The organism is Nocardia sp. NPDC004860 (assembly GCF_040609015.1).
Classification (GTDB): domain Bacteria; phylum Actinomycetota; class Actinomycetes; order Mycobacteriales; family Mycobacteriaceae; genus Nocardia.
Genome location: NZ_JBEXJI010000027.1, coordinates 1 through 113569 on the forward strand (window position 1 = coordinate 1; position 113569 = coordinate 113569).

Consider the following 113569-nt stretch of genomic DNA (forward strand, 5'->3'; position numbering starts at 1 on the left):
GAATCGGCAGCCTCGCCGGCCACCCAGGATCCGGCCGCGTCGGCTCCGGCCGCCGAGGCCAAGCCGTCCATCGCGCCCAAGGGGCTGGCCATGAAATCCGGCCTCAAGCGCCCCGGCCCGAAGGCTCCGGGCGCTGCGGCTCCGGCCGCTGCTCCGGCTCCGGAAGCGCCTGCGGCGGCGGATTCGGCTCCGGCCGAGACCGCTCCGGCTCCGGTCGCCGAGCCCACCGCTCCGGCGGCTCCGGAGGGCAATGGCACGCCGGAAGGGAATGGCTCCATCGCGCCGCCGGCCGCCAAGCCGGGTGGCCTCGGCTTCAAGTCGGGGATGAAGGCTCCGGGCCGGAAGAACTAGGCGCGCTCGAAATGGCAGGCGGCCGAATCTGATCGACGTGGGCGGCGCTACCGAGTGGTAGCGCCGCCCATCGTTTCACCAGGCTCAGGGGAACCGCTTCGCGATCGCCGTCGCGATCTCATCGGGTGCGTGCTCCTGGATGAACTGCTGTGCGCTCGGCAGCTCGACTACTTCGAGGTCGGTGAATGTCGCCCGCATTCGGGGGATGTGGGCCTTGGGGCGGTAGACGAGGTCCCGCATGCCCCAGACCAAGAGGGTCGGCTTGTCGGCGAGTACGGCGGGCACGTCTCGGGAGAGCTGCTCCAGTAGCGGCCGGGCGTCACGAATCTGTTTGGCGATCACGCCGAGTCCGGGGCGAGCTTCCGGGGTGGGCTGCACCCCGCGATAGTGGTCGGCCTCGGCCGCGCTGAGCGTGCGCCCCAGCTCGCCGAGTAGGACGCGCTCGACGAGGAAGTTCCGCTCGAGCACTTGCCGCTGCATCAGGGGGGTGCGGATGAGCATGCTGAAGACGCGATTCGCCCGTGCTTCGGGTGGCCAGAACGTGGTGTTGCCCAGCACGATTCCGCGCAGCCGATCCGCGCGCGTGGTGACCGCGCCGAGGCCGATGGGTCCGCCCCAGTCGTGTCCCATCAGGATGAAGTCGTCGAGCCGCAGGTGATCGATCAGCTCGCCGAGGACCGAGATGTGCTCGGCGACCGTGTAACCGAATCCCTGCGGACGTTCGGACAATCCGAACCCCAGGTAGTCGACGACGATACAGCGATACCGGTCGCGCAGCTCCCGCACGATGTGGCGGTAGAGGAAACTCCACGTCGGAACGCCATGGCAGAACAGGATCGCCGGCCCGGACCCCTCGTCGATGTAGTGCACCCGGCCGGCGGACGAGTCGAACCAGCGGGAGTCGAAGGGGTACAGATTCCGGTCGGGAACGAAGTCGATCAGCATTGAAACCCTCTCTGCGATACGAGACGACGTCTGATATACCTTGCCCACGCTGAATCACGTGAATTGTTAACGCTTTTCGGCCGCACACGGGGGTGTGCAACTGATGAAGGCAGCGGTTGAACACCCTTGGGCGACAAAGGATTTCGTGTATGCTCACACCGGTGGAATCGCAATACACCGTATAAGCATTGACGAGTCGTGTTCTGAGTGCCGATCGTGGGGCAAGGGTTTCGGTTTCAGGAGCTGGGGGCCCGGGGCGGGCAATATCTAACTGCGCATGACGAGTGAGCTGTGATCGTGGCTGAAACTATGTCGATACCGACACTTGACGAATTTCTGGACAAGTCGGCAGAAGAGAGACTCGATTGGGTACATTCGTCCGAGGGATACACGAGAGGAATTCTGGGGCGGATCGAGCTGTTCCTTTCGTTCGCCCGCCCACGCACGTGCCTACCGGGAATGCTGGCGTTCTGCCTTTCCTGCAAGCTCCTCGGTCTGACGGTTGACCTCGATGTTCTGATCGGCTTCGCGATCACCTTCCTGTACAGCGCGGTCGCGAATCTGTTCAACGGCTATTCCGATGTCGCGGAAGACAATGAGAACCTGCCGGCCCGCCTGTATCTGCTCGGTCTCTACGGCCGGCGGCGGCTGCTGCTGAGTTCCTATGTCGTGTGCGCGATCATGCTGGGGTTGGCGACCCTGGTGAGCCCCATCTTCGTCGTGATGACGGCGATCTGTGTTCTCATCGCGCACCAGTACTCCCTGCCGCCATTCCGGGTGAAGGTGCGGCCGGTGCTGTCGATCTGCCTCTTCGCCCTGGATGTCGCCTTCCCGTTCCTGATGGCTCCCGCCGTCGCGAAGCACGGGCCGGCGGTTCTCGGGAATTGGCCCTTCCTCAGCATGGCCGCGTATTTGTTCGTGTGGTTCGCGGCCAAGGGGCTGGTGAAGAATCTGCCCGACTATTACGGCGACAGGGCTGCCGGTCTGACGACCTCGGCGACCATCAGCCGAACACGATTGCAAGCCGCGGTCGTGGCCGCGGCCGGGACGATCATCGTCTACCTGGGTCCGGTATTCCTGGTGGCCGCCGGCCAGTTCGGGGAGAAGTATCTGCTGGCCCTCGTATGGTTCCCGGTCGTATGTGTTCAGTGCGCGCGGATGATCCTTCGTGACGACAGCCAGTCGGCGAACAACATGCTTCGTTTCGACATGGTGGTATCGACGGGGTATTTGTCGACCTGGATCCTGCTGATAGATCCCTCCGTTTCATCGATGAGCATCGTGGTCGGGTCGCTGGTCATCATTTTCCTCATGGATGCGCTGAAACTCGATACCCGCAGAAAGAAGGATGTCGTCTGATGGATGCGGTGGAAAGGTTGATGAAGGCGCGTCCGGGTGTCGTGTGGAACGAGTACCGCTCGGGTGAGGAGAACAACTATTCGGTAGTCGCGCTGGACCTTTCGAACAATGCGTTGCCTTTCGCTCCATTGCCGAGCGTCCGCAAGGCGATCGAGGCCGAGGTGGACCGCGCCGCGGACTACCCTTCCGCGTCGTACGGCTCGCTGCGGGGAGCCATCGCCGAGTTCGTGGGCTGCGCCGCCGATCAGGTCATCGTCGGGCCGGGCAGCGTAGGCGTGCTCGGATACGTGCTGCGACGGGTCGCCGGGGATGGTGGCCGAGTCGTCTTCGCGGTTCCGGCCTTCGATGCGTACGAGCGAGTCGTGGTGGACTCCGGCGGCACGCCGGTGCCGGTGCCGGGAACGGAAAGCCGGTGGCAGCCACTGGATTCCATGGTGGCGGCGGCCGGATCGGACGCGGCCGCGATTCTGATCTGTTCGCCGCACAACCCGACGGGTGAGCGGGTACGACTCGACGAGATCGAGATGGTGCTCCGGACGGCCCCGCGGCACACGGTCGTCGTGGTGGACGAGGCCTACATCGATTTCGATCGAACCGTCGATCCTGCCGCGATCTTCCGGCTGACTCGCCTGTATTCGAATCTTGTCGTCTTGCGGACCTTCTCGAAGGCCTATGGGCTGGCTGGGCTCCGCGTGGGGTACGCCGTCGGCAATAGAGATCTGATCGGTGCCTGTCGAACGGCCGCATTGCCCTTCGGCGTGAACCGGATGGCGGTGGCCGCGGCGATCGCCTCGCTGGAGGTGAGCAATGAGCTTGCCGCCCAGGTCGATTCGGTGGTGCACTGCCGGTCGCTGTTCAGCGAATCGATTCGCGAGCACGGACTCGCCCTGCCCGAATCGGGCGGCAACTTTCTCTGGATGCCCATGCGGCACACGGCAGCTCTTGTCGATTGCTGCTCCCGCTCGGGGATCGCGGTCCGTGAATATCCGGGCCTCGGCGTCCGGATCACCGTGCCCGCACTCGAGCACCTAGCTGACGTTGTCGATGTACTCGCGGAGGGATACCGCGGAATGGAGGCAAGCGCATGCCACAGATGAATCCGCACCTGGGGGCCGACCTGATGGGCCGTCCCCGGTTCGCCGACGCGCTGGTGGATCGATTGGTCCGGAACGATGTGCGCTACCTCTTCGGGATGCCCGCGGAATCGGTGAATTGCCTCGTCGACGCGGTCGGGCGGCGGGAAGAGATCGGGCTCATCGCGGTTCGCCATGAAAGCGCGGCCTCCTGGATGGCCGTCGGCTACGCGCGCGGCTCGGGCACCGTGGGTGTGTGCTTCGGCACGGCCGGCCCCGGCGCCACGCACTTGTTGCCCGGCGTTTATGACGGGCTCTACGACCGGGTGCCGGTACTGGCGATATCCGGACAGGTTCCGCTGGCCGGTATCGGGACGAAGTCGTTCCAGGAGATCGAATCCTCGCGGCTGTTCCGGGACGGTACGTGGCGCTCATCGGACATCATGTCGGCCGACCAGATCGGCGTCTTCGACCAGATCGTGCTCGCGATACGACTCGAGCAGACCTCGGCTCATGTCGCGGTCCCGTCGGATCTGCTGAACGCACCGGTCGATGAGAGGGAACAGGCGAGCCCGTATCGGCTGGATCGCCGCAGTGCCACGAAGGTCGACAAGAAGCGCATCGACGACCTCGCCGACCACGTGTGCGCGAACCCGACGTCGATCGTATTGGGTTCCGGCAGCGGGGAATCGGTCGATCGCGCCCGCCTGCTCGCACACGCGCTGGCGGCTCCACTGCTGGCGCTGCCCGAGTCGGGAATCCCGGAGGCGCTGGTAACCCCGGTCGACGACCATGAAGAATTCGCTGCCGACGGCAGCGTTCTGCTGATCGGCCGGCGAACCGTCGGAGTGGAGCGGTACTTTCCCGCGGCGAACATCCTGATCGAAATCACCGATCTCGCTACGTCCGGGTTCGACGCGGGATGCCGGCGGGTTGGGATCGCCGGTAATGTCCCGGCGATTCTGGAGTCCTTGATCTCCGCTGTGTCGAGCCGCAAAGACGTTCCGGCACAAGCATTATCGGAGCAGCCGTCCGGTACACCGGGCGACGCGGTGCTGCCCGGCGGGTGGGCGGTGCTCACGCGGCGGCTGGCGGGTGCGTCGGTGGCCGTCGACCCGGGACCGATCCAGCGGCTGTCGCGCAGGTTCTTGACCGAGCACGCGAATGTCCACAGTGCGTGGAATCTGGAGGCCGAAGGGTCGGCGCTGCCGATGTCGATCGGTCTCGCGCTGGCGGCCGGTGATCGATGCTATGCGCTGACCGACCTCGCGTCCCTGGACCAGTACATCGCGGAGCTGTCCACCGCCGCGCGCTACACGGTTCCCGTCACCGTCGTCTGCGCAGCGGAATCCGGTGCGACGATCCGAGATCTGGCTCAGGCCTTCGGAATCCCGGTTTTCTGGGCCGGAACCCCGAGCGAGCTGAATTCGAGGCTGGAAGAGGCCGGCCGCGAGCACGGTCCGGTCGTGATCCTGACCTCCGCGCTGGAAATGGCACCGGCGCTGTCCGGCGGGAGGGTCGACGCCGATGCCGTCCGGTTCGCGAGCGATCTGCTCGGTGCGATAGCGGGCCGCGGCGTCGACTCGGTGTATCTCTCGCGAAGCAGTTGTGCGCGACTCGGTTCGGCGAGTGAATCGTCCGACCTCGACGTGCATGTGGTCTCCGATACGCAGGCGGCCGCCATGCGGGCAACCGCGGCCTTCAAGGCCGAGGGGACCGTGGCGTGTGCCCTGGTGACCTCGCCCGCGGAATTGCTCGCGCAGCTGAACGGGCTCTACGACGCTTCGTTCGACAGCGCGTCGGTGCTGCTGGTCTCCTTCGAAATCGACCGCTGGTTCCTGGATCCGGTGGACGTGCTGGGGGAGATCTCGGCGATATCGGTCGTCCTGGACGGCACCGCCAAGGATTCGACGCGCCTTCGAGACGCCTTGCTGACCGTGGCCGCCGGGGGTAAAGGAGTGACCCACATTCACGTCGCCAACTCCGCGATAGCGGCGGGCAACAGTGCGGCGCTCGTGGAAAGTTCGAGCGCGCAAGGGATTCCGACGTCGTTGATCGGGCTTCCCGGTAGCACGATGGCCGCCCGCGAAGAGATCGCGCGGGCCGCGGAACTGCTCGAAGCCGCCGAGAATGTCTCGATCATCGTGGGCCGTGGCGCAGCCGGCGCACGACGTGAACTGCTCGAGTTGGCGTCGCGCACGGGAGCTCCGCTCTACTGCACCATGGGTGCCCTGGCCGCGGACGTTCTGGGAGAACACTGCGACGGCCTGGTGGGGACATCCGGTCATGACGAAGCAATGCAGAACATCCGGCAGAGCCGGCTCGTCGTATTGGTGGGCGTGTCCTGGCGCGGCTCCGCATTCGAGCTCGTCGGAAACGGTCCGGTGGTGTCGATCAATGCCGACCCGCTGACTTTCCTCCGTCTCCCGCCCGAATCGATCGGCCTGCTCGGAGACGCGCGGGAGCTGCTGGAGGCACTGATCGGATCGTCGAATGATCCTGTCGCCGTGCGCGATATCGCTCGGCCCGGCACATCGCAGCGGAAAGGGCCGCGGGAGAGTGCGCGGGAGCTGCGCGCGGCCGCGGCCGCGCAGATCATCGATCATGAGCTCGCGCAAGCCGATAGAGCATCCACCCTGAGCGTGGATGTCGGCATCAACACGCTCTGGGCATACCGCTACGTACGGTCCGCATCCAGATATCTGTGGACCGCATCCTTCGCCACCATGGGATTCGCCGTGCCGGCTGCGGTGGACGTCGCCGCGCGCAGACCGAAGGACATCTCGGTGGCGATCGTGGGAGACGGCGGGATCGGTATCACGCTGGCCGAGCTCCGCAATGCCGCGAAGGTCGAATCGACAACGGTCATCGTGGTTTTCAACAACAGCGCGCTGGCCGCCATCAAGTTCGAGAGCTGGATCATGGGATGGCCGGATACCTCATCGGAATTCGCGCCATTGGATTTCGCGAGCTTCGCGCGGCATTGCGGGCTGCCCGCGGTGACGGCGCGGACATCCGAGGAATTCGGGAATGCCTTCCGATCCGCGCTTCGCACCGAGGGCCCGATGCTCATCGACGCGCGCATTCCCGCGGTGGAGGCTCCCGCGCTGGCCGGACGCATTCATGTCCGCCAGGTCGTGGGACTGGTGTCGGGCTGGCTGCGCGACGGTAAGGCCGCGAGATCCGGCGCGTGGTCGATGGTGAAGGCGGTGGGCGCCGACGCGGCTGTCCAACTGATTCGCCGGGTAGGGCGAACCGAATGAACTGTCAGGCAATCAGAGAGGAGGGACTCGAATGGTCGGGACACGTCCGGCTACGCCGCAGGCGATGTTCACGGAAATAGCTCCGCGCTACGACCTGGTCAATTCGATTCTCACATTGGGTGGCGACAAGCGGCTCCGGCGCGAGGCGGTTCGCCTGCTCCGGCTCGAGGCCGGTTCGAGGGTGCTCGATGTCGCCGCGGGGACGGCCGAGATCGCGTCCGCGCTGGCCGCCGAATATCGATTTCCGATGTCCTACTGCGCCGTCGATCTCAATGAGCAGATGCTGGAGGTGGCGGAGCGCAAACTGGCGCGGCTGGGGCAGGAGTGGCCGCGGAGCGAGTGGGGCCTGGTGCATGGAAGCGCCGAGGCCCTGAGCTTCGAGTCGTCGGCATTCGACGCCGTCGTCATGTGTTTCGCGCTCGATGACATGGACGACCCGTCGGCCGCGCTGGCGGAGACGGTACGGGTGCTCCGCGACGGCGGACGCTTTCTGCTGATCGAACTCGCCCTGCCGGACAGCGAATTGCTGCGCACGGTGCTGAAGTACCGCCTGTTGCTGATTCGCAGGATCGCGGGATTTCTCGGTTTGGCGCCCGTCGCCCACATGACCAGGGAGGTGGAGATGGACCGCGGCGCGGAATACACCATAGCCCGCTGCGAAAAGGCCGGCCTCACATTGGATTCCCGAGCGCGGTACCACGGCGGCATGGTTCGCGCCTACGTGTTCCGCAAGTAGAGATGGAAAAGGTTCTTCATGTCCAACAAATGCCCGCACGTCGAGGCGCCGAAGGTGCATTCTGAAACCAGCATAATCAGCCGCCGTTTCTCGAATGAGCACCTGCCCGGGCCGCCGGGACACCGTTTCATGGGTTCATACCCCGAGTTCGCGAAGGACCGCAACAAGTTCCTGCGGGACACTGTCCGGCAGTACGGAGATGTCAGCCGAATCAGGTTCCCGCTCCGGGACTTGGTCGTACTGGGTAACCCGCAGGACGCACACGCGGCCATGGGTGACACCTCCGGCGACTACAGCAAGTTCGGAAACTATCATCCCGTCATTGCGAAGCGGCAGAACGGGTTGTCGTTCATCGAGGGAGAGCTCTTCAGGGAAAGGCGTCGGATCGTCAGTCCGCTGGTCACACGGGACGGTCTGAAGAGCACGTTCAATGCCAATGTCGAAGCCTATCTCGACAGCCTCGACGCGAACATCGCCGTGGCGACCGACGCCGAGGGTGTCACCGATCTGCAGGAGGCGATTTTTCAGACCCTCCTGCGAGGAGTGCTGAAGCAGACGTTCACCGAGCCCTTCACTCCCCAGGAGATCGATGAGTTGCACAACGGCCTCTCGACCTTCACCAAGTTCCTCGGATCGACTCTGAAGATCGCCGATCCGCCGAACCTGGTGCGCCCGTGGGGTCCGTACAAGATCCGGCCCTGGGCGGTGTACACCGCGGCGAAGATCGTCAAGAATCGCGTTGTCGAGCGGCAGAACTCGCCGGCTCTGGGAACCTACGGCGATGTCCTGGACGGCATGCTCGCGGGGTACAAGAAGCTGAAGACCCCCATGACCTTCTGGGACCTTTGCTTCGATGTGGCGACGATGACCAGCGCGTCGTATGGCACTACCGCCGGCGCGATCACCCAAACGGTCGTTCGCACCGTCCTCGATGCCGAAGCGACGGATCGCCTCGTGGAAGAGAGCGGCACTGTCGATCTTTCACAACCGTCCATCGAGTCGGTGCGCAGCCTGCACTGGGTGAAATCCTGCTTCGAGGAATCGATGCGAATGCAAGGTCTTCCGCTCCTGCTCCGATTCACCTCGACCGGCGCGAACTTCCAAGGGTTCGACATCGCGCCCAATACGATGCTGGGCGTTCCGATCTCGACGATCCACCGCGACCCGCGCTGGTGGACCGATCCCGACAAGTTCGATCCGAATCGGTTCTACGACAAGAGCAAACGCGTCGATCAGCCCCGGGTCCTGCACTACCTGGCGTGGGGTGCGGGCCCGCACCGATGCACCGGCGCCCAACTGGGGTACCTGATCGCGCCGTACCTCGTGGCCTTGATCTTCAGCCGCTACAAGATCGAAGTGCCGCCACACTGGTCACTCCGCGAGGATCCCGGCCTGGCGCCGGTGATCAAGGGCGGCTTCCGAGTTCGACTGACTCGACGATAACTGCTTCGGCCGAAGAGAACCTGAGGGAGTGGGTATGAAATTCGCAGAGCGATACGATATCGCGGCACCGATTTACGACCGGACCGCGTGGGTCCTGTCACTCGGTGGAATCGACAAGCTGCACCCGGCCCTGGTCGCCGGACTGGACCTGTCCGGCAAGACGGTGGCCGATCTCGGATGCGGTACCGGACTTGCCTTCCCGGCTCTGATCGACGCGATCGGCCCGTCGGGCCGGGTGATCGGGTTGGACAACAACGCGGCCATTCTCGCCAAGGCGGAGAAGCGGGTGGCGGCGAACGGGTGGAACAATGTGAAGCTCGTGGTCGACGACATCGCGACGACACCGCTGCTTCGAGACGTCGACGTGGTCTTCAGTTGCATTGCGATGAGCTGCGTTCCGAACCCTTCGCAGAAACTGGAAGAGCTCCTCGCGAACCTGAATCCGGGTACCGGTGTGCGCATCATCGATGCCCTGCCGCGAACCTCCGGATTCGGGTACCCCGCCATCAACGGGTACAACTTCCTGAAGTCGTTCATCGTCGGATCGCACTACAAGAAGCTCGAGCCGTTCGAGCGGGTATTCCGTGAACAGCTGAGCGACGTGGTCGTCGACAGCGTGCACGGCGGCATGTACACGCGGCTGACCGGTGTAAAGGGCGCATAGCGCGAACCCCTGGAAGCGAGTGAGCGCTGCCGTCGATGGTCGGCGCGCTCGCTCGATTCCGCTCACGAAGGTGTCCTTGTTTGCGAAATGAATTGACCCTCGATTGCGGCACGAAGAAGTTCGGCGACAATCTCGTGCTGGACAACGTGAGCATCTCGATCGATCGCGGTGAGTTTCTCGCCGTGCTGGGCCCGAGCGGCAGCGGAAAGTCCACGCTGCTGCGGATATTGGCGGGCTTGGAGAATCTGACCGCGGGAACGGTGAGCTGGAGCGCGGACGGCGCTCGCCCGCGCACCGGGGTGGTGTTCCAGCAGTCCCTGCTACTGCCTTGGCTCACGGTCGTCGAGAACATCTCGGTGGCACGGCGATTCGCCGCTCACCGGCACGAATTCGACCGTCGGTATCCGGAAACCCTGCTGCGGCGTTTCGGTTTGGACGGCCTCGCGGACCGATATCCGAGCGAGCTGTCGGGCGGCCAGGCGCAGCGCGTGGCCGTGCTGCGGGCGGTCGCGACCCGGCCACGGCTGCTCCTGCTCGATGAGCCGTTCAGTGCCCTGGACCCGGCGACTCGAATCGACCTGCGGCAGTGGCTGGCCGAGCTCGTCGCCGAGCTCGCTGCCACCGTCGTGCTCATCACGCATGACGTCGACGAAGCGATCGCGCTGTCGGATCGGATCGTGCTGCTCGACCGGGGCAGCATGCGCCGTGAATGGCGGGATGTGCGAACCGGTGACACGCCGGCGCTGCGTGACGACATGCTCCAGCAGTACCACCCGGACGAGGTGGCGGTTCCTTGACGGATATTTCGAGAAGGTACCTGCTGGCGGGCGCGACGGGACTCACCGTCGCCGCCGGGCTGTTCGGCTCGGCGGACCTCGTTCACAGCGCGGCCACCGCCGGGCGACGGCGGGAGAGCGCACTTCGCATCGGTTACCTGCCGATCACCGACGCGGCGCCGCTGCTGATCGCGCATTCGGCGGGCCTCTACGCCGCCGGGGTGAGCAGCGGCAGGCCCGTGATGTTCCGAAGCTGGGCCGGGCTGGCGGAGGCGTTCGTCTCTCGTGAGATCGATGTCGCGCACTTGTTGATGCCGATGGCTCTGCAACTCCAGCGCGTCCTGGGTGTGGGAGTGCGAGTGCTGGGCTGGAATCACACCAATGGCTCCGCACTCACTGTCGCCCCGGACATTACGGATCTGGATCAGCTGGCGGGAACCCAGGTCGCCATCCCGTTCTGGTGGTCGATCCACAACATCGTCCTTCAGCAACTGCTGCGAGCCCACGACATCACTCCGGTGGTGCGGCGCAGTGCGTCGCGATCCCAGCGCACCGTCGAACTCGTTGTCATGAGTCCGTCGGATATGGTTCCCGCCCTGGCGAATCGCTCGATCGCCGGGTATGTCGTGGCGGACCCGTTCAATGCCATCGCGCAGATCAAGAAGATCGGGCGAATCCATACCTTCCTGGGCGACGTGTGGCGTGAACATGCCTGCTGCGTACTGGTCACCAGGGACGACGTGATCGCGGAGCGCCCGTCCGCGGTGCAGGTGGTCACGGATGCGGTGGTGGCCGCCCAACTGCGAATCACGGCGGACCGCAACGGATCCGCGGGTGCGTTGACGTCCGGAAGTTACCTGCCCCAGCCACTGCCCGCGGTTCGGACGGCGCTGACCTATCCCGCGCCGCCGTATCAACTGCGACACCCCGAGTGGTCACCGCAACTGGTCGGATTCCAGCCGTACCCCTATCCCAGCTTCACCCGGAAGCTGGTCGAGGCAATGCACGACACCGTGGTCGACGGCGATCGCGGCTTTCTGGACGACCTGGATCCGAGCATGGCGCACGCGGGGCTGGTCGACGACACCTTCGTGCTGAATTCGATTGCCGCACACGGAGGAACACAGGCCTTGGGGCTGCCCGCCGACCTCGTCAGAGCTGAACAGGTGCAACTGCTGTGACTTCTACCTTCGTTCGATCCACCCCGACCGCCCGCACCGTATCCCGGTCGGCCGTCGCCAAGGCCTGGCCCGCGGCCGCGGCCATCATCCTCACGGTTCTGCTCTGGTGGCTGGCGACTTCGGTACTGGCGCCACAGCATTCGCTGCTGCGCCAGACCGCGCCGCAGCGGGTGCTACCGGCGATCGCCGATCTGTATCAGCGCGGCGTGCTGGTGTCGGATGCCGCGATCAGCCTGTGGCGCTTGGTCATCGGCCTGGCCATCGCAATGGTGATCGGTGTCCCGGCGGGTCTGCTGATCGGCCTGAGCACGCGAATCGAGCGGGCGGCCACGCCCATCGTGCAGTTCTTGCGCATGATCTCGCCGCTGTCCTGGACGCCGATCGCCATCGCGCTGTTCGGAATCGGTAATCAGCCGGTCTATTTCCTGGTCGCGGCCGCGGCCGTGTGGCCCATCCTGCTGAACACCGTCTCCGGAGTGCACGCCATCGACCGCGGCTTTCTGGACGTGGCACGGTCGTTTCACGCGACGCGGGTGGAACAGCTGCGGGTCGTGATCATTCCGGCCGTGCGTGATCATGTCCGGACCGGTCTGCGCCTGGGTCTGGGTACCGCCTGGATCGTGCTGGTACCCGCGGAGATGCTCGGGGTCCGGTCGGGTCTGGGCTATCAGATCCTCAATGCCCGAGATCAGTTGGCCTACAACCAGGTTGTGGCCATCATCCTGGTCATCGGCGTGCTCGGATCCGCGGTGGATTTCGTCGCGAGCCGCCTTCCCGGGCGGAGCTTCAACAATCGCGCGGTCGCGTGAGACCGGCGCGGTCGCAGGAAACCGATAAGTAAGGGGTGAGCTTCATGTCCGAAGAACGGGCGGCGTCCGATCGTCGCTGGTGGGCACTGCTGGTGCTGTCGATCGCGCAATTGCTCGTCGTCCTGGACGCGACGATCGTGACGATCTCGCTGCCCTACGCGCAGGCCGACCTCGGCATCCGCGATGCCGACAAGCAATGGGTGTTCACGGCCTACACGCTCATGTTCGGCGGCCTGTTGCTGCTGGGCGGCCGCCTGGCCGACTATGTCGGACGGCGGCGGATCTTCCTCATCGGCCTGGTCGGGTTCGCGGTGGCCTCGGCGCTGGCCGGGGCGGCGGTGAGCCCGGGCATGCTGTTCGCCGGCCGGGCGTTGCAGGGCATGTTCGCGGCATTGCTGGCGCCCTCGGCGCTGTCGCTGGTGTCGGTGACGTTCACCGCGGCGCAGGAGCGGGCTCGCGCCTTCGCCGTCTTCGGGGGCGTATCCGGAGCGGGGTTCGCGGTCGGGCTCATCGGCGGCGGAGCGTTGACGCAGTACGCGTCCTGGCGCTGGTGCCTGCTGGTGAACATTCCGATCGCGGCCGCCACCGCGGCGGCGGCCCTGCTGGTCGTCGTGCGGGACGTGCCGGTCCGCCGGGTGGGCGGCTACGACCTGCCCGGTGTGGTTCTCGTGACCGCGGGACTGGCGAGCGTCGTGTACGGGTTCAATCGTGCGGCGCAGGCGGGATGGGCCGCGGCCGGCACCGTCGCGCTGCTGGTGATCGGTGTCTGCCTGCTGCTGGCCTTCGTCGCCATCGAGGCGCGGGTCGCCAATCCGCTGCTGCCCCTGCGTATTCCGGGCGAGATCAATCGGGGCGGCTCGTTCCTGGTCGCGCTGCTGGTTCCGGTCGCGATGTACGCGGTCTTCCTGTTCCTCAGCTACTACTTCCAGCAGACGCTCGGGTATTCGCCGTTGAAGGCCGGAATCGCCTTCCTGCCCTTTCCTTTCGGCATCGTCGTTTCCGCGGGCATAGCCAGCAAGTTGTTGCCCCAGGTCGGGCCGCGCGTACTGATGCTGGCCGGTGCGCAACTCGGGGCGGGTGGCCTGATCTATCTGGCGCAGCTGCGGGTCGGGTACCCCTACTGGGCTGCCGTGCTGCCGGCCGAGATCGTGATAGCGCTCGGCATGGCGCAGATCTTCGTGGCCATGCAGGCCACCGCGCTGTACGCGATCGACGATCGCGACGCCGGTGTGGCCAGCGGTCTGCTGAACGCCGTGCAGCAGATCGGCGCCTCGATCGGAACCGCGCTGCTCACTACGATCGCGGTGCAGGTCTCGACGCGATACGCGCGCAATCACCCGCCCACCCCGGATCTGCCGGCGCGCGCCGCGATTCACAGTTATGACGTCGGATTCTACTGGGGCGCAGGCTTTTTCGTGCTGGCGGCGATCGTGGTCGCGATCACGATCCGGGTCCGGAAGCTGGACCCGGTGACCGATCCGGACCGAGCGGCGACAATACCGGCCTAGGCAGGGGCGGTCCGCGCGGCTAGCTGGGCGGGCGGAGGGCGGCGAATTCGTCGGTGACGCGGATCCCGGAGTCGGTGAAGCGGTAGACGGCGGCGGGCCGCCCGCCCGCGCGGCCGGGGGAGGAGGTCGCGCCCGTGGGGGTGATCACCTTGCGGCGGGTCAGCACTCGTTGGAGATTGGTGGTATCCACGTCGTAGCCCAGTGCGGCGCAATAGATTTCGCGCAGGGTGGACATGGTGAAGGTGGCGGGGGCCAGGCCGAAGGCGATATTGGTGTAGGACAGCTTGGCGGCCAAGCGGTTTCGGGCATGGCGGACGACCGTGCCGTGGTCGAAGGACATGTCCGGCAAATCCGAGACCGGGTGCCACTTGGTGTCGTGGGGAAGCACCGGTTCGGCGGTCAGCGGCACCAGACCCAGATAGGCCGAGGCGATTCGGCGGTCGCCGGGTACCCGGTCGGGATCGCTGAAGACCCACACCTGCTCGAGGTGGGTCAGCTCGCGGACATCGACCTTCTCGGCGAGCTGGCGGGCCGCGGATGTATCGAGATCCTCGTCGTCGCGCAGGCGGCCGCCGGGCAGCGACCAGGTGCCCTTGGCGGGGTCCAGGGCGCGTTCCCACAGCAGCACCGCGAGTTCGGTGCGCTGACCCGGCGGGCAGCGGTCGGAGATGGCAATCCCACCCACGCTAGGGCTCTCACCTGCACGGATGGTGTCAGGAAAGCGACGAACCTGGAACACCGCGGTGAGTGTTTCGTGGATGGTGCTACGATGGGCCACGTTTTCGATTCTAAGTCGAAAACCGGTTGGATGCGAATCGGCGAGGTTGCCGGGCGCATGAGAGAAGGAGCCATGCCATGGCTGCAGCAGTGGGCGCGACGATGACGCTGACCGAGCGCATCACGGACGGCCCGTCGGGATACTCCGGTGTGGAGGCCACCCCGGAATGGGCGGCGGAGATCAAGCGGCTGGCGCGTGAGCGCAATGCCACCATCCTGGCGCACAACTACCAGCTGCCCGAGATCCAGGACATCGCCGACCACGTGGGCGACTCCCTGGCCCTGTCCCGGATCGCCGCGGAGGCGCCCGAGGACACCATCGTCTTCTGCGGTGTGCACTTCATGGCCGAGACCGCCAAGATCCTCAGCCCCGAGAAGACCGTGCTCATCCCGGACCAGCGCGCGGGCTGCTCGCTGGCCGACTCCATCACCGCCGAGGAACTGCGCGACTGGAAGGCCGAGCACCCGGGCGCGCTGGTGGTCTCGTACGTGAACACCACCGCCGCGGTGAAGGCGCTGACCGACATCTGCTGCACCTCCTCCAATGCCGTCGACGTGGTCGCCTCCATCGACCCGGACCGCGAGGTGCTGTTCCTGCCGGACCAGTTCCTGGGCGCGCACGTCAAGCGGGTCACCGGCCGCGAGAACATGCACATCTGGATGGGCGAGTGCCACGTGCACGCCGGCATCAACGGCGACGAGCTCAACGAGCAGGCCCGCACCCACCCCGACGCCGAGCTGTTCGTGCACCCCGAATGCGGTTGCGCTACTTCGGCTCTCTACCTGGCGGGCGCGGGCGAGTTCCCGGCCGACCGGGTGCACATCCTCTCGACCGGCGGCATGATCGACGCCGCGAAGGCGGCCAAGTCGAACCAGGTCCTGGTCGCCACCGAGGTCGGCATGCTGCACCAGCTGCGGAAAGCCGCCCCCGGCATCGACTTCCAGCCCGTCAACGACCGGGCCTCCTGCCAGTACATGAAGATGATCACCCCCGCCGCCCTGCTCCGCTGCCTGGTGGAGAACCGTGACGAGGTCCACGTCGATGCCGAAACCGCTGCCCTGGCCCGCAATTCGGTGCAGCGCATGATCGAGATCGGCAACCCCGGCGGCGGCGAGTAGCCACGTCGTCCCCTGTCAGGGGAGGGATGAGCAATGGTGAATACATCGATTTCCATCACCTGGGAAGCCGAGGCCGATCTCGTCGTCGTGGGTGGCGGGGTGGCCGGCCTGACCGCCGCGCGGACCGCGTCCCGACGCGGGCTGCGGGTGCTGACGCTCAGCAAGGGCGGGCCCACCGACACCTCCACCCAGTACGCGCAGGGCGGGATCGCGGTGGTTGCGCCGCACGGGGATTCGGTGGAATCGCACGTGCAGGACACCGTGGTCGCCGGGGCCGGACTGTGCGACGCGGACGCGGTGCGGTCCATCGTCGAGGGCGGGCAGCACGCCGTGGTCGCGCTGACCGACCTGGGCGCGGTCTTCGATCTCGGGCGCGACGGTCAGGTGTCGCGGACACGGGAGGGCGGGCACAGCACCCGCCGCATCATTCACGCGGGCGGTGACGCCACCGGCGCCGAGGTGCAGCGAGCCTTGAACACCGCCGGACTGCCAGTGCTGTTCGGGGCCGTCGTGCTCGACATCGTGACCGGTCCCGAAGGCGTGCGGGGTGTCATCGTGGTGTCGGGCCAGGGCTTCGGCATCGTGCACGCGCCCGCGGTGCTGCTCGCCACCGGCGGGCTGGGCCAGCTGTACGCGTGCAGCACCAATCCCGCCGGCGCCACCGCCGACGGCATCGCGCTGGCGCTGCGGGCCGGGGCGCTGGTGTCGGACCTGGAATTCGTGCAGTTCCACCCCACCGTGCTGTTCACGCCCGGCGGCCTGGGCCGCCGCCCGCTGATCAGCGAGGCGGTGCGCGGCGAGGGCGCGATTCTCGTTGATTCCGAAGGCAATTCGGTGACCGCGGGCGTGCACCCGCGCGGCGATCTGGCCCCGCGCGACGTGGTCTCCCGCGCGATCACGGCCCGCATGCACGAGCTCGGCACCGACCACGTGTACCTCGACGGCCGCTCGATCGAGGGCTTCCCGCAACGCTTCCCGACCATCACCGCCTCGTGCCTGGCCGCGGGCATCGACCCCACCACGGATCTGATCCCGGTCGCGCCGGCCGCGCACTTCCAGTGCGGCGGCATCCTCACCGACACCGTCGGCCGCGCCACGGTGCCCGGCCTGTACGCCGCCGGTGAGGTGGCTCGCACCGGCCTGCACGGCGCGAATCGCCTGGCCTCCAACAGCCTGCTCGAGGGCCTGGTGGTCGGCGAGCGCGCGGGCGCGGCGGCCGCCGAACGCCGGGGCGCGGCCCGCCCGATCGCCGAGGTCGGCCCGCTGCGCTTCGCCCGCGCGGATCGAAAGTTGCTGCAGGAGCTGATGACCGAGCACGCCTCGGTCGTCCGCGACGGCGACGGCCTGCGCGCCGCCGTTCTGCGCATGGTCGGTCTGGTCGCCGACAATGCCGCGCCCGACATCACCGTCGAGCGGGCGCTGAACGGGAACGGCGCAGCTGTCGGCCGGGCCGACGATGCCGTGGCGGCGTCGAGCGATGGCGCAGTCGCGCACTCCGATTCGGCCGCGGCGATCATTCGCGAGCTGGAGGACTCCGCGCTCACGCTGACCGCGCGGGCGCTGCTGGTCGCGGCGGCGGCGCGCACCGAGAGCCGCGGCTGCCACACGCGGTCGGATTACCCGGAGCCACGAGAGGAATTGCGGCGCAGCGTCGCGGTGCGGCTCGGGTCCGACGGGCGGCCGAAGCTCGTTGCCGACGGCATCGAGCCGGGGCAGGCGTGGGGCCGGGCCGCCGTGCCCGTCGCCTCGTGACGGGCACGGCCGTCATGCCGGCGCTCGCCGTCTCGCACGGCATCGCGGTCGGGAACGAGATTGCGGTCCGGAACGAGATTGCGGTCCGGAACGAGATTGCGGTCCGGAACCGCATCGCCCGGGGCGCAGGACAAGTCATCGAAGAAGGAGTGCAGCAATGACCCTCGACGCCGGACTGGACCGCGACGCGGTGGTCGCGCTCATCCGCACCGCCCTCGACGAGGATCTGCGATACGGGCCCGATATCACCACGCTGGCCACGGTGCCCGCGGACGCGGTCGCCAAGGCGGACATGGCTTCTCGCCAGCCGGGCACGGTGGCCGGGCTGGATGTCGGCCTGCTCGTGCTCGACGAGGTGCTCGGCGCGGGCAATTACGAGGTCACCGGCCGCGTCGCGGACGGCACCCGGGTGCAGCCCGGTGACGTCGTGCTCAGCCTGGCCGCACCCACGCGCGGGCTGCTCACCGCCGAGCGCACGCTGCTGAACCTGGTGTGCCACTTGTCCGGAATCGCCACCGCCACCTCCCAGTGGGTGGACGTGGTGGCGGGCACCGGTTGCCGTATCCGCGACAGCCGCAAGACTCTGCCCGGCCTGCGGGCCCTGCAGAAGTACGCGGTGCGGGTCGGTGGCGGCGTCAATCACCGCATGGGGCTGGGCGATGCCGCGCTGATCAAGGACAACCACGTGGTGGCCGCGGGCTCGGTGGTTGCCGCGCTGCGCGCTGTGCGGGAACTGAACCCGGACATCGAATGCGAGGTCGAGGTGGACAGCCTCGACCAGCTCGACGCCGTCCTCGCCGAGGACGTGGAACTGGTGCTGCTGGACAACTTCCCGCTGTGGGCCACCCAGGCGGCCGTGCAGCGCCGCAACACCCGGTCGCCGCGCACCAAACTCGAATCCTCGGGCGGACTCTCGCTGGACATGGCGGCCGACTACGCCCGCACCGGCGTCGACTACCTGGCCGTCGGCGCGCTCACCCACTCGGTCCGGGTACTGGACCTCGGACTCGATATGTGAGACAGCCCTTCCCGTCGATTCACCCCCCGGTGTGCCACTTCGCCGGGGGTGAACCGTCTGGTCAGCGCCGGTGCACGGGCGGATCGACGAGCCAGCCGATGCCGCCGCAGCCGGTGCACAGGATCGCCGACCCGCTGTCGGAATAGCCTGCGGCCCCGGTGCCTTCGCACCAGCCGCAATACCGCCAGCCCCGATTGGGGTGGACGGTGTCGAGCAGAATATTGAGGAACCCTTGGATCGCCATGCAGAGTGAATCCCCTCGCTAGGCAGCAAACGCTCCAAGAATGCGGGACGGCTCCGGGCAATGTCCAGCAAAAGCCAGAGGGCTTTACAGACCGAATTCGTGCGGGTCCAGACGCAAAACCTGACAAGCCTCGCGAATCACCGTGAGCGCGTGTGCGCCGAGTTCGCCGTCGGCTTGCCCGACGACCAGCCCGATCCGCACCACCGCGGCCGCCTGCTCGGGATAATCGGTGGCCTTGGAAATCTGCGCCATCACATACGCGTGCCCGAAGGCAGGATCCATGATGAGCCGGGCGCAATTGTCCTCGAACAGATTTCGCAGGTCCTCGGGGGAACGCAGGCGCAGGACCTCGTGCGCGCCGACCATTTGCGCGACCCGCATGCGCGCCGCGGGATCGATGCGCCCGTCGGTCGCCGACAGCACCGCGCACATTCCCAGCGCCGCATCCCGGAAGGCGTCACCCCACAGGTCGTTTCGCGGCGGCGCGGGTGCGGGCCGCCCCTCGGCGGAGCTACCGTGCGGCGCGCCGGCCGAATCGATGTGCGGTGCAGCCGGGGAGACCAGCCGATTCGTCAACGCCATGACACACTCCGAAAACTCGCCGAACCCCTGGACCTCCCCGTGTCCCGGCCCGGATCGTGCGAACAACAATGCCGACAGTAACAGCCTGCCGCCCGGTAGGCCCGCAGAATTTCTCCGAATACTCGTGGGCAGCAACCTCACAGTAGTGCCCGGGCCGGGCCGCAACCGTCGAATACCCTGCCATGCAATGAGATCGACATTCGATCGCAAACTCGCAACCTAGCTGCGGCACGGATCGCCGACCGGCGCGGCGGTATTCGACGGAGTGCCGGCGCGCGGCTCAAGCGGTGAGCTCGCGTTCGAGCGGCGTTCGGAATCGGGGAATCGGGCGGATATCGCCGTACCACGCCCCGATGCGTTCGGCTTCCGCGGCGATGGCGCGCTCGGCGTCGGAGCCCGCGTCCTCGAGCAGCCGCCAGACGATCTCGCCGTCCGAGCGCTGCGCCCAGCCGCCGACGATGCGGCCGTCCCACCAGACCGTCGGGCCGATATTGCCATTGCGGTCGAAGAGCGCGGGCTGGTGCGGGCCGAGGAACCAGTCCCGGGACTGCCAGCCCATCGGCGTGGGGTCGAGGGCGGGCAGCAGCGCGGCCCAGGGTTCCGGGGCGGGAGTCGATTCCAGATCGTCGGCGAGAACCAGGCCGGTTTCACCACCCAGGTCGACCTCGGCGGTATCCACCGGCGCGAGCGCCTTGCGGACCTCACCCAGCGTCCACCCGGTCCACCACTTGAGATCGCTCACCGGTGCGGGACCGAAGGCGCGCAACCACTTCCGGACCAGCTCCGCCCGCGCCTCGTCCACCGGCAGCGCCGGAATCCCCTCCGGCAGCCAGGATTCGATGGGCGCCCACGTGTACTGACTGCTGGCCCAGCTCCCATTGGGCCGTCCGCGCACGATCCGGCCCTCGCAGCCCAGCGTCACCAGCACCCAGGTGGTGATATTGGTCGGCTTGGAATACGGCTTGCCCGGCGCGGTGTCGACCTGGGTCCGTAGCCGCGGCACCTCCTTGCTCAACTGCGCCCCGGTCGCGCTGCCCCGCGCCAGCAGCGCGGCATGGGTCTCCGCCTCGACCTCGTTCAGCCACGCGCTGACATTCCCCGTCACCGCCCCGGACTGTTCGATGTACCGCCCGTAGGTCTTGCGCTGCTTGTGCGCCAAGGCATCCGCCACCGACGCCTGCAGCACCGGCACCAGGTCGACCGGCGCGACGAACATGGTGCGCCGCATGGCCAGCATGCGCAGCAGCGTCCGATCGTCGTAGAGCGCCTGCTCCACGTGCCCGGGTTCGATCCCCACCCCACGCGCCGCGACGGACAGGTACACGGTGGCCGGATCGGTGGCGTGCAGCACCACCATCGACCGCACGATCTGCTCGACCGCGTCGCCGCGCACCCCTGCGGCCAGCCGGTGCCGCACCCCCAGCCGAGCCCGCCGCTCCGCGGCATCCATCGAACGCATGGTCGAATCCTAGCCTCCATCATCAGAATCCGCGGGTACCCCGCCGCCCGGAAATCGCCCGGCGTGGGTACCCGGCCGGGCTCCGCGGACATGCGACGATGCCGGGCGTGGGTGTCCGGTGGCGAGGGATGCGGATGGTCGGTGCGGTCGCGGGCATGCTCGCGGCGACGGTGATTGCGGCCCCGATGGTTTCGAGCGCGCCACCCGGTGACGTGTCGATGCGGCCGGTGACCCTGACGGTGGACGGTGAGACCGCCACCGGCCGGGTCTACGAACCCGACGGCGGCGCCCGCGGACTCATCGTGGCGGTGCACGGCCACGCCGGCAGCGCGAGCGACTTCCCCGACTACCTGGCCTCGATCGTCCGGCAGACCGGCGCGGCCCTGGTCACCATGGATCAGCGCTCCGACACCGGCACCTGGCGGACCGGCGAGTGGAACGTCTGGGCGGGCTGGCGCGACACCGTCGCGGCCACCCAGTGGTACCGCGGCGAACACCCCGGCATCGGTCCCACGGTGCTGTGGGGCTGGAGTCAGGGCGGTGTGACCAGCGGGCTGGCCGCCGCCTACGCCCCGCCCGGCACCTACGACTTCTGGGTCGACACCTTCGGCCACGCCGACGACGTCACCGCCTGGCTCGAATCCGGCCTGGCCGGACCACAATTGCGGGCCGAGATCGAACGCGACGCGGGCGGCTGCACCCCGGTCACCTGTGTGCAGTCCTACCTCGACCGGTCGCCGGCGCTCATGACCAACCGCATCGACGTCGAGCGCGCGGTCCTGCTGCACGGCACCGCCGACCCGCTGGTGCCCTACACCCAGTCGCTCGAAATGCGCGCGTCACTGACCCTCTCCGGCCACCCGGTCTCCATGTACACCGTGGTCAGCGGCCGTGATCTGGAGGGCCGCGTGGTGCCCGGCGACCACGGCATCAATCCGGTGTTCTTCGAATCCGGTTGTGCGGTCCAGCGATTGCTACTCGGCAGTGAGCCGCTGGGCGGCGACCACGACTACCTCATCGACGTCGCGGCCGGCGTGAACACCGCCCCGCCCGCGCCTCCGAACGCCAAATGCGCGGCCTGAGCGCGGCCGTTCGGTGCTGACCACGACCCACCCGATCCCGTCCCCGGACAGTAGGCTCGCAGTCGATATCGGCGCGGTGAGACGGGATGAGGCGCAATGAAAGTCGTGGTGGCTGGGGCGACGGGAGCGATCGGGCGGCCACTGGTCACGGCGCTGCGGCAGGCCGGGCATCAGGTGTACGCGCTCACCCGCGGCGGTCGCGGCGCCGAGGTCGCGCGCTCGCTCGGGGCCACCCCGCTGGTCGCCAACGTCATGGACCGCTCGGACCTGATGCGCGCCACCGAACGACTGACCGCCGACGCGGTCATCCACCAGCTCACCTCCTACCGGTACTCGCCGCCGACCCACTATCACGCGCCGGGTCTGTTGCGCACCAACGCGTTACGTGAGATCGGCAGTAAGCATCTGGTGGAGCTGGCCCAGCGCACCGGGGCGCGGCGCTATCTCACCCAGTCGCTGATCGTCGGATACGGCCTGCGCGACCACGGCTCGCGGCTGGTGACCGAGCAGGACCCGTTCGGCCGCATCCAGGGCGATGTCACCGACGGCATCATCGGCGCGCTGCACGAGGCCGAATCGAGCGCCTGGCGCGCACCCGGCATCGACGGAATCGCCCTGCGCTACGGCCTGTTCTACGGTCCCGGCGCGTCGGAGAGCTTCGTGCGGGCGCTGCGGTTGCGTATGTTCCCGCTGCCGAGCACGGGGACCGGGTACGTCGGCTTCGTCCACCTCGCCGACGCCGCCGCCGCGACCGTCGCGGCCCTCGAACGCGGCGTCGCCGGTCAGGCGTACAACATCGTCGACGACGAGCCGATCACCTGGGACACCATGTTCGACGCCATGGCCGAGACCGTCGGCGCGCGGCCGCCGCGCCGGCTCCCGGCCCGCCTGGTGCGCATGGCCTCACCGCTGGCGGCCGCCCAGATGCTGGACTTCTCCATCCGCGTCTCGAACGCCAAGGCGCGCGCCGATCTGAGCTGGAAGCCGATGTACCCCACCTACCGCGAGGGCCTGCCCACCCTGGCCGACTCCGTGCACTGATCCGCACCCGCTGCCGCCGGAACACTTTCCCGCCGAATACCGTTGATCTCGGCGAATCCGGCGCAATAGGAAGGCAGCGATGACCACACCGGCGGACCCCTCGTACACCTGGCAGGGCGCGGACCTCGACCTGGACGCCTACCTGGCCCGGATCGGATTCACCGGCGAGCGCACGCCCACCCTGGCCACTTTGCGCGAACTGGTGCGCGCCCACACCACCACCATTCCGTTCGAGAATCTGGAGATCATTCTCGGCCGTGGCATCCCATTGGATCCGGAAGCGCTGCAGGACAAGCTGATCCGGCGGCGGCGTGGCGGGTACTGCTACGAGAACGTGGGCCTGTTCGCCGCCGCGCTGGAGCGGCTCGGCTTCGAGTTCACCGCCATGTCGGGCCGTGTCACGCGCGGCGCGACCAACCTGCGCCCGGCCACCCACGCGCTGCTGCGGGTCAAGGCCGTGGACGACGATCGCCGCTGGCTGTGCGATGTCGGCTTCGGGTGGGGGCCGGTCGAACCGGTCGAGCTGGCCCCCGATCGTGGTGAATTCAGCGTGGGCGCATGGCGTTTCCGGCTGGAGCGGTCCATCGACGCGGCCGGTGGCGAGCTGTGGACGCTGTACCAGTTCGGCCGGGACGGCTGGGTGGACCGCTACACGTTCGTCACCACCCCGCAGTACCGCATCGATTTCGCGGTCGGGAACCACTACGTGTCCACCTCGGCGCGTTCGCCGTTCACCACGCGGCCGTTCGTACAGCGCTTCCACGCCGAGGTGCACCACCAGCTGGACGGCACCACCTGGACCACCAGTTACCCGGACGGCTCGGAGGAGGTGCGCGAACTCGAGGTCGCCGAGTTGCCGAAGGTGCTCGCCGAGGTCTTCGACGTCGAGCTCGACCAGGCGGACGCGGCGCAATTGACGCGCGCCGAGTGGCCCGCGGCGGTCTCCGCCCCGGCTTCGGGAGTGAAAGGTAGCTGAACGCCGTCGGTGTGTGGGAGCAAACACGCACCAAACCAATTGGTCTATGTGCCGTCATAGATGGGCTTCGACCAGCGAGTTCGCCTAACCGGTTACGCGGCGGTCACTCGATTGCGGCGTAGATCTCACCGAGATCTCGCTCATATCTCACGCTGACGTCGGAGATCCGCGCGGCGCCCGCTACACTCGTGCGGGGAAACGCGCGGGCAACCGCATTGTCACAGTCGTCTCGGAGAACTTCGGAGTAGTGCCATCGAAACCGGCCAAGTGATCGCAGGGCATTACCGCCTGGTCGAACGGATTGGTAGCGGCGGCACAGGTGTCGTCTGGCGAGCCGTGGATCAGCGGCTCGAACGTTCCGTGGCGGTCAAGCAGATCCTCACCCAGCCGAGCCTGTCGGATGCAGACAAGGACATCGTGCGGCAGCGCGCCGCACGTGAGGCTCGCAACGCGGCCCGGTTCCAGCACCCGAACGCCATCGTCGTATTCGACATCACCGAGCACGAGGGTGACCCGTGCCTGGTCATGGAGTATCTGCCGTCGCAGAGTCTGGCGGTGGTGCTGTCCGCGCAGGGCACGCTGCCGCTGCCACAGGTCGCCCGCATCGGCGAACAGGTGGCATCCGCGCTCATCGCCGCGCATCGCGCCGGGATCGTCCATCGCGACGTCAAGCCCGGCAACATCCTGCTCGGCGACAACGGCGCCGTGAAGATCACCGACTTCGGCATCGCCAAGTCCAAGGGTGATGTCACGCTGACCGCCACCGGACTCATCTCCGGCACCGCCGCCTACCTCGCCCCCGAGGTCGCGCGCGGAGCGGAACCGACGCCGGCCGCGGACGTATTCGCCTTGGGCGCCACGCTCTTCCACGCACTGGAAGGCGAACCGCCCTATGGCACCAACCCGAATCCGCTGGCGCTGCTGTACGCGGCCGCCAACGGTCAGATCAGCGAACCGCGCAATGCCGGACCGCTCAGCGATCTGCTGCTCAGCCTGCTCAGCTTCGAGCCGGAGGACCGGCCGAGCATGCTCGACGTGCGCGACATCATGGCCGAATTCGCCGAGGTCGGCCCGGATGCCGAGGCCACCCGGGTGCTGGCCGCCCGGCGCTCGGGCCCGGCCACCCCGTCGGCCGGCGCCGCCCAGCGCTCCGCGCCGCGGCAGACCACCCGTCAGATGGAGCGCCGCCAGTCGGCCGACATCCCGACCGGCGCCATGAGCCAGGCGCAGCTGCTGGAGACCCCGCCGCCGCGCCCGCCCATGAACGCCGGCCCGCCGACCCGCAATCATCCGGCGCCCGAACCGGATTCGGATTCCGGCTCCAAGAGGAAGCTGGTGCTGATCCTGGTGGCCGCGGTGGTCGTGGTGGCCGGCGGCATCGCGTACGGCCTGTTCGGCAACTCCGGTTCGAACAGCACCTCCGGCGCGGGCACGAACAGCAGCTCGGTGAAGGCGTCGGTCACGGCCAGCGCCACCAAGGGCGTGCCCTCGGGCCTCGGCCAGACCAAGAGCGCCGGGACGGTCAGCTTCGACGCCGCCGTCGACGCGGTGCAGTCGTTCTGGGACGACGTGACCTACACCCGGTACTCGGATGCCTGGAAGCTGCTGACCCCCGCGGCGCAGCAGGTCTACGGCAGTCAGCAGGCGTTCCAGACGTATTGGACCGGGAACCCGGTCCAGAAGTACTCGAGCATCCGGGGCGCCAATGGCGGCGGCACGGTCGACCCCGATGGTTCGGTCGACATCGTGCTGGACTCGCTGCAGACCAAGAACGGCCCGACCAAGTCGGTGAACATGCGGGTGATCGACGCCGGCGGCGGCAGCCTGCAGATCGACAGCGACACCAAGTAATCCCGGCAGCACACTGCGCCGCACCGGTTTTCCGGTGCGGCGCAGTGCGTTACGGGGTGGGATTGCTCAGCAGAGCTTCGCCGGATCGGCGGCGAGCGAGGCCAGCAGTCGTAGTCCGTCGGCGCTGGGGGAGCCGGGCTCGACGTGGTGGGCGACCAGCGCCTGATCGGGATCGTCGGGGAGACGGAGGGTTTCGAAGCCGAGCTCCACCCGGCCCACGATCGGGTGCCGGTAGATATGGCGCCCGTGGGTCTTGTCCTTGAGCTCGTGCCGCTTCCACAGCTCCGCGAATTCCGGGCTCCGGGCATTCATTTCGTCGATGAGGGCGGTGATGCGCGGGTCACCGGGATTGCGGGCGGCATCCAGGCGCAGGTAGGCCACGGTGTCGGCGGCCTTGTCGTCCCAATCCTCGTAGAGATCCTTCGCGCCCTCGTCCAGGAAGACCAGGTGCAGGAAGTCGCGCTGCGCGGGCGGAAGCGCGCCGAAATCCGTGATCAGGGCCGCCGCCAGGCGATTCCACGCCAGGACGCTGACACCGCGGCCGACGATGTAGGCCGGGACGTCGTGGGCGGCGTCCAGCAGCCGGCGCAGACCGGGGCGCACCTCCTGCACTGGGGGCGGCTCCTCACCGGACCACGGGCGGGCCAGGCGGTAAAGATGGTCGCGCTCAATCTGATTGAGCCGCAGTGCCCGCGCCACCGCATCCAGCACCGACTCCGAGAACTGCAGGCTGCGGCCCTGTTCCAGGCGCACATAGTGATCCACGCTGACGCCGGCCAGCAGCGCCAGCTCCTCGCGACGCAGGCCCGGAACACGGCGGCGCGCACCGTGATCCATCAGGCCCACCTCCGCGGGGCTGAGCCGGGCGCGGCGGGAGCGCAGGAATTCACCGAGTTCGGCGCGACGGTCCAGGGTCATGCCTTCGGTAACCACGAGCGCGCCGAATTCCATCCGGCGCCGCATCCTGGTCATGCGGTGCCCAGGCAGACGCGGCACTGTTTGCCCCGCTCGCATCCGGCGAAAGTAGTGCTCAGCGCCGCAACGGACGGCGAAAGCCACACGAGGAGCACACCATGACCTCTCTCCCCACCCGTCAGCTCGGCACCACCGACATGCACATCAGCCGGATCGGATTCGGCGCGTGGGCCGTCGGCGGTTCGGGCTGGCGCTACACCTGGGGCGCACAGGACGACGCCGATTCCATCGCCACCATCCGCCGGGCCGTCGAGGCCGGCGTCAACTGGATCGACACCGCCGCCGTCTACGGACTCGGCCACTCCGAGGAGGTGGTCGGCAAGGCGATCAGCGGACTGCCCGAGGCCGATCGGCCGTTCGTCTTCACCAAGGCCGGACTGGTCTGGGACGACAACGACCGCGCCGCCGCGCCGAAGCGGATCATGGCCGCCGCCAGCGTGCGCCGCGAGGTGGAGGACTCGCTGCGCCGGTTGAACGTCGAGCGCATCGACCTGTACCAGGTGCACTGGCCCGATACCGGTGCCTCCCTGGACTTCTCCGACCCCGACGGCGTCGACCCCGCGGCCGCGACCCCGCTCGCGGAGTACTGGCAGACCATGGCCGACCTCGTGCGGGCGGGCAAGGTGCGCGCCATCGGGCTGTCCAATCACGATGTGCCGCAACTGGAGATCGCCGAGTCCATCGCCCACGTGGACGCCATCCAGCCGCAGTTCTCGCTGATCAAGCGCGGCGCGGCGGACGAATTGGCCTGGGCCGCAGCGCATCACACCGGCGGCATCGTCTACCAACCGCAGCACTCCGGCCTGCTCACCGGCGCCTTCTCCGCCGAACGGGTCGCGAGCCTGCCGGATGACGACTGGCGCAAGGGCTTCCCGGAGTTCACCACCGAACTCGACCGCAACCTCGCGCTGGTGGACGCACTGCGTCCGATCGCGGCGGCCCACGACACCACCGTCTCCGCGGTCGCCATCGCCTGGACCCTGACCTGGCCCGGCGTCACCGGCGCCATCGCCGGTGCCCGTAGGCCCGAACAGGTCGACGGCTGGATCGGCGGCGCCGCACTGGAATTGACCCCCGCCGACCTGGACGCCATCGCGACCGCGCTGCGCACCACCGGCGCCGGTGAGGGCCCGATCCAGCGCTGAGCGTCACCAAGATCCGAATACCGAGCACCGACTCCCGAAGGAGCACACCACCATGACCCTGCACGTCGTCGCCGAACTCCGCGCCGCCGCCGGTCAGGAGGACCGCCTCCGCACCGCCCTGGAAGCCATGATCGAACCCTCCCTGGCCGAGCCCGGCTGCCTGTCCTATCAGCCCTTCACCAACCCGAACGACCCGGCCCACATGGTCGTGGTGGAGGAATGGCAGGACGCCGACGCCCTGGAGAAGCACTTCGCCACCGAGCACTTCCAGCACGTGGCCGGAGTCCTCGAGGGCATCGTGGCCGAGCCCATGATCATCCGCCGCCTCGTCGCCGAATAGCGGTCGAGCCCTCGATCCTCGCGCCCCCGCCGGTGTCCCCGGTGGGGGCGCGGTCGCGCGTGGGGCCCGGATCAGCGTGCGCCCGAGCCGGATACGGCGCGGGCCGGGGACAGGGCATGTCGCGTCCGGCACATGGGGTGCCGGGGATGGGGAACGCAGGTAGGGTCGGGCGCATGGGTACGCGGATTCGATCGACGGCGCTGCTGCTGTGCGCGCTCGTGGTCTCCGCGTGGGCGGTGCTGTATCTGGCCGCCGCCACCCCTGATTCGCTGCTCGTCCTCGGTGCGGCCGCGCTGGTCGCGGTGACCGCGGCGGTGCTGTCGGCGCGGGGTCCGCTGCTCGCGGCCACCGCGCCCATCGGTCCGGCGGAATCGGCCGGACGGCGGCGCCGCGGCGCGTTCCTGCGGCAGAGCAATCCCGACGCCCCGGGCCGCCCGCGCCCGCGCGCACCGGGAGTCCTCGCGGCCTGACCGCGCCCGCACGACCTGTCCCGGTCGTGCGCGCTGTCGGGTTCTCCGCCGTCCCGAATTCCTTTCGCCCGCACCCGTGTGCGGGCGCTGCGCAGCGAGGTACTCCGTGCTCGATTTCATCTACTACCCCGTGTCCGCCGTGCTGTGGCTGTGGCACACCGCCTTCGCGTCGCTGCTCGGCGCGACCAGTGGCCTGGCCTGGGTACTGGCCATCGTCTTCCTCGTCATGACCCTGCGGGCCCTGCTGATCCGGCCGTTCATCGCGCAGTTGAAGTTCTCCCGCGCGCTGGCCGAGATGCAGCCGAAGCTGCAGGAGATCAAGCGCAAGCACGCGGGCGACCGGGAGCAGCAGGCACTGGCCATGCAGGAGCTGCAGAAGGAGTCCGGCGTCAATGTGCTGACCGGATTCCTGCCGATCATCGGCCAGACGGTGGTCTTCATCGGCCTCTACCACGTGCTGCGGTCCTTCCAGCCGGGTCACACTCAGAACTACGTGTTCAATGCCACGCAGGTGCAGTCCTTCCTGGACGCCAAACTGTTCGGCGCACCGCTGGAGGCCACCCTGTCCACCGCCGGCTCGTCCTTCGGAACCGTTGCCGCCGTGGCGATTCCGCTCATGATCGTCGCGGCGATCGCGACCCATTTCACCGCCCGCGCCGCCGTCGCCCGTCAGCCGCAACCCGCCGAAGGCGCGGCGGGCTCGCAGGTCCGGATCATGAACACGCTCTCGCAGTGGGTCTTCCCCGCCGGAGCACTGCTGGTCGGCCCGGTGATGCCCATCGCCATCCTGCTCTACTTCGTCACCCAGAACGCGTGGACGTTCGCCCAGCAGCATCTGGTGGCCGCCCGCTTCGGTCCCGAGGCCGCCCGTACCGCGGTCTGAGCGGGGCCGCGGCCCGCGCCTCATAACCGCCGGTCCGGCGGGTGTTCGCGGGTCGCGGGCCGGGAACACCCGCGCGAGCTCGGCCGCGACGTAAAGCGCTGGCGGTGACCCGATAGTCTGGTAGCTGGTCGCAAGCGGTTTCGGCCGCGTCGCGAACCCCTCGACATCAGCACAGACAAGGACTGCACAGCGCTATGACTAGCCGCATCGAGCTCGCCCGCGTGGATCTGCGCGGACGTACTCCCACTGCTGCCGAACTGCGCGCGGCTCTGCCGCGTGGGGGCGTCGACGTGGACTCGGTGCTGCATCATGTGCGACCGGTCGTGGAGGCCATCCGGGATCGGGGCGTCGAGGCCGCGCTGGAATTCAGCGAGCGGTTCGACGGTGTGCGGCCCGCCGCGGTGCGCGTGCCCGCCGCCGAACTGGACAAGGCCCTGGCCGAGCTGGACCCGGCCGTGCGCGCGGCCCTCGAGGTCGCCATCGAGCGCACCCGCAAGGTGCACGACGATCAGCGCCGCACCGACAAGACCACCCAGGTGGTGCCCGGCGGCACCGTGACCGAGCGGTGGGTGCCGGTGGAGCGGGTCGGCCTGTACGTGCCGGGCGGCAATGCCGTCTACCCGTCCTCGGTGGTCATGAACGTGGTTCCCGCGCAGGCCGCGGGCGTGGACTCGCTGGTGGTCGCCTCGCCGCCGCAGGCCCGGTTCGGCGGCCTGCCGCACCCGACCATCCTGGCGGCCGCCAAGCTGCTGGGCGTCGAGGAGGTGTGGGCGGTCGGCGGTGCGCAGGCCGTGGCGCTGCTGTCCTACGGCGGCACCGACACCGACGGCGCACAGCTGGAACCGGTCGACCTGATCACCGGCCCGGGCAATATCTATGTGACCGCCGCCAAGCGGCTGTGCCGCGGCCTGGTCGGCATCGACGCCGAGGCCGGGCCCACCGAGATCGCCATCCTCGCCGACGCCACCGCCGATCCGGTGCACGTGGCCGCCGACCTCATCTCGCAGGCCGAGCACGACGTGCTGGCCGCCAGCGTGCTGGTGACCGACAGCGTCGAGCTCGCCGATGCCGTGGACGCGGCGCTGACCGCGCAGATGACCGTGGTCAAGCACCACGACCGTGTCGCGGAGGCACTGTCGGGCAAGCAGTCCGGCACCGTGCTGGTCGACGACATCGCCCAGGGCCTGCGCGTGGTCAACGCGTACGCCGCCGAGCACCTCGAGATCCAGACCGCCGACGCGCCCGCGGTCGCGGCCCGGGTCCGTTCCGCCGGAGCGGTTTTCGTCGGCGCGTGGTCGCCGGTCTCCCTCGGCGACTACTGCGCCGGCTCCAACCACGTGCTGCCCACCGCCGGATGCGCCCGGCACTCTTCGGGTTTGAGCGTGCAGACCTTCCTGCGCGGCATCCACGTCGTCGAGTACTCCGAGGCGGCGCTGAAGGATGTCTCCGGCCACGTGGTCGCACTGGCCAATGCCGAGGACCTGCCCGCGCACGGCCAGGCCGTGCAGGCGCGATTCGGGGAACTGCGGTGAGCGCCCAGGCCGACCTGGAAGAAGGCACCGTGACCGTTCCCGGATCGAATATCTCGCTCGACGATCTGCCGCTGCGGGAGAACCTGCGTGGCAAGAGTCCTTACGGCGCACCGCAGTTGACCGTTCCGGTGCAGCTGAACACCAACGAGAACCCGCACCCGCCGAGTAAGGCCCTCGTCGACGACGTCGCCGAATCCGTGCGCACCGCGGCCGCCGACCTGCACCGGTACCCGGATCGCGACGCGGTCGGGCTGCGCGCCGATCTGGCCGCCTACCTGACCCGGCAGACCGGCGTCGCGGTGGACACGGCGAACGTGTGGGCCGCCAACGGCTCCAACGAGATCCTGCAGCAGCTACTGCAGGCGTTCGGCGGACCCGGCCGCAGCGCACTGGGTTTCGTGCCCTCGTACTCGATGCACCCGATCATCTCCGAGGGCATCGACACCGAGTGGATCGAGGCCAAGCGCAATGGCGACTTCTCCCTCGACATCGACTACGCGGTGCTGACGGTGGGGGAGAAGAACCCCGACGTGGTCTTCGTGACCAGCCCCAACAACCCGACCGGCCACAGCATTCCGCTCGCGGACCTGGAACGCATCCTCGCGGCCGCGCCCGGCATCGTGGTGGTGGACGAGGCGTACGGCGAATTCTCCTCGGCGCCCAGCGCGATCAGCCTGATCGACAAGTACCCCACCAAGCTGGTGGTCAGCCGCACCATGTCCAAGGCATTCGCCTTCGCGGGCGGGCGGCTGGGCTACCTGGTGGCCGCACCCGCGGTCATCGACGCCATGCTGCTGGTGCGCCTGCCCTACCACCTGTCCGTGGTCACCCAGGCCGCGGCGCGGGCGGCGCTGCGGCACGCGGACGAAACCCTGGGCAGCGTGGCCGAATTGGCGGAGCAGCGCGATCGGGTCATGGCGGCGCTGACCGAGCTGGGCTACGAGGTCATCCCCTCGGATGCCAACTTCGTGCTGTTCGGCCGCTTCGCCGACGCCCCGCGCGCCTGGCAGCACTACCTCGACGAGGGCGTGCTCATCCGCGATGTCGGCATCCCCGGCTACCTGCGCACCACCATCGGCCTGGCCGCCGAGAACGACGAATTCCTGCGCGTCAGCGCGAAACTGGCGTCCGAGGAGCTGATCGCCCGATGACCACCGACCGTGCCGACCGCATCGCCCGGGTCGAGCGCACCACCCGCGAATCCAGCATCGTGGTGGAGCTCAATCTGGACGGCTCCGGCAAGACCGATATCTCCACCGGCGTCCCCTTCTACGACCACATGCTGACCGCGTTCGGCCAGCACGGCAGCTTCGACCTGACGGTTCAGGCCAAGGGCGACATCGAGATCGAGGCCCACCACACCGTCGAGGACACGGCCATCGTCATCGGCCAGGCGCTGGGCCAGGCGCTCGGCGACAAGAAGGGCATCCGCCGCTTCGGCGACTGCTTCATCCCGATGGACGAAACCCTCGCGCACGCCGTCGTCGACGTGTCCGGCCGGCCGTACTGCGTGCACACCGGCGAGCCGGATCACATGCTGCACACCATCATTCCGAGTGTGGCGCCGACCGCGTCGTACTCGACCGTGATCAACCGCCACGTGTTCGAGTCCATCGCGCTCAACGCCCGCATCGCCCTGCACGTGCGCGTGCTCTACGGCCGCGACCAGCACCACATCACCGAGGCCGAATACAAGGCCGTGGCACGGGCTTTGCGCGCCGCCGTCGAATACGACCCGCGCGTGTCCGGCGTCCCCTCCACGAAGGGCTCGCTATGACCAAGAAGATCGCCCTGCTCGACTACGGCTCCGGCAACCTGCACTCCGCCAGCCGCGCCCTGGCCCGCACGGGTGCGGACGTCACCATCACCGCAGACCCCGAAATCGCCCTGAACGCAGACGGTCTCGTGGTCCCCGGTGTCGGCGCGTACGCGGCCTGCATGGCGGGCCTGCTGTCCGTGCGCGGTGACCGCATCATCGGCAGGCGCCTCTCCGGCGGCCGCCCCGTACTCGGCATCTGCGTCGGCATGCAGATCCTGTTCGAACGCGGCGTCGAATTCGGGGTGGAAACCGAGGGCTGCGGCGAATGGCCCGGCACCGTCGAGCGTCTGGACGCCCCCGTCCTCCCGCACATGGGCTGGAACACGGTGAAGGCTCCCGAGGACAGCGTCCTGTTCGCGGGCATGGACGCGGACACCCGCTTCTACTTCGTCCACTCCTATGCCGCCCAGCACTGGGCCTGGACCGACGACCGCGGCAGCCAGATCGCCCCGGCCAAGCTCACCTGGGCCGAACACGGCGTCCCGTTCCTCGCCGCGGTGGAGAACGGCCCGCTGTCGGCCACCCAGTTCCACCCGGAGAAGTCCGGCGACGCCGGAGCTCAGCTGCTGCGCAACTGGGTCGACTCGATCTGATCGGCCCCCGAAACGACCGAAACCCCCGCTCCCGGCGGGGGTTTCGGCGTTTCTACGCCGCCGACGGCTCGGGCCGGGTACCGACCGACCAGACGGGCTTGGAGGCCACGCTCGAGAACTGCCAGCCGTCGCTGGTGCGGACGGCGTCGAAGCGATAGACCTCGCCGAGGGTCAGGCGTGGCTGGGAGCCGAGGGCCGGGTCCTGGGCAGGACCCCAGGCGAAGACGACCAGGAGGTTGGCCCGGACCTTCGCGGTGTCGCCCTCCAGATCGATCAGGATGCCGCTGATGACGTGCTGGATCTGCCGGTCGGGGGAGTGGTTTCGGCCGGCCTGGGTGACCAGGGCGGTGCGGCCGGTGGCCAGGCCGCCGGGCGTGCGGGCGGTGGCATCGGCGGTGTACAGGGTGGCGAGCTCCTCCCAGTCGCCTTCATCGAGGGCGCGGCCGAGGCGGTGGACCAACTCGGTGATCTCGAATTTGTCGGCCAGGTCCTGGAATTGCCGGGTGGTGGTGTCGATCGCGTTCATGGCTACGGTCTTACGACGAGATTGTTGGTTACTCCAACGTTGGTGGAACCAATGTAACCGATTGTGGGTGCGTCCAACAAGTGTTGCTAGATTCCCCTCATGGACACCGCGCCCGAAGGGGCCTCCGGCCGGCTGCGCGCTCTTCCCACCCGCCTCATCGGCCAGGTCGCGATCATCGCCAACCGCTGCACCGAGAAAGCCCTGGAGCCCACCGGTTCCCGCCGCTACCACTACGCCCTGCTCGCCACCCTCGACGAACACGGCCCCCTCAGTCAGGCCGAGGCGGGCCGACGGACCGGCATCGACCGCAGCGACGTGGTCGCCGCGGTCAACGACCTGGCCGACCGCGGCCTCCTCCACCGCACCCCCGACCCCACCGACCGCCGCCGCAACACCCTCACGCTCACGCCCGCCGGGCGGGCCCACCTGGCCGACCTCGACGAACGCCTGGAAACGGCCCAGCGAGAACTACTCCCGGGCTTCACCGCCGCCGAACGCGCCAACTTCGTCCTGACGTTGAACCGCGTCCTCGAATCCCATACCCGAGACGGCTGACGCCCGCCTCCCCAGCACCTGGTCGACCCGGGCGTCACGGTCGTCCCCGACCCCGCCGCTGTCGCCGCACCCGGCCGCACCGCAGGCCGGCACCGGCGCCGCCGGCCCGATCCCCACCTGCCGCACGACCAGCCCCGCCTTCCGCACAGCGAACTCCCTTCGATCGACGACCCCGACCTCCCCACCGCGTGACACCGCCCGCGTGCCCCCGCCGCGGAAATCGTTCCCGACGCGCGGTGGGCGGCCGACGCGGTTCACCCTGCGGTCGGTGTGACGGCGGGCAACCACTAGGCTTACCCCGTGAGTCTTGTGCTGCTACCTGCCGTCGATGTCGCCAATGGTGAGGCTGTGCGCCTGGTTCAAGGGGAGGCGGGCAGCGAAACCAGTTACGGTTCGCCGCGCGACGCCGCGCTGGCCTGGCAGCACGCCGGGGCCGAGTGGGTGCATCTGGTCGACCTGGACGCCGCGTTCGGCAAGGGCTCCAACCGCGAACTGCTGGCCGAGGTGATCGGCGAACTCGATGTGAAGGTCGAGCTGTCGGGCGGGATTCGGGACGACGAGTCGTTGAAGGCCGCGCTGGCCACCGGTTGCGCGCGCGTCAACCTCGGCACCGCGGCGATCGAGAATCCGGAGTGGTGTGCCCGGGCCATCGGCGAGTACGGCGACAAGATCGCCGTCGGCATGGATGTGAAGCTCATCGACGGCGAGTGGCGGCTGCGCGGCCGTGGCTGGGTGACCGACGGCGGCGATCTGTGGGAGGTGCTCGAGCGCCTCGAGCGGGACGGCTGCTCGCGGTACGTGGTCACCGACGTCTCCAAGGACGGCACGCTGACCGGGCCGAACCTGGACCTGCTGAGCCAGGTCGCCAATGCCTGCGAGGCCCCGGTCATCGCATCGGGCGGCATCTCCCAGCTCGACGACCTGCGCGCCATCGCGACGCTGGTGGACGAGGGCGTCGAGGGCGCGATCATCGGCAAGGCCCTGTACGCGGGCCGGTTCACCCTGCCCGAAGCCTTGGCCGCGGTTCGCTAGCGCCGTGGCCGCCGAACTCGCCGAACTGCTCGGCATCGCCAGTGAGGTTCTCGACTCCGCCGCACCGCGTTTCGTCGAGGGCATCGGGGCGCCGAGCGCGGTCGAGAAGGGGCGCAACGACTTCGCCACCGAACTCGACCTGGAGCTCGAGCGCACCATCTCGCAGCGGCTGGGCGAGCGCACCGGAATCCCGGTGCACGGTGAGGAATTCGGCGGTCCGCAGCTGACCTCCGGCACCGCTTGGGTGCTGGACCCCATCGACGGCACCTTCAACTATTCGGCGGGCAGCCCCATGTGCGGCATGCTGCTGGCGCTGGTGCGCGACGGCGTCCCGGTCATCGGCCTGACCTGGCTGCCGATCCTGGGCCAGCGCTACGCGGCGGTCGCGGACGGCCCGCTGCTGCTCAACGGCAACCCGCTGCCGAGCCTGGCCCCGGCCAAGCTCGCCACCGCGCCGATCGGCTTCGGTAGCTTCAATATCGATGGGGCGGGCCGGATTCCGGGCATCTTCCGCTTCAATCTGCTGGGTGCGCTGAGCCGGCTGTCCGGCCGCCAGCGCATGTACGGCTCCACCGGCATCGACCTGGCCTACACCGCCTCGGGAATTCTGGGCGGGGCCGTGGTGTTCGGACATCATCCGTGGGACAACGCCGCGGGCGTGGCCCTGGTCCGGGCCGCCGGCGGCATGGTCACCGACCTGCTGGGCCGGGACTGGACCATCGAATCCGGTTCGGTGCTGGCCGCCGCCCCCGGCGTGCACGAGGAACTACTGGACCTGATCGCGGATACCGCCGTCCGGGTCCGAGGAGAGGCAGAGCAATGAAGACAGAGGTCGTGAAATGACGTTGGCCGTACGCGTGATTCCGTGCCTGGACGTGGACGCCGGGCGCGTGGTCAAGGGCGTCAACTTCGAAAACCTCAGGGACGCGGGCGATCCCGTGGAACTCGCGGCCACCTACGACGCCCAGGGCGCCGACGAGCTGACCTTCCTCGACGTCACCGCCTCCACCGGCGACCGCGGCACCATGATCGACGTGGTCACCCGCACCGCCGAGCAGATCTTCATCCCGCTCACGGTCGGCGGCGGCGTGCGCACCGTCGAGGACGTGGACCGGCTGCTGCGCGCGGGCGCGGACAAGGTGTCGGTGAACACCGCCGCCATCGCCCGCCCCGAGGTGCTGCGTGAAATGTCGGAGCGGTTCGGCTCCCAGTGCATCGTGCTGTCGGTCGACGCCCGCACCGTGCCGGAGGGCCGGCCCGCGACCCCGTCCGGCTGGGAGGTCACCACCCACGGCGGCAAGCGCGGCACCGGCATCGACGCCGTCGAATGGGCCATGCGCGGAGCCGAACTGGGCGTCGGCGAGATCCTGCTGAACTCCATGGACGCCGACGGCACCAAGGCGGGCTTCGACCTGCCGATGATCCGCGCGGTGCGCGCCGCGGTCTCGGTGCCGGTCATCGCCTCCGGTGGCGCGGGCAAGGTCGCCGACTTCGCGCCCGCCGTGCAGTCCGGCGCGGACGCGGTGCTGGCCGCCAGTGTCTTCCACTTCGGCGACCTCTCAATCGGCCAGGTCAAGGACGCCATGCGCGCGGAAGGAATCACCGTCCGATGAGCACCCTGGATCCCGCGATCGCGCGCCGCCTCAAGCGCAACTCCGACGGGCTGTTCGCCGCCATCGCGCAGGAGAAGAGCACCGGCGACGTGCTCATGATGGCGTGGATGGACGACGAGGCGCTGGCCCGCACCCTGGAAACCCGCAAGGGCACCTACTATTCACGCTCGCGTCAGCAGTACTGGGTCAAGGGCGAGACCTCCGGCCACACCCAGTACGTGCACGAGGTACGGCTGGACTGCGACGGCGACACCGTGCTGCTGGTCGTCGACCAGGAGGGCGCGGCCTGCCACACGGGCACCCACACCTGCTTCGACACCGACGTGCTGTTGTCCCAGGGTGACCGGCTGCTCACCGACGGGGACTGAGCGGCAACGGTTTCCGGCCTCGGCGAGCACGCTTGCGGCGTCGGCGAACAGCCTTCGGCGTCAACCCGATTCGTTCGGGTCCGTGTCCAGATGCGAGATCGGCCGCCCCGCGCGGCCGAGCCCGCGGGCCATGCCCTTGTCCAGCTGTGCCACCAGGGTCTCGCCCAGTTCCAGCAGTTGCTTGGTCTGCTCGGCGTCCAGCCCGTCGAACACCAGGCCGCGCACGCACTCCAGATACCCGGGCGCCGCCTCGGTGATCCTCTGATACCCGGCGTCGGTCAGCACCGCCTGCGCGCCACGGCGACCGGTAATGGTGACGCGCTCGGCCCAGCCCAGCCGTTCGAGTTTGGAGACCACGTGCGAGAGCCGGGATAGCGATGCGTTTGCCTTTTGCGCAAGGTCACTCAGTTGCAACCGGTGACCAGGTTCTTCGGAGAGCAGAGTCATCACGAAGTATTCGAAATGGGTAATCCCGGACTCACGTTGTAGCTGGGTATCCAATGCGGCCGGGAGTCTGGTGGTGAGCGCGACGAGGGTACGCCACGCTCGCTGTTCCATGGGATTCAACCACTTGGTCACCGTGCGCGCCCTCTCGTAGCAGCCAAGTGACGTGTTGTGCCGGCCCGTGGGAGAGCCTGCGAAACAGCATCGAACGAGTCACTCGCACATCAAAGTTTGCCACGATTTCGCTCGCCAGTCACGGTGTTGCCGAATGACGTGACATCGATCACGCGTGTCGCGAGTGGATTCAGTTCGCGCCGAGTTCGGGCGGCGGTGTCGGAGTTTCCGGTTCTACCCGAGGCTTTTCCGGTTCGGCGTGCCGACGTTCGGCACGGTACCGGCGGAATCGCCTGCGCCCCAAGAGAAATGCCACCAGCAGAAACAAAAACGCGGCCACGATCGCACCCGCCAGCGCGGCGCCGCGGAATCCCGGCCCGTCGACATCGAGAATGCGCTCACCGGCGTGTGCGGCATTCGAGTTGCCCCACACGATGGTCAGCGTCATCAAATTCGGGATGGCGATGACGATCGCGAGAACCGCCGCGCCGCCCGCGATAAACATGCCGCCCCGTTTACGCCAGCTGAGTCCTGCGGCCAGGAACAGGAAAAGTGGCACAGCCGTACATACCACGCCCATTATCAGGCCGTACCAGATGCCCTTGGCGAAACTCCCGCTCACCCATTCGCCGATGCGCTGCGCCCACCACCGTGGAATGAATGCGGCCAGCATCAGATACACCAGCCACAAAACGACCGCGGCCACCACTCCGCCAATGATGCGATTGCGCCACGTGACGAAGGTTGAAGGCTTTCGCTCCTGGTCGGTGCTGGGCGTAGTCATGAGCTCAGCGTATGTCCGAATTGTCGGCGCGCCCAGGAGCGACGCGGTCGGGGCTCAGCACTGGCGCGGCAACCTGCTCAGCGCTGGCGCGGGAAGTGCTCAGCGCTCGCGCAGGAACTTCAATGCCTCGTCGGCGTGCACGTTCGCGCGCATCTCGCTGTTGATGACCTTGGCGACGGTCCGGTCCGGATCGATGACGAAGGTCGTCCGCTTCACCGGCACCAGCGCGCCCAGCAGGCCGCGCTTCACGCCGAACTCGGCGGCCACCTTGGCTCCGTGATCGGACAGCACCGGATAGCCCAGTCCCTGCTTCTCCGCGAACCCGGACTGCACCTCGACGGAATCCGCGCTGATCCCCACGCAGGTCGCCCCGGCGGCCTTGAATTCCGTTGCCAGATCCCGGAAGTGGCACGCCTCGGCCGTGCACACCGGCGTGTTCGCCGCGGGATAGAAGAACAACACCACCGGTCCGTCCGCGAGCAGCGACTCGAGCGACCGCACGGTCCCCGACTGGTCCGGAAGTTCGAAATTGGGTGCGAGCTGACCAACCTTCATACCCGCACCCTACCCCCAATCCATCGTGCACGAGCTATCCGAGCCCCGGATGAAATCCTTTGCTGGGCTTCGGGCTTGGCGCCTCGCGAATCGGGCCTCCACCGGTCCTCTGTTCGGGGGTCCGGGGAACAGCCCCGGAGCCCCAACCACCCCCGACACCGGGTGCCGGTCCTTCTTCACACGCCGAGGAGGGCGGCGACCTCCGGGTTCTTGATATCCATGACGTCCAGGATCCCGTGGGCGCGCAGGAACGGCTCGAGCTCCCTGATGCGGTCGCTGTGCTCGGCGTACTCGTCCGGGAAGCTGCGCGGATCGAGCGCTTCCAGGGCCTTCACATACGTGACGAACGAGGCGATGGCGGAGTACTTCCCGCTGTGGTTCATACGCATCATCCGCGGCGGCTGGCCGGGCAACCCGCCCGGGGCCGGCTGCGGAGCGGTGTGGCGTGGACCCTCCGGTGCCATCGGTTGCGAGGGGTACATCTGTGTTGAACTCCTCTCGAAAATGGGGATAACCGCGTGCGACCTCTCCATTTGCTGCCGGAGCAGTGACTATCCACCGTGTGTGGAGACCGCCGCGCGTGTAGTGATGACCGCTTCAGGTATTCGCCGCAGCGGCTTGCTCGGCTGGGCGGGGAGCGCGATTTAGATCGCGCCGGGCGGGCCTGGAATGATGGGTGAATGCACGGCGCGCATGGTTTGCCTCTGAACGTGGCTATCGATACCACCACCTCCCGGGAGCAGTTCCGGGCGCTCGCGGCCGACCACCGGGTGGTCCCGGTGGTCCGAAAGGTGTTGGCCGACTCCGAGACTCCGCTCTCGACCTACCGCAAACTGGCCGCGGACCGGCCCGGCACCTTCCTGCTGGAATCGGCGGAGACCGGCCGCTCCTGGTCGCGATGGTCGTTCATCGGCGCGGGCAGTCCCAGCGCGCTGACCGTGATCGACGGCGCGGCGGCCTGGCTCGGCCAGACTCCCGCCGACGCGCCGGTGGGCGGCGATCCGCTCGCCGCGCTGCGCGAATCGCTGCAGGTGCTGCGCACCGAGCGGCTGCCCGGTCTGCCGCCGCTGACCGGCGGCCTGGTCGGCTACCTCGGCTACGACACCGTGCGCCGCCTCGAACGCCTGCCCAGCTTCGCCACCGATGACCTGCAGGTCCCCGAGATGGTCCTGATGCTGGCCACCGACCTGGCCGCCTTCGATCACCACGAGGGCGCGATCACCCTCATTGCCAATGCCGTCAACTGGAACGGCACCGACGAGCACGTGGACGCGGCCTACGACGACGCGATGGCCCGCCTGGACCGCATGACCGAGGCCCTGGCCGCCGCCGCCGACTCCACCGTCTCGGTGTTCGACCGCCCCGAGCCCAACTACCGCCGCCAGCGCACCTCCGAGGAATTCGGCGCGGGCGTGCGCCGGCTGGTCAAGGAGATCGAGGCCGGCGAGGCGTTCCAGGTGGTGCTCTCGCAGCGCTTCGAGATGGACTACAACGGCACCCCGCTGGACCTCTACCGCATGCTGCGGGCCTCGAACCCGAGCCCGTACATGTACCTCATGCACATCCCGGACGGCTCGGGCGGCACCGCGTTCTCCATCGTCGGCTCCAGCCCCGAATCGCTGGTGACGGTGAAGGACGGCGTGGCCACCACGCACCCGATCGCGGGCACCCGCTGGCGCGGCGTCACCGAGGAGGACGACCTCCTGCTCGAGAAGGGCCTGCTCGCCGACGAGAAGGAGAACGCCGAGCACCTCATGCTCGTCGATCTGGGCCGCAACGATCTCGGCCGGGTCTGCGAGCCCGGTACCGTGCGCGTCACCGAGTACCGCCACGTCGAGCGCTACTCGCACGTCATGCACCTGGTCTCCACGGTCTCCGGCCGCCTGCGCGCCGGCAAGATCGCCCTCGACGCGGTCCAGGCATGCTTCCCCGCGGGCACCCTCTCCGGCGCGCCCAAGGTCCGCGCCATGGAGTTGATCGAGGAGCTCGAGCCCACCCGCCGCGGTGTCTACGCGGGCGTGGTCGGCTACCTGGACTTCGCCGGTGACGCCGACACCGCGATCGCCATCCGCACCGCCCTGCTCAAGGGCGGCACCGCCTATGTCCAGGCCGGCGCCGGCATCGTCGCCGACTCCGACGCGGACTACGAGGACGTCGAATCCCGCAACAAGGCCATGGCCGTGCTCAAGGCCATCGCCGCCGCCGAGACCGTGCGCGCCTACCGCCCGAACGGTGCGGATCAATGAGCGATCAGGACCCGGACAGGGGTCCGGAACGGAAAGCGACACCCGAGGGCAGCGCAACACCGGAAAACAGCGCGGAGCGGGAAAACGGAGCGGCGCAAGCCGATTCGAAGCCCGGCGGGACGGACACCGGGAGAACCGGTGCCGCCGGCGCCGATCCACACGCCGAGACCGACGCCGCGCGCACTGCCGAACGCGCGCGGGCGGCAGACCTGGCCGAGGCCGAGGCGAATGCCGCTGCGGCGGAAGCCGACACGAACGCCGCGGGGGCGCGCAAGCGGTCGCGGCCGATCGCCGCGGTGGCGCTGCTGGCGGTCGCGGCGGCGCTGCTCTGGGGGTCGTCCCGCATGACGTGGGCCCGGCTCGAGATCACCAGTGACTACGGCCTGCCGCGCCATCGAGATCTCAACGGCGGTGTCTGGTTCGGGGCCCTGACGCCACTGGCGCTGGTCTTCCTGGCCACCATCGCGGCGGTGTTCGCCACCCACGGCTGGTGGCGGCGCGGCGTCGGCGTGGTGGTCGCGGTCCTGGCCGCGGTGTCCGCGGTCCCCGCGTATGCCCTGCTCATGCACAAGGGGACCGCCGATCGCGCCACCCGACTGGCCGAACTGCACGGGGGTGACCACGCGGGCGCGGTGACGACCTCGACGTTGCCGGCCGTGGTGTGCCTGGCCGGTGCGGTGGCCGCGTTCGTGGCCGGTCTGCTCCTGGTCCGGCAGTCGTCCGGGACCTCCAGGATGTCCGGCAAGTACGACAGTCCGGCGGCGCGGAAGCTGTCGGCGGCCGAGCAGGTTGCCGCACATCAGGCCCGGGTTCAGGACCACGAATCCGGGACCCCGGCCGCCGCCGACAAGCAGTTGTCGGGTCGGGTGCTGTGGGATGCCCTCGACGAGGGCGTCGACCCGACCGACGATGAAACCAATCACCCTGCCGCGCACGATGATCCGGGTAACGGGGCAGCGCGTGACAACCGCCCCTGAGCTGGGTGGGGAATCGGCAGCGCCGCCGGTACCCGCCCCGCTGTCAAGCACGGGAACATAGCCATTTACTCTTTATCAGCATCGGTGAGACAGCGCCTGGGGGGATTCTCAGGCAGCAAGTCCGTCTCCCCAGAAAGGATTCGAGCCAGATGACGGTACTCGACTCGATTCTCGACGGGGTCCGCGCGGATGTGGCCGCTCGGGAAGCCCTTCTGGATTTCCAGGCGGTGAAGGCAGCCGCCGCGCAGGCCAAATCCCCGCGTGACGCCAAGGCCGCCCTGCACGCGGAGGGGATCGGAGTGATCGCCGAGGTGAAGCGGGCCAGCCCCTCCAAGGGTGCGATCGCGGACATCCCGAACCCCGCCGACCTGGCCCGGGCCTACGAGGACGGCGGCGCGCGCATCATCAGCGTGCTGACCGAGCAGCGGCGCTTCGGCGGTTCGCTCGCGGATCTCGACGCGGTCCGCGTGGCGGTGGACATTCCGATCCTGCGCAAGGACTTCATCGTCGGCCCGTACCAGATCCACGAGGCCCGTGCCCACGGCGCGGACGTGATCCTGCTGATCGTGGCCGCCCTGGAACAGGACGTGCTGTCCTCGCTCATCGACCGCACCGAATCGCTCGGCATGACCGCGCTGGTCGAGGTGCACACCGAGGAGGAGGCCGACCGCGCCCTCGAGGCCGGCGCCAGCGTGATCGGCGTGAACGCCCGCAACCTCAAGACCCTCGAGGTGGACCGGGATGTGTTCGCGCGCATCGCCCCCGGCCTGCCCAGCGAAGTGATCCGGGTGGCCGAGTCCGGCATTCGCGGCACCGCCGACCTGCTGGCCTACGCCGGGGCGGGCGCGGACGCCGTGCTCGTCGGCGAGGGCCTGGTGACCAGTGGCGACCCGCGCGCCGCGGTGGCCGAGCTGGTGACCGCCGGAACCCACCCGTCGTGCCCGAAGCCGGTTCGCCGGGGACGGTGACAGAGCCGATGACGCAAACTCACGGAGTTTCTTCCGAAATGGCCTCCGGCAAGAACGTTCTCGGCCTCCCACAGGCCAGTGACGGCATCACGCACAAGAGCCACGAACCCGATCTGGGCGGGCACTTCGGCGTGTACGGCGGGCGGCACGTGCCCGAGGCGCTGATGGCCGTGATCGAAGAGGTCACCGCCGAATACGACAAGGCCCGGGTCGATCCCAACTTCCTCGACGAGCTGGATCGCCTGCAGCGTGACTACACCGGGCGCCCGTCGCCGGTGTTCGAGTGCCGGAACCTGGCGCAGCACGCCGGCGGCGCGCGCATCCTGCTGAAGCGGGAAGACCTGAACCACACCGGTTCTCACAAAATCAACAATGTGCTGGGCCAGGTGCTGCTGGCCAAGCGCATGAACAAGACCCGCGTCATCGCCGAGACCGGCGCGGGCCAGCACGGCGTCGCCACCGCCACCGCGTGCGCGCTGCTCGGTATCGAGTGCGTCATCTACATGGGCGCGGTCGACACCGTGCGCCAGCAGCTGAACGTGGCCCGCATGCGGCTGCTCGGCGCCGAAGTCATCAGTGTGACAACGGGTTCGCAGACCCTCAAGGACGCCATCAACGAGGCGCTGCGCGACTGGGTCACCAATGCCGAGCAGACCTACTACTGCTTCGGTACCGCCGCGGGCCCGCACCCGTTCCCGCTCATGGTGCGCGACTTCCAGCGCATCATCGGCCTGGAGGCGCGCCAGCAGGTGCAGGCCCTGACCGGCCGCCTGCCCGACGCCGTAACCGCCTGTGTCGGTGGCGGTTCCAATGCCATCGGCATCTTCCACGCCTTCATCGACGATCCGGGCGTGCGCCTGATCGGCTACGAGGCCGCGGGTGACGGTGTCGAAACCGGCCGTCACGCAGCGACTTTCACCGGTGGCACCCCGGGTGCATTCCAGGGCGCGTACTCCTACCTGCTCCAGGACGACGACGGCCAGACCATCGAATCCCATTCGATTTCGGCCGGTCTGGACTACCCGGGCGTCGGCCCGGAGCACGCCTACCTCAAGGACATCGGCCGGGCGGAGTACTACCCGATCACCGATACCGAGGCCATGGACGCGCTGCTGCTGCTGAGCCGCGCCGAGGGCATCATTCCGGCCATCGAGTCGGCGCACGCGGTCGCGGGCGCGGTGAAACTCGGCAAGGAACTCGGCGAGGGCGCGATCATCGTGGTGAACCTGTCCGGTCGCGGCGACAAGGACATGGACACCGCCGCCGAGTGGTTCGGGCTGTTCGACAAGGCCGAAGAGAACGCAGGGGAGAAGCAGTGAGCCAGCAGTCCCGCCTCGCGAACACCTTCGCAGCCGCCCGCGAGGAGAACCGCGCCGCGCTCATCGGCTACCTGCCCGCCGGCTACCCGGACCTCCAGGGTTCCATCGACGTGTGCAAGGCCATGGTCGAATCCGGTTGCGACATCATCGAAGTCGGCGTCGCCTACTCCGATCCGGTGATGGACGGCCCGACCATCCAGCATGCCGCCGAGCAGGCGCTGGCCGGCGGCGTCCGGGTGCGCGACGTGTTCAAGGTCGTGGAGGCCATCTCCCAGGCGGGCGGCAAGGCCGTCGTCATGACCTACTGGAACCCGGTGCTCAAGTACGGCGTCGACAGCTTCTCGCGCGATCTGGCGGCGGCGGGCGGCCTCGGCCTGATCACGCCCAACCTGATTCCGGAGGAGGCCGACGACTGGTTCGTGGCGTCCTCGACCCACAACCTGGATCGCATCTTCCTGGTCGCACCGTCGTCCACCGAGGAGCGCCTGGTCAAGACCCTCGAAGCCAGCAAGGGTTTCGTGTACGCGGCCTCGACCATGGGTGTGACCGGTGCGCGCGACGCGGTGTCCTCCATGGCCCCGGCCCTGTGCGCGCGGGTGCGCACCCACTCCGATATTCCGATCGGCGTCGGCCTGGGTGTGCGCAGTGGCGCGCAAGCGGCCGAAATCGCCTCCTATGCCGACGGCGTCATCGTGGGCTCGGCCCTGGTGACCGCGGCGGCGCAGGGTCTGGACGCGGTCCGGACGCTGACGGCGGAGCTGGCGCAGGGCGTCCGCTCGGCGGCGGTTTCCTCGTAACCAAGGCAATACCCAAGGGTGCGTACCGAATTCGGTACGCACCCTGGGGCATTGTCCGACGGTGCGGGGATGCGCGCCGCTTCGTATATCCGTTGCGTTACCGGGTGCCGGTGGCCACCCATGGCGGCGAATCCCACGGCGCGCGCTGACCTGAGACACCACGCCGCAGGTCTGTTGGGCTACGGTGGGGACTCGTGACCATACGAGCCCTTGCCGAGAGCACCGGCGCCGATGTCCTGGCCTACATTCCCAGCCCGCCGCGCGGGGTCTGGAACATTGGGCCGTTCCCGCTGCGGGCGTACGCCGTCTGCATCATCCTCGGCATCATCGCGGCCATCTGGCTGGGTGAGAAGCGGTGGGTGGCGCGCGGCGGCCAGACCGGCATGGTGCTCGACGTGGCCATGTTCGCGGTGCCGTTCGGCCTGATCGGCGGACGGCTCTACCACGTGGCCACCGACTGGCAGAAGTACTTCGGCGCCGGCGGCCACCCCATCAACGCGCTCAAGATCTGGGAGGGCGGCCTCGGCATCTGGGGCGCGGTGCTGCTCGGCGGCATCGGCGCCTGGATCGGCTGCCGGGTGTACCGGATTCCGTTGCCCGCCTTCGGCGACGCCATCGCTCCGGGCATCCTGCTGGCCCAGGCCATCGGCCGGCTCGGCAACTACTTCAACCAGGAGCTCTACGGCCGCGAGACCAAGGTGCCGTGGGGCCTGGAGATCTTCCTGCGCTACGACCACAGCGGCCAGCTGGACATGATGAACGGCACCGCCGCGGGCCCGGCGGAGAAGATCGTGCAGCCGACCTTCCTCTACGAGCTGATCTGGAACCTGCTCGGCGTGGCCGTGCTGCTCTACGTGGATCGCAAGTTCCGCATCGGGCACGGCCGCCTGTTCGCGCTCTACGTGGCGGTCTACTGCTTCGGCCGCTTCTTCGTGGAGCTGCTGCGCGACGACGAGGCCACCCACATCCTCGGCCTTCGCATCAACACCTTCACCTCGGCGATCGTATTCGTCGGCGCTGTGGCCTATTTCCTGTTCGCCACCAAGGGCCGTGAGACCGCCGACCAGCTGCGCGCCGGCGTGGAACGGCCCTGGCCGTGGCAGATCGGTGCGCTGCGGGCGTTCGGTGCGGCGGGTGCGGCGGCCGGAACCGGCTCCGCGGCAGGGGATTCGAAGGCGGCCGTCACCGAGATCGACGAGCCGACGGCCGAAAAATCCGCAGGGGAGACCGGAACGGAATCCCCGGCCACCGGCAACGAATCCGAGACCGCGCGCGATATCTCTTCCGAAACCGGCGATTCCGAGCCGGAGGCGACGGAGTCCACCGCGGTCGACCAGGCGAAGACGGTCGAGTCCGGCAAGAATGGCTCCTGACCGCGATCAGGAGGACGTGAGTGACCGATCCATTCGACAAGCCGCCGATGCAGGACGGGCCGCAGTACGGCGTTCCCGGCACCGGCCCGCAGTACGGGCAGCCCTACGGTCAGCAGCCGTACCCAGGCCAGCAGCCGTACCCGGGCCAGCAGCCCTACGGCCAGCCGGGTCAGCCGTACGACCAACCGATGCCGTATCCGATTCCGGGCCCGGCCGGGCCCTACGGCGGTGACCCGGAAGCCCCGTTCGGCCGCGACCAATTCGGAGTTCCGTTCTCGGACAAGAGCAAGCTCACCGCGGGCCTGCTGCAGATCTTCATCGGGCACTTCGGTGTCGGCCGGTTCTACCTGGGCTACACCACGATCGGTGTGCTGCAGCTGATCACCTGCGGCGGCTGCGGGGTGTGGTCGCTGATCGACGGCATTCTCATGCTCACCGGCAAGGTCCCCGACCTGCAGGGACGTCCGCTGCGGGACTGACGGCGATGCTTTCGCCTCCAACGGCCGCTCCCCGACCGGGTGGCGGCCGTTCGCGCATATCATCGGGCGCCAGTTCGCGCCAGTGTTTCGCGCATCATGATGGTTGCCGTGCCGCCCGGTCGGTCCGCGGCGTACCCTTTGTCGGTTGTTTGTCGCGTGGTCAGCCACGCCCGAGGAGAGGTCCCCGTCGTGCGCCGTAAGCTCGCCGCCGTCATGCTCGCCGTTGTCGCCACCGCAGGGCTCGTCGCATGCGGCTCGAGCAAGGACGACGCGAACACGCTCAAAGTCGGCACCGAGGGCAACTACTCCCCGTTCACCTACCAGGACAACGGCGCCCTCACCGGCTACGACGTCGACGTCATCAAAGCCGTCGGCGACAAGATCGGCAAGAAGGTGGAATTCACCACCGCCCCCTGGGACTCGCTGTTCGCCGCCCTGGAATCCAAGCGCGTGGACCTCATCGCCAACCAGGTCACCATCAAACCCGAACGCGAGCAAAAGTATTCGCTCTCCCAGCCCTACACCGTCTCCGAGGGCGTCATCGTCACCAAGACCGGCAATGACGGCGTCCACGCCCTGGCCGATCTGAACGGCAAGACCTGCGCCCAGTCCGAGACCTCCAACTGGGCCGACACCGCCAAGGGCGCCGGCTGCAAGGTCGAGGCCATCCCCGGCTTCGTGGAGGCGGTGCAGCTGCTCAAGACCGGCCGCGCCGACGCCACCGTCAACGACACCCTGGCGGTGAACGCCTACACCAAGCAGCAGGGCACCGGCACCATCCAGGTCGTCGGCAAGACCGGTGAGGTCTCCAAGCAGGCTTTCGCCGCCCGCAAGGACTCGCAGGCGCTGACCGATCAGGTCAACAAGGCGCTCGACGAACTGCGCGCCGACGGAACGCTCGCCAAGATCTCCGACAAGTACTTCGGCACCGACGTCAGCAAGTAAGCGGCACAGGGCAATTCGACGATGGACGACGCCACCTGGGCGCTGGTGCGGCACAACCTCTGGCCCATGCTGGAGGCCACGGTCACCAAGACGCTGCCGCTGACCGCCATCAGCTTCGTGATCGGCCTGGCGATAGCGCTGTTCGTGGCGCTGGCCCGGATGTCGAGCGTGTGGCCGCTGCACGCCGCCGCGCGCTTCTACATCTCGATCATTCGCGGCACGCCGCTGCTGGTGCAGCTGTTCATCATCTTCTTCGGCCTGCCCGCCTTCAATATCGTGCTGGAGCCGTTTCCGGCGGCCATCATCGCCTTCAGCCTGAATGTCGGCGGCTATGCGGCGGAAATCATTCGGGCCGCGATCCTTTCGGTGGCCCAGGGCCAGTGGGAGGCGTCCTACTCGGTCGGCATGAACTATGCGCAGGCGCTGCGGCTGGTCATCCTGCCGCAGGCCTCCCGCATCGCGGTGCCCCCGCTGTCCAACACCCTCATCTCCCTGGTGAAGGACACGTCGCTCGCTTCCACCATCCTGGTGACCGAGTTGCTGCGCACCGCGCAAATGGCCGCCGCGCCCACCTTCGACTTCTTCGCGCTCTATGGCGTCGCGGCAATCTACTACTGGGTAATATGCCTGGTCCTCGGCTTCGGTCAGACTCGACTGGAAACCCGTCTGGCCCGGCACGTTGCGCGTTGATCGTGAGATAGCTGAACGGGTGCTTACGAGATCTGTATATGTGTGTGCCGGGGTCGGCATGAGGGTTGTCACAGGTCTAGGGTTGAACGCGTGATGCGACGAACGAAGATTGTGTGCACCCTCGGACCAGCAGTGTCATCCGAGGACCGGATTCGTGAGCTCGTCGAAAGTGGCATGGACGTTGCGCGCCTGAACTTCAGCCACGGCGAGCACTCCGATCATGCCGAGAACTACAAGAAGGTGCGCGCGGCCAGCGATACCGCCGGCCGCGCTGTCGGTATCCTCGCCGACCTGCAGGGCCCGAAGATCCGGCTGGGCCGGTTCGAGGGCGACGGCAAGACCGTCTGGAACACCGGCGAGGAAGTCCGTATCACCGTCGACGACATCGTAGGAACTCACGACCGGGTTTCCACCACCTACAAACACCTCGCCAAGGACGCCAAGCCCGGCGACCGGCTGCTCGTGGACGACGGCAAGGTCGGGCTGACCGTGCTGCGTGTCGAGGACAACGACGTCATCTGCCGGGTCACCGAGGGCGGCCCCGTCTCCAACAACAAGGGCGTCTCGCTGCCCGGCATGGACGTGTCCGTGCCCGCGCTGTCCGAAAAGGACATCGACGACCTGGAATTCGCCCTGAACCTGGGCGTGGACTTCATCGCGCTGTCCTTCGTGCGCTCGCCCTCCGATGTGGAGCTGGTGCACGACATCATGGATCGCGTGGGCCGCCGGGTGCCGGTCATCGGCAAGCTCGAAAAGCCCGAAGCCATCGACAATCTGGAAGCCATCGTGCTGGCCTTCGACGCCATCATGGTCGCCCGTGGCGACCTCGGCGTGGAGCTGCCGCTCGAGCAGGTGCCGCTGGTGCAGAAGCGCGCGGTGCAGATGGCGCGCGAGAACGCCAAGCCGGTCATCGTGGCCACCCAGATGCTGGAGTCCATGATCACCAACTCCCGCCCGACCCGCGCCGAGGCCTCCGACGTGGCCAACGCCGTGCTCGACGGCGCGGACGCGGTCATGCTCTCCGGTGAGACCTCGGTCGGCGACTACCCGATCGAGGCCGTGCGCACCATGGCCCGCATCGTGCACGCCGTGGAAGCCGAGTCCTCGACCCGGGTGCCGCCGCTGACCCACGTGCCGCGGACCAAGCGCGGTGTCATCTCCTACGCCGCCCGCGACATCGGCGAGCGGTTGAATGCCAAAGCGCTGGTTGCCTTCACACAGTCCGGTGACACGGTGCGCCGCCTGGCCCGCCTGCACACCCCGCTGCCGCTGCTGGCCTTCACCCCGCAGGCCGCGATTCGCAGTCAGCTCGCCTTGACGTGGGGCGTGGAAACGTTCATCGTTCCTCCGGTGGGCACGACCGACGAGATGATCCACCAGGTGGACAACGCGTTGCTCTCGATCGGGCGGTACAAGAAGGGTGACCTCGTGGTCATCGTGGCCGGCTCGCCGCCGGGTACTGTCGGGTCCACCAACCTGATCCACGTGCATCGCATCGGCGAGGAGGACCACTAATTTGAGTGCGTCGCTGGACGAGACGTCTTCGGACGTCGTCGCGGACCCCGACGGGACCGGTCTGTCCGACGATCTGCGGGAGCTGCTGCGCCTGCTCGATCTGGAGGAGAACGGCCCCGATATCTTCCTCGGACACCATCCCGAGAAGGTGTGGAGCCGCACGTTCGGCGGCCAGCTGGTCTCGCAGGCGATCATCGCCGCGGGACGGACGGTGGGTCCGGAGCGTCCGATCCACGCGGTCAACGCGCACTTCGTTCGTGGCGGTGACCCGAAGCAGCCGATCGAATACCACGTCGATCGGCATCGGGACGGCCGCTCCATCGCCAACCGCACCGTGACGGCGTACCAGGACGGGCAGGAGCTGTTCGTCATGCTCGCCGCCTTCCAGGACTGGGGCAAGGGGCTCGAGCACGGCGCGCCCCTGCCCGACGTCCCGGGGCCGGACGACCTTCCGCGCGTGGAGGAGTCGTTCGCGGGTCTGGAGGACAAGCTCCAGATGTTCGTCGACGCACCGCATCCCATCGAGATGCGCTACACCAACGACCCGGCCTGGATCCTCAAGAGCAAGGGCGAGAGCCTCGGCCACAACCGGGTCTGGATGCGCACCGACGGGCAGCTACCCGACGACCCGCTGATTCACGTTGCGGCGCTGGCATATTCGTCTGACACCACGGTGCTGGACTCCATCATCACCACGCACGGGCTGTCCTGGGGCTGGGATCGCATCATCGCGGCCACGGTGAACCACTCCATCTGGTTCCACCGGCCCTTCCGCTTCGACGACTGGTCGCTCTACGCGACCGAGTCCCCGGTGGCGGCGGGTTCCCGCGGCCTGGCCCGCGGCCACTTCTACGCCCGGAACGGCGACCTGCTCGCGACGACCGTCCAGGAAGGCGTGATCCGCCACTTCCCGGCGCGCCGCTGACCCGCGGTCGCCCGGAGTACATGATCGGGCCGTGCCCTACGGGGTGCGGCCCGACGCGCGTTCCAGATGAGCCCCCGAGAGTTGGCCTAGATCAACTCGCGGTTCTCTTCGAGTTCGAAGTTCTCGCGCTGCAGGGCGTGCACGATGTACGGGATCGGCTCGTCGGCGGACAGTTCCAGCACGAGGCGCTGCTCGAGCTTGGCGATGCCCGCCTTGGTTAGTTGACGGGCCTCGCCCACCAGGCTGAGCGCGATCTCGTAGGTGCGGCGGGTGCCCGGGTCCACGTCGGGATTGTCCAGCCGCCACTGGGTTTCGAGCACAGTGTGGGTGGGTTCGTCGCACTCCACCGGGAGGGTGAAGCGCCACGCGAAGATATCTCGATCGGCGACGTATTCATCGACCACCCTGCACACCGTCTCGGTGACGCGGTGCAGGGTCTGAGGTGTCACGTAAACATGGAGCGAAACATCCGAAATTCGCTTCGGCATGTCCTTGGTCCTGTTCTTGTGTCGAACCACCGGCAGTGGCGTTCGGCGGAACGGATAGGTGTCCCGCGCGAGAGTGTAATCCTTTACCGGACCAAGCAGGCAGCAAGGTACATTGACACGCGGCCTTCAGGGCCCGGACTGCCGGATTTGCCTGCTATCCGGCGGATTCCGCCGCGTGCCGGGTCGGTTCGACTGCCGGCCCGGAGTATTCGGCCGGCCGCGGGTGTGCGGCTCGCCTGCCCTGCTCGCCCCGGCCGCCGTCTATCACCAGCAACGGCGGCTGCCCGTCCGCCGCGCTGCGCGGGCGCAGTGTGGCCTGCGGATGCTGATGGGCGTGCAGGGCGAGCAGCAACGGCACCAGCGCCTCGGCGATACGGTCGCCGACATCGCAAAACTGTTGCGGCGACAGGCCGACCGGGTCGGAGATGTTCTCCCGGCCGACGTACGCGAGATCGTTGCGCGCGGCGTGCAGTCCGACCACGGTGCGCGCGCCGCTGACCTTGGCGATCCGGTACGCCTCGAGCAGCGTGAAGGTACGGGGGAGCGCCTCGGGCACGAGTTCGCGCACCTGGTCGCGAATCTTCTCGGTCATGGCCAGCACCAGGTCGGCGCGGTGCACCATCTCCGCCTTGAGGCGGCGGGCCTTGAAATTGTCGGCATTGCCGCCGAGGCCCACAATCGTCTGTGCGGCAAGGGGTTCCACGGGGAATCCGACCAGTGCGCGTACGCCGGCACTCTCGGCGGACAGCTCCTGTAGTCCGTGGTCAGCGGCCACCGCCAGGGTGAGGCGCTCGGCAATGACGGATCGGCAAACATTTCCGCTGCACACGAACAACACATGCATGCGGATAACTTATGCCTGCCGTTGTCGCTTCGAAACTGTTCCGTGACCGAATCACACGTTTCAACCGCGATGTTCATCGCGCGGTCGAATGTCGCTCACCTGAGGTTGGTTCTCGTTTACCGGAGTGTCCGCTCGGCAACAGGTCAACGCCCCTGGAATGTGAGCATGCCCGTTCGCGTCCGGCAAATCAATAGCCGAACAGTTATTGGTGTTCGCCGTGTCGTACAACGCGGATTCCGTTATCACGGGCGCGATTTCGGGCACGGCCCGATCTCCGGCCTGGACCCTCTCGCCGACCCGGCCGCGTGTCGAGAACAACCGCCCCCGAGCCGGGACGGTTCGTGCGAACCGGGCCAGCCCGGTGGCCGTGGACATATCGTCGTACACGGAATCGATTCCGCCCCTGGCGAAATAGGCTTCGTGCCAGAATCCGGTGCCGCCGGAATCCCGCAGGAATTGCTGCCACCACTGCCGGTGCGGGTCCGATCGCGTCCACCGTTCCAGGCTCTCCAGATCCCGCCAGTACTGGCGCGCACCCCAGTGCGGCGGCCACAGCGACCACACCACATCCTCGTGTGACAGGAGCCCGTCCGGCCTGTCGTGATGTGACCGGTACAGCTTGGGGCCGACGCCCAGCAGCCGCAGGATTCCACGCGGCTTGCGCACCCGCATTCCGAGCAGGATCACGACCAGATCCGGATATTCGGACAGGTCCGCGGTCATTCTCTTCACCCGCATTCGTGACCTCCGCACGTTTCGCTGATCTGTGCGGGACTACGGCGCCGCTGTGCTCACGGTTCGAGGACGCTGTTTCCTCGTCCTGCGCGAAGTCTAGTCTGCCGTGCGGTGCGCGGCCGGAACGTGGATGCGGCCCGGCGTGCCCCGCTAGGTGCTCAGCCGCAGCACGGCCGAATTGCCCTGGACGGCAACGATCTTCACGGTCAGGCCGTTGAGGAAGATGGTGCCGCCGACCCCGGTCGACCCGGAGACCGGTAATCCGAACACCGTCGTCGACGCGGTGACCGAGCCCGGGCTGATCTGCCCGATCCGGACACTGCTGATCCGGGAGAATCCGGGAACCGGAATCGTGGTCGGCCCGTCGACCCGGACCTCGCAATTGCCGTTGGAGCAGGCGCCGAGATCGGTCCCGTTCGAGGCCGCCGGCAGTCCGTCCGACGGCTGGTTCGATGCTTTCGAAGACGTAGCTTTGGCCACGGTCGTCTCTCCCGCCGTCGATCCTGTCCCGGCCGGTACCGCCGACCCGCCCGTTTCCGTCCCGCACCCGGCGCACAACGCCACAACCGCCACCGCCAGGCCGACCCCGGCCGGCCCCACTTTCGCCACCGTGGATATCGGGATTCGCATGCAACCTCCACCATGCTCTCGGACCTACGGACACCGATAATGCGCGACGGGGCGGCCCGCCGTAGTGAAATCCGACTGTTCGCCCCGATTTATCCCCCGTACTGCCCATCAGAGCCGGGCCTGACCCCCCTATCGGCCCGCGATGTAGTCGCGCAGCCGCTCGACGACCTCATCCGGCCCGGGCATCCGAGCGATCTCCGCCGCAACCGCCTCGGCCGCCTCGCGATGAGAATTGCCCCGTCGCGGCAGCAACCGCGCCGCCCGATCGGCGATCGTGTCCGCGTCGACCTCGCCCGCCCCGAGCTGAATCGCCGCACCCACCGCCTGCAGCGCATCCGCGTTGGCGAACTGGTCGGCCCCCTGCGGCAGGACCAGTTGCGGCACTCCGAAATTCAACGCACCGAGCGTGGTACCGCTGCCCCCGTGATGCACGACGAGATCGACGTGGGGGAGCAGGCGGGACTGCGGCACCCAGCCGTGAACGCTGACATTGCCCGGCAGCGCACCGAGCTCGTCCGGATCCAGCCGCCCCGCGGCGACGATGACCTGGGCGTCGAGCCGAGAGAGCCCGGACAAGACCTGCGTGAGCAGTCCCGGTGTGCCGAACACGGTGCCCAGCGTCAGGTAGATCAGTGGCCGAGACGACGGTATGCCCGGCAACGCGCCGAGTTCCCCCGTCTCCGGGTAGGGAACCGGCCGCAACTCGATCCGTTCCTCTTTCAGAAATTCCTTGTCCTGCAGCGAGACCGGGCAAATATCGATATGCGGCACCCCCTCCACCCCGGCGATCCGGGTCGGCATCTCCAGCCCGATCCCCTCCGGAAACATCCGCCCGAACCCATGCCACACCCCCGGAATCCCCGCCCGCCGCGCCGCGATCGCCGCCCCCGGCACCCCCCACTCATGAATCACCAGATCCGGCCGCAACCGCTCCAAATCCCCCGCAATATCCTCCGCATACATCTCGGAAAAACAATCCCCCGGCCGAAACGCCCCCAACCCATGCCGCCCGATCACCCCGTGCATCCCCGCCCCCACCGCGAAATGCACCTCGCACCCCGCTTCCCGAGCCGCCACCGCCAGCGGCACCAGCGGATACGCATGCCCCACGGTCGCGAGGCTGGCAAACACAAGGCGCATCCCGCCACCCTAGCCCGTCAACCCAAGGTTGACCATCCGCGAACCTCCTGCCGGACACCACTTCTCGCGACGCCCCGGAATGCGGTCGTGCGTCATCACGGGAAAGCGTGTTCCGTAGCGATGTCGGACGGCCTGTACCGCAGTCGATTTCGGTGGCCTTCACTTCGCCCTGGACCGCCCCGAGGCCCAGCGCCGACGCCGCGGGTGATCTCATGTAGGGACTGGCCTTCGGCGGTTACGCGAACTTCGTTGAATTTCCGGCGACTACTGCAGGTGCCATCAATTGCATCGAATGCGAACTCGCGATGGTCCGCCTCGCTCGCTGAGCGACACGGCGAATTCGTTGCCATTCAGCCGGATTCGGCGGCACATTCGCTGCTGGGGGCGTAGTCCGTCGTCTGCGTGGCCGAACGGACGCCCGAGTGGTCCGAAGAATCGACGCAACCCGCGACGGTGGAATGCGCAACCTCGCCAGTCCGGGCCCCTCCGGAGGGTCGCGTGCTCGCGGGGGACCTTCGGCGACAGCCGCCCGCGGTGGTGGATTATGTGGAGGCCGCGGGGATGCTGCTGTGTTCTTTGTCCAGGAGAGTGGTGATGTGACGGTGCAGACCCTGGACGCTTTCGGCGCTGGCATCGGCGACGAGGGCGCGCTGGGCGGGGGTGAACGGGGAGTCGGGGTGGTAGAGCGTGCGGCGGGTGAACGTGGTGGTGCCGTCGCCGTCCTCGGTGAGCGAGTACTGCAGGCCCGCACCGACATTGTCGTCGACGATCAGGGAGGACTTGGCGTAGTCCTGGTCGACCACGCGCCAGTGGAGATGTTGTTCGCTGCCGTCCTCGAGGCGGCCGTGTTCGTAGATCACATCGTCGACGCGGTACGGGCGTTCGGTGACGCCGCCGACGTCGTGGCTGGCGACGTGCCATTCGGGCCAGAAGCGGGCCTGTGTGACCAGATCGAAGACGGCGTGGGCGGGGGCATGGAAGGTGACGGTGTTGCTGTCGCCCACGGTCCAGTCGTTGTACTCGGTGCCCATGTCGTAGACCTCCTCGGCAGAAATCGCGCTCTCAAAATGAGAGTACATGCGATCTGCGGGTACACGCAAAGTGTAGGCTGCATGCGCAGAAAGGAGCGTGGGAGTGATGGGTGACGAACGGCGGCCGGGACGTCGAGTGTCGGTCGGTGAGGTGCTCGCGCGTGCGGGCACCGTGCGGGAGGCCTTCGACACCATTGCCAACACCTGGTCGCTACTCATTCTGGTCGCGCTGCGCGACGGCACGCTCCGCTACAACGAACTCAAGCGCACCGTGGGCGGCGTCAGTGAGCGCAGGTTGTCGCAGACCTTGAAGGTCCTCGAGCGTGACGGCGTGGTGGATCGGAAGCTGGTGCGTTCCATTCCTTCTCACGTTGAATACAGCCTGACCCCGACAGGCGAGGCGGTCGTCGACTCGCTCGGCGACCTGTTGTCCACGATTATCGAATTCTCGCCACAGGTCGCAGCCGCACGGCAGCGTTACGACGAGAAGCATGCCGACGCCGCCCCGGAGGGCTGAATCCGGTTGACTCTCAATGTTTCCCATCGGTACCGGCTATCGGCGGCGGCAGGCGGCCCGATGCCGGGCACCTCTTCCACAGGACGACCGGGTGGAGATGAATCGGGCGGAAGATATTGCGCCGCACAATCTTCGAATCATCGAAATCTTGCCGCGAACGGACACTCCGCCGCATGTCGGATCGGGGGAGTGCCGGAAGATGATCCCTGGAGTCGGGATCGACCGTGGTGCCGAGTGTGGGACTCGAACCCACACGTCCTTTCGGACAACGGTTTTTGAGACCGTCGCGTCTGCCAGTTCCGCCAACCCGGCGCACCGGGAAGAAATGATAGCGGGTGGAGGGGGGAAGAGACTAATCGAGGGGGTCGGGGGACTGCCGGGTTGTGATACTGGTCGGTTTGCGCTGGGTACGTGGGTTGTGGGGGCGGGTGAACGGTACTCTTTGGGGTGACTCGATGCGTGCTGGTCCTGCGAGGGTGGCGCAAGGCGAGGTGGCATCGGGTATCGGTATTCGGAAGCGACAGGGGTTCATCTATGGGAACGACAGCAGGGGGCGGTTCGAAGAAGGACGCTGCAGCGTCCGCCCCCAAGCGGGTGGTGGTTGCCGAGGACGAGGCGCTCATCCGGATGGACCTGGTGGAGATGCTCTCGGAGGAGGGCTATCACGTGGTGGGTGAGGCGGGAGACGGTCAGCAGGCCGTGGATCTCGCCGAGGAGCTGCGGCCGGATCTGGTGATCATGGACGTGAAGATGCCGCGTCGGGACGGCATCGACGCGGCGGCCGAGATCGCGTCGAAACGCGTTGCGCCGGTGGTCATCCTGACCGCCTTCAGCCAGCGCGACCTGGTGGAGCGGGCGCGCGACGCGGGCGCGATGGCGTACCTGGTGAAGCCGTTCACCAAGTCGGATCTGGTGCCGGCCATCGAATTGGCCGCGTCGCGATTCCACGAGATCGCGGCGCTCGAGAGCGAGGTCGCGAATCTGACCGACCGGCTCGAGACCCGCAAGCTGGTCGAACGTGCCAAGGGTGTGCTGATGCAGACCCAGGGGCTGTCCGAGCCGCAGGCGTTCAAGTGGATTCAGCGCACGGCCATGGATCGTCGCACCACCATGAAGGCAGTCGCGGAAGTGGTGCTGGAGAACCTCGCGCCGAAGTAAGCCGCATTTGCCGCGTCGTCGCCCTGCTGTTGCCGCTAATGCACTGGAGAAATTAACAGTGCGGTAACAGCGGGGCCTTCTGCTTTTGTTGCGATGTCACATGGATGATTCGAATGTGATGCGGAGCTAACGTGGCGGGGCTATGTTCTGGACGGGCCGATCGATGGGGCGGCCCTCCTCGGTCACCCCGGGGGAGCACAGAACATGAGGTGAATCGTGCTTGGTTCATTGACGCGCACGTCGTCCCTGCGACGCAGTCGCACGGCGCGAGCGGTGGTCATCGGAGCGGCGGCCGTACTCGCTCTGGCGTCGGCGGGATGCAGCAGCAAATCAACGGATAATTCGGGCGGCGGCTCGAATCTGACCATTCAGCCTCTCGTGCAGGTGGATGGCCAGGGCAAGGAAGTTCCGGCGAAGGACACCAGCGCGGCCGCGGATCCGGCCGGCGACGGCAAGGGGAAATGCGCTCCCCAGACGATCGCGATGGCCGGCCCGCTGACCGGTGACAACGCCAACCTCGGCCTGAACATCATCCGCGGCGTGAAACTGGCGCTGGACCAGCACAACAAGGCCAACCCGGGCTGCCAGGTGACGGTCAAGGAATTCGACACCGAGGGCGACCCGCAGAAGGCCACCCAGGTCATCCCGACCATCGTCAGCGATCCGTCGATCGTGGCCCTGATCGGCCCGACCTTCTCCGGCGAGACCAAGGCGACCGGCGCGATCCTCAACCAGGCCAATCTGCTGTCGCTGACGCCGTCGGCCACCAACGTCACCCTCACCACCAACGGCTGGAACAACTTCTTCCGCGGCCTGGGCAACGATGGCATCCAGGGTCCGGCCGTGGCCGGATACCTCAAGGGCACCGGCAAATTCAAGAAGATCTGCGTCATCGCCGACGACTCCGACTACGGCACCGGCCTGGCCAAAACCGTCACCGAGGGCCTGGGCTCGATCGCCGACCCGAGCTGCGCGGCCAATGTGAAGCAGAAGGACAAGGACTTCTCCGCGACGGTGTCCAAGATGGCCTCGGCCAAGCCGGACGGCATCTTCTACGCCGGCTACTACGCCGAGGCGTCCCCGCTGGTCAGCCAGCTGCGCAATGGCGGCGTGACCGCGACCTTCATCTCCGATGACGGCACCAAGGACGTCGAATTCGTCAAGCAGGCGGGCAATGCCTCCAAGGACGCGCTGCTGTCGTGCCCGTGTGGTCCGGCGACCGACAAGTTCACCACCGCCTACAAGGCGTTCAACAACTATGACCCGGGCACCTATTCGACCGAGGGCTACGACCTGACCACCATCGTGCTCAAGGGCATCGAGGCCGGTAAGGTCACCCGCCCCGATCTGGTCGATTTCGTGCGCAACTACGACGGCCAGGGCCTGGCACGCGAATACAAGTGGAGCGCCACCGGTGAATTGGCGAACGCTTTGATCTGGATGTACCAGGTCAAGTAGCACTCACTATTCGGAACAGCGTGTGCCGAATAGTTTTCGGCGCACGCTGTTCTCCTCGGACGGCGAAAGTAACGAATGTCTGCACCCGCTCTGGCCGATGTGACCCTCCTCGCGAGCAGTTCCATCGAATTCAATGTCTCCGGCGTAGTCGACCAATTCTGGCGGCTGACCGTCGAAGGTTTGACCTACGGTTCGATCTACGCCCTGGTCGCGGTCGGATACACACTGGTCTACGGTGTGTTGCGCCTGATCAATTTCGCCCATTCGGAAGTTTTCATGCTGGGCATGTTCGGCCAGCTGGTCGGGCTGATGGTCTTCGGATTCGCCGCCAGTGGCGATGTGTATTCCCAGGGCGTCGTCTCGACCGTCATCTATCTCGGCGCCGCCATGGTCTTCGGCATGCTGGTCTCCGGCGCGGCCGCGGTGGGCCTGGAGCGGGTCGCGTACCGCCCGCTGCGCAAACGCGGCGCGAAACCGCTGATCTTCCTGATCACCGCGATCGGAATGTCCTTCGTACTCCAGGAATTCGTGCACTACGTGCTGCCGAAGCTGACCGGCAACAAACTCGGCGGCACCAATGCGCAGCAGCCGATCGTGCTGGTGAAGCCCACCGAGCAGTTCCAGATCTTCGGCGCCTCGGTCACCAATATCTCGCTGGTGATCGTGCTGGCGGCGATCGCGCTGGCGCTCACCACCGAATTGCTCATCAATAAGACGAAATTCGGCCGCAGCATTCGCGCGGTGGCGCAGGACCCCGATACCGCCACGCTCATGGGCGTCTCCCGGGAGCGGGTCATCATGCTGACCTTCCTCATCGGCGGCGTGCTCGCGGGTGCGGCCGCGCTGCTGTACACGCTCAAGATCCCCAACGGCATCATCTACAACGGCGGATTCATTCTGGGCATCAAGGCGTTCAGCGCCGCGGTCCTGGGCGGCATCGGCAACCTGCGTGGCGCGCTGCTGGGCGGCCTGCTGCTGGGTCTGGCCGAGGATTACGGGCAGATCCTGTTCGGCACCCAGTGGCGTGACGTGGTGGCCTTCGTGGTGCTGGTCGGCGTGCTGATGATTCGCCCGACCGGCATTCTGGGCGAGAGCCTGGGGAGGGCACGGGCATGACGACGACGAAACCGGCCCCCGTGCCACAGCATTCGCCCGCCGGACGGGGCGTCGGCGACGCCATCCGCAACTGGTGGGGCGGGCTGTCCCGTCCCGCCCAGTGGGCGTTCGGCGTACCGGCGGTCATCGTGCTGGCCGTGCTGCCGCTGTTCAAGCTGCCGCTGCTGGACACCCCCGGCACCAGTTTCGGCGGGGTGATGGCGCAGTTCGCCATGTACGCCCTCATCGCCATCGGCCTGAATGTGGTTGTGGGACAGGCGGGTCTGCTCGACCTGGGATATGTCGGCTTCTACGCGGTCGGCGCGTATTCGGTGGGCCTGCTCACCAGCCCGAACAGCCCGTGGAATCAGACCAACGGCGGCTTCCTCGACCCCAAGTGGGCATGGCTGGCGTGTGTGCCGATCGCGATCCTGCTGACGGCGATCTCCGGGCTCATCCTGGGTACGCCCACCCTGCGCCTGCGTGGCGACTACCTCGCCATCGTGACCCTCGGCTTCGGTGAGATCGTGCGGCTGCTGGCCGACAATCTGCCCGAGATCACCAATGGCAGCCTCGGGCTGTCGCGGATCCAGTATCCGAAGCTTGGGGAGTCGGACGCTCACCCCGGCGGCTATTTCTCCTCCGGCAACCTGGGCGACACCAGCAGCTGGAATCCCTTGGACCGGGCCAACTCCGGCACCTGGTGGTATTGGCTCGGCATCGTGCTGGTGGTCGGCGTGCTGATGCTGGTCGGCAATCTCGAGCGCAGCCGTGTCGGCCGCGCCTGGGTCGCCATCCGCGAGGACGAGGACGCCGCCGAGATCATGGGCGTGCCCACCTTCAAGTTCAAACTGTGGGCCTTCACCATCGGCGCGGCCATCGGCGGCCTGTCCGGCGCGCTGTACGCGGGCCAGGTGCAGTTCATCAACCCGGCCGGATTCAATGTCATCAACTCGATGCTGTTCCTGTGCGCGGTGGTGCTGGGCGGCCAGGGCAACAAGCTCGGCGTGATCGTCGGCGCGTTCCTGATCGTGTACCTGCCCAACCGGTTCATGTCGGTGAATGTGGGCGGGCAGTCGCTGGGCGACTACAAGTATCTGTTCTTCGGACTCACGCTGGTGGTGGTGATGATCTTCCGGCCGCAGGGTCTGTTCCCGGCTCGGCAGAAACTGCTCGCCTACGGGCGGCAGGTGTATCGGGCGGTGCGACGGCCGGTGGCCGCGCAGGCGACGGGAGCGGGGCAATGACGGGGCCGGGCGACGCGCTCTTCGACAACGAGGACATGGCGGCCGGGTACGCGGCGCCGGAGGTCGAGCCCAGCGCGGGCACACTGGACGTGACCGAGGTGCTACCGGTCTACAAGGACCACGAGGTGGTCGCGGAAGTCGTTGCGCCGCACCGGGAGATCGAGACCGCGATCGGCGCGCCGCTGCTGCGCACCGACGGGCTGACGGTGAAGTTCGGTGGTCTCACCGCGCTGGACGCCGTGAGCTTCGAGATCCGCCGCGGCGAGATCCTCGGGCTCATCGGACCCAATGGCGCGGGCAAGACGACCTGCTTCAACGCCATCTCCGGCGTGTACCGGCCGTCGGGCGGCACCGTCTACTTCGACGGCAAGCCGCTCACCAAGACCAAGCGCAACGAGATCACCCGCCTGGGTATCGCGCGCACCTTCCAGAACATCCGGCTCTTCGGCGAGATGACCGCGCTGGAGAACGTCGTGGTGGGCGCGGACGCCCGGCACCGGACCTCGGTCCCGGGCGCCATCTTCCGCACCGCCCGGCACCGGAGCGAGGAGCGCGACTCGCTCGAAAGAGGCATGGCGCTGCTGGAATTCGTCGGCATCGCCGCGCACGCGGTGGAGAAGGCGCGCAATCTGTCCTACGGCGATCAGCGCCGCCTGGAGATCGCCCGCGCGCTGGCGACGGAACCGAAACTGCTGTGCCTGGACGAGCCGGCCGCCGGCTTCAACCCGAGCGAGAAGTCGGCGCTGATGGATCTGATCCGCAAGATCCGCGACGACGGCTACACCGTGCTGCTCATCGAGCACGACATGCGGCTGGTCATGGGCGTGACCGACCGCATCGTGGTGCTCGAGTTCGGCCGCAAGATCGCCGACGGGCTGCCGGACCAGATCCGCCAGGACCCGGCGGTGATCAACGCGTATCTGGGCGTGCCCGACGAGGCGGAGGCCGCGGACGGTGGCGCCGAGCAGGCCGCGGCCCCGCTGGCCGCCGGCGCGGAGGTGGACCCGGGCAAGCCTGGCGCACAACCGATTCCGGACCCGAGCAAGCCCGTCCCGGTGCCGGACGCACCGGGAGCCCCGTCCGATCAGCCCCTGCTGACGGTCGAGGACATGGTGGTCAACTACGGCAGAATCCAAGCCCTGCACGGTATCTCGCTGTCGGTCGGCCAGGGCGAGCTGGTGACCCTGCTGGGCGCCAATGGCGCGGGCAAGACCACCACCATGCGTGCCCTGTCCGGCCTGCTGCCGCTCACCCGCGGCCGCATCATGTTCCAGGGCCGCGACATCACCCGCATGAAGGCCCACGAGCGCGTCGTGGCGGGCCTGATCCAGGCCCCCGAGGGCCGCGGTGTCTTCCCCGGCATGACGGTCCAGGAAAACCTCGACATGGGTTGCCACGCACGACCGTTCAAGGCCAAGGCCGACTACACCCACACACTGGACTGGGTCTACGAGCTGTTCCCGCGACTGCTCGAACGCCGGCGCCAGGTGGGCGGCACCCTCTCCGGCGGCGAGCAGCAGATGCTGGCCATCGGCCGCGCCCTCATGGCCCGCCCCCAGCTGCTGCTGCTGGACGAGCCGTCAATGGGCTTGGCCCCCATGGTGATCCAGCAGATCTTCCGCATCATCGCCGACATCAACGCCCAGGGCACCACGGTCCTGCTGGTCGAGCAGAACGCCCAGCAGGCGCTGACCCGCAGCGACCGCGCCTACATCCTGGAAACCGGCGAGGTCACCAAAACCGGCGGCGGCCGGGCCCTCCTGCACGACCCCGCCGTCAAATCCGCCTACCTCGGCGTCGGCTGAGCCCGGGCCCCGAAAAGCATTCGGGCCGGTCACCTTCCGGTGACCGGCCCGAAGCCTTCTGCAGGGGCGACAGGAATCGAACCTGCAACCTGCCGCTTTGGAGACGGCTGCTCTGCCAATTGAGCTACACCCCTTGGCGAGGGCATACGCTACCAGGTAGCCCGGCCGCGATGAAATCGGTTTTGCTGACCTGCGGCGACGGGCCGAGTATGCCCGCTGCCCACGGATGTCGGAGGGGATACCTAGACTCTGTCGGGTGACCCCTGCCTCTACTGATCAGCGTCCTGGTGTTGTGCCCGCATCTGCGTCCGGGGAGCAGCCGACCCTGCTGCTGCTGGATGGGCATTCGCTGGCCTATCGCGCGTTCTACGCGCTGCCGGCAGAGAACTTCAAGACGCAGAGCGGGCAGACCACCAATGCCGTGTACGGATTCACGGCGATGCTGATCAATCTGTTGCGGGACGAGAAGCCCACGCATGTGGCGGCGGCGTTCGACGTGAGCCGGAAGACCTTCCGGACCGAGGCGTTCCCCGAGTACAAGGCGAACCGGATCAGCACGCCCGACGAGTTCCGGGGCCAGGTGGAGACCACCCAGGAAGTGCTGGGGGCACTGGGGATTCCGGTGATGGCCATCGAGGGATACGAGGCGGACGATCTGATCGCCACCCTCACCACACAGGCCGTGCCCGAGGGTTTCCGGGTGCTCATCGTCACCGGTGACCGCGATTCGCTGCAGCTGGTCAACGACAACGTCACCGTCCTCTACCCGAAGAAGGGCGTCTCCGAGCTGACCCGGTTCACACCGGCGGCGGTGGAGGAGAAGTACGGTCTCACCCCGCAGCAGTATCCGGACTTCGCGGCGCTGCGCGGCGACCCGAGCGACAACCTGCCCGGTATCCCGGGCGTGGGGGAGAAGACCGCCGCCAAGTGGGTGCGCGAATACGGTGATCTGGCCACGCTGGTCGACCAGGTGGACAAGGTCAAGGGCAAGGTCGGAGACGCGTTGCGCGCCAACCTGTCCAGCGTCGTGCTCAACCGTCAGCTCACCGAGATGGTGAAGGACGTGCCGCTGCCCTACACCCCGGAGCAGCTGGCCGTGCAGCCGTGGGACCGGGAGAAGATCCACCGCCTGTTCGACGAGCTGGAGTTCCGCGTCCTGCGCGATCGTCTCTTCGACACCCTGGCCCCGGTGGAGCCGGAGGCCGAGGCCGGTTTCGAGATCAGCGGCAGCACCCTCGCGGCCGGTACGGTCGCGGACTGGCTGGCCGAGCACGCCGGAACCGGTGTGCGGCACGGTGTTTCCGTGGTCGGCACCGGTTCGCCGATCAACGGCGACACCCAGGCCATCGCACTGGCCGCCGCCGACGGCGAGGGCGCCTACATCGACGTGCACACCCTCACCCCGGAGGACGAGAAGGCGCTGGGCGCCTGGCTCGCCGACGCCGAGATCCCGAAGGCGTTGCACGAGGCCAAGACCGCCATGCACGCGCTGCGCGGCCGCGGCTGGCAGCTGGGCGGGCTCACCAGCGACACCGCGCTGGCCGCCTACCTGATCCTGCCCGGCCAGCGCACCTTCAACCTGGAGGACCTGTCGCTGCGCTACCTGAGCCGGGAGTTGCGCGTCGACAATGCCGGCGAGAGCCAGCTGTCGCTGCTCGACGACGAGGAGCAGGTCGACGCCGAGGTCGCCAATGCCCAGATGCTGCGCGCCCGTGCGGTTTCCGATCTCGCCGACGCCTTCGACACCGAACTCGAGCGCATCGAGTCCACCGCCCTGCTGCGCGATATGGAACTCCCGCTGCTGAGCGTGCTGGCCGATCTGGAGGCCGCGGGCATCGCCGTCGACACGGCCCAGCTGGAGGAGCTGCAGCGCGAGTTCGCCGACCGCGTCGCCGAGGCCGCCAACAACGCCTACGGCGTGATCGGCAGGCAGATCAACCTGGGCTCGCCCAAGCAGCTGCAGGTGGTGCTGTTCGACGAACTCGATATGCCGAAGACCAAGCGCACCAAGACCGGCTACACCACCGACGCCGACGCACTCGAGGGTCTCTACGAGAAGACCGAGCACCCGTTCCTGAAGCACCTGCTCGAGCACCGCGACGCCACCCGGCTGAAGGTGACCGTGGACGGCCTGCTCAAATCGGTCGCCGACGACGGCCGCATCCACACCACCTTCAATCAGACGGTCGCGGCCACGGGCCGGCTCTCCTCGACCGAGCCCAACCTGCAGAACATCCCGATCCGCACCGATATGGGCCGCCGCATCCGCGACACCTTCGTGGTGGGCACCGGGGCGGGCTCCGGCGGTGTCACCGCCTACGAGTCGCTGATGACCGCCGACTACAGCCAGATCGAAATGCGGATCATGGCCCACCTCTCCAAGGACGAGGGCCTGATCGAGGCCTTCAACTCCGGCGAGGACCTGCACAACTTCGTCGCCTCCAAGGCCTTCGACATCCCCATCTCCGAGGTGGAACCGGAACTGCGCCGCCGCATCAAGGCCATGTCGTACGGCCTGGCCTACGGCCTGTCCGCCTACGGCCTGTCCCAGCAGTTGAAGATCAGCGCCGACGAGGCCAAGGTCCAGATGGACATCTACTTCAACCGTTTCGGCGCCATCCGCGACTATCTGCGCGACGCCGTCGAGCAGGCCCGCAAGATCGGCTACACCGAGACCCTCTTCGGCCGCCGCCGCTATCTGCCGGATCTGGATTCCAGCAACCGGCAGCGTCGCGAGGCCGCCGAGCGGATGGCCCTGAACGCCCCGATCCAGGGCACGGCCGCCGACATCATCAAGGTCGCCATGATCGACACCCAGCAGGCGATCCGGGCGGCCGGGCTGAAGTCCCGGATGCTCTTGCAGATTCACGACGAACTCGTCTTCGAGGTCGCTCCCGGCGAGCGCGAGCAACTGGAATCGCTTGCGCGCGAGCACATGTCCCATGCCATCGAACTCTCGGTGCCGCTCGAGGTCTCGGTGGGCGTGGGCCGCAGCTGGGATTCGGCGGCGCACTAGGTGCGAGCGCGGCCCGGGCCGCTCGGGCGTTCGATACGTGACAACTGATTTCGCTGCGCCATGGGTAACTCGCCGGGTACGTCCAAGATTCGGGTACTGGTCTGACCGCGGGCACGGGTGCGCGACTCCGACGCCACACTGCCGTCCGCTGAAGTTTCGGGGAGGCGGACCAGCCGTGAGCTGGGCACGTTCACCAAACAGATGTCTGCGGGCCCCATGGTGTTTGCTCGCACTCTTCCGCGGGCCGGTGTGGCGCCCGTCGCATATCCGGTGACCTGCGGCGAAGTTACTCGTGGGTCGATTGCGAATATGGTTGCCATTGCGAGGATGCCCCCCTATGCTCGACCTCGTGCCGAATCCCGCCTACAGCCGCAGCGCAGCGCTCGAAGTCGCCGACCGCGACCGCGCCGCGCTCATTTCGCTCACCGCGAGTGTGGCTGGCGCGCGCGTACTCGTAGTTCTCCGCCGTAGCGGGGTCTGACTCGGACCGGCCCCTCGCTGCGGCCGAATGAACTTTTCTTGCTGGTCCCCTCTGTCACTTTCTTCGGAAGAAGTCGGGAAGACCTAGTTCAATGACCATCACCATTGATACCGCCACGTTCAACGCCGCTGCCCCCGCGAGTCTGCGGAGCGAGTGCATCGGCCTGACCCCCGCCGAGTTCCACGACCGATACTGCGCCCCGACGGGCCCGGTCAAGCTCAGCGACTGGACCCCGATCGGCCACCGCGCCGGCACGGCCACCCTGGAAATCGCCGATCACCTGCGCACCGTCGTGGCGACGGGCAGCCCGGTGGCGGCGCTGACCTCGGCTCTCTACGACGAGGGCTACCCGGTGGAGATCCTCGCGTTCCACCAGCGCCGCACCGCGGACGGCATGGCCACCTTCGTCCAGTGCGAGTTCAACGGCCGCCGCGGCTGGGGCGCCGCCCTCGCCGACGATCCGGCCGAATCCACTATCCGCGCCATGATCGCCGGCATCAACCGGCTCGGTTCGCACTTCTGAGCGAAGCAGGAATCCGGCCCCGCTGCTGAGGCAGCGGGGCCGGATTGCGTGAGATGTCCGCTGAAAAGCCGTGAGATGTCTGCTGAAAAGACAAGCGCCGCAACTCCTTCCGGGGTTGCGGCGCTGAGTTCGCGGGGTGCGCGGGCCTACTTCGACTCTTGCTCGGCGATCTGCTTGCGGACCTCGTCCATGTCGAGGGCCTTCACCTGGGTGACCAGGTCCTCGAGGGCGGCCGGGGGCAGCGCGCCGGGCTGGGCGAAGACGAGCACGCCCTCGCGGAAGGCCATGATGGTCGGGATCGAGCGGATATTGGCGGCGGCGGCCAGGCCCTGCTGGTCTTCGGTGTCCACCTTGCCGTGCACCACGTCGGGATGCGTCTCCGACGACTTCTCGAAGGTCGGGGCGAAGCTGCGGCACGGGCCGCACCACGAGGCCCAGAAGTCGACGAGAACGACGTCGTTGCCGGTGACTACCTCGTCGAAGTTCTGCTCGGTCAGGGTCTGGGTGGCCATGGTTTCCTCTCGTATCGATGTCCCCCGGTCCAACACGGGGCCCACTGGTTATCTTCCCTGGGTGATCGGCCGGTCGGTCGTTCAGAGTCGTTCGGTCCCGGAGATGGGCCACTCCTCACGCCGGTCACCGTCCCATCGCCGGATGCCCTCTACGGTAGCCCGGAAGTCCTTGTCCCAGGCCACCGCGTCGAGCGCCGCCTCGAGTTGTCCCGGCCGCAGCCGCCGCGCGAGCGTGACGTGCGGCGTCCAGACGTCCGGGCGCACGTTGGCGGGAATGCCCGGGCACTCCTCGATGACACGGAACAGCCTGTGCTGCAGGGTGATCAGTGCTGCGGAGGGCACCACGGCCCGGACCAGAATGGGCGTGCGTGCGCCGAACACCAGCAGTCCGCCCAGCCGGATCGGAAAGGGCCGAAACTCCTGGCGCGCCAAGACTTTATCGAGTCGCGGCCAGATCTCGGAGGCGACCGCGAGGCTGATGTGCGGCCGGTGCTCGGGCCCGGGCGCGCGCAATCCGATTTCGCGCAGCAGCGCCCACTGCCGCCGCACCTCGGCCTCGGCCGTCACGTCGAGCACCAGTTCCACCGATTGCACCATGGTGTCCCGAACCTACGCCGAGATCTCGAAACATGCGCGGCCGTGTGCCGGAGCGTCACCGGCGCGGGGGTTGCGCGAGGATGGCTCCCATGAGCGACAGCGACACTCGAGTACGCCTGGGCCTGTTGGAGGGCGACGGCATCGGCCCGGAAATCGTGCGCGCCACCCGGGATGTGGTCGACGACGCCTTCCTGGCCACGGGTCTGCCGCCGGTGGAATGGGTGACGCTGCCGCTGGGACACGCGGCGATCGAGCAGTACGGCAACCCGGTACCCGCGCAGACCCTCGATGGGCTGGCCGAACTGGATGCCTGGATCATGGGCCCGCACGACAGCGCCTCCTATGCGCCCGAACACCGCACCGGCCTGCCGCCGGCGGGCGCGGTGCGGAAACGCTTCGGGCTCTACGCCAATATCCGCCCGGCCCGCACCCTCGAGGGCGTCCGCTCGGTCGCCCCGGACATGGATCTGCTGATCCTGCGCGAGAACACCGAGGGCCTCTACGCCGACCGCAATATGGCCGCGGGCTCCGGCGAATTCCAGCCGTCGCCGGATGTGGCGCTGGCCGTCGGCGTGTTCACCCGCCCGGCGATCGAGCGGATCGCGCACCTGAGTTTCGAGATCGCGGGCGAGCGCTCCAAGAAGGTGACCATCGTGCACAAGGCGAACGTGCTGCCCATGACCATGGGCATGTTCCGCGACGTCTGCTACGAGGTGGCTGCGCAGTATCCCGACATCGAGGTCGGCGACGAGCACGTCGACGCGGCGGCCGCGCATCTGGTCCGCGCGCCCCAGGACTACGACGTGATCGTCACCGAAAACCTCTTCGGCGACATCCTTTCCGATCTGGCGGGGGAGTTGAGCGGTTCGCTCGGCATGGCGGCGTCGGTGAACTGTTCGGACACGCAGATCATGGCGCAGGCCGTGCACGGCGCGGCCCCCACGCTGGCCGGGCACAATCGCGCGAATCCGGTGGCGCTGTTCAACTCCGCCGCGGGCATGTTGCGGTGGATGAGCCGGACCCCGCGCTACAGCGCCCTGCGGCGGGTGGGCGACCGGGTGGAACACGCGGTTGCGGAGACGTTGCGAGCCGGTGTTGCGACGTCCGATTTGGGTGGGCTAGCCTCTACCTCCGAATTCACCGAGCAGGTGCGCGCCCGGCTGCACCGCTGGTGAGCGCGCACTTCCGGGACCGGGCGTGTTCGGCCACGCGATGGCGTGTCGCCGATTAATGTTCGGTTACCGACCGACACGGACGGTGTCACTCGCTTACATTTCAAACGGCGAGCGACGCCCGGATGTCGCGCACCCGAACTGTGGAGGACTGCTGTGTCTGTTCGTAACTCTCTTCGCGGGCGTGTCCTGCGGGCCGCTGTCGTCGTCGCCGGCGGCGCCCTCGCACTGACCGCGTGTACCAGCAATTCCGAGTCCAGCGGCCCCGAGGTGGCCAAGGTCGAGGTGACCAAGGTCGACACCATCGCCGCCAAGGTGCCCGCCGACATCAAGTCCTCCGGCAAGCTGACCGTCGGTGTGAACGTGCCCTACCAGCCCAACGAGTACCGGGATCCGAGCAGCGGCAAGATCGTCGGCTTCGACGTCGACCTGATGGACGCGGTCGCCAAGGTGCTGGGCCTGTCGGCCGACTACAAGGAAGCCGACTTCGAGAAGATCATCCCCTCCATCGAGGCGGGCACCTTCAATCTCGGCATGTCCTCGTTCACCGACAACAAGGAGCGCGAGGCCACCGCCGACTTCGTCGACTACTTCTCCGCGGGCAGCCAGTGGGCCCAGCAGAAGGGCAAGCCGGTCGACCCGAACAATGCCTGCGGCAAGCGAGTCGCGGTGCAGCGCACCACCGTTCAGGACACCGACGAGATCCCGGCCAAGTCCAAGGCCTGCACCGATGCGGGCAAGCCGGAGATCCAGAAGGTCGCCTACGACGAGCAGTCCGCCGCCGCCAACGCGCTGGTACAGGGTCAGGTCGACGCCATGTCCGCCGACTCCCCGGTGACCGCGTACGCCATCAAGCAGGCCAGCGACAAGATCGAGGCGGCCGGCAAGATCTTCGACTCCGCGCCCTACGGCTGGCCGGTCAAGAAGAGCTCGCCGCTCGCGCCGGTGCTGCAGGAAGCCGTGCAGTACCTGATGGACAACGGGCAGTACAAGAAGATCGCCGAGAACTGGGGTGTCCAGGAGGGCGCGATCACCAAGTCGGGCATCAACGGGGCGACGAGCTGAAGAACGATGTCGCAGGACGAGACCAATTCCGCAGCCTCGGCTGCGTCGGCGGTCGCGAGCACCGAGCCCGAGCCGATCAAAGCGATTCCGCTGCGACGGCCGGGCCGGTGGATCGCCGCCGCGATCATTCTGATTGCCCTGGCCCTGTTCGTGTGGGGTGCCAAGACCAACGAGGCGTACCACTGGGACACCTACTTCAAGTACCTGGGTGACAAGCGAATCGCCAAGGGCGCGTTGGTCACTCTGGAACTGACCGTGCTGGCCATGGTGATCGGTGTGGTGCTGGGCGTGTTGCTGGCGGTCATGCGGCTGTCGCCCAATCCGGTGCTGCGCTCGGTGGCGTGGGCGTACCTGTGGATCTTCCGCGGTACGCCGGTCTATGTGCAGCTGGTGTTCTGGGGTCTGTTCCCGTCGCTGTACAAGACCGTGACCGTGGGTGTGCCGTTCGGGCCGTCGCTGACGCACTTCGATGTGCAGCACTGGTCCGCGCCGTTCTTCTTCGCCATGATCGGCCTGGGTCTCAACGAGGCGGCCTATATGGCCGAAATCGTGCGCGCCGGGATCAATTCCGTGGGCGAGGGGCAGCGCGAGGCGTCGGTGGCGCTGGGCATGTCCTGGTCGCAGACCATGACCCGCACGGTGCTGCCGCAGGCCATGCGGGTGATCATCCCGCCCACCGGCAACGAGCTGATCTCGATGCTGAAGACCACCTCGCTGGTGACGGCCATCCCGCTCACCACCGACCTCTACGGCCGGGCCCGCGACATCTACAGCATCAACTTCCAGCCGATTCCGCTGCTGCTGGTGGCCGCCACCTGGTACCTGCTCATCACGAGCGTGCTCATGATCGGCCAGTACTACCTGGAGCGGTACTACTCGCGGGGTTCGTCTCGGCAGTTGACGGCAAAGCAGTTGCGCGCCTTGGCTCAGGCGCAGGTCGCCGGCGGAACGGGATAGGGGAACGCTGATATGTCCGAGGACTCGATGTCGTTCTCCAAGGATCCGATTCCGCTCGTCGAGGACGCGCTGGCGCCTTCGAGCGTGCCGATGGTGCGCGCCGACCGGGTCGCCAAGAACTTCGGCGCACTGAAGGTGCTCAAGGGCATCACGCTGGAGGTGAAGCGCGGCGAGGTGCTCTGCCTGATCGGTCCCTCCGGCTCCGGCAAGTCCACCTTCCTGCGCTGCATCAACCATCTCGAGCAGATCAATGCCGGACGGCTCTATGTGGACGGCGATCTGGTCGGCTACCGCGAGAAGAACGGCAAGCTCTACGAGCTGCACCCGCGCGATGCCGCCAAGCAGCGCCGCGACATCGGCATGGTCTTCCAGCACTTCAACCTGTTCCCGCACCGCACGGCGCTGGAGAACATCATCGAAGCGCCGACCAGGGTCAAGAAGCTCAAGCGGCCCGCCGCGGTCGCCCGGGCCCGGGAGCTGCTGGACCGGGTCGGGTTGGCGGACAAGGCCGATGCCTACCCCGCCCAGCTCTCCGGCGGTCAGCAGCAGCGCGTGGCCATCGCGCGTGCCCTGGCCATGGACCCCAAGCTCATGCTCTTCGACGAGCCCACCTCGGCGCTGGACCCTGAGCTCGTGGGCGAGGTCCTCGGCGTCATGCGAGAACTCGCGGCCTCCGGCATGACCATGATCGTGGTGACCCATGAAATGGGCTTCGCCCGTGAGGTGGCCGATCAGCTGGTCTTCATGGACGGCGGTGTCGTCGTCGAGGCGGGCAACCCGCGTGAGGTGCTCGCCAACCCCCAGCACGACCGGACCAAGGCGTTCCTGTCGCGCATTCTGTAGGCGCACAACACGATCGGGGAGCTGTCCCGCCGGAGTTCACCAGAATTCCGCGCGGTGACAGCTCCCCGATGGTGTTATTTCCGCAGGAACTCCTCGATGGGGGCGGTCTGGCCGAGGATGGCGTGGCCGACGCCCGGGAGGACCAGGGTGGTCGCATCCGGGATGGATTGCGTTGCGCGGCGCGCGGTGTCGGCCGACTTGAACATGGCGTCGTCTTCGCCGACGATCACCAGGACCGGCATCGTGAGGCTGCGCAGCTGGTCGTCGGTGAAGATCGGCAGCTTGCCCGTGCGCGGAGTGAAGTGCGTGAACGTGAGGGTCACGTCGTCCAGGATCTCCGCGTGGTCGGTCAGGTTCAGGCCGGTGACAATGGCCGCGGAGCGGCGCAGGTCGTGCTTGCTGAACAGGTGGTCGACCAGGTTCTTGAAGATCCAGCCGAAGCGCTGCTTGCCGATGCCACCGGGGCACAGCAGGGCCAACCTCGTGACGCGGTCGGGCCGGCGGACGGCATAGTCCAGCGCGATCCAGCCGCCCAGTGACATGCCGACGAAGCTCGCGGACGAAAGCTGAAGGCCCGCAAGGACATCGTCGAGCCACTGCGCGAGCGCCTCGGAGCCGAGGGCCGGCCGCGATTCGGTGCTGCCGCCGGGTTCGCCGTGCAGGTCGACCGCGTAGACCCGGAAATCCCGGGCCCAGGAGGCGATATCGGCGCGCCAGGCGGAGTTGTTGGAGCCGGAGCCGTGCAGCAGGATCACCGGCGGGGCGTCCTGCGGGCCGGACGCGAGCACGAACGTATCGCCCTCGCGGGTCGCCAGGTGCAGCTGCTCGGCGGGAACCGGCCACTGCCGCAAGATATCCCGGTAGCGAGCCTGGATGGCGGCGCGGCCGGCCTCGGATTTGTAGATCGCGTTCACGACGCGAGGACTCCTTCCATGTATTCGAGCAGCCGGGCGGTATCGCCCAGGCCGCCGACGAGAATGACCTTCAGGCGGGCGCGTTCGCGGTCGTGGAAGGTCTGGATCCGCAGGGGCTGCCCGTCCGGTCCCCGGGTCGCCGCCGCGCCGGTCAGCAGGGTGCTGACCCGGTCGGCGGTGCCGGGATCCACGGCGTCGACCTCGATGATGGTCGACGCTTCCGAATGCCGGTGCCGGGCAACCGATTCACGCGGGCTGCCGGGCTCGGGCAGGCCGGTGAAGGCCGCCAGATCGGTGGCCGCGATGCGGTACTGCTTGCCGATGCGGGTGGCGGGTAGCTTCCCGTCGCGCACGTAGCCGCGGACGGTGCGGACGTGCAGGCCGAGGCGCTCGGCTACCTCGTCGACGGAGTACAGACGATCTGTCACGAAAACTACCTTAAACATCCCTATCTGTGATCGCAATTGGGAGGTTTAGGTAACTATGTGAGGAGACTTACGGTGGCCGCCAAACTAAACTACATTGTGTAGTAGACATTCGGTCGCACGGTGGGAGGCAGCGACATGGGGTTCACGGCGGCAGCGGAGCATCCGGTCGAATCGGCGCGGTGGAGTTTCCTGCAATGGGCGGTCCTGGTGGTCGGAGCCGTCCACATCGTCTGGGCGATCGCGGGCTGGGTCGCCGAACCCAGCTTCGCCATGGGCGAGCACGCCCCGGCCACACCGGTGCTCGGCATGGACTACAACGGCTGGCACGGGCTCGCGGGACTGCTGCTGTTCACGCCCGCGCTGGTGGCCGCGCTGCGCAAGCGCTGGGCCGCCTGGTATTGCGTGATCGCCGCTGTCGGAGGCGGATTCGTGGTCGGCGTCTGGGCGCTGTTCGCGCACAGTGTGCTGATGTTCAGCTTCCCGAATCACCGCAGCGACGCCGTCGAGCACATCGTGACCGGTGTGGTGCTGCTGGTGCTGGTCGGTGTCCAGGCGATCCGGGACCGCGGCCTGCGGGCGGTGTTCGCGGCCGGGACGTGACGCTAGGGCTCGACGAGCATCGGCGCCGGATCCTTCCAGCGTGCCAACGCGATGCGGAGCTGTCCGAGTAGGACTTTCGCGGCCGGGCTCAGCGGCCGCTCGGTACTCCAGGCCAGGACCAAACGGCCCCGCATCTCCGGATCGATCTCCAGGGTGCGCACCCCTGATTGGGCCGCCTCGTCGGCGGGGACGCGCGGGATGACGGCCACGCCCAGCTCGTGCGCGGCCAGCCGGATGAGCAGTGGGGGAGCGGCGGCTTCGAACGCCACATCGGGGACGAGATCTGCTGCGGCGCAGGCATTGTCGAGCAGACCGCGCAGACCGGTGCCGCTCGGCAGGCAAATCAGGGGATGGGTGCACAGCTCGGCCAGCGTGATTCGTTCGCCGAAGCCCTCGGCCCCGGCCGCTACCGCCGCGACAATGGCACTGTCGTAGACGGTTTCGGTCCCGATGCCCGGATCCAGGTCGCCGGAAACGCTGAGTACCCCGATATCCAGGTCACCACGGCGGACCGCTGCGTGCATGGATTCGGAGGTGTCCTCGGTCAGGGAGATGCCGATCTGCGGGTGGTCGCGATGGAAGTCGGCCAGCACCTGGGCGATGTCGATCTCCTCGCCCGCCGCGCCGGAGATCAGCCCGACCCGCACGTGCCCCCGCAGCAGACCGGTGAATTCGTCCACCGTGTGGGTGATGCGCTCGACCTGATCCAGGGCCGCCCGGGCCAGCGGCAGCACCGCCTCGCCGACCGGGGTGAGCGTGACCGAGCGGCTGGAACGGTCCAGCAGTGGTTGTCCCAGTTCGCGTTCCAGGTGCCGGATCTGCGCACTGAGCCCCGGCTGCGCCAGGTGCAGGCGGGCCGCCGCCCGGGTGAAGTTGGCCTCCTCGGCGACCGTCACGAAGTACCGCAGCTGACGAAGTTCCATAACTGTTGATTCTAGCTACGAGAAAAACTATCTGTTGGAGTTCTTGATCGGAGCCGAGCAGAGTTGGTGACATGACGAAGACAGTGATCACCGAACTGCCCGCCACCGCCGGCCCCGTCTTCCAGCCCGGCGACTCCGGCTACGACGCCGAGATCGCCGGATTCCAAACCGCTTACACCCACCGTCCCGCCGTGGTCGTCGGCGCGGCGCACGCCGAGGACGTCCGCGCCGCCGTGGAATACGCGGCGCGCCACGGCCTTCCGGTCGCCGTGCAGAACACCGGCCACGGCCTGTCGGTCGCCACCGACGGCGGCGTGCTCATCACCACCCGCCGCATGACCGACATCCGCATCGACGCCGACGCCCGGACCGCCCGGGTGGCGGCGGGCGTCCAGGCCGGAGCCCTGATCGAGGCGGCCGCCGCGCACGGCCTCGCGCCGCTGAACGGCTCCTCGCTCTCGGTCGGCGTGGTCGGCTACACCCTGGGTGGCGGCATCGGCATCCTGGCCCGCGAATTCGGTTATGCCGCAGAGCATGTGCGCGGCATCGAGATCGTCACCGCCGACGGCCGGCTGCGCCGGCTGGAGCCCGGCGACGAGCTGTTCGGCGCGGTGCTCGGCACCGGCGGCAACTTCGGGGTGGTCACCGCACTGGAGCTGGCGCTGCTGCCGATCACCACCGTGTACGGCGGCCAGCTGCAATTCGACACCCCGCTGGTCGCGCCCGCACTGGAAGCGTGGCGACTGTGGACCCGGGACGTGCCCGAGCAGATGACCTCGGCCATCACCATGATGACCTTCCCCGATATTCCGGCATTCCCGCCGCACCTGCGCGGCCGGTACGTCGCGACCATCAATATCGCGTTCACCGGTTCCGCCGAAGAGGGCGAGCGCCTGGTCGCCCCGCTGCGCGCGGTCGGCGCGCGGATGGCCGACGACCTGCGGGCCATGCCGTACACGGAAAGCCATGCCATCTACCGGGATCCGGAACACCCGCACCCCTACCTGGCCACCAACGCGCTGCTGTCCGACCTGCCCGCCGACGCCACCGACGCCTTCCTGGAGGCCACCGGCCCCGAGTCGCCGGTGCCGGTGATCGCCGGTCTGCGCCACCTGGGCGGCGCGCTGGGCCGCCCGGGGCCGAACGGCATCGCCATGGACCACCGCGACGCCGAGTACATCGCCCGCGTTCTGACCATGCCGAACCCGGACAACGCGGACCAGATCGACGACCGGCTGTCGCTCACGCTGAAGTCTCTTCAGCCTTGGACGCTGGGCCAGAACCTGAACTTCCTCTACGGCGGCGGCGATCGGGCCGATGAGGAGCAGACCCGGGCGGGATACGCCGCCGCCACCTACGACCGGCTGGCGGGTCTGAAGGCGAAGTACGACCCGGCAAACCTGTTCCGCAACAACCGCAATATTCGTCCCCGCTGACCGCGTCGGATCCACTCCCGCTCGTCCCGTCACACCTGTCCGTGGCGGGGTGAGCCGCATTTCCGGGCTTGGCTCGGGCTCCCCTGCGAGCTATCGTCGTGATATCACTTCGATACTAGGAGAGTGTCATGGAGTTGCGTCGAGCCTTCCGGCTGAACGGATTCCTCATGCTGGGGGTTCTGATACTGCTGATCATCGCGATCGCCGTCGAGGCGCACACGCTGAACACCAGGGGCGGCGACGGCGGTTCGTCGGCCGTCCTGGGTGTGGCGCTGGCCGTCACGCTCCTGGCCGCGGTGCTGGCGGCGAGCGGGTTCATCGTGGTGAATCCCAACCAGGCCAAGGTGATCCAGTTCTTCGGCCAGTACATCGGCTCGGTCAGCGAATCCGGTTTCCACTGGGTCACCCCGCTGTCCAGCCGCCGCGGCATCTCGCTGCGGGTCCGGAACTTCGAGACCCAGAAGCTGAAGGTCAACGATCTGGACGGCAACCCGGTCGAGATCGCGGCCGTGGTCGTGTACCAGGTGGTCGACAGCTACAAGGCCGCCTTCGCCGTCGACGACTACGAGGACTTCGTCCGCACCCAGTCCGAGACCGCGGTCCGGCACCTGGCCACCACCCACCCGTACCAGTCCGACGACGCGAACACCGCCAGCCTGCGCGACGGGTCCGAGGTGGCCGGCGAGCTGACCACCGAACTGCGCGCCCGCACCGAACTGGCCGGCATCGAGATCATCGAGGCCCGCATCACCCACCTCGCCTACGCGCCGGAGATCGCCCAGGCCATGCTGGTCCGCCAGCAGGCCGCCCAGGTGGTCGCCGCCCGCAGCCGCATCGTCGAGGGCGCGGTCGGTATGGTCGGCATGGCCCTGGACCGACTGGCCGACCAGGGCGTGGTCGAACTCGATGAGGAGCGCAAGGCGGCAATGGTGTCCAACCTGCTGGTGGTCCTGTGCGGCGACCGCTCCGCCGCACCCGTCGTCAACGCCGGAACCCTCTACTCCTGATGGTCAAGCGCGAGCCGAAAAAGGTGCTGCTCCGGCTCGATCCGGCGGTCCACGAAGCCATCGCCAAGTGGGCCGCCGACGATCTCCGCAGCATCAACGCCCAAATCGAATTCGCGCTGCGCCTCGCCCTGAAACAGGTTGGGCGCGAACCGAAATAGTCACGACACCACGTTCGAACCGTCGACAAGACAGCCCCCGCCGAGCGGGACCGGCTGCGCCCTCAGTGCGGCTTCTCGGTGACGAAAATGGCTGTGCCGGGGAAGATTTCGCCGCGGAGGGGGCTCCACTGGCCCCACTCGCGGTCGAGCCACTCGGGCCAGTCGGGTTCGATGATGTCGGTGAGGATCAGGCCGGCGGCGACGATTTCGCGGACGCGGTCGCCGATGGTGCGGTGGTGTTCGACGTAGGTGGGTTCGCCGTCGGAGTCGAGTTCGACGTACGGGGTGCGGTCGAAATAGGGGATGGTGGCGCGCAGACCCTCGGGGCCCGGGTCGTCGGCGAAGATCCAGCGCATGGGGTGGTTCACCGAGAAGACCCAGCGGCCACCCGGTTTCAGGACACGGTGGACCTCCCGCATCACCCGAGCGGAGTCCGCGACGAAGGGCACCGCGCCGAAAGCGGAGCAGGCCAGATCGAAGGACTCGTCGGCGAAGGGCAATTCCTCGGCGCCCGCCTGGATGAGCGGGACCCGGGGGCCGCCCGCGGCCATGGCGGCGAGACCGCGGTCGAGCATGGCGCGGGAGATGTCCAGCCCGATCGGGAGCGCGCCGTGCGAGGCGAGCCAGCGCGAGCAGGGGGCCGACCCGCAGCCGATCTCCAGAATCCGCTTGCCGACGATGTCCCCCAGCAGGTGCCAGTCACCCTCGTGCAATCCCTCCGGGCACCACACGAATTCGCCGGCGGGGGAGTCCACGCCGAGGAAGTCGGCATGGGTCTCGTGGTAGGCCGCGGCGTCGGCGTCCCACCACTTGCGGCTGGCGCGCTGACTGGACTGCGAGTCGACCTTGGTCCGGGTCACTCCCACCGTCCCGAGCAGGGTGTTGGCTTCGGCGTGCCGGGCATCGTCGGTGGTGACGGAGTGATCTTCGGACATGGGCTCACCCTATCGACCCGCGCGCCGGGACCCATGTTTGCTTGGTACAACACCTGTCGCGTACGCTGTTTTCCGCGAGTGTCTTCTGTACCCGGTTTCTCGAGACCGCGTAGAGCAGATAATCGTGCTGTGAGTCCGCATGCTTTTCAGGGCAGCGTTGTGCAGCGTCGCAGCGGTGTGCTGTGCATGACCAACGTTAGTTCCAACGCCTGCTGTTCGCAGCAATACCGAAAGTCCACATGTCCACTACCGACCACAATCCGTCCGGAGCCTCCCAACACATGCCCACCACTGTCACCTCGCCGCAGGTTGCCGTCAACGACATCGGCACTGCCGAGGACTTCCTCGCCGCCATCGACAAGACCATCAAGTACTTCAACGACGGCGACATCGTCGAAGGAACCATCGTCAAGGTCGATCGCGATGAGGTCCTTCTCGACATCGGTTACAAGACCGAAGGCGTGATCCCGTCTCGCGAACTGTCCATCAAGCACGATGTCGACCCGGCCGAGGTCGTTTCCGTGGGCGATGAGGTCGAGGCCCTCGTTCTCACCAAGGAGGACAAGGAAGGCCGCCTGATCCTGTCGAAGAAGCGCGCTCAGTACGAGCGGGCCTGGGGCACGATCGAGGAGCTCAAGGAGAAGGACGAGGCCGTCAAGGGCACCGTCATCGAGGTCGTCAAGGGCGGCCTGATCCTGGACATCGGTCTGCGCGGCTTCCTCCCGGCATCGCTGGTCGAGATGCGTCGCGTGCGCGACCTCCAGCCGTACGTCGGCAAGGAGATCGAGGCCAAGATCATCGAGCTCGACAAGAACCGCAACAACGTGGTCCTGTCGCGTCGCGCCTGGCTCGAGCAGACCCAGTCCGAGGTCCGCAGCGAGTTCCTGCACCAGCTGCAGAAGGGCCAGGTCCGCAAGGGTGTGGTCTCCTCCATCGTCAACTTCGGTGCCTTCGTGGACCTGGGTGGCGTGGACGGTCTGGTGCACGTCTCCGAGCTGTCCTGGAAGCACATCGACCACCCGTCCGAGGTTGTCGAGGTCGGCAACGAGGTCACCGTCGAGGTTCTCGACGTCGACCTGGACCGCGAGCGTGTCTCCCTGTCGCTCAAGGCGACCCAGGAAGACCCGTGGCGTCAGTTCGCCCGCACCCACGCGATCGGCCAGATCGTCCCGGGCAAGGTCACCAAGCTGGTTCCGTTCGGTGCGTTCGTGCGCGTCGAAGAGGGCATCGAGGGCCTGGTGCACATCTCCGAGCTGGCCGAGCGCCACGTCGAGGTCCCGGACCAGGTTGTGGCCGTCGGCGACGACGCCATGGTCAAGGTCATCGACATCGACCTCGAGCGTCGCCGGATCTCGCTGTCGCTGAAGCAGGCCAACGAGGACTACACCGCCGAGTTCGACCCGTCGAAGTACGGCATGGCCGACAGCTACGACGACCAGGGCAACTACATCTTCCCCGAGGGCTTCGACTCCGAGACCAACGAATGGCTCGAGGGCTTCGAGAAGCAGCGTGAGGAGTGGGAGACCCGGTACGCCGAGGCCGAGCGTCGCCACAAGATGCACACCGCTCAGATGGAGAAGATGGCCGCCGACGCCGCCGCCGAGGCTGCCAACGGTGGTCCGTCGAACTACTCCTCGGAGTCGGGTTCGCAGGCTGCGGCTTCGTCCTCCGAGCCGGCCGGTGGCTCGCTCGCGAGCGACGCCCAGCTGGCCGCGCTGCGTGAGAAGCTGTCGGGCAACGCCTGATTCGCTGACACGCGATAAGCGATAGTCGAAGGTCCCCGAGCCGATGGCTCGGGGACCTTCGCTATTCTCGGAAGTAACATGTCCGAATCCGCCATTGAGTCGACCCCGTCGCTCTGGGAGCGCCGCAAGATCGAGGCCATGGGCCGTATCCAGCGGGTAGCGCTGGAGCTGTTCGACGAGCACGGCTATCGGGAGGTCACCGTCGAGCGGGTGGCGGGTGCCGCGGGTGTGTCACCGAGTTCGATCTACCGGTATTTCGGGACCAAGGAGAATCTGGTCCTCTACGACGAGACCGATCCGAAGCTCCTGGAAATCGTGCGGACGGTCGGCGGCGGCGAAACCCTGGCTCCCCTCGACCTTTTGGCGGCCGCGCGGCCGCTCATCCCCGTACTCATCGACGAGATCGTGACCGATGAGGTCGAGTACCGGACGCGGCTGCGCATGGGCTATGTCCGGACCATTCCCGAGGTGAAACTCGGGCAGGCGCAGCAGATGCGGGAGCTCGAGGACCAGTTCCGGATCCTGCTCGTCGACCGTACCGGCCGCGACCGCAACGACGTGCAGATGCGGCTGGCCGCCGCGATCGCCATCTGGGGTTCCATGGCGGCGCTGGACCATTGGGCCGGAACGGGTTTCGCCGCGCGGCTGCGTGAGGTCTACCGCGAAGTCGTCGAATCCATCGTGGTCGCGCTGGAGGCTATGTTCCGCTGACGGCGCGGAGTCGGCAGCCACCAGTTCCAGCGGTCGGTGCGGCCGTCGGCCGACAGCGCGGTGTCACCGGGTCCGGCGGCGACGATCTGGATGGGGAAGAGCAGGCCGGGGCCGAAGTCGTTCTGGACCAGGCGAGTCGCCTGCCCGGTGGGCCGATCGCCCAGCGAGTTCAGGCCCATGTCGATGCCGTAGCGGATACCCGCGATCGGCAGTGCCGCCGCGACCAGCAGCGCCATTCCGAGCAGGCCGAACACCATCGGTCTGCCCATCCACGGTGTATCGGTCCGAATACAGCACGATCAGGTCCTGCTCCGCGCCGAGCTGCGAGAAGTGTTGTGCGACGCGGTCTTCGGTGGTGGCCGAGGCGGATCCCGGCACGCTGTAGTCGGGTGCGCCCAGTCGCGCGTGCAGGGCCGGATACGCCGCGCCACACGCCACGATAAGCACCAGCCACACGCCGATCACGATTCGGGGATGCCGGGCCATGAATTCGCCCCAGCGCCCGACGACGCCGAATCGCGGTGCGGAGTCCGGGAAGCGGGGCGGATCGGCGAGCGCCGGACGGGTCATGGAGGCTCCCACGGTCGATACCTGAAAGTCACTCTCAGGTATGGCCGATAGCTCAGGCCGGCCCGGCATTGAGGTGCAAGTCACTGTCAGAAATCCACGACTGGACCCACTACGGTTACGAATGGTTCGCTGAGCCGTCACTATTCGAAGGTTGAATGCGAACTGGACGGCCGACCGGGTAGGTTCGCCGCGTTCAATTCCTTTCACTCCTAGCGGGAAGGCACTACCGGAGTATGGGCGTGTTCGCCGGAATCAACAGGCGCGACTTTCTGGCGAAAGCCATGGCCACGGGCGGTGCGGCCTCGCTCGCCGCACTGGCCGGACCGATTATCGAGCGGGCCTACGCCGCGGATCCGGCCGGCATGGGCGGGCTCGGCGACATCGAGCACATCGTGCTGCTCATGCAGGAGAACCGGTCCTTCGACCACTACTTCGGCGCCATGTCCGGCGTGCGCGGCTTCGACGACCCGTCCCCGGCCTGGAACCAGTACGGGTACGCGCCCGGCGTCGGCCCGACCCCGGACGGCTTCCTCAACCCCTTCCGCCTCGACACCACCCGCGGCGCGACCCTCGACGGTGAGTGCATCAACGACCCGGACCACAGCTGGCCGGCCATGCACAAGGCGTGGAACAACGGCCGCAACGACGGCTGGATGCCCATGTCCATCGCCTCCGTCGGCGCCGGAAACGGCCCTGCCGCAATGGGTTACTACACCCAGGACGACATCCCGGTGCACTGGGACCTGGCCAATGCCTTCACCCTGTGCGACAACTACCACTGCTCGGTGCTCGGACCGACCGACCCCAACCGCCTGTACTGGGTCTCGGCGACCATCGATCCGGACGGCCTCAATGGCGGACCGCTGCTCGAGACCCCGGCGCTGATTCCGCAGAACGCCTACAGCTGGCGCACCATGCCGGAGAACCTCTCCGAGGCGGGCGTCAGCTGGAAGATCTACAACAACCGCGACATCGGCCCGCTGTCCTCGGTGCTGCTGGACGGCATGATGGGCTGCTTCAAGCAGGCCGCCGACCCGAATTCCGAACTGGCGCGGCGCGGTAAGGCCCCGGAGTACCCGAAGGACTTCGCCGCCGATGTGGCCGCCGGTACCCTCCCCTCGGTCTCCTGGGTGATCCCGCCGCTGCTGAACTGCGAACACCCTGCGCTGCCACCGGCTTTCGGTGCGGTCGGGATCATGCAGGTGCTCGACATCCTGACCTCCAACCCGGCGGTGTGGGAGAAGACCGCGCTCATCGTGTCCTACGACGAGAACGGCGGCTTCTTCGACCACGTCACCCCGCCGACCGCGCCCGCCGGCACGCCGGGTGAGTTCGTCACGGTGCCGACGGACAAGAAGTTCGAGGGCATCACCGGTCCGATCGGTCTCGGCTACCGCGTGCCGTGCTTTGTGATCTCGCCCTACAGCCGCGGCGGCCTGGTGGCCTCGGAGACCTTCGATCACACCTCGCAGCTGCGCTTGATCGAGCGCCGCTTCGGGGTCGACGTGCCCAACCTGACCGCGTGGCGGCGGAGCGTGACCGGCGATATGACCTCGGCCTTCGACTTCGCCTCGGCCCCGGACGCCACGAAACCCGCGTTCGCTCCGGCGAATCGGAAGGTCGACGCCGCCGTGGCGCAGTGCGGGCCGAACATCGCCCTGGGCACCGCGACCGTCGGCACGCCCTATCCGGTGCCGCCGAACTCCATGCCCAAGCAGGACCCCGGCACACGGCGTCGGCCCAGCGGAATCGTGTAAGAGTTCCGGTGCCGCCGGGTGAGCGGTCCCTCGGCACCGTGTGGCCCGCGCACAACGGCACCGTGCGACACGCACGCAAAAGAGTGGCTCGGTCCGAATCGGACCGGGCCACTGTGTGTTTCGGGGGAGCGGATCAACTCGGGCGGCGGATCGGCCGGCCGCGCCGGATCAGCCGGCGGTGGCGGGTACCCAGCGCCGCACGACGCGAGTCTCGGGCGACCGTTTTCGCTGGGCCGCGACGCTGTGCCGGGCCGGGCTGAGCAGTGTGCTCAGCCAGGAGCGACGGTGCTCGACGAGAGCGGCTGCGATGGCGGGGATCTCGATGCAATGCACGGTGCCCGCCAGGCCCAGACGGTGGCGACCCGTCCGGAGTTTTTTGGTGCCCACTGATGTTCCTTCTCTTGCGTGTTACCGGCCTAAGATCGCCTGCGGCGAACCATAGCCGAACAAAAGTGTGCGTCACCGAATATTGCGCGACATTCGCCCCGGCGTGTCGGAATCTTGCCGACAAACGGTCCGTATTCTCCGAAAAAGTTGCGAAACGGTCTCATGGGTGTCACGGAATGGCCAAGTACTGCACTTGCAGGTGAAACCGCAGACCGGAGGGGGTAACCCTGATGGGCGCGATGACCGGCGCTGATGCGAGACTGAACGAATGTTGCGAATCGGTCTCACCGGAGGCATGGGCGCGGGCAAATCCACCGTGGCCCGCATTCTCACCGAGCGCGGAGCCGTGCTGGTGGACAGTGACGTCATCGCCCGCGAAGTGGTCGCGCCCGGCACCGAGGGGCTGGCCGCGCTGGTCGAGGCCTTCGGCGCGGACATCCTCGCCGCCGACGGCAGCCTCGACCGACCGGCCCTGGCCGCCAAGGCCTTCGCTTCGGACGAGGCCCGCGCCACCCTCAACGGCATCACCCACCCACTGGTCGGCAAGCGCACCGCCGCGCTCATCGCCGCCGCCCCCGCGGACGGCATTGTGGTGCAGGACATTCCGCTGCTGGTCGAGAACGGCCTCGCGCCCTTCATGAACCTGGTGGTCATCGTGGACGCCGCCGAGGAGACCCGGCTGCGCCGGCTGGTGGAGTTCCGCGGCATCGACGAGGCCGATGCCCGCGCCCGCATCGCGGCTCAGGCCACCGACGCCCAGCGCCGGGCCGTAGCCGACGTGCTGCTCGACAACAATGGCGCGACCGGCGTCATCGATGCCGAGGTGCACCGGCTGTGGGACGAGCGCCTGGTTCCCTTCGAACGCAACCTGCGCACCCGCACGCCGGCGGCCCGGCCGGAACTGCCCGTGGCGGAGGCGAATCCGGAGTGGCCCGCGCAGGCCCGGCGGGTGATCGCGCGGCTCGCCGTGGCGTGCGGCGCGGACGCGCGAAGCATCGAACACGTCGGGCCGACCTCGGTGGCGGGCAAACCGGCCGCCGATGTCCTCGACATCCGGATCACGGTCGCCGATGGCGCCGCCGTGGACGGCCTGCGGGATCGCCTGACGGACATCGGTTTCCCGCCGGTCGCCGCGGGGGACGCGCTGCTCGCCGCGTCGGGTGTGGATCTTGCGGCGGGCGAACGGCTGCACGCGAACGCCGACCCGGGCCGCCCGGTCAATCTGATCCTCGGCGTCTGACCCGTCCGGCGGAGCCGCCTCGACGGTTGAGGGGCCGTCTGCACCCCTCGGTGTGGACGGCCCCTCTGTCTCGGGTCTACATCCAGGTCAGCGTGATGCCCTTGGACGCCAGCCAGGCCTCGAAACTGTGGCCGTGCGCGGCGATTCCGTCGATGGTCGAGGTGGCCGACTCGATGGCCTGCTGAGCCTCGGACAGGGTGACATAGCCGGCGGCGTGCGCGGCGAGCAGCTCGTCCACGTCGAGCAGCTCGACCTCGCGGCCCTGGCGGACCACCAGATCCAGGTAGTGGTCGACGGACTTCCACTGCTTCGGGCCGACCTGCGCGAACTCGCCGATGTCGATGTAGTAGTCCTGGTCGCGCCGGTGCGCGGGGGTGAAGTGGAACACGGTGGCGCGGATGGACACCGTTGGCAGCAGCCAGGATTCGATGTAGTGGAACTCGGGATGGTCGGAGGTGCGGGCCATGTACATCCCCCATGGCTCGACCTGGTACCGCTCCACCTGCCGCACGAAACCCTTGGGATCGATATTGGTGAGCTCGTCGATATTGAAGTACTCCACCTTGGGTCGGTGCAGATCTACCGCGGGTGCCCGAGTCATGCCATTCAGCATCGCGTGTCGGGCGGCGGTCGTCCAGGGGAGCGGATGCCGCGTCGCCGGCAGATTGCTGGAATCCGGCGCCGACCGGGGCGAATTTTCCGAAAACACGATCTGAAGCGGTTGTGTTTCGCTAATGTGCGGCTGCGCCGTTTCGTCGCGCACGACACTCGCCGCGCCTGGGCGGGTGCCTCAACCCAAGGGAAGTACTGCATGAACGCACACACAACCCGTGCTCGCCGGGTCGGCATGGGATTGACGACCTTCGGCGCGGTGGCCGGGACCGTCGTCCTGGTCGCTCCGCAGGCCGGTGCCTGGCCGTCGAATCTGGAGGTCTCGGGCTCCACCCACAATGTCGGCTGCTCCTACACGCTCACCGCGAGCGTCGAGGTCGACCGCCTGACTTCGGTGTCGTTCACCGACAATGGCGTCGAGCTGACGGGCAGCCCGGTGTCGCCCTCGTTGCTGAGCAACAAGGTCACCATCAACTGGACCCCGAGCACCGCCGGTTCGCACGAGCTGAAGGCCACTCAGACCCTCATCTCGAAGTCGATCACCGTGCAGGTGGATCCGGCCAGCAGCTTCGGTAGCTTCGGCTGCGGCCTCAACGGACTGCTGCCGAGCCTGTCCGGCTAGTCGGAGGACGGACAGACCCGTTCGAACCCGCCCGGTCCGTGCCGCACGGACCGGGCGGGTTCGTCTCTACAGCCAGCTGAGCGTGATGCCCTGGCCGGCCAGCCAGCGGTCGACATCGTGACCGCAGCCGGCGATGCCGTCCACCACGGCGGTGGCCCGCTCGATGGCGAGATGGGTGCGCGCGGTGTCGAAATGCCCTGCGGCATGGGCGCTCAGCAGCTGGTCGATGCCGACCAGCTCGGGCGCCTGGCCCCGGCGCGCCACCACGTGCAGGTAGTGACTCTCGGCCCGCCACTTCTTGGCCTCGCACGGGCCGTACTCGCCGATGTCGAGGTAGTAGGTCTGGCTGCGATCGTGGCCGGGCCGCAGGTGGTAGACCGTGGCGCGCAGCGTGAGTTCGGGCAGCAGCCAGGACTCGATGTAGTGGAAACGTGGATTGTCCACTGTCCGTTCGATATACAGACCGAACGGTTCTGCATGTAACCGCTCCACGGGGTGGAGAAACCCGCGATAATCGGTCCACGACAGATCCGCGAGATTGAAGTATTCGAGTCTTGGGCGATGCGGAGACACCGGAGGAGTGTTGCCGATCGCGTCGTAGGGGTGTGCGCCATTGGTGGAATTCCGCTGTGGCGTATGCAGACCGGTCATCGCCCTGCCTCTTCTCGAATCGTGCGACCAGCGAGCTCAGAGTACACCCGGGAACCGCGATTCAAACCGTAGCGAACCGACTGAGATCTACGCGACATCGACGGCACGAAAACCCTTGGGGTAACGGTCAATTCGGACATTTACCGATGGTTTACGAAACCGTGTGCGTGCCATGGGAACCGACAGCGACGACTTTGCCGACACGGAGCTGGACCCCGGCAACCGTGCCCGAAGCGACGACTGATTTCGTGAGGCGAGGGTAACTCGCCGGGGACGACCAGAACCGGTTCGGCACCCAACCGCCGGCACGGGTTTGCCACTGTCAACGGCTCTCAGCCGTCCGCTGAAGACCCGGGGAGGCGGAATTGCGAGGCGGAACTGTCGGTGGGGGGTCCTAGGCTGGGGTCATGGCGTTTGCAACCGAGATCCCGGACGACCTGCCGCTGGCTCATTCCGAGCACCGGCCCATCAGCGACGTCGAGCGCGTCGACGGGCAGTTCCAGGTCGTCAGCGAGCATCGGCCGGCCGGCGACCAGCCCGCCGCCATCGAGGAGCTCGAGCGGCGCATCCGGGGCGGCGAGAAGGATGTGGTGCTGCTGGGCGCCACCGGTACCGGTAAGTCCGCCACCACGGCCTGGCTGATCGAGCGGTTGCAGCGGCCCACGCTGGTCATGGCGCCGAACAAGACCCTGGCCGCGCAGCTGGCCAACGAGCTGCGCGAGATGCTGCCGAACAACGCGGTCGAGTACTTCGTCTCGTACTACGACTACTACCAGCCCGAGGCCTACATCGCGCAGACCGACACCTATATCGAGAAGGACAGCTCGATCAACGACGATGTCGAGCGGCTGCGGCACTCGGCCACGTCGAGCCTGCTCTCGCGACGGGATGTGGTGGTGGTGGCGTCGGTGTCGTGCATCTACGGCCTCGGCACACCGCAGTCGTATCTGGATCGGTCGGTGCAGCTGGAGGTCGGCACCGAGATCGATCGCGATCGGCTGCTGCGCCTGCTGGTGGATGTGCAATACACCCGCAATGACATGTCGTTCACCCGCGGCAGTTTCCGGGTGCGCGGCGACACCGTCGAAATCATTCCCTCCTACGAGGAATTGGCGGTGCGCATCGAATTCTTCGGGGACGAGATCGAGGCGCTCTATTATCTGCATCCGCTCACCGGTGATGTGGTGCGTCAGGTGGATATGGTCCGGATTTTCCCGGCCACCCACTATGTGGCGGGTCCGGAACGCATGGAGCGGGCCGTGCGGGATATCGAAGCGGAGCTCGACGAGCGGCTCGCGGATTTGGAGAAGCAGGGCAAATTGCTGGAGGCGCAACGACTTCGGATGCGCACCCAGTACGACCTGGAGATGATCAAGCAGGTCGGTTTCTGCTCCGGCATCGAGAATTATTCGCGGCATATCGACGGCCGTGCCGCCGGAACCGCGCCGGCCACGCTGCTGGATTACTTCCCCGAGGATTTCCTGCTCGTCATCGACGAATCGCATGTGACCGTGCCGCAGATCGGCGGCATGTACGAGGGCGATATGTCACGCAAGCGGAACCTGGTGGAGTACGGCTTCCGGCTGCCGTCGGCGGTGGACAACCGGCCGCTCACCTGGGAGGAGTTCGCCGATCGGATCGGGCAGGCGGTGTACCTGTCGGCCACGCCCGGCCCATACGAATTGGGCCAGACCGGCGGCGAATTCGTCGAACAGGTCATTCGGCCCACCGGCCTGGTGGATCCGCAGGTGGTGGTCAAGCCGACCAAGGGGCAGATCGACGATCTGGTGCACGAGATCCGGCTGCGCACCGAGCGTGACGAGCGCGTGCTGGTCACCACGCTAACCAAGAAGATGGCCGAGGATCTCACGGACTATCTGCTGGGACTCGGTGTGCGCGTGCGCTATCTGCACTCGGAGATCGACACCCTGCGCCGCGTCGAATTGCTGCGGCAACTGCGGCTGGGTGAATACGACGTACTGGTCGGCATCAACCTGCTGCGGGAGGGTCTGGACCTGCCCGAGGTCTCGCTGGTGGCGATTCTCGATGCTGACAAGGAAGGCTTCCTGCGTTCGGGCACCAGCCTCATCCAGACCATCGGCCGTGCGGCGCGCAATGTCTCGGGCGAGGTCCACATGTACGCGGACAAGATCACCGACTCCATGCGCCACGCCATCGACGAGACCGAACGCCGCCGGGCCAAGCAGATCGCCTACAACGAAGAGCGCGGCATCGATCCGAAACCGTTGCGCAAGAAGATCGCCGACATTCTCGACCAGGTGTATCGCGAGGCCGACGAGACCGAGGTCGAGGTGGGCGGCTCGGGCCGCAATGTCAGCCGCGGCCGCCGCGCCCAGGGCGAGCCCGGCCGGGCGGTGAGTGCCGGTGTCTACGAGGGCCGCGACGTGAAGAACATGCCGCGCGCCGAACTGGCCGATCTCATCAAGGACATGACCGCGCAGATGATGAACGCGGCCCGTGAGCTGCAGTTCGAGCTGGCCGGCCGCCTCCGCGACGAGATCGCCGATCTGAAGAAGGAACTACGCGGCATGGATGCCGCTGGCCTCTCGTGAGAGAAAGCCTGCGGCGCAAGGACCTTCGGCCGGCAGGTGGCGGGCCGACCGCGCGACAGACGGCAGTGCCCCTTGTCATGACCACATGCTCTCGGCCGGGATTCACGGCAAATCGGTTGGATTCCAGCCGAACGCACGCGCGGATGACGGACGAGGCTCCGCGCCCGGCAGATGGTCTGCCGGGCGGGGGAGTCGCGTTGTCAGGCCTGCTGGGCCATCCACTCGTTTACGCGGCGTTCGGCCTCTTCTCGGGAGACGTCTTCAACTCGCGTCATCACGATCCAGCGGTGGCCGAACGGATCCATGACCCGGCCGAAGCGGTCGCCGGTGACGAAGGTGGCGGGTTCGGCGACGAAGCGGGCGCCGTTCTCGGCGGCCAGCTTCGAGACGGCGTCCACGTCGGGGCAGTAGTGGACGACGCTGGTGTGGACCCACTCGTCGGCGGGGGCGCGCAGGCCCTCGTCGGGAATGGGCATGCCGACCTGGATGGTGGAGTCGCCGATGAGGAGTTCGGCGTGCGCGGCCTGGCCGTCGGGAAGATCGTTGCGGCTCAGCACCTTCGCGCCGAAGACGGCGGAGTAGAACTCGATGGCCGCATTGGCGTCCGGGACGGCCAGGAAGCAGGTGATGGAGTGGTAGCCCTCGGGGATCGGATTCACTGCGTTGCTCATGCGCACTACTCTCGCCGCCGCGGCGGCGATGGTCTTGTAAGAAAGCGACAGGCGCGATGAACAGTGGAAACACTGCCGAAGGAGTCGGTGGAAGCACTGCCGGAGGCCGGTTCTCGCCGCAGCCGGTGCCGCCGCCGGAGACCGCCAAGGGCATTCTGCGGCCCCGCCAGCAGAACCAGGCCAACAATCACTCCCGGCTGCCCGCGAGCCCGCGGGTGTCCCGCTATATCGAGTGGTACTGGGCGGTGCGCTGGGATCGCCGGGGACAGCCGCCCTTCCAGGCCGAGGTGTTGTCGTACCCCTGCGTGAACCTCACCTTCGAGTGCACCCACGAGCGCACCGGCGCCTTCGTCACCGGCGTGTGGACCACCAAGTACGTGCGTGAATTGGCTGAGGAGGGAGAGACTTTCGGCGTCAAGTTCCGGGCCGGCGGCTTCGGCGCGTTCACGGGCCTGGACGTCGGGGCACTCAGTGATACCTCGGTCCCGGCAACCGATATCTTCCCGGCGGCCGACGCCCTCTCCGAGGCCGTGCTCGCGGCCGCCGATGCCGAACGCCGCCGGGACCTGATCGAGGATTTCCTGGTCGGAGTCCGGCGCGAGGAGGCCGGTGGGGGCGACGACACCGCTTACCGCCAGGTGCTGGCGATCATCGAGGCCATGGAGCATGATCGCGATCTGACCCGGGTCGACCAGGTCACCGAGCGTTTCGGCATTCCCGTCCGCACCCTGCAGCGGCTGTTCCGCCGCTATGTCGGTGCGGGCCCGAAATGGGTGCTGCGCCGCTATCGCCTCCAGGACGGCGCACATCTGCTGGCCGAGGGCCGCACCTCGGACCTGGCCGCGCTGGCCGTCGAGCTCGGCTACTTCGATCAGGCGCACTTCTCCAACGAGTTCGCCAAGGAGATCGGACTGCCTCCGCTCGAATACGCCCGCATCTCGCTACCATCCTGACAACTGCTGGTCCGGGAATAATGTCAGTACCCCAGAAGTTGGTTGCCGTGTCACCCAATGGCATATCGATCATCGAAGGAGCGGGCCATGGACGTGCTGGTATTGATCGGACGGATCCTGTTCGCACTGCTGTTCCTCGGCTCGGGCTTCGGGCATGTCGCGCAGCGGAAGACGATGGTGCAGTACGCGCAGTTCAAGGGGGTGCCCATGGCCGAGTTGGCGGTGCCCGCATCGGGTGTCCTGCTGCTGGCCGGCGGACTGAGCGTGCTGCTGGGCGTCTGGGCCGACCTGGGCACGCTGCTGCTGCTGGTCTTCCTGGTGCCGACCGCCCTCCTCATGCACCCCTTCTGGAAGGAGACCGACGCGGAGGCCAAGCAGACCGAGATGGTGCACTTCAACAAGGACATCGCCCTCGCGGGCGCGGCGCTGATGCTGTTCGCCTTCTTCGCCCACACCGGCGGGGATCTCGGATTGACGCTCACCGGACCGCTTTTCAGCCTCTGATCGGATCGGGCGCGTTAGTATTGCGCGTCATTGATCGGCCGGAGGGAAGAGGATCGCATGTCCATCCTCAGCGCGATTCTCGGCTGGTTGTGGGCCGAATATCGTGAGCTGTGAGGCAAGGCCAAGTCACTGTTTCGCGGGCCGTTCGTTGTGCGATGTCACAACGAACGGCCCGCGGCTGGTCCGGGGGATATCAGGTTTGTGACGAATCTCCCAGGGAGGCAACACTGTTGGCATTTTGTGGGCCACGTCGCGGCGCTTGGGAAATTCGCTGGTAGCCCAGGCTGTCTTCGCGGCGGGAACCGGAATGTGTCCGGGCCCGATCACGCCACGGAAGTGTGATGTGTTGCGATATCGAATATTTCCGCCGGTTATGCCGCTATTGTCAGGCGAAGTTGCCGCGGTGAAAACCCCACTGTCGAGGATTCCGCGGCCCCGACCCTTGTACTTGGAGGAGAAATGACCGCCTACCGGACGATCGTCGTCGGTACCGATGGCTCGGACTCGTCGTACGTCGCCGTCGAGCGGGCCGCGGCTCTGGCCGGCGACGAGGGCGCCACGCTGTACATCGCCTGTGCGTATTTCCCGACCGACGACCGCGATGTGGCCGCGGCCGCGGACGTGCTGAAGGACGAGGCCTACCAGGTGCGCGGCTCCGCGCCGACCAGCGAGATCCTGCGGGTCGCGCGGGACAAGGCCGTCGCCGTCGGTGCGGTGAACGTGGTGGAGAAGGCCGTCGTCGGCGAGCCCGTCGAGTCGCTGCTGGACCTGGTGAAGGAGGTGGAGGCCGACCTGCTCGTCGTCGGTAACCGCGGCCTCAACACCCTGGCCGGCCGCTTGCTCGGCTCGGTGCCGTCGGACGTGGCCCGCAAGTCCCGCTGCGATGTGCTGATCGTGCACACCGTGCGCTGAGCGAACCCTGGTTCCAGCGAAGCGGCCGAGCCTCATGTGGGCTCGGCCGCTTCGCTGTTCGGGTCCTGTCAGCGCAACCGGCGCAGGACCTCCGGCAGGTCCGCGGAATGCACGACCGCCAGACGCTGGGTGGCGCGGGTGAGCGCCACGTACAGGTCGTTGAGGCCACGCGGCGATTCGTCCAGGATCCGGTGCGGTTCGGCCAGGATGACCGCGTCGAACTCCAGGCCCTTCACGTCGTGGACGGTGAGCACGCGCACCGAATCATCGGTCAGGTGAGCGAGTTCCGGGGCCAGGTCGTGCGGCACGATGACCACGGTGGTGCCGGGATGCTCGGCCTCCGCGGCGACGAGCCGCTTGATCTCGTCGGCCAGCTCGGGGGCCGCCACCCGGGTCGCGGTGGGCTCGAAGCCGGAGTCGCGGACCGAGCGCGGCGCGGGCGCGGCCGGGTCGATGGCGGTCAGCACGTCCGCCGCCACCGCCATGATCTCCGACGGGGTGCGGTAGTTGACCGTCAGCTCGGTGAGCTTCCAGCGTTTGGCCACATAGGGTTCCAGCACCTGCTGCCACGACGAGGCGCCCGCCGGGTCGCCGGTCTGGGCCACGTCGCCGACGGCGGTGATCCAGCGATTCGGGATGCGGCGCATGACCATTCGCCACGCCATGGCCGAAAGCTCCTGCGCCTCATCCACGATGACGTGGCCGTAGGTCCAGGTGCGGTCGCCGGCGGCGCGTTCGGCGGTGGTCTGCCGGGTGCGCACCTGCTGGCGTTCGGCCAGCTGGGAGGCGTCGATGAGGTCGTAGGCCATGAGCAGCTCGGGATCCAGGTCGTCCTCGAGATCCTGGGGCGCGGAACCGGTGAGGATGTCGAGCGCGTCCTGGGCCTCGGCCAATTGGGCGCGCCAGCGGCGGCGGGAGCGCTCGCGCTCCTCGCTGTCGTCGATGCCGAGCAGTTCGGCCAGCTCGTCCAGCAGGGGCGCGTCCGCGTCGCTGAACTCGCCGCTGTCGGACCGGTACAGCTCGGCCCGGTCGGCGTGGCTCAGCTGTCCGGCGGCATCGGCCAGGCGCCTGGGGTCGGCCCACAGCCCGCCCAGCACCTCCTGCGGGGTGAGGATGGGCCACAGTCCGGCGATGGCGCGCTGGATCTCGGGATCGGCCCGCATCTCGTCGCGGATCTCGGTGAGATCGGTCTGGCTCAACAGGTTTCGCCCGCCCAGCGGGTTCGAGCCGATGGCGGCGGCCAGCTGATCGGTGAGCGCGTCGACGACCGCGGCGGCGAAGACGGGCCGGGCCAGGTTGTGCGGGCGGCGCGAGGAGCGGGCGCGGCCGCGGGCCTTGGTGGCGATCTTGCGGTCCAGCTCCAGCTGGTGGCCGTCGAAGTAGAGCTGGATCGGCTCCCGCGGCACCTCCTGCCAGTCCCGCACCCCCTTCTTGAGCACCTCGAGCATGTCGAGCGAGCCCTTGAGCTCCCCGGCGCGCAGCGAATCCTCCAGTGTCGCTTGCACTCCCGGGTACAGGTTGCCGACGGTGGACAGCAGCACGCCGGTCTCACCCAGCGAGGGCAGCACCTGGCCGATGTAATCCAGGAACGTGGAGTTCGGGCCGATGATGAGCACGCCGGCCTTGTCCAGCTGCTGCCGGTAGGTGTACAGCAGGTAGGCCGCGCGGTGCAGTGCCACCGCGGTCTTGCCGGTGCCGGGCCCGCCCTGCACCACCAGCACGCTCTTGTGCTCGGAGCGGATGATGGCGTCCTGCTCGCTCTGAATGGTCTCGACGATGTCGTTCATGTGCCCGGTGCGGGCGGCATTGAGCGCGGTCAGCAGCGCGCTCTCGCTGCCCACGCCGCCGTCGCCGCCGACCACCCCGGCGCGCTGCGCGGCATCCAGGTCCAGGTACTCGTCATTGACCCCGGTGACCGTGCGGTTGCGCGAGCGGATGTGCCGCCGCCGGGTCACACCGTCGGGCGCGGCCGTGGTGGCGAGGTAGAAGGGCCGGGCCATGGGGGCGCGCCAATCCAGCAGCAGCGTTTCGTAGTCGGCGCTCTCGTCGAGGATGCCGATGCGCCCGATGTAGCGGTGCTCACTGTCACCGTTCTCGGCGATGTCGATGCGGCCGAAGCACAGGCCGTGTTCGGCGGCGTCGTACTTGGCCAGGTCCTCGGAGTAGAGCTGGGTGAACGACTCGCGCTCACTCCGGGCCTGCGGCGTGCCGCCGGTCTCCAGCAGCACGGTGCGCAGCCGCCGCTGGGCGTAGGCGCGCATGCCGTCGAGCTGTTCGTAGAGCTTCGTGAGGTACTGCTGCTCGCGCTCCAGGTCCGGGGAAGCCGCGTTAGCGGAATCGGACACGGAACGCTCCTCGGTGAGGTCGGGCAAAACGGAACTCCTTGTTCACCACGTCCGCCGTGTTGGGTACGGGGCGCGAAGCATCGAGAACAGAGTTGTCGAGTCTAGTTCGCGATTCCCTCGCGCGCCGTACCGCCAGGTAACAAGCCCCGAAACTGCCGGGTTCAGGAGGCGTGGGTGCTGTCGCTGCGGCGTCCGAGGGTTCCGTTCTGATGGTTGGGCGGCTTGGCCCGGTACATGGCCACGTCGGCATCGTGGAGGACGGCCTCCGGGGTGCGATTGTCGCCCGCGCACAGGTCCGTCACCCCGATCGAGGCGTCGACCTGGATGCGGTGCCCGCGGGCGATGATCGGCTCGGCCATCGTCTGGCGCAGCCGCGCGATGAGCGTGTCGATATCGTCGCCCAGCGTGCGGCCGGACAGCAGCACGAGGAACTCGTCACCGCCGATCCGGCCCACGATGTCCTCGGAGCGCAGCCCGCGCTGCAGTCGCTGCGCCACGATCTGCAGCACGGTATCGCCGATGGCGTGCCCGAGGGTGTCGTTGATGGCCTTGAACCCGTCCAGGTCGATGAACAGCACGCTGGACACCGGCAGGCTCTCGGAGGTGCCCAGCGCCGCCGCCAGCCGCGACAGCACCAGCGCCCGATTGGCCAGCCCGGTGAGCGGGTCGTGGGTGGCCTGGTACTCCAATTGCCTTCGGCTGGCGCGGAATTCGGTGATGTCGTTGAACGACGACACCGCCGCCGACTCCGGATCGCTGGGATCGAGCAGCCGGCTGTTGGCCGAGAGCCAGCGCCGCTGCCCGTCGGGCCGGTCGAGCCCGAACACGAAGCGGGTCACCGTCTCCCCGGTGGCGAGCGTGCGGATCACCGGATACCAGGACGTGGGCATGGGCTGGGCATTGGCGTCCAGCAGGGACAGCGGGATGTCGTAGATGTGAGTGCCGACGAGATCGTCGGAGTCGTAGCCGAAGATGCGTCGTGCGGCCGGATTGGCGGATTCGATGCGCCCGTGCCGGTCGATCACCACCACCCCCTCCTCCAGTTGCGACACCACCGTGGTGAAGAACTGTTCGGCGCGCTGCTGGGCGGCCTCGGCGCGGCGCTGCGCGGTGAGATCGTGCACCACCACCTGGTAGGCGAGATGTTCGTGCCAGGCGGTGAGCACCGACACGGTCTCCACGTCGACGCTGCCGCCGTCGCATCGCATCAGCGTCATCTCGGCGGGGTCGGACGCGGTGCCCGCGATGGTGAGGCGGCGGATGCGGTCGAGCATGGGAGGGACGGAACTTCGTTCGACGAAATTGGTGACCGGTTGCCCGATCACGTCGTCAGGATCTGCGGCCGCCAGCAGCCGCAGCATTGCCGGGTTGGCGTAGACGACGGTGCCACGCTCGTGGACCACGACCCCGTCGGGGCTGTAATCCACCAGGGACCGGTATCGCTGGGCCAGCTGTTCGGCATCGGCCGAGTCATTTGCCCGATCGTTACCCATCACGTCATGCACCCCCTGATCGTCGTTCCGACACGTCACTGGAGCACGGCACCATTCTGTTATCTATAAATTTGCTGGTGCCCCTTGCCGACCGTATTGAATGAGTTGCAGTTCCGCACAGCATCGGCCCGCCAGTGGTGACCATTACGGGCAACGGCCCGAGAGGAGCGATGCAAATGCCAGGCATCATCCCCGTCCCGATGACCGCAGGTCGGCATCAAGATCATATGACCCTGGCCGGCATCGGCGCTGTCACCGGGTACGGCTGGGGCCGCGAAACCCTCTGGAAAGGTTTGCTGACCGGCAAACCCGCAGCCCGGCTCTTTCCAGGGTACGGGCCCGAACGCGATCGGCAGGGGTGGATCGCCCGCGTGCCGGACGGCGGCGATCCGGAGCTACCGCCCAGCCGCTACCTACGCGCGGTCATCGGCTCGGCGCGCGAGGCGGTGGCCGATGCGCGCGAACGCGGCTGGCGGCCCGGCCGGACGGTCGGCCTGCTGCACGCCATCGTGCTCGGAGACGCCTACGAGTGGCGGGACTTCTACACCGTCGACGGCGGCCAGCGGCGTTCGCGCGACTATCTGCGATTACTTCCCTCGACCCCGGTATCGATGCTGATGAGCGAGTTCGGGTTTCACGGCCCGGCCATGAATGTGACCGCCGCCTGCTCCTCGGCGAACGTGGCCCTGGTCACCGCGCAGCTGTGGCTGGCCCAGGGCATCGCCGACGACGTGCTGGTGGTCGCCACCGACCTGTCCGGGATTCCGGAGATGGTGCAGCCGTTCGTGGTACTGGGCGCGGCGGTGGACGACACCGACCCCCTCGACGCCTGCCGTCCCTTCCAGCGGGGCAGTCGCGGCTTCGGTTTCGGCGAGGCCTCGGTCGCGTTCCTGGCGACACGTGACGCCGAGCGGCCCTATGCGGTGATGCTCGGCGGGGCCATGTCCAACGACGGTCACCACGTGATCTCCGTCGAGCCGTCCTACGCCCAGATCTTCGAGTGCGTGCGCCGCGCCCTGGTCAGCGCCGACGTCCATCCCGGCGAGGTCGCGTACCTCAATTCGCACGGTTCCGGCACCGCCCAGTGCGACGCCGCCGAAACCGCGCTGCTGGCGGAGCTTTTCGACGATCGCCCCGCGGTGGTGGCGCTCAAGCCGCTGGCCGGGCACTGCCAGGCCGCCTCGGCCGGGGTCGAAGTGGCCGTCGCGGCACTGGGCTACGAGCGCGGGCTGCTGGTGTCCGCCCCGATCGTGGCGCCCGCGCATCCCCGTCTGGTCGACGGCGTCCGGCGCGGCGTCGACGGCATCACGGTGAAGACCTCGCTGGGCATGGGCGGCAACAACTCCGCGGTGGTGCTCGGCCCGGTCGGCTGACGCCGGCCGAGCTCTCAGCGAGTCAGTGCAGTGGCACCGACCAGTGCAGTTTCGTGCCGGTGCCGTCACCGCTGGGATCGCGCTGCGGATACACCGCCAGGCTGCCGCCGGACTGTTCGGCGCGCCGGGCCAGGTTGGTCAGGCCGCTGGGGGTGATGTCGTCCGGAATGCCGCGGCCGTTGTCGGAGACCACGATGGTGAGATCGTCGGCCACGCCGATGTCGATGGTGATGGTGTCGGCCCCGGAATGCCGGACCGCGTTCGAAACCGCCTCGCGCACCACGGCTTCCGCGTGATCGGCGAGCGCCGGCTCGACCACCGACAGGGGTCCGGTGATGTGCATGAGCGGCCGGATGTCGGTGGCGGTGGTCTGCTGTTTGACCGCGCGTTCGATGCGCTGGCGCAGCCGGGTGCTGTGCCCGTCGCCGCCGTGCAGATCGAAGATGGAGGTGCGGATCTCCTCCACCACCTCCTGCAGATCGTTGATGGCGTCGGCCAGCCGTTTCTGCACCTCGGGCACCCGGGCGCGCGGCACGGTGCCCTGCAGGTAGAGCCCAATGGCGAACAGTCGCTGGATGACGTGGTCGTGCAGGTCGCGGGCGATCCGGTCGCGATCGGTGAGGATGTCGAGCTCGCGCATCCGGCGCTGCGCCACCGCCAGTTGCATGGCCAGCGCGGCCTGATCGGTGAAGGCGGCGATCAGCTCCACCAATTCGTCGGTGTAGGGCGCAGATTCGGCGGCGCGCAGCGTGATCAGCACGCCCAGGGTGGAGTCGGGGGTGTGCAGCGGCAGCACCAGGGCCGGGCCGATATCGGCGACGGGCGTGCCCAGGTCGATGTGGCGGGCGTCGTCGAAGCGCAGTGGGGTGCGAGTGGTGAGGGCCTGCCCGACGGCGGTGGCCACCGCGCGCACCGCGTGTCCGTGCGGCGGCTCGCCGGGGCCGGACCATTGCGCCACAACGAGTTCGGCGACATCCTCGGGCGCGTCGTCGGGATCGGCGACCACGGCCAGCAGCGCCTGCTGGGAGCCGGTCAGCTCGCGGGCGTGCTCGACCACGTGGGCCAGCACCTTGCTGGGTTCGGTGTCGGCCAGGAATTCGGTGGCGATATCGCGGGTGGCCTCGATCCAGGCCTGCCGGGTGCGGGCCTGCTCGTAGAGGCGGGCATTGTCGACGGCGATACCGGCCGCGGCGGCCAGCGCCTGCAGCAGCACCTCGTCGTCCTCGGTGAAGGGGTGCCCGCCGGATTTCTCGGTGAGGTACAGGTTTCCGAAGATCTCGCCGCGGATCCGCACCGGCATGCCGAGGAAGGTGCGCATGACCGGATGGTGCTCGGGGAATCCGGTCGCGGCGGGATGATGCGCGAGATCGTCCAGGCGCAGCGGTTCGGGCTTGTCGAGCATGAGGCCGAGCACGCCGTGGCCCTCGGGCAGCGCGCCGATGCACACCCGGGTCTGCTCGTCGATGCCGTGGAAGATGAACTGGCTGAGCTGTTGTTCGTGCCCGCGCGCCGCCAGCGCCCCGAAGCGGGCGTCGACCAGAATGGTGGCGGCGCGCACGATCGTGCTCAGGGTCTGGTCCAGATCGAGGCCGGAGGTGACCGCGAGCATGGCCTCGACCAGCCCGTCGATGCGGTCCCGGGCGTCGATGATCTGTTCGACCCGGTCCTTGACCTCGGTGAGCAATTCGCGTAATCGCAGCTGCGACAGCGTTTCACGCACCGAGTAGGGACCGGTGCGGGGTGTGTCGTGCATGGTTGTCCTGCGGTCCGGCGGATACGACACGGCAAGCGGAATTCTATGCGTGCCGAGGTTGCCGAGAGGTTGTCATGCCGAACGTGACTGTCCCGTACGCAATTTCGAGGCCAGCACGGCGGCCTGGGTGCGGCGTTCCATACCGAGTTTGGCCAGCAGCCGGGACACGTAGTTCTTGACGGTCTTCTCCGCCAGGAACATCCGTTCCGCGATCTGCCGGTTGGTGAGGCCGTCGCCGAGCAGATCCAGCAGCTTGCGCTCCTGATCGGTCAAACCGGCCAGCGGGCCGTCGAATTCGGTGCTGCGCCGCAGCCGTGCCATGAGCGCCGCGGCCGCGCGATTGTCCAGCAGCGAACGGCCCGCGCCCACCTCCTTGATGGCCTTGGCCAGCTCCATGCCCTTGATGTCCTTGACCACGTAGCCGCTGGCGCCGGCCAGGATGGCGTCCATCATGGCCTGTTCGTCGGTGTAGGAGGTGAGGATCAGGCAGCGCAGGTCGTCGATGTCGGCGAGCAGGTCGCGGCACAGTTCGATGCCGTTGCCGTCGGGCAGGCGGACGTCCAGCACCGCCACGTCGGGGCGCAGCGCCGGGATCCGGGCCAGCGCCTGGGCGACGTCACCCGCCTCGCCGACGACGGTCAGTTCGGGATCCTCCTCCAGCAGGTCGGTCAGACCGCGGCGGACGATCTCGTGATCGTCGACCAGGAAGACTTTGATCACGACGGCCTCCAAGCTCGGGTCGCGGGCGCGCGAAACGGTAGTGGCAAACGTATCTCGCGGGAAGATGCCCGGATACCGCCGAAGGTCCCTAATTTCCGGTGCCCGAACCGTCCGGAAATTTGTCCGGTTATTTTTGTCGGAGAATTTTCCCCGAAAGTGGTCTGGTTCGGGACTTTCGGCACTGTCGAGGGTGACTTGGGTGTGTTGCCATGGAGACGGGTTGCCGGGTCGGAACAGGGAGAGCGGGGTCGGCGATGGGCGCATTCGATGTGTGGTCGAATGGAATCGATCCGGATTTCGTAGTGACGACGCACGGGCCCGTCCCGGCGGGGGAGGTGACCCGGGTGGTGCGCGGATTGGGCAGGATCCTGCGCCGGCACGGGGTCGCAGGGCCGGTGCGGGCACGTCTGCGCTGGCCTGCCGCCGAGGACCAGGCGACGCTGGTGCAGGCGGGTGTCCGGACGCAGGGGAAGGCATTCCGGGTGCAGGTCGCCGGGCCGGGCCGGTTCGCGTCCACCTTCGCGCTGGAGCGGCTGGATCTGCGGCTGGGCTGCCCGCCGGACGAATTGTCCAGGCCCTGGCCGGATCCCGCGCGGCCGTCGCTGTCCGCGGTGACCGAGCCACGACCGATCGTGCGGCGCAAGGATTGTCGGCTGCAGGTGGCCACACCCGCGGCGGCGGCGCGGGTGCTCGATGCCATGGATTACGACGCGCACCTGTTCATCGATGCCGAGACCGGATCCGAGGCGGTGGTCTGCTGGACCGGTCCGCTCGGGGTGCGGACCCTGGGCCGGATGCGCGACGGCGTGCCGGTCCTGCTCGAAGACGACGCGGTGGCCCGGCTGTGCCTGGGCGGGCTGCCCTATTTGTTCTTCACCGATGCCGATACGCGCCGTGGCCGGCTGCTGTATCGGCGCTTCGACGGCGATCTCGCGCTGGTCACCGAGGTCGGCGCCGAGGACCGCTCGCGCGATCGGGACCGGGATCGGGTCCTGCAGCCGCGGGCCATCACGGGCTGTGTCCGCCGGGCGCTGCCCGGTGTGGCGGGCGTCACGGCCGTGCGGGCCGATCGGCGGGTCTAGTCACATCTCGCAATAAACACACTGTGACCAGCGTTTCAGCACGCGTAGCCAAACTTGTCGGTGGGTGCCCCTAGCATGGCGTCGGGGGTATGTCTGGATGCTGAAACGTTGGAAGGATGGCCAGTGGCGGATCGCCTGACGGTGCGCGGAGCGCGGGAGCACAACCTCAAAGGGGTCGACCTCGACCTACCTCGCGACAGTCTCATCGTTTTCACTGGTCTGTCCGGGTCCGGAAAGTCCTCGCTCGCCTTCGACACGATTTTCGCCGAGGGCCAGCGGCGGTACGTGGAATCACTGTCGGCGTATGCCCGGCAGTTCCTCGGCCAGATGGACAAGCCGGATGTCGATTTCATCGAGGGCCTGTCCCCGGCGGTGTCCATCGACCAGAAGTCGACCAACCGCAATCCGCGGTCCACGGTCGGCACCATCACCGAGGTCTACGACTATCTGCGTCTGCTGTTCGCGCGCGCGGGCACCCCGCACTGCCCGGTCTGTGGTCATCTGATCGCCAAGCAGACCCCGCAGCAGATCGTGGATCAGGTGCTGGCCATGGAGGAGGGCACCAAGTTCCAGGTGCTCGCGCCCGTGGTGCGCACCCGCAAGGGCGAATTCGTGGACCTGTTCGAGTCGCTGAACTCGCAGGGCTACTCGCGGGTCCGGGTCGACGGCGTGGTGCATCCGCTGACCGATCCGCCGAAGCTGAAGAAGCAGGAGAAGCACGATGTCGAGGTGGTCGTGGACCGCCTCGCCGTGAAGCCGAGTTCCAAACAGCGCCTGACCGATTCGATCGAGACCGCGCTGCGGCTGGCCGACGGCATCGTGGTGCTGGACTTCGTCGATCGCGACGAGCACGCCCACGATCGGGAGCGGCGCTTCTCCGAACGGCTGGCCTGCCCGAACGGGCACCCGCTCGATATCGAGGATCTGGAACCGCGGTCGTTCTCCTTCAACTCGCCCTACGGCGCCTGCCCGGATTGCACGGGCCTGGGTATCCGCAAGGAAGTCGATCCGGATCTGGTTGTGCCGGACCCGGATCTGAGCCTCAATGACGGCGCGATCGCGCCCTGGTCGCGCGGGCAGACCGCCGAATACTTCACCCGACTGCTGTCGGGCCTGGCCGAGGCGATCGGCTTCTCCATGGACACGCCGTGGAATCAGTTGCCGCTCAAGGCCCGCAAGGCGGTGCTGGAGGGCAGCTCCGAGCAGGTGCACGTCTCCTACACCAACCGCTACGGTCGCAAGCGTTCGTACTACGCCGATTTCGAGGGCGTGATGCCGTTCCTGCAGCGGCGCATGGACGCCACCGAATCGGAGGCGATGAAGGAGCACTACGACGGGTACATGCGGGACATCCCGTGCCCCGTCTGCAATGGCGCGCGACTGCGGCCCGAGATTCTGGCGGTCACGCTGTCGGCGGGCCTGGAGCGCAAATCCATTGCGGACCTGTCGGATCTGTCCATCGGTGATGCCGCGAAGTTCCTGAACACCTTGACCCTCGATGATCGCCAGGCGGCGATCGCGGCGCAGGTGATCAAGGAGATCCAGGCGCGCCTGGGCTTCCTGCTGGATGTCGGCCTGCAATACCTGACGCTCTCGCGCGCCGCCGCCACGCTGTCAGGCGGTGAGGCGCAGCGCATTCGCCTGGCCACCCAGATCGGGTCCGGGCTGGTGGGTGTGCTCTATGTGCTGGACGAACCGTCCATCGGCCTGCACCAGCGCGACAATCGCCGGCTCATCGAAACCCTCACGCGACTGAAGAATCTCGGCAATACGCTCATCGTGGTCGAGCACGACGAGGACACCATTCACGCCTCGGACTGGGTGGTCGACATCGGCCCGATGGCCGGTGAGCACGGCGGTCAGGTGGTGTACTCGGGCCCGTACGAGGGGCTGCTGAAGGACAAGGGATCGCTCACGGGCGCTTACCTTTCCGGCCGCGAGCAGATCGAGGTGCCGCTGGTGCGGCGGCCCGTCGACAAGCGCAAGCAGCTCACGGTGGTCGGCGCGGTCGAGCACAACCTGCAGAACATCGACGTGAATTTCCCGCTGGGCGTGCTGACGTCGATCACCGGCGTGTCGGGTTCGGGTAAGTCGACGCTGGTCAACGACATTCTGGCGACCGTGCTCCAGAACAAGCTGAACGGCGCGCGCCAGGTTCCGGGTCGCCACACCCGGGTCAACGGCCTGGATCACCTGGACAAGCTGGTGCAGGTCGACCAGTCGCCGATCGGCCGTACGCCGCGCTCGAATCCGGCTACCTACACGGGCGTTTTCGACAAGATCCGTACCCTGTTCGCGGCCACCACCGAGGCCAAGGTGCGTGGCTACCAGCCGGGCCGGTTCTCCTTCAATGTGAAGGGCGGCCGCTGCGAGGCATGTTCGGGTGACGGCACCTTGAAGATCGAAATGAACTTCCTCCCGGACGTTTACGTCCCCTGCGAGGTCTGCCACGGTGCGCGCTACAACCGCGAGACCCTCGAGGTGCACTACAAGGGCAAGACCATCGCCGAGGTCCTCGATATGCCGATCGAGGAGGCGGCGGAGTTCTTCGAGCCGGTGACCTCCATCCACCGCTACCTGAAGACCCTGGTGGACGTCGGCCTCGGCTACGTCCGCCTCGGCCAGTCCGCCCCCACGCTCTCCGGCGGTGAGGCGCAGCGCGTGAAGCTGGCCGCCGAACTCCAGAAGCGTTCCACGGGCCGCACCATCTACATCCTCGACGAGCCCACCACCGGCCTGCACTTCGAGGACATCCGCAAGCTCCTGGCGGTCATCAACGGCCTGGTCGACAAGGGCAATACGGTCATCGTCATCGAGCACAACCTCGACGTCATCAAGACCTCCGACTGGGTCCTCGACATGGGCCCCGAGGGTGGCTCCGGCGGCGGCTTGGTCATCGCCCAGGGCACCCCGGAGGACATTTCCGAAGTCCCGGAAAGCTACACCGGCCAGTTCCTGAAGCACGTCCTCGCCGCCCAGCCCGCCTCCCTGGTCGAAACCACGCCGGCAAAGAAGGCAGCGAAGAAGGCTCCGGCCAAGAAGGCGGCCCCCAAGACGGATGCCCAGGCCACCGCCGCCAAGAAGGCAGCCGCCGCCCGCCGCAAGGCTGCCGCCCTCCGATGATGCCGACAGACGGCGGCACGGTCGCCGGGATGACCACTCTGCCCCGCGGCTATCGCGTCACCGTCGCGGCCGAAGTGGAGATAGACGGCTGACCGTAGACGAAAAGGCCCCGCACCGGAATCGGTGCGGGGCCTTCGTATTTCGTGCCTACTCGGCGGCCGCCAGGGGCGGGGTGAGTTCCTTGACCTCGGCGATGCGGCCGAAGTCGAGTTTCACGATCTGGTCGGCGCAGTCGAAGTAGCGGTCGTCGTGGGTGATCACGATGACGGTCTTGCCGCGTTCCTTGAGCTTCACCAGGATTTCCCGGTAGAAGACGTCGCGGAATTTCGGCTCCTGGTCCGCGGCCCACTCGTCGAACATGTAGATCGGGCGATCCTCGAGCAGAGCGGTCAAGAGCGCCAGGCGCTTTCGCTGCCCCTGGGACAGCGCGATCGTCGACAGCCGGCCGTTCTCCACGGTGACCTTGTGGTCGATCTGGAGTTCCTTCAGGTACTTGCGGACCTCGTCGTCGACGCCTTCGTCGAAGCCCAGATAGTCCTCGAACAGGTGGAAGTCGGTGAAGACCGCCGACGAGTTCTGCCGGAACCACTCGATGTTCTCGTGGTCGATCGCCTCGCCATTGAGCGACAGGTGGCCGTGCTGCGGGACGTACAGGCCCGTGATCAGTTTGGCCAGTGTCGATTTGCCGCTGCCGTTGCCGCCCACGATGAAGCTGATCTGACCGGGTGAGAAGGTCAGGTCCAGCGGTCCGAGGTGGAAGCCGGACCCGTCGGCCTGCGGCGGCGCCATGGGCGCGCCCATCGGGACGGGGTGGCCGCCGTGGTCGACGAACCGGTGGCCGTTGACATCCGGCCGGTCGGTGCCGCGCGGGCCGTGGCCGGGCGGCGGGCCGCCGGGCCGCCCACCCGGATGCGGGCCGGGGCGTCCGCCCACGGGCGCACCGGGTGCGCCCGGCCGCCCACCGCCGCCCGGGTGCGGCCGCGCACCGCCACCCGGGTGGGCTCCGGTGCCGGGCGGCGGACCACCCGGCACGGGCGGGAAGGCCGGCGGCGCCTCGCTCAGGTAGTTGTAGCTGACGTCGTTGAGTTCCAGCCGCGCTGCCGTGGCGGCGGGACGCTCGGTGTAGGGCAGCGTGGATTCGTCGTGCGCGGTCTGGATGGACAGGTTCAGCGAGCGAATCTTGGCCAGTGCCACGTCACCGCGCAGCAGGTCGGGAATGCGGTGCATGAAGTTCTGCATGGGCATCGAGAGGAACGTGGTGACCAGGACGTAGCCGACCATGACGTTCTGCGGCAGGTCCAGGGCCCGCGCCAGGCCGAACAGGATCAGGGCCATGGTGCCCAGCTGCAGCAGCTGGCCGAAACCCTGGGCGAAGGTGAACTTCGAGCCGGCGTCGACGTTCTGCACCCGCAGCTTCTCGGCGGAGCCGAGCAGTTGCCGATCCATGAAGTCGCGCCGCCGCCCGCGGTGCAGCTTGAGCTCCTTGATGCCCAGCGACACCTCCTGGAAGGACCGCAGCAGGCCGTCCTCGTTCTCGCGGGCGGCCTGGTACAGGTGCCGCACCTTCTTGAGAACCGTTTCGACACAGGCGATTCCGAGCAGGGTACCCGCGACGGTGGTGGCGAAGATCGGGCCGGACACGATCGCGAGGAACACGAAGCAGCCGATGATGGTCGCCAGGTCGATGCAGATGCTCGGAATGGCCGTGACCGCCTGCGACAGTGACCGCACATCCTCGGTCAGGGTCGCGATGAGGCGGTGCTGCCCGAGCCGCTCGAGGTGTTCGAGCGGCGCGGACACGATGCGGGCGCTCAGGTCCGCGCGCAGGCGGTAGATGGCCTCCTGCGCGAGCCGGATCAGCAGCACCTGCGAGATCACGCCGCTGATCAGGATGATCAGCGCGGTCGCGACGAACGCCTGGACCGTGACGCCCGGATGCGGTTCCGGTGACACCACTCCCCGAATCAATGTCACCAGGTAGGTATTGGCCGCACCGCAGACCAGACCGGAGGCGATGACGCCGGCGATCCGCATCCACGAGATGGAGATGAGGAATCTGATGAGTTGCATGGCTGCTGGGCTCTCTGGACGGAAACTATGCCCGGATCAGGGGCGGATGATGTCGAAGACGACACCCTCGAGGGTGACGCCGGGCGCGAACGAGAACGCCACCCCGGTCGAGATGGGCTGCGTGGCCTGCTGTGCGATCATCTGCTCGAGCACGAAGATCAGCGAGACGCTGAGCATGTTGCCGTACTCGGCGAGCACGTCCCAGCTGGTCGCCGCCTGCTCGGAGCCGAGGCCGAGCGAGCGCACGGACTCCTCGATGATCTTCGGGCCACCCGGGTGGATCGCCCACAGGTCGATGTCGGACTTGGTCATGCCATTGCGTGCCAGCACGCCGGTCACCACCGGGTCCACGCCGCGCAGAATGTACTGCGGCAGGTTCTCCGACAGCTCGCAGGTGATGCCATTGTCGTTGACGCCCAGGACGATTCCGTCCTCCGCGTCGTCGAACAGGTAGCTGAAGCTGTCGCGGATGACCACCGCGCCGGCCGGCAGCGGCTGGTGCGGCTGGCTGGCCCCGATGACCACCGCGCCGCAGCCGTCTCCGAAGAGGCTGTGGATGATGACATCGTTGATATTGTCGTCGAACACGGCGTTCACCGAGCTCAGTTCGATGCAGATGACCAGCGCCTTCTTGTCCGGGTGCGCCCGGACGTAGTCCACCGCGGCGCGCACCGAGTTCATGGCCGCGGCGCAGCCCATGAAGTTCACGATGACGCGGTTGACGGCGGGGGACAGGCCCAGCTGCTTGACCACGGCCACGTCCACGCCGGGTGCGATGAAGCCGGTGCTGGTCGCGAAGACCAGCATGCCGATCTCCGACGCCCGGTCCTCCAGGTGCGCGGTGGCGCGTCCGGCCACATCCACGGCCAGCGGCACCGCGTGCTCGTAGAAGGTGTTCATGCGGTCCCGGATAGTGCCGACTTCCTTGCTGTAGGACAGGAATTCGGGGTCGATCGGGTCGACCGCGAGGTGGCGGGTGGTGATGCGGGTCTTCTGATAGATCCGCGGAATCCGGGCCTGCTGCGCCGGATCGCTGAACAGTCCGGCCACCTGGGCGGCGGCGTCGGCCTGCGAGAAGATCTGGTTCGGCGAACCGGTCGCGATGGATTCGATGACGCCGACGGTGGTCGGCGGGGTCGGCGGCAGCGATGCGGGTGCGAAGCCTTCCCGGTGTAGGAAGGCCGAGCCGGGCTCGCCCCCCACGAGCCGGGTCGCCGCCGCCGAGGGGCGGGCGCCCCCTTCATCGATGGTGATTGACACGAAATTCTCCCCTCGTTTCGATATGACGACCCGCGGTGCGGCCGGCGCATGTACGGACGCACCGCGGTAGTGGAATCGGTTCAGACGGTTCCGATTCCGGTGAAGCCCTGAACCGTGTAGACGGCGCAGGTCTTCAGGGCAAGTGGTGAGAAGTGCTCCTTGACGAACCCCCACTTGCGCTCCACCGCGTCGTCGGACGGCGCGAGAATGTAGGTGCGGATCTGCTTGGGGAAGCGGTCGGTGAAGAAACTCTTGGCCGGCAGCCACTCCACCCCGAACTTCGCGGACTCCTCGCGCAGCACGTCCTCGGTCGCGATGTTCGCGAAACCACTGCGCTGGTAGGGCAGGACGTGATGCACCCGGTGCGAGCTCAGGCCCGCGGACAGGAAGCAGTCGACGTAGCGGTTGCCGACCACCTTGAGGTCGTAGGCCTGCTCGATCTGGTTGACGCCCCAGTCCTCGGAGTTCGACTCGATCTCCTCGGTCTCCAGCTCGAAGTCGTGGCTGGCCACCACCAGGAAGGTGGAGATCCACAGCGTGATCACGAATTGCAGTGCCCAGGCCCAGAAGTCGCCCATCACGGTGAAGACGATCAGCTCGCCCAGCAGCAGGAAGCGCACGCCGAAGGAACCGATGAAGTGCGGCAGCGCACCGCCCCAGGTGCCGTACATGTCCTTGATGCCCACCTTGCGGGTGAGGCGGCAGACGTCGAGCAGGCGGATGGTCATGCCGGTGATGGTGTGACCGAACTTGTGCAGGGTGTGGATCGGCACCCGGTACAGCCGCGGGACCCGCATCATCATGGTGAAGACGTTCTTCTTGATGTCGACTTCACTCTGGGTGTGCGGGTGGTGCAGCAGCGCGTGGCCGTCCGCGGTCACGAAAGCCAGTGCGACGTAATTGAAGTCGAAGGCATTCGTGTAGATCTTGTTCATGCCCTTCTGGGCGCGGTGGATGGCGTAGTGCCCGAAGCCGGCCAGCGAGCTGCGCAGCAGCACCATGGCGATCACGAACACCGGCAGCGGCATCCAGCTGCGCTCGAACAGCCGCAGGCCCTGCACCGCGAAGTACAGCACCGCCAGCGTGGCCACCACGATATTGAAGTAGGTGTCCATGCGCCGGATGCGGGCGGCCAGCTCGGGTTCCTTGAGCCGGGCCTTCACCTGGTGGAGCAGGTCGTCCTTGTTGTCGAAGGTGAACTTCGGGGTGTCGCGCCAGCTGTCGAAGCCCTCGTTGAAGAGGAAGGCGGGCGCGTTGGCCTTGGGGTGGATGTCCTCCGGCAGGGCGTCGCGATCCAGCGCGTACTTCTTCAGGATGCGGCCGATGGCCTCCGGATTCTTGTGGTACGAACCGACGATCGAGGTGATGTCGCGATTCTTGGTCCGGCCGATGAAGAACTCGCCGCCCGGATGCTTGGAAATCCAGTCGCTGAGGTCGTAGGCTTTGCCGTTGTAGACCCAGACATTCGATACCGGCGGTGGGCCGTCCATCGGGGGCCGGCGGAACTCCCCTTCGGGTTCCTGGCGTTCGATCGTCGCTTCGGCTTCCGGGCGTTCGATCGTCATTTCATCCCTCCACACGCAGGCACGACGTTTGAACTTTCGGACGAAATCGTCGCTGCCGCGCCTTGCATTTCACTGAACAATCTCTTAAGCGTGCAGCCGAGATAGCTGCGGACTAACCAGCTCGCGGGGCGAGCCGGAATTCGTTGTAGGCGATCGCACTTCGGGCGGTGTGCCGAAATGCGAAAGCCGGTCCGGGGAGGGCGGACGACAGGCGTTGCCGCCGTTGCTTTTTCCCCGAACCGGCTCCGAACTCACATGACAGGGATGTGCGCGATCAGCTGCCGGGCTTGGTGACGTGGACCGGCTTCGCCCAGTCGGACAGGGTAACCGTGACGGTGCCCGTGTCCTTGGTGACCACGGCGCGCACCAGGTTGGGACCGGTACCCGGCGAGGCGGCCGTGGACGGCAGCGTGGTGCCGGCACCGCTCGGCGGAGCGACGTCCTTGATGTACAGGGTGATGGGGAAGGTGCCGCCGTCCTTGCCGATCTGCGGCACGACCGGGTCGAACACCGAGGCGTCGATGGTGCCGCTCACCTTCACGGTGTCGACGCCGTCGATCTTCTCGCGGCTCTCGGCCTTCGCGTTCTTCACCTGCGCAATGACATTGGCGAGGCCCTTGTCCTTGTCCAGGAGGACGCCCGGATCATAGATCTTCTCGGCGGGGCCGACGGGGGAGTACTTGCTGCCGTCGCCGGTGTAGAGGGTCTTGTCGACGACCATGAACTTGGTGTCGGTGAAGTCGGCGTCCTGCTTGACCTTGACCTTGGCCTCACCGATGGCCTGACCCTGGCCCTGCGGCTGGTTGGTGACGTCGGCCTTGAGGCTCTCGACCGGGAGGGTCGGAAGGTTCTGGACATTCATGACCACGTGCACCGACTGCAGGGTCTGGGTGGTCTTGGCGGATTCGGCGACGATCTGCGCGCCGTCGGGCAGCTGCGACGGCGGGGCCGCCTGCGAGGTGGAGGCCTTGCTGTCCGAGCTGGAGGACGAGGAGCAGCCCGACACCAGCGCGGCGGCCGCCGCGGCGGCGATCATGATCGGGAGGACGCTGCGCCGGACGCGGCGGCCAGCGGTGCGCTTGCCTTGGGACATCAGTTCATTCATGTACAACCCCCGAAGATTCCGTTCGATCTCGTTGTGAGGACAGCCTTGCCGCTGCCCGTCGTAGTATGCAGGACTTCGCCCGCGTCCGTGTCGAACGAGGCGATACTCCGGCATCCAACCAGCACCACCTGTGTGACGCCAAAGCTTTGGATCAGCCGGCCGCGCAGGCGATTGCCCTGCAACCCAGTATTTCCCACGTGGCGGCGAGCGTTAACAGCGTCGCTGAGCCGGCGGCAAGCCGTGCGACCGCTGATGTGGGCGCAGTTCTGTCGCTGGATATTAGCCGGATTGGTTCCTGAAATTTCGGCTGATCGTTGAAATTTCAGCGGAATCAGTGCTGTGCGGTCTCGTGGATCAGCTCGGCGAGTTCCTCCGGTTTCGACCACATCGGCCAGTGTCCGGTCGGCAGGTCCACGTACTCCGCGTCGATGTTCCGCAGCTCGCGGAACAGCGGCGGCTCCCCGGCGTCGCGGAGCTGCTGGACCAGCTCCGAGGGGAAGCTGCAGCAGATCACGGTGGTCGGAACCTTCAGTCGCGCAGCCGAATCGCCGAGCGTCACCGGGCGGCCCGCCACGCCGGCCGGGACCGGCACCGCCCGCTCCCGGAAGCGGGCCAGCATCGCCTCGTCCAATCCGGCCAGGCTGTTCCCCATGGCCTCCACCTCGGCCCAGGTGTCCGGCAGCGGAAACTCCGCCGCGTCCCCGAGGGCCGGGTTGAGCACGAACCCGTCCGGCATGGGTGCGCTGTCGGCGTACACGACGCGCGAAAACAGTTCCGGCGCTAGATCTGTCGCCATGTACGCGACCGCACCGGCGCCCGAATGGGCCACCAGTACATCGCCCTCGCGGCCGGCCGCGACGATCGCGTGCGCCTGTGTCTCCAGGGTTGCCGACAATCGCTCCGGATCCGCCGGATCCAGACCCGGCAGGGTCAGCGCCTCGACCTCGTCCCCGAGTGACCGCAACTGCCCGGCCACTTCCTCCCACGCCCATGCGCCCAGCCAGAAGCCGGGAACCAGCAGTATCCGTGCCATGTCCTGAGGATTGCACAGCCCACCGACAGTCGAAACCCCATGTCTCCTGGGGGCTCTTGACCCGAGCGACGGGTGAGGCGCATTATGAACGTACGTTCATGAACCAGCGTTCATATAGGAGTCGATCATGACCGAGATCGTCAATACCGCTCAGTCCGATGCCTGGAACGGCTACGAGGGCGAACACTGGGCGGGCAACCACGACCGCTACGACGCGGTGAACCACGGCTTCAACGAACCCCTGCTGACCGCCGCCCGCATCTCCGCCGGTGACCACGTCCTCGACATCGGTTGCGGCAACGGTCAATTGACCCGCGCCGCGGCCCGCCGCGCCGGCACGGGATCCGCCACCGGCATCGACCTCTCCGGTCCGATGCTCACCCGGGCCCGCACCCTCGCGGCGGCCGAGGTCGTCCCCAATGTCACCTTCGAACGAGGCGACGCTCAGGTATTCCCCTTTCCCGGCAACGCTTTCGACGCCGCGCTGAGCCGCTTCGGCATCATGTTCTTCGCCGACCCGGTGGCTGCCTTCGTCAATATCGCCCGCGCCCTGCGCCCCGGCGGCCGCCTCGCCTTCGTCACCATGCCGCCCATGCCCGGCACCGATCTCGGCACCGTATTCGGCGCGGCCGCACAGCATCTCGCGGACTTCGAGATCACGCACACCCACGGCCCGCTCGCCGACCCCGACGCCATCCGAGGCCTTCTGACCGCCGCCGGTTTCCGCGACATCGACGTCGAATACCGTGAGGCCGAGGGTCTTTGGGGTCGCGACCTGGACGACGCCACCGACTTCATCATCGACTGGGGCCCGCTGCGCTACCACCGCTCGCTGTCCGGTTTCACCACCGATACCGAAGTCCGCGCAGCCATCTCGACCGCCCTGGCCCCCTTCGTCACCCCCGGCGGCGTCCGCCTCCGCAATGCGGCCTACCTGGTCACCGCGACCCGCCCGCTACCGTAACCACCCATGTCCCCGAGAAAGGCAGCGGCGCTGCGCGGCACCGATGACGACCGCAACCTCCGCGACCAC

109 protein-coding genes, 2 tRNA genes and 3 pseudogenes (1 of these 114 cut by a window edge) are annotated in these 113569 nt (G+C 67.6%); 75 read left to right on the forward strand and 39 right to left on the reverse strand.

All coding sequences use genetic code 11. The annotated features are described in order from the left end of the window. A pseudogene (locus tag ABZV44_RS34720) lies at positions 1–351 on the forward strand (Fe-S oxidoreductase); the annotation flags it as partial. An 84-nt stretch (positions 352–435) separates the two neighbouring features. Here the strand turns inward: ABZV44_RS34720 and ABZV44_RS34725 are convergent. Further along, complete coding sequence (locus ABZV44_RS34725) at positions 436–1296, reverse strand: haloalkane dehalogenase (RefSeq protein ID WP_354845937.1); 861 nt, start codon at positions 1294–1296, stop codon at positions 436–438. A 291-nt stretch (positions 1297–1587) separates the two neighbouring features. Between ABZV44_RS34725 and ABZV44_RS34730 the strand changes: the two genes are divergently transcribed. The 10 genes from ABZV44_RS34730 to ABZV44_RS34775 all read left to right on the forward strand — a co-directional run bounded on the left by ABZV44_RS34730 (position 1588) and on the right by ABZV44_RS34775 (position 14108). Next, a complete protein-coding gene (locus tag ABZV44_RS34730; protein WP_354845940.1) occupies positions 1588–2655 on the forward strand; it encodes a UbiA family prenyltransferase in 1068 nt (355 codons plus the stop codon). Further along, on the forward strand, positions 2655–3752 hold the full coding sequence (locus tag ABZV44_RS34735; protein ID WP_354845942.1) for an aminotransferase class I/II-fold pyridoxal phosphate-dependent enzyme: 1098 nt from the start codon (positions 2655–2657) through the stop codon (positions 3750–3752). The genes ABZV44_RS34730 and ABZV44_RS34735 overlap by 1 nt, the downstream gene beginning before the upstream one ends. Then, the gene (locus ABZV44_RS34740) at positions 3740–6991 is read left to right on the forward strand and encodes a thiamine pyrophosphate-binding protein (protein WP_354845945.1); all 3252 of its coding nucleotides are present in this window, start codon (positions 3740–3742) and stop codon (positions 6989–6991) included. The genes ABZV44_RS34735 and ABZV44_RS34740 overlap by 13 nt, the downstream gene beginning before the upstream one ends. Before the next feature lie 31 nt (positions 6992–7022). After that, on the forward strand, positions 7023–7727 hold the full coding sequence (locus tag ABZV44_RS34745) for a class I SAM-dependent methyltransferase (RefSeq protein ID WP_354845948.1): 705 nt from the start codon (positions 7023–7025) through the stop codon (positions 7725–7727). Positions 7728–7745: 18 nt separating this feature from the next. Further along, positions 7746–9170 (forward strand): cytochrome P450, encoded by a 1425-nt coding sequence (locus ABZV44_RS34750; RefSeq protein WP_354845951.1) that lies wholly within the window; start codon positions 7746–7748, stop codon positions 9168–9170. A gap of 34 nt (positions 9171–9204) precedes the next feature. Beyond that, positions 9205–9834, forward strand: a complete 630-nt coding sequence (locus ABZV44_RS34755) for a methyltransferase domain-containing protein (protein ID WP_354845954.1) — start codon at positions 9205–9207, stop codon at positions 9832–9834. A 134-nt stretch (positions 9835–9968) separates the two neighbouring features. Beyond that, complete coding sequence (locus ABZV44_RS34760; RefSeq protein WP_354846213.1) at positions 9969–10631, forward strand: ATP-binding cassette domain-containing protein; 663 nt, start codon at positions 9969–9971, stop codon at positions 10629–10631. Beyond that, positions 10628–11791 carry an ABC transporter substrate-binding protein gene (locus ABZV44_RS34765; RefSeq protein ID WP_354845957.1) on the forward strand — a complete coding sequence of 388 codons (1164 nt, stop codon included), beginning with the start codon at positions 10628–10630 and terminating at the stop codon, positions 11789–11791. The genes ABZV44_RS34760 and ABZV44_RS34765 overlap by 4 nt, the downstream gene beginning before the upstream one ends. 83 nt (positions 11792–11874) lie before the next feature. After that, positions 11875–12600 carry an ABC transporter permease gene (locus tag ABZV44_RS34770; protein WP_354846215.1) on the forward strand — a complete coding sequence of 242 codons (726 nt, stop codon included), beginning with the start codon at positions 11875–11877 and terminating at the stop codon, positions 12598–12600. Positions 12601–12644: 44 nt separating this feature from the next. After that, positions 12645–14108 carry an MFS transporter gene (locus tag ABZV44_RS34775; RefSeq protein WP_354845960.1) on the forward strand — a complete coding sequence of 488 codons (1464 nt, stop codon included), beginning with the start codon at positions 12645–12647 and terminating at the stop codon, positions 14106–14108. A 19-nt stretch (positions 14109–14127) separates the two neighbouring features. Here ABZV44_RS34775 and ABZV44_RS34780 read toward each other — a convergent pair whose 3' ends face one another. After that, a complete protein-coding gene (locus ABZV44_RS34780) occupies positions 14128–14886 on the reverse strand; it encodes an NUDIX domain-containing protein (RefSeq protein ID WP_354845963.1) in 759 nt (252 codons plus the stop codon). Positions 14887–14963: 77 nt separating this feature from the next. Here ABZV44_RS34780 and nadA point away from each other — a divergent pair, with 77 nt between their 5' ends. From nadA to nadC, 3 genes are all read left to right on the forward strand, one after another. Beyond that, the gene (nadA, locus tag ABZV44_RS34785; protein WP_354845966.1) at positions 14964–16004 is read left to right on the forward strand and encodes a quinolinate synthase NadA; all 1041 of its coding nucleotides are present in this window, start codon (positions 14964–14966) and stop codon (positions 16002–16004) included. Between the two features lie 33 nt (positions 16005–16037). Beyond that, positions 16038–17756 (forward strand): L-aspartate oxidase, encoded by a 1719-nt coding sequence (locus ABZV44_RS34790; protein WP_354845969.1) that lies wholly within the window; start codon positions 16038–16040, stop codon positions 17754–17756. 157 nt (positions 17757–17913) lie between these two features. Further along, complete coding sequence (gene nadC / locus ABZV44_RS34795; RefSeq protein ID WP_354845972.1) at positions 17914–18774, forward strand: carboxylating nicotinate-nucleotide diphosphorylase; 861 nt, start codon at positions 17914–17916, stop codon at positions 18772–18774. A gap of 61 nt (positions 18775–18835) precedes the next feature. Here the strand turns inward: nadC and ABZV44_RS34800 are convergent, their stop codons facing one another. From ABZV44_RS34800 to ABZV44_RS34810, 3 genes are all read right to left on the reverse strand, one after another. Then, positions 18836–19018: a hypothetical protein gene (locus tag ABZV44_RS34800; RefSeq protein ID WP_354845975.1), complete on the reverse strand. Its 183-nt coding sequence runs from the start codon at positions 19016–19018 to the stop codon at positions 18836–18838. A gap of 84 nt (positions 19019–19102) precedes the next feature. After that, positions 19103–19600: a TerB family tellurite resistance protein gene (locus ABZV44_RS34805; RefSeq protein WP_354845978.1), complete on the reverse strand. Its 498-nt coding sequence runs from the start codon at positions 19598–19600 to the stop codon at positions 19103–19105. Between the two features lie 280 nt (positions 19601–19880). Then, a complete protein-coding gene (locus ABZV44_RS34810; protein WP_354845981.1) occupies positions 19881–21059 on the reverse strand; it encodes a winged helix DNA-binding domain-containing protein in 1179 nt (392 codons plus the stop codon). A 134-nt stretch (positions 21060–21193) separates the two neighbouring features. Here ABZV44_RS34810 and ABZV44_RS34815 point away from each other — a divergent pair, with 134 nt between their 5' ends. The 4 genes from ABZV44_RS34815 to ABZV44_RS34830 all read left to right on the forward strand — a co-directional run bounded on the left by ABZV44_RS34815 (position 21194) and on the right by ABZV44_RS34830 (position 26009). Then, positions 21194–22141 carry a prolyl oligopeptidase family serine peptidase gene (locus ABZV44_RS34815; protein WP_354845984.1) on the forward strand — a complete coding sequence of 316 codons (948 nt, stop codon included), beginning with the start codon at positions 21194–21196 and terminating at the stop codon, positions 22139–22141. Positions 22142–22237: 96 nt separating this feature from the next. After that, the gene (locus ABZV44_RS34820) at positions 22238–23182 is read left to right on the forward strand and encodes an NAD(P)-dependent oxidoreductase (protein ID WP_354845987.1); all 945 of its coding nucleotides are present in this window, start codon (positions 22238–22240) and stop codon (positions 23180–23182) included. A 79-nt stretch (positions 23183–23261) separates the two neighbouring features. After that, positions 23262–24158, forward strand: coding sequence for an arylamine N-acetyltransferase (locus ABZV44_RS34825; RefSeq protein ID WP_354845990.1), 897 nt, complete (start codon positions 23262–23264; stop codon positions 24156–24158). 267 nt (positions 24159–24425) lie between these two features. After that, positions 24426–26009 (forward strand): protein kinase, encoded by a 1584-nt coding sequence (locus ABZV44_RS34830; protein ID WP_354845993.1) that lies wholly within the window; start codon positions 24426–24428, stop codon positions 26007–26009. 66 nt (positions 26010–26075) lie between these two features. Here ABZV44_RS34830 and ABZV44_RS34835 read toward each other — a convergent pair whose 3' ends face one another. Further along, positions 26076–26981: a helix-turn-helix transcriptional regulator gene (locus ABZV44_RS34835; RefSeq protein ID WP_354845995.1), complete on the reverse strand. Its 906-nt coding sequence runs from the start codon at positions 26979–26981 to the stop codon at positions 26076–26078. A gap of 101 nt (positions 26982–27082) precedes the next feature. On the opposite strand from ABZV44_RS34835, the gene ABZV44_RS34840 reads away from it, so the two are divergent. The 8 genes from ABZV44_RS34840 to hisH all read left to right on the forward strand — a co-directional run bounded on the left by ABZV44_RS34840 (position 27083) and on the right by hisH (position 33766). Beyond that, entirely contained in the window at positions 27083–28129 is a 1047-nt protein-coding gene (locus tag ABZV44_RS34840; RefSeq protein WP_354845998.1) for an aldo/keto reductase, read from the forward strand. A gap of 52 nt (positions 28130–28181) precedes the next feature. After that, the gene (locus ABZV44_RS34845; protein WP_354846001.1) at positions 28182–28469 is read left to right on the forward strand and encodes a putative quinol monooxygenase; all 288 of its coding nucleotides are present in this window, start codon (positions 28182–28184) and stop codon (positions 28467–28469) included. A gap of 173 nt (positions 28470–28642) precedes the next feature. Further along, positions 28643–28939, forward strand: a complete 297-nt coding sequence (locus ABZV44_RS34850; RefSeq protein ID WP_354846004.1) for a DUF6412 domain-containing protein — start codon at positions 28643–28645, stop codon at positions 28937–28939. Positions 28940–29045: 106 nt separating this feature from the next. After that, positions 29046–29822, forward strand: a complete 777-nt coding sequence (gene yidC, locus ABZV44_RS34855) for a membrane protein insertase YidC (RefSeq protein ID WP_354846007.1) — start codon at positions 29046–29048, stop codon at positions 29820–29822. A 194-nt stretch (positions 29823–30016) separates the two neighbouring features. Then, on the forward strand, positions 30017–31354 hold the full coding sequence (gene hisD / locus ABZV44_RS34860; protein WP_354846009.1) for a histidinol dehydrogenase: 1338 nt from the start codon (positions 30017–30019) through the stop codon (positions 31352–31354). Between the two features lie 29 nt (positions 31355–31383). Continuing rightward, positions 31384–32505 carry a histidinol-phosphate transaminase gene (locus ABZV44_RS34865; RefSeq protein ID WP_354846218.1) on the forward strand — a complete coding sequence of 374 codons (1122 nt, stop codon included), beginning with the start codon at positions 31384–31386 and terminating at the stop codon, positions 32503–32505. Next, the gene (gene hisB / locus ABZV44_RS34870) at positions 32502–33131 is read left to right on the forward strand and encodes an imidazoleglycerol-phosphate dehydratase HisB (RefSeq protein ID WP_354846012.1); all 630 of its coding nucleotides are present in this window, start codon (positions 32502–32504) and stop codon (positions 33129–33131) included. The genes ABZV44_RS34865 and hisB overlap by 4 nt, the downstream gene beginning before the upstream one ends. Next, on the forward strand, positions 33128–33766 hold the full coding sequence (gene hisH, locus ABZV44_RS34875) for an imidazole glycerol phosphate synthase subunit HisH (RefSeq protein ID WP_354846015.1): 639 nt from the start codon (positions 33128–33130) through the stop codon (positions 33764–33766). The genes hisB and hisH overlap by 4 nt, the downstream gene beginning before the upstream one ends. Positions 33767–33818: 52 nt before the next feature. Here the strand turns inward: hisH and ABZV44_RS34880 are convergent, their stop codons facing one another. Then, entirely contained in the window at positions 33819–34292 is a 474-nt protein-coding gene (locus tag ABZV44_RS34880; protein ID WP_354846018.1) for a nuclear transport factor 2 family protein, read from the reverse strand. Positions 34293–34391: 99 nt separating this feature from the next. On the opposite strand from ABZV44_RS34880, the gene ABZV44_RS34885 reads away from it, so the two are divergent. The 5 genes from ABZV44_RS34885 to hisI all read left to right on the forward strand — a co-directional run bounded on the left by ABZV44_RS34885 (position 34392) and on the right by hisI (position 37860). After that, positions 34392–34847 (forward strand): MarR family transcriptional regulator, encoded by a 456-nt coding sequence (locus tag ABZV44_RS34885; RefSeq protein WP_354846020.1) that lies wholly within the window; start codon positions 34392–34394, stop codon positions 34845–34847. A gap of 300 nt (positions 34848–35147) precedes the next feature. Beyond that, positions 35148–35879: a bifunctional 1-(5-phosphoribosyl)-5-((5-phosphoribosylamino)methylideneamino)imidazole-4-carboxamide isomerase/phosphoribosylanthranilate isomerase PriA gene (priA, locus tag ABZV44_RS34890; RefSeq protein ID WP_354846023.1), complete on the forward strand. Its 732-nt coding sequence runs from the start codon at positions 35148–35150 to the stop codon at positions 35877–35879. A gap of 4 nt (positions 35880–35883) precedes the next feature. Further along, positions 35884–36702: an inositol monophosphatase gene (locus tag ABZV44_RS34895; protein WP_354846026.1), complete on the forward strand. Its 819-nt coding sequence runs from the start codon at positions 35884–35886 to the stop codon at positions 36700–36702. A 16-nt stretch (positions 36703–36718) separates the two neighbouring features. Beyond that, positions 36719–37492, forward strand: a complete 774-nt coding sequence (gene hisF / locus ABZV44_RS34900; RefSeq protein WP_354846029.1) for an imidazole glycerol phosphate synthase subunit HisF — start codon at positions 36719–36721, stop codon at positions 37490–37492. Beyond that, positions 37489–37860 (forward strand): phosphoribosyl-AMP cyclohydrolase, encoded by a 372-nt coding sequence (gene hisI, locus ABZV44_RS34905; protein WP_354846031.1) that lies wholly within the window; start codon positions 37489–37491, stop codon positions 37858–37860. Before hisF ends, hisI begins: the two co-directional genes overlap by 4 nt. A gap of 60 nt (positions 37861–37920) precedes the next feature. On the opposite strand, the gene ABZV44_RS34910 is transcribed toward hisI, so the two are convergent. The 4 genes from ABZV44_RS34910 to ABZV44_RS34925 form a co-directional block, all read right to left on the reverse strand. Beyond that, positions 37921–38418 (reverse strand): MarR family transcriptional regulator, encoded by a 498-nt coding sequence (locus ABZV44_RS34910; protein WP_354846221.1) that lies wholly within the window; start codon positions 38416–38418, stop codon positions 37921–37923. A gap of 190 nt (positions 38419–38608) precedes the next feature. Beyond that, complete coding sequence (locus ABZV44_RS34915; protein ID WP_354846034.1) at positions 38609–39202, reverse strand: permease; 594 nt, start codon at positions 39200–39202, stop codon at positions 38609–38611. Positions 39203–39301: 99 nt separating this feature from the next. Then, complete coding sequence (locus ABZV44_RS34920; RefSeq protein ID WP_354846036.1) at positions 39302–39757, reverse strand: peroxiredoxin; 456 nt, start codon at positions 39755–39757, stop codon at positions 39302–39304. A gap of 176 nt (positions 39758–39933) precedes the next feature. After that, positions 39934–40140 carry a hypothetical protein gene (locus ABZV44_RS34925; RefSeq protein WP_354846039.1) on the reverse strand — a complete coding sequence of 69 codons (207 nt, stop codon included), beginning with the start codon at positions 40138–40140 and terminating at the stop codon, positions 39934–39936. 327 nt (positions 40141–40467) lie between these two features. Between ABZV44_RS34925 and ABZV44_RS34930 the strand changes: the two genes are divergently transcribed. From ABZV44_RS34930 to ABZV44_RS34980, 11 genes are all read left to right on the forward strand, one after another. Beyond that, a complete protein-coding gene (locus ABZV44_RS34930) occupies positions 40468–42003 on the forward strand; it encodes an anthranilate synthase component I (RefSeq protein ID WP_354846042.1) in 1536 nt (511 codons plus the stop codon). Continuing rightward, positions 42000–42980, forward strand: a complete 981-nt coding sequence (locus ABZV44_RS34935; RefSeq protein WP_354846045.1) for a TIGR02234 family membrane protein — start codon at positions 42000–42002, stop codon at positions 42978–42980. The genes ABZV44_RS34930 and ABZV44_RS34935 overlap by 4 nt, the downstream gene beginning before the upstream one ends. A gap of 149 nt (positions 42981–43129) precedes the next feature. Continuing rightward, complete coding sequence (gene trpC / locus ABZV44_RS34940; protein WP_354846048.1) at positions 43130–43948, forward strand: indole-3-glycerol phosphate synthase TrpC; 819 nt, start codon at positions 43130–43132, stop codon at positions 43946–43948. 8 nt (positions 43949–43956) lie between these two features. After that, positions 43957–45267 (forward strand): tryptophan synthase subunit beta, encoded by a 1311-nt coding sequence (gene trpB, locus ABZV44_RS34945; RefSeq protein ID WP_354846051.1) that lies wholly within the window; start codon positions 43957–43959, stop codon positions 45265–45267. Next, positions 45264–46064, forward strand: coding sequence for a tryptophan synthase subunit alpha (trpA, locus tag ABZV44_RS34950; protein ID WP_354846053.1), 801 nt, complete (start codon positions 45264–45266; stop codon positions 46062–46064). Before trpB ends, trpA begins: the two co-directional genes overlap by 4 nt. Before the next feature lie 194 nt (positions 46065–46258). Further along, entirely contained in the window at positions 46259–47437 is a 1179-nt protein-coding gene (gene lgt / locus ABZV44_RS34955) for a prolipoprotein diacylglyceryl transferase (RefSeq protein ID WP_354846056.1), read from the forward strand. A gap of 20 nt (positions 47438–47457) precedes the next feature. Further along, positions 47458–47916 (forward strand): NINE protein, encoded by a 459-nt coding sequence (locus ABZV44_RS34960; protein ID WP_354846058.1) that lies wholly within the window; start codon positions 47458–47460, stop codon positions 47914–47916. A gap of 189 nt (positions 47917–48105) precedes the next feature. Continuing rightward, positions 48106–48861, forward strand: coding sequence for a transporter substrate-binding domain-containing protein (locus ABZV44_RS34965; protein WP_354846061.1), 756 nt, complete (start codon positions 48106–48108; stop codon positions 48859–48861). A gap of 21 nt (positions 48862–48882) precedes the next feature. Next, entirely contained in the window at positions 48883–49551 is a 669-nt protein-coding gene (locus tag ABZV44_RS34970) for an amino acid ABC transporter permease (protein ID WP_354846064.1), read from the forward strand. 90 nt (positions 49552–49641) lie between these two features. Further along, entirely contained in the window at positions 49642–51066 is a 1425-nt protein-coding gene (pyk, locus tag ABZV44_RS34975) for a pyruvate kinase (RefSeq protein ID WP_354846067.1), read from the forward strand. 61 nt (positions 51067–51127) lie between these two features. Continuing rightward, positions 51128–51991, forward strand: a complete 864-nt coding sequence (locus ABZV44_RS34980; protein WP_354846223.1) for an acyl-CoA thioesterase II — start codon at positions 51128–51130, stop codon at positions 51989–51991. An 86-nt stretch (positions 51992–52077) separates the two neighbouring features. On the opposite strand, the gene ABZV44_RS34985 is transcribed toward ABZV44_RS34980, so the two are convergent. From ABZV44_RS34985 to ABZV44_RS35010, 6 genes are all read right to left on the reverse strand, one after another. Continuing rightward, a complete protein-coding gene (locus ABZV44_RS34985) occupies positions 52078–52440 on the reverse strand; it encodes a hypothetical protein (protein WP_354846069.1) in 363 nt (120 codons plus the stop codon). Between the two features lie 193 nt (positions 52441–52633). Continuing rightward, entirely contained in the window at positions 52634–53323 is a 690-nt protein-coding gene (locus tag ABZV44_RS34990; protein ID WP_354846072.1) for a low molecular weight phosphatase family protein, read from the reverse strand. Between the two features lie 60 nt (positions 53324–53383). After that, a complete protein-coding gene (locus ABZV44_RS34995; RefSeq protein WP_354846075.1) occupies positions 53384–54061 on the reverse strand; it encodes a phenylacetaldoxime dehydratase family protein in 678 nt (225 codons plus the stop codon). Positions 54062–54208: 147 nt separating this feature from the next. After that, positions 54209–54688, reverse strand: coding sequence for a hypothetical protein (locus ABZV44_RS35000; protein WP_354846078.1), 480 nt, complete (start codon positions 54686–54688; stop codon positions 54209–54211). Positions 54689–54817: 129 nt separating this feature from the next. Further along, entirely contained in the window at positions 54818–55819 is a 1002-nt protein-coding gene (locus tag ABZV44_RS35005) for a glycosyltransferase (RefSeq protein ID WP_354846080.1), read from the reverse strand. A 551-nt stretch (positions 55820–56370) separates the two neighbouring features. Further along, positions 56371–56907 carry an SRPBCC family protein gene (locus ABZV44_RS35010; RefSeq protein ID WP_354846082.1) on the reverse strand — a complete coding sequence of 179 codons (537 nt, stop codon included), beginning with the start codon at positions 56905–56907 and terminating at the stop codon, positions 56371–56373. A 58-nt stretch (positions 56908–56965) separates the two neighbouring features. Here ABZV44_RS35010 and ABZV44_RS35015 point away from each other — a divergent pair, with 58 nt between their 5' ends. Beyond that, positions 56966–57376 (forward strand): helix-turn-helix domain-containing protein, encoded by a 411-nt coding sequence (locus tag ABZV44_RS35015; protein WP_354846084.1) that lies wholly within the window; start codon positions 56966–56968, stop codon positions 57374–57376. 225 nt (positions 57377–57601) lie between these two features. Here ABZV44_RS35015 and ABZV44_RS35020 read toward each other — a convergent pair. After that, positions 57602–57688 (reverse strand) — tRNA-Leu (locus ABZV44_RS35020). A gap of 222 nt (positions 57689–57910) precedes the next feature. Between ABZV44_RS35020 and ABZV44_RS35025 the strand changes: the two genes are divergently transcribed. The 6 genes and pseudogenes from ABZV44_RS35025 (at position 57911) to ABZV44_RS35050 (ending at position 64139) form a co-directional block, all read left to right on the forward strand. Further along, positions 57911–58534 (forward strand): ANTAR domain-containing response regulator, encoded by a 624-nt coding sequence (locus ABZV44_RS35025; RefSeq protein WP_213560578.1) that lies wholly within the window; start codon positions 57911–57913, stop codon positions 58532–58534. Positions 58535–58837: 303 nt separating this feature from the next. Beyond that, positions 58838–59992: a branched-chain amino acid ABC transporter substrate-binding protein gene (locus tag ABZV44_RS35030; RefSeq protein WP_354846226.1), complete on the forward strand. Its 1155-nt coding sequence runs from the start codon at positions 58838–58840 to the stop codon at positions 59990–59992. 75 nt (positions 59993–60067) lie between these two features. After that, a complete protein-coding gene (locus ABZV44_RS35035) occupies positions 60068–61108 on the forward strand; it encodes a branched-chain amino acid ABC transporter permease (protein ID WP_354846087.1) in 1041 nt (346 codons plus the stop codon). After that, positions 61105–62334, forward strand: coding sequence for a branched-chain amino acid ABC transporter permease (locus ABZV44_RS35040; protein WP_354846090.1), 1230 nt, complete (start codon positions 61105–61107; stop codon positions 62332–62334). The genes ABZV44_RS35035 and ABZV44_RS35040 overlap by 4 nt, the downstream gene beginning before the upstream one ends. Then, positions 62331–63281: pseudogene (locus ABZV44_RS35045) on the forward strand (ABC transporter ATP-binding protein); the annotation flags it as partial. The gene ABZV44_RS35040 and the pseudogene ABZV44_RS35045, both read left to right, overlap by 4 nt. A 162-nt stretch (positions 63282–63443) precedes the next feature. Beyond that, on the forward strand, positions 63444–64139 hold the full coding sequence (locus tag ABZV44_RS35050; protein ID WP_354846229.1) for an ABC transporter ATP-binding protein: 696 nt from the start codon (positions 63444–63446) through the stop codon (positions 64137–64139). 61 nt (positions 64140–64200) lie between these two features. Here the strand turns inward: ABZV44_RS35050 and ABZV44_RS35055 are convergent. After that, positions 64201–64273: transfer RNA gene (locus ABZV44_RS35055), tRNA-Trp, on the reverse strand. A gap of 92 nt (positions 64274–64365) precedes the next feature. Here ABZV44_RS35055 and polA point away from each other — a divergent pair. From polA to ABZV44_RS35070, 3 genes are all read left to right on the forward strand, one after another. Then, positions 64366–67155, forward strand: a complete 2790-nt coding sequence (polA, locus tag ABZV44_RS35060; protein ID WP_354846092.1) for a DNA polymerase I — start codon at positions 64366–64368, stop codon at positions 67153–67155. 337 nt (positions 67156–67492) lie between these two features. Further along, a complete protein-coding gene (locus tag ABZV44_RS35065; protein WP_354846095.1) occupies positions 67493–67636 on the forward strand; it encodes a hypothetical protein in 144 nt (47 codons plus the stop codon). Positions 67637–67727: 91 nt separating this feature from the next. Continuing rightward, positions 67728–68159, forward strand: a complete 432-nt coding sequence (locus ABZV44_RS35070; RefSeq protein WP_354846098.1) for a 2-keto-3-deoxygluconate kinase — start codon at positions 67728–67730, stop codon at positions 68157–68159. A gap of 146 nt (positions 68160–68305) precedes the next feature. Here the strand turns inward: ABZV44_RS35070 and trxA are convergent, their stop codons facing one another. Together trxA and ABZV44_RS35080 are read right to left on the reverse strand one after the other, a co-directional pair. Next, positions 68306–68671 carry a thioredoxin gene (gene trxA / locus ABZV44_RS35075; protein ID WP_120739276.1) on the reverse strand — a complete coding sequence of 122 codons (366 nt, stop codon included), beginning with the start codon at positions 68669–68671 and terminating at the stop codon, positions 68306–68308. Between the two features lie 81 nt (positions 68672–68752). Then, the gene (locus ABZV44_RS35080) at positions 68753–69268 is read right to left on the reverse strand and encodes a 2'-5' RNA ligase family protein (protein WP_354846101.1); all 516 of its coding nucleotides are present in this window, start codon (positions 69266–69268) and stop codon (positions 68753–68755) included. A gap of 89 nt (positions 69269–69357) precedes the next feature. On the opposite strand from ABZV44_RS35080, the gene ABZV44_RS35085 reads away from it, so the two are divergent. The 4 genes from ABZV44_RS35085 to ABZV44_RS35100 all read left to right on the forward strand — a co-directional run bounded on the left by ABZV44_RS35085 (position 69358) and on the right by ABZV44_RS35100 (position 73305). Further along, positions 69358–70443 (forward strand): isocitrate/isopropylmalate family dehydrogenase, encoded by a 1086-nt coding sequence (locus tag ABZV44_RS35085; RefSeq protein WP_354846103.1) that lies wholly within the window; start codon positions 69358–69360, stop codon positions 70441–70443. 153 nt (positions 70444–70596) lie between these two features. Further along, positions 70597–71505 carry an ABC transporter substrate-binding protein gene (locus tag ABZV44_RS35090; RefSeq protein ID WP_354846105.1) on the forward strand — a complete coding sequence of 303 codons (909 nt, stop codon included), beginning with the start codon at positions 70597–70599 and terminating at the stop codon, positions 71503–71505. A gap of 6 nt (positions 71506–71511) precedes the next feature. Further along, positions 71512–72462 (forward strand): amino acid ABC transporter permease, encoded by a 951-nt coding sequence (locus ABZV44_RS35095; RefSeq protein ID WP_354846108.1) that lies wholly within the window; start codon positions 71512–71514, stop codon positions 72460–72462. A gap of 90 nt (positions 72463–72552) precedes the next feature. Beyond that, positions 72553–73305 carry an amino acid ABC transporter ATP-binding protein gene (locus ABZV44_RS35100; RefSeq protein ID WP_354846231.1) on the forward strand — a complete coding sequence of 251 codons (753 nt, stop codon included), beginning with the start codon at positions 72553–72555 and terminating at the stop codon, positions 73303–73305. A 74-nt stretch (positions 73306–73379) separates the two neighbouring features. Here ABZV44_RS35100 and ABZV44_RS35105 read toward each other — a convergent pair whose 3' ends face one another. Continuing rightward, positions 73380–74219 carry an alpha/beta fold hydrolase gene (locus tag ABZV44_RS35105; RefSeq protein WP_354846111.1) on the reverse strand — a complete coding sequence of 280 codons (840 nt, stop codon included), beginning with the start codon at positions 74217–74219 and terminating at the stop codon, positions 73380–73382. Then, positions 74216–74647, reverse strand: a complete 432-nt coding sequence (locus ABZV44_RS35110) for a helix-turn-helix domain-containing protein (RefSeq protein ID WP_354846114.1) — start codon at positions 74645–74647, stop codon at positions 74216–74218. Before ABZV44_RS35110 ends, ABZV44_RS35105 begins: the two co-directional genes overlap by 4 nt. 135 nt (positions 74648–74782) lie before the next feature. Between ABZV44_RS35110 and ABZV44_RS35115 the strand changes: the two genes are divergently transcribed. After that, on the forward strand, positions 74783–75247 hold the full coding sequence (locus ABZV44_RS35115; RefSeq protein ID WP_354846117.1) for a DUF4383 domain-containing protein: 465 nt from the start codon (positions 74783–74785) through the stop codon (positions 75245–75247). A gap of 2 nt (positions 75248–75249) precedes the next feature. On the opposite strand, the gene ABZV44_RS35120 is transcribed toward ABZV44_RS35115, so the two are convergent. After that, positions 75250–76170 carry a LysR family transcriptional regulator gene (locus tag ABZV44_RS35120; RefSeq protein WP_354846120.1) on the reverse strand — a complete coding sequence of 307 codons (921 nt, stop codon included), beginning with the start codon at positions 76168–76170 and terminating at the stop codon, positions 75250–75252. Between the two features lie 71 nt (positions 76171–76241). Here ABZV44_RS35120 and ABZV44_RS35125 point away from each other — a divergent pair, with 71 nt between their 5' ends. From ABZV44_RS35125 to ABZV44_RS35135, 3 genes are all read left to right on the forward strand, one after another. Continuing rightward, the gene (locus ABZV44_RS35125) at positions 76242–77606 is read left to right on the forward strand and encodes an FAD-binding oxidoreductase (RefSeq protein WP_354846123.1); all 1365 of its coding nucleotides are present in this window, start codon (positions 76242–76244) and stop codon (positions 77604–77606) included. Between the two features lie 128 nt (positions 77607–77734). After that, entirely contained in the window at positions 77735–78613 is an 879-nt protein-coding gene (locus ABZV44_RS35130; RefSeq protein WP_354846126.1) for an SPFH domain-containing protein, read from the forward strand. Continuing rightward, complete coding sequence (locus tag ABZV44_RS35135; RefSeq protein WP_196054659.1) at positions 78613–78771, forward strand: hypothetical protein; 159 nt, start codon at positions 78613–78615, stop codon at positions 78769–78771. The genes ABZV44_RS35130 and ABZV44_RS35135 overlap by 1 nt, the downstream gene beginning before the upstream one ends. Before the next feature lie 62 nt (positions 78772–78833). On the opposite strand, the gene ABZV44_RS35140 is transcribed toward ABZV44_RS35135, so the two are convergent. Beyond that, positions 78834–79706, reverse strand: coding sequence for a class I SAM-dependent methyltransferase (locus ABZV44_RS35140; RefSeq protein WP_354846129.1), 873 nt, complete (start codon positions 79704–79706; stop codon positions 78834–78836). A gap of 281 nt (positions 79707–79987) precedes the next feature. On the opposite strand from ABZV44_RS35140, the gene rpsA reads away from it, so the two are divergent. Beyond that, the gene (rpsA, locus tag ABZV44_RS35145) at positions 79988–81451 is read left to right on the forward strand and encodes a 30S ribosomal protein S1 (protein ID WP_040856871.1); all 1464 of its coding nucleotides are present in this window, start codon (positions 79988–79990) and stop codon (positions 81449–81451) included. A gap of 78 nt (positions 81452–81529) precedes the next feature. Further along, a complete protein-coding gene (locus ABZV44_RS35150) occupies positions 81530–82162 on the forward strand; it encodes a helix-turn-helix domain-containing protein (RefSeq protein WP_354846132.1) in 633 nt (210 codons plus the stop codon). On the opposite strand, the gene ABZV44_RS35155 is transcribed toward ABZV44_RS35150, so the two are convergent. Then, positions 82108–82431 (reverse strand): hypothetical protein, encoded by a 324-nt coding sequence (locus ABZV44_RS35155; RefSeq protein WP_354846135.1) that lies wholly within the window; start codon positions 82429–82431, stop codon positions 82108–82110. The two genes, ABZV44_RS35150 and ABZV44_RS35155, sit on opposite strands and share 55 nt — an antisense overlap. A 534-nt stretch (positions 82432–82965) precedes the next feature. On the opposite strand from ABZV44_RS35155, the gene ABZV44_RS35160 reads away from it, so the two are divergent. Then, on the forward strand, positions 82966–84489 hold the full coding sequence (locus tag ABZV44_RS35160) for a phospholipase C (protein WP_354846137.1): 1524 nt from the start codon (positions 82966–82968) through the stop codon (positions 84487–84489). 168 nt (positions 84490–84657) lie between these two features. Here ABZV44_RS35160 and ABZV44_RS35165 read toward each other — a convergent pair whose 3' ends face one another. Beyond that, a complete protein-coding gene (locus ABZV44_RS35165; RefSeq protein ID WP_354846140.1) occupies positions 84658–84876 on the reverse strand; it encodes a hypothetical protein in 219 nt (72 codons plus the stop codon). Positions 84877–85144: 268 nt separating this feature from the next. On the opposite strand from ABZV44_RS35165, the pseudogene coaE reads away from it, so the two are divergent. Then, a pseudogene (coaE, locus tag ABZV44_RS35170) lies at positions 85145–86095 on the forward strand (dephospho-CoA kinase); the annotation flags it as partial. A gap of 97 nt (positions 86096–86192) precedes the next feature. On the opposite strand, the gene ABZV44_RS35175 reads toward coaE, so the two are convergent. Continuing rightward, complete coding sequence (locus ABZV44_RS35175) at positions 86193–86717, reverse strand: DUF402 domain-containing protein (protein ID WP_354846143.1); 525 nt, start codon at positions 86715–86717, stop codon at positions 86193–86195. A 210-nt stretch (positions 86718–86927) separates the two neighbouring features. Here ABZV44_RS35175 and ABZV44_RS35180 point away from each other — a divergent pair, with 210 nt between their 5' ends. Beyond that, positions 86928–87350, forward strand: coding sequence for a hypothetical protein (locus ABZV44_RS35180; RefSeq protein WP_354846146.1), 423 nt, complete (start codon positions 86928–86930; stop codon positions 87348–87350). 66 nt (positions 87351–87416) lie between these two features. On the opposite strand, the gene ABZV44_RS35185 is transcribed toward ABZV44_RS35180, so the two are convergent. Next, the gene (locus ABZV44_RS35185; RefSeq protein ID WP_354846149.1) at positions 87417–87794 is read right to left on the reverse strand and encodes a DUF402 domain-containing protein; all 378 of its coding nucleotides are present in this window, start codon (positions 87792–87794) and stop codon (positions 87417–87419) included. A 614-nt stretch (positions 87795–88408) separates the two neighbouring features. Between ABZV44_RS35185 and uvrB the strand changes: the two genes are divergently transcribed. Then, positions 88409–90574, forward strand: a complete 2166-nt coding sequence (gene uvrB / locus ABZV44_RS35190; RefSeq protein WP_354846151.1) for an excinuclease ABC subunit UvrB — start codon at positions 88409–88411, stop codon at positions 90572–90574. A 200-nt stretch (positions 90575–90774) separates the two neighbouring features. Here uvrB and ABZV44_RS35195 read toward each other — a convergent pair whose 3' ends face one another. Continuing rightward, positions 90775–91245, reverse strand: a complete 471-nt coding sequence (locus tag ABZV44_RS35195; RefSeq protein ID WP_354846154.1) for a VOC family protein — start codon at positions 91243–91245, stop codon at positions 90775–90777. Between the two features lie 56 nt (positions 91246–91301). On the opposite strand from ABZV44_RS35195, the gene ABZV44_RS35200 reads away from it, so the two are divergent. The 3 genes from ABZV44_RS35200 (at position 91302) to ABZV44_RS35210 (ending at position 93614) form a co-directional block, all read left to right on the forward strand. Then, complete coding sequence (locus ABZV44_RS35200) at positions 91302–92198, forward strand: helix-turn-helix domain-containing protein (protein ID WP_354846156.1); 897 nt, start codon at positions 91302–91304, stop codon at positions 92196–92198. An 87-nt stretch (positions 92199–92285) separates the two neighbouring features. After that, complete coding sequence (locus ABZV44_RS35205) at positions 92286–92702, forward strand: DoxX family protein (protein WP_354846158.1); 417 nt, start codon at positions 92286–92288, stop codon at positions 92700–92702. A gap of 459 nt (positions 92703–93161) precedes the next feature. After that, on the forward strand, positions 93162–93614 hold the full coding sequence (locus ABZV44_RS35210) for a universal stress protein (protein WP_354846161.1): 453 nt from the start codon (positions 93162–93164) through the stop codon (positions 93612–93614). 68 nt (positions 93615–93682) lie between these two features. On the opposite strand, the gene ABZV44_RS35215 is transcribed toward ABZV44_RS35210, so the two are convergent. Continuing rightward, a complete protein-coding gene (locus ABZV44_RS35215; RefSeq protein WP_354846163.1) occupies positions 93683–95959 on the reverse strand; it encodes an ATP-binding domain-containing protein in 2277 nt (758 codons plus the stop codon). A 161-nt stretch (positions 95960–96120) separates the two neighbouring features. Continuing rightward, positions 96121–97452 carry a diguanylate cyclase gene (locus tag ABZV44_RS35220; RefSeq protein WP_354846166.1) on the reverse strand — a complete coding sequence of 444 codons (1332 nt, stop codon included), beginning with the start codon at positions 97450–97452 and terminating at the stop codon, positions 96121–96123. A 176-nt stretch (positions 97453–97628) separates the two neighbouring features. On the opposite strand from ABZV44_RS35220, the gene ABZV44_RS35225 reads away from it, so the two are divergent. Continuing rightward, positions 97629–98825, forward strand: coding sequence for a beta-ketoacyl synthase N-terminal-like domain-containing protein (locus tag ABZV44_RS35225; protein WP_354846169.1), 1197 nt, complete (start codon positions 97629–97631; stop codon positions 98823–98825). Positions 98826–98847: 22 nt separating this feature from the next. Here the strand turns inward: ABZV44_RS35225 and ABZV44_RS35230 are convergent, their stop codons facing one another. Both ABZV44_RS35230 and ABZV44_RS35235 read right to left on the reverse strand, forming a co-directional pair. Further along, positions 98848–100578, reverse strand: a complete 1731-nt coding sequence (locus ABZV44_RS35230) for a GAF domain-containing sensor histidine kinase (protein ID WP_354846171.1) — start codon at positions 100576–100578, stop codon at positions 98848–98850. A gap of 72 nt (positions 100579–100650) precedes the next feature. Next, complete coding sequence (locus tag ABZV44_RS35235) at positions 100651–101298, reverse strand: response regulator transcription factor (protein ID WP_354846173.1); 648 nt, start codon at positions 101296–101298, stop codon at positions 100651–100653. Positions 101299–101552: 254 nt separating this feature from the next. Between ABZV44_RS35235 and ABZV44_RS35240 the strand changes: the two genes are divergently transcribed. Beyond that, positions 101553–102380 (forward strand): sigma 54 modulation/S30EA ribosomal C-terminal domain-containing protein, encoded by an 828-nt coding sequence (locus ABZV44_RS35240; RefSeq protein WP_354846176.1) that lies wholly within the window; start codon positions 101553–101555, stop codon positions 102378–102380. A 123-nt stretch (positions 102381–102503) separates the two neighbouring features. Further along, positions 102504–105503, forward strand: coding sequence for an excinuclease ABC subunit UvrA (uvrA, locus tag ABZV44_RS35245; protein ID WP_354846179.1), 3000 nt, complete (start codon positions 102504–102506; stop codon positions 105501–105503). A 147-nt stretch (positions 105504–105650) separates the two neighbouring features. Here the strand turns inward: uvrA and ABZV44_RS35250 are convergent, their stop codons facing one another. The 4 genes from ABZV44_RS35250 to ABZV44_RS35265 form a co-directional block, all read right to left on the reverse strand. Beyond that, on the reverse strand, positions 105651–107573 hold the full coding sequence (locus ABZV44_RS35250; protein WP_354846182.1) for an ATP-binding cassette domain-containing protein: 1923 nt from the start codon (positions 107571–107573) through the stop codon (positions 105651–105653). Between the two features lie 36 nt (positions 107574–107609). Next, entirely contained in the window at positions 107610–108776 is a 1167-nt protein-coding gene (locus ABZV44_RS35255; RefSeq protein ID WP_354846234.1) for a 3-oxoacyl-[acyl-carrier-protein] synthase III C-terminal domain-containing protein, read from the reverse strand. Positions 108777–108913: 137 nt separating this feature from the next. After that, complete coding sequence (locus ABZV44_RS35260; RefSeq protein ID WP_354846237.1) at positions 108914–110323, reverse strand: fatty acid desaturase; 1410 nt, start codon at positions 110321–110323, stop codon at positions 108914–108916. Between the two features lie 349 nt (positions 110324–110672). After that, positions 110673–111503: an LppX_LprAFG lipoprotein gene (locus ABZV44_RS35265; protein WP_354846185.1), complete on the reverse strand. Its 831-nt coding sequence runs from the start codon at positions 111501–111503 to the stop codon at positions 110673–110675. A gap of 65 nt (positions 111504–111568) precedes the next feature. On the opposite strand from ABZV44_RS35265, the gene ABZV44_RS35270 reads away from it, so the two are divergent. Continuing rightward, entirely contained in the window at positions 111569–111802 is a 234-nt protein-coding gene (locus ABZV44_RS35270) for a hypothetical protein (protein ID WP_354846188.1), read from the forward strand. Between the two features lie 32 nt (positions 111803–111834). On the opposite strand, the gene ABZV44_RS35275 is transcribed toward ABZV44_RS35270, so the two are convergent. After that, positions 111835–112536, reverse strand: a complete 702-nt coding sequence (locus ABZV44_RS35275) for an alpha/beta hydrolase (RefSeq protein WP_354846191.1) — start codon at positions 112534–112536, stop codon at positions 111835–111837. Between the two features lie 127 nt (positions 112537–112663). Between ABZV44_RS35275 and ABZV44_RS35280 the strand changes: the two genes are divergently transcribed. Together ABZV44_RS35280 and ABZV44_RS35285 are read left to right on the forward strand one after the other, a co-directional pair. Beyond that, a complete protein-coding gene (locus tag ABZV44_RS35280) occupies positions 112664–113500 on the forward strand; it encodes a class I SAM-dependent methyltransferase (RefSeq protein ID WP_354846193.1) in 837 nt (278 codons plus the stop codon). A gap of 6 nt (positions 113501–113506) precedes the next feature. After that, positions 113507–113569: the start of a TetR/AcrR family transcriptional regulator gene (locus ABZV44_RS35285; protein WP_354846196.1), read on the forward strand. It continues 552 nt past the right edge of the window; only the first 63 of its 615 coding nucleotides appear in the window; it begins with the start codon at positions 113507–113509; its stop codon lies beyond the right edge, outside the window.

Coding starts and splice junctions, on each gene's coding strand:
- ABZV44_RS34725 (WP_354845937.1), bottom strand. CDS start 1,296: ATGCTGATCGACTTCGTTCCCGACCGGAATCTGTACCCCTTCGACTCC.
- ABZV44_RS34735 (WP_354845942.1), top strand. CDS start 2,655: ATGGATGCGGTGGAAAGGTTGATGAAGGCGCGTCCGGGTGTCGTGTGG.
- ABZV44_RS34740 (WP_354845945.1), top strand. CDS start 3,740: ATGCCACAGATGAATCCGCACCTGGGGGCCGACCTGATGGGCCGTCCC.
- ABZV44_RS34745 (WP_354845948.1), top strand. CDS start 7,023: ATGGTCGGGACACGTCCGGCTACGCCGCAGGCGATGTTCACGGAAATA.
- ABZV44_RS34750 (WP_354845951.1), top strand. CDS start 7,746: ATGTCCAACAAATGCCCGCACGTCGAGGCGCCGAAGGTGCATTCTGAA.
- ABZV44_RS34755 (WP_354845954.1), top strand. CDS start 9,205: ATGAAATTCGCAGAGCGATACGATATCGCGGCACCGATTTACGACCGG.
- ABZV44_RS34775 (WP_354845960.1), top strand. CDS start 12,645: ATGTCCGAAGAACGGGCGGCGTCCGATCGTCGCTGGTGGGCACTGCTG.
- nadA (WP_354845966.1), top strand. CDS start 14,964: ATGGCTGCAGCAGTGGGCGCGACGATGACGCTGACCGAGCGCATCACG.
- ABZV44_RS34790 (WP_354845969.1), top strand. CDS start 16,038: ATGGTGAATACATCGATTTCCATCACCTGGGAAGCCGAGGCCGATCTC.
- nadC (WP_354845972.1), top strand. CDS start 17,914: ATGACCCTCGACGCCGGACTGGACCGCGACGCGGTGGTCGCGCTCATC.
- ABZV44_RS34800 (WP_354845975.1), bottom strand. CDS start 19,018: ATGGCGATCCAAGGGTTCCTCAATATTCTGCTCGACACCGTCCACCCC.
- ABZV44_RS34805 (WP_354845978.1), bottom strand. CDS start 19,600: ATGGCGTTGACGAATCGGCTGGTCTCCCCGGCTGCACCGCACATCGAT.
- ABZV44_RS34810 (WP_354845981.1), bottom strand. CDS start 21,059: ATGCGTTCGATGGATGCCGCGGAGCGGCGGGCTCGGCTGGGGGTGCGG.
- ABZV44_RS34815 (WP_354845984.1), top strand. CDS start 21,194: ATGGTCGGTGCGGTCGCGGGCATGCTCGCGGCGACGGTGATTGCGGCC.
- ABZV44_RS34820 (WP_354845987.1), top strand. CDS start 22,238: ATGAAAGTCGTGGTGGCTGGGGCGACGGGAGCGATCGGGCGGCCACTG.
- ABZV44_RS34825 (WP_354845990.1), top strand. CDS start 23,262: ATGACCACACCGGCGGACCCCTCGTACACCTGGCAGGGCGCGGACCTC.
- ABZV44_RS34835 (WP_354845995.1), bottom strand. CDS start 26,981: ATGACCAGGATGCGGCGCCGGATGGAATTCGGCGCGCTCGTGGTTACC.
- ABZV44_RS34840 (WP_354845998.1), top strand. CDS start 27,083: ATGACCTCTCTCCCCACCCGTCAGCTCGGCACCACCGACATGCACATC.
- ABZV44_RS34845 (WP_354846001.1), top strand. CDS start 28,182: ATGACCCTGCACGTCGTCGCCGAACTCCGCGCCGCCGCCGGTCAGGAG.
- ABZV44_RS34850 (WP_354846004.1), top strand. CDS start 28,643: ATGGGTACGCGGATTCGATCGACGGCGCTGCTGCTGTGCGCGCTCGTG.
- hisD (WP_354846009.1), top strand. CDS start 30,017: ATGACTAGCCGCATCGAGCTCGCCCGCGTGGATCTGCGCGGACGTACT.
- hisB (WP_354846012.1), top strand. CDS start 32,502: ATGACCACCGACCGTGCCGACCGCATCGCCCGGGTCGAGCGCACCACC.
- hisH (WP_354846015.1), top strand. CDS start 33,128: ATGACCAAGAAGATCGCCCTGCTCGACTACGGCTCCGGCAACCTGCAC.
- ABZV44_RS34880 (WP_354846018.1), bottom strand. CDS start 34,292: ATGAACGCGATCGACACCACCACCCGGCAATTCCAGGACCTGGCCGAC.
- ABZV44_RS34885 (WP_354846020.1), top strand. CDS start 34,392: ATGGACACCGCGCCCGAAGGGGCCTCCGGCCGGCTGCGCGCTCTTCCC.
- hisF (WP_354846029.1), top strand. CDS start 36,719: ATGACGTTGGCCGTACGCGTGATTCCGTGCCTGGACGTGGACGCCGGG.
- hisI (WP_354846031.1), top strand. CDS start 37,489: ATGAGCACCCTGGATCCCGCGATCGCGCGCCGCCTCAAGCGCAACTCC.
- ABZV44_RS34910 (WP_354846221.1), bottom strand. CDS start 38,418: ATGGAACAGCGAGCGTGGCGTACCCTCGTCGCGCTCACCACCAGACTC.
- ABZV44_RS34915 (WP_354846034.1), bottom strand. CDS start 39,202: ATGACTACGCCCAGCACCGACCAGGAGCGAAAGCCTTCAACCTTCGTC.
- ABZV44_RS34920 (WP_354846036.1), bottom strand. CDS start 39,757: ATGAAGGTTGGTCAGCTCGCACCCAATTTCGAACTTCCGGACCAGTCG.
- ABZV44_RS34925 (WP_354846039.1), bottom strand. CDS start 40,140: ATGAACCACAGCGGGAAGTACTCCGCCATCGCCTCGTTCGTCACGTAT.
- ABZV44_RS34935 (WP_354846045.1), top strand. CDS start 42,000: ATGAGCGATCAGGACCCGGACAGGGGTCCGGAACGGAAAGCGACACCC.
- trpC (WP_354846048.1), top strand. CDS start 43,130: ATGACGGTACTCGACTCGATTCTCGACGGGGTCCGCGCGGATGTGGCC.
- trpB (WP_354846051.1), top strand. CDS start 43,957: ATGACGCAAACTCACGGAGTTTCTTCCGAAATGGCCTCCGGCAAGAAC.
- ABZV44_RS34970 (WP_354846064.1), top strand. CDS start 48,883: ATGGACGACGCCACCTGGGCGCTGGTGCGGCACAACCTCTGGCCCATG.
- ABZV44_RS34990 (WP_354846072.1), bottom strand. CDS start 53,323: ATGCATGTGTTGTTCGTGTGCAGCGGAAATGTTTGCCGATCCGTCATT.
- ABZV44_RS34995 (WP_354846075.1), bottom strand. CDS start 54,061: ATGCGGGTGAAGAGAATGACCGCGGACCTGTCCGAATATCCGGATCTG.
- ABZV44_RS35000 (WP_354846078.1), bottom strand. CDS start 54,688: ATGCGAATCCCGATATCCACGGTGGCGAAAGTGGGGCCGGCCGGGGTC.
- ABZV44_RS35010 (WP_354846082.1), bottom strand. CDS start 56,907: ATGTACTCTCATTTTGAGAGCGCGATTTCTGCCGAGGAGGTCTACGAC.
- ABZV44_RS35015 (WP_354846084.1), top strand. CDS start 56,966: ATGGGTGACGAACGGCGGCCGGGACGTCGAGTGTCGGTCGGTGAGGTG.
- ABZV44_RS35025 (WP_213560578.1), top strand. CDS start 57,911: ATGGGAACGACAGCAGGGGGCGGTTCGAAGAAGGACGCTGCAGCGTCC.
- ABZV44_RS35035 (WP_354846087.1), top strand. CDS start 60,068: ATGTCTGCACCCGCTCTGGCCGATGTGACCCTCCTCGCGAGCAGTTCC.
- ABZV44_RS35040 (WP_354846090.1), top strand. CDS start 61,105: ATGACGACGACGAAACCGGCCCCCGTGCCACAGCATTCGCCCGCCGGA.
- ABZV44_RS35050 (WP_354846229.1), top strand. CDS start 63,444: ATGGTGGTCAACTACGGCAGAATCCAAGCCCTGCACGGTATCTCGCTG.
- polA (WP_354846092.1), top strand. CDS start 64,366: ATGTCGGAGGGGATACCTAGACTCTGTCGGGTGACCCCTGCCTCTACT.
- ABZV44_RS35065 (WP_354846095.1), top strand. CDS start 67,493: ATGCTCGACCTCGTGCCGAATCCCGCCTACAGCCGCAGCGCAGCGCTC.
- ABZV44_RS35070 (WP_354846098.1), top strand. CDS start 67,728: ATGACCATCACCATTGATACCGCCACGTTCAACGCCGCTGCCCCCGCG.
- trxA (WP_120739276.1), bottom strand. CDS start 68,671: ATGGCCACCCAGACCCTGACCGAGCAGAACTTCGACGAGGTAGTCACC.
- ABZV44_RS35080 (WP_354846101.1), bottom strand. CDS start 69,268: ATGGTGCAATCGGTGGAACTGGTGCTCGACGTGACGGCCGAGGCCGAG.
- ABZV44_RS35085 (WP_354846103.1), top strand. CDS start 69,358: ATGAGCGACAGCGACACTCGAGTACGCCTGGGCCTGTTGGAGGGCGAC.
- ABZV44_RS35095 (WP_354846108.1), top strand. CDS start 71,512: ATGTCGCAGGACGAGACCAATTCCGCAGCCTCGGCTGCGTCGGCGGTC.
- ABZV44_RS35100 (WP_354846231.1), top strand. CDS start 72,553: ATGGTGCGCGCCGACCGGGTCGCCAAGAACTTCGGCGCACTGAAGGTG.
- ABZV44_RS35115 (WP_354846117.1), top strand. CDS start 74,783: ATGGGGTTCACGGCGGCAGCGGAGCATCCGGTCGAATCGGCGCGGTGG.
- ABZV44_RS35120 (WP_354846120.1), bottom strand. CDS start 76,170: ATGGAACTTCGTCAGCTGCGGTACTTCGTGACGGTCGCCGAGGAGGCC.
- ABZV44_RS35125 (WP_354846123.1), top strand. CDS start 76,242: ATGACGAAGACAGTGATCACCGAACTGCCCGCCACCGCCGGCCCCGTC.
- ABZV44_RS35130 (WP_354846126.1), top strand. CDS start 77,735: ATGGAGTTGCGTCGAGCCTTCCGGCTGAACGGATTCCTCATGCTGGGG.
- ABZV44_RS35135 (WP_196054659.1), top strand. CDS start 78,613: ATGGTCAAGCGCGAGCCGAAAAAGGTGCTGCTCCGGCTCGATCCGGCG.
- ABZV44_RS35140 (WP_354846129.1), bottom strand. CDS start 79,706: ATGTCCGAAGATCACTCCGTCACCACCGACGATGCCCGGCACGCCGAA.
- rpsA (WP_040856871.1), top strand. CDS start 79,988: ATGCCCACCACTGTCACCTCGCCGCAGGTTGCCGTCAACGACATCGGC.
- ABZV44_RS35150 (WP_354846132.1), top strand. CDS start 81,530: ATGTCCGAATCCGCCATTGAGTCGACCCCGTCGCTCTGGGAGCGCCGC.
- ABZV44_RS35155 (WP_354846135.1), bottom strand. CDS start 82,431: ATGGGCAGACCGATGGTGTTCGGCCTGCTCGGAATGGCGCTGCTGGTC.
- ABZV44_RS35160 (WP_354846137.1), top strand. CDS start 82,966: ATGGGCGTGTTCGCCGGAATCAACAGGCGCGACTTTCTGGCGAAAGCC.
- ABZV44_RS35175 (WP_354846143.1), bottom strand. CDS start 86,717: ATGACTCGGGCACCCGCGGTAGATCTGCACCGACCCAAGGTGGAGTAC.
- ABZV44_RS35180 (WP_354846146.1), top strand. CDS start 86,928: ATGAACGCACACACAACCCGTGCTCGCCGGGTCGGCATGGGATTGACG.
- uvrB (WP_354846151.1), top strand. CDS start 88,409: ATGGCGTTTGCAACCGAGATCCCGGACGACCTGCCGCTGGCTCATTCC.
- ABZV44_RS35195 (WP_354846154.1), bottom strand. CDS start 91,245: ATGAGCAACGCAGTGAATCCGATCCCCGAGGGCTACCACTCCATCACC.
- ABZV44_RS35200 (WP_354846156.1), top strand. CDS start 91,302: ATGAACAGTGGAAACACTGCCGAAGGAGTCGGTGGAAGCACTGCCGGA.
- ABZV44_RS35205 (WP_354846158.1), top strand. CDS start 92,286: ATGGACGTGCTGGTATTGATCGGACGGATCCTGTTCGCACTGCTGTTC.
- ABZV44_RS35210 (WP_354846161.1), top strand. CDS start 93,162: ATGACCGCCTACCGGACGATCGTCGTCGGTACCGATGGCTCGGACTCG.
- ABZV44_RS35220 (WP_354846166.1), bottom strand. CDS start 97,452: ATGGGTAACGATCGGGCAAATGACTCGGCCGATGCCGAACAGCTGGCC.
- ABZV44_RS35225 (WP_354846169.1), top strand. CDS start 97,629: ATGCCAGGCATCATCCCCGTCCCGATGACCGCAGGTCGGCATCAAGAT.
- ABZV44_RS35230 (WP_354846171.1), bottom strand. CDS start 100,578: ATGCACGACACACCCCGCACCGGTCCCTACTCGGTGCGTGAAACGCTG.
- ABZV44_RS35240 (WP_354846176.1), top strand. CDS start 101,553: ATGGGCGCATTCGATGTGTGGTCGAATGGAATCGATCCGGATTTCGTA.
- ABZV44_RS35250 (WP_354846182.1), bottom strand. CDS start 107,573: ATGCAACTCATCAGATTCCTCATCTCCATCTCGTGGATGCGGATCGCC.
- ABZV44_RS35260 (WP_354846237.1), bottom strand. CDS start 110,323: ATGGACGGCCCACCGCCGGTATCGAATGTCTGGGTCTACAACGGCAAA.
- ABZV44_RS35265 (WP_354846185.1), bottom strand. CDS start 111,503: ATGAATGAACTGATGTCCCAAGGCAAGCGCACCGCTGGCCGCCGCGTC.
- ABZV44_RS35270 (WP_354846188.1), top strand. CDS start 111,569: ATGCAGGACTTCGCCCGCGTCCGTGTCGAACGAGGCGATACTCCGGCA.
- ABZV44_RS35275 (WP_354846191.1), bottom strand. CDS start 112,536: ATGGCACGGATACTGCTGGTTCCCGGCTTCTGGCTGGGCGCATGGGCG.
- ABZV44_RS35280 (WP_354846193.1), top strand. CDS start 112,664: ATGACCGAGATCGTCAATACCGCTCAGTCCGATGCCTGGAACGGCTAC.